The sequence below is a fragment of the Pseudomonas sp. GW821-FHT09E12 genome (genome assembly GCF_059416085.1).
In genome coordinates this window covers 235,952-349,054 of record NZ_JBWKOM010000002.1, presented here as the reverse complement: position 1 = coordinate 349,054, position 113,103 = coordinate 235,952, and the positions used below count along the sequence as shown (strand labels likewise).

The 113,103-nt window shown below is 64.2% G+C and carries 99 protein-coding genes and 1 pseudogene (2 of these 100 only partly in view); 50 read left to right on the top strand and 50 right to left on the bottom strand.

Annotation, left to right across the window (positions count from 1 at the left end; all coding sequences use genetic code 11):
* From AC07PQ_RS06665 to AC07PQ_RS06645, 5 genes are all read right to left on the bottom strand, one after another.
* Positions 1-902: the 5' portion of an ABC transporter substrate-binding protein gene (locus AC07PQ_RS06665; protein WP_493185066.1), read on the bottom strand. The gene continues 154 nt to the left of window position 1, outside the view; the window shows 902 of its 1,056 coding nt (coding positions 1-902); its start codon is at positions 900-902; its stop codon lies off the left edge, out of view.
* Positions 899-2,965 (bottom strand): ATP-binding cassette domain-containing protein, encoded by a 2,067-nt coding sequence (locus AC07PQ_RS06660; RefSeq protein ID WP_493185067.1) that lies wholly within the window; start codon positions 2,963-2,965, stop codon positions 899-901. The genes AC07PQ_RS06665 and AC07PQ_RS06660 overlap by 4 nt, the downstream gene beginning before the upstream one ends.
* Positions 2,966-3,090: 125 nt before the next feature.
* Positions 3,091-4,059 carry an aliphatic sulfonate ABC transporter substrate-binding protein gene (locus AC07PQ_RS06655; protein WP_493185068.1) on the bottom strand — a complete coding sequence of 323 codons (969 nt, stop codon included), beginning with the start codon at positions 4,057-4,059 and terminating at the stop codon, positions 3,091-3,093.
* 395 nt (positions 4,060-4,454) lie between these two features.
* Positions 4,455-5,738 (bottom strand): Zn-dependent hydrolase, encoded by a 1,284-nt coding sequence (locus AC07PQ_RS06650; protein WP_493185069.1) that lies wholly within the window; start codon positions 5,736-5,738, stop codon positions 4,455-4,457.
* A gap of 171 nt (positions 5,739-5,909) precedes the next feature.
* A complete protein-coding gene (locus tag AC07PQ_RS06645) occupies positions 5,910-7,397 on the bottom strand; it encodes an NCS1 family nucleobase:cation symporter-1 (protein ID WP_493185070.1) in 1,488 nt (495 codons plus the stop codon).
* Positions 7,398-8,020: 623 nt separating this feature from the next.
* On the opposite strand from AC07PQ_RS06645, the gene hydA reads away from it, so the two are divergent.
* The 3 genes from hydA (at position 8,021) to preA (ending at position 12,365) form a co-directional block, all read left to right on the top strand.
* On the top strand, positions 8,021-9,460 hold the full coding sequence (gene hydA, locus AC07PQ_RS06640; RefSeq protein WP_007930849.1) for a dihydropyrimidinase: 1,440 nt from the start codon (positions 8,021-8,023) through the stop codon (positions 9,458-9,460).
* Positions 9,461-9,722: 262 nt separating this feature from the next.
* Positions 9,723-11,090: an NAD(P)-dependent oxidoreductase gene (locus AC07PQ_RS06635; protein ID WP_493185071.1), complete on the top strand. Its 1,368-nt coding sequence runs from the start codon at positions 9,723-9,725 to the stop codon at positions 11,088-11,090.
* On the top strand, positions 11,091-12,365 hold the full coding sequence (gene preA, locus AC07PQ_RS06630; RefSeq protein WP_493185072.1) for an NAD-dependent dihydropyrimidine dehydrogenase subunit PreA: 1,275 nt from the start codon (positions 11,091-11,093) through the stop codon (positions 12,363-12,365). It begins immediately after the preceding gene.
* A 253-nt stretch (positions 12,366-12,618) separates the two neighbouring features.
* On the opposite strand, the gene AC07PQ_RS06625 is transcribed toward preA, so the two are convergent.
* On the bottom strand, positions 12,619-13,239 hold the full coding sequence (locus AC07PQ_RS06625; protein ID WP_493185073.1) for a TetR/AcrR family transcriptional regulator: 621 nt from the start codon (positions 13,237-13,239) through the stop codon (positions 12,619-12,621).
* Between the two features lie 239 nt (positions 13,240-13,478).
* On the opposite strand from AC07PQ_RS06625, the gene AC07PQ_RS06620 reads away from it, so the two are divergent.
* From AC07PQ_RS06620 to copD, 3 genes are all read left to right on the top strand, one after another.
* Positions 13,479-13,919 carry an acetyltransferase gene (locus AC07PQ_RS06620; protein ID WP_493185074.1) on the top strand — a complete coding sequence of 147 codons (441 nt, stop codon included), beginning with the start codon at positions 13,479-13,481 and terminating at the stop codon, positions 13,917-13,919.
* A gap of 93 nt (positions 13,920-14,012) precedes the next feature.
* Positions 14,013-14,375, top strand: a complete 363-nt coding sequence (gene copC / locus AC07PQ_RS06615; RefSeq protein ID WP_007922200.1) for a copper homeostasis periplasmic binding protein CopC — start codon at positions 14,013-14,015, stop codon at positions 14,373-14,375.
* 3 nt (positions 14,376-14,378) lie between these two features.
* Positions 14,379-15,239: a copper homeostasis membrane protein CopD gene (gene copD, locus AC07PQ_RS06610; protein ID WP_007922209.1), complete on the top strand. Its 861-nt coding sequence runs from the start codon at positions 14,379-14,381 to the stop codon at positions 15,237-15,239.
* Positions 15,240-15,368: 129 nt separating this feature from the next.
* Here copD and AC07PQ_RS06605 read toward each other — a convergent pair whose 3' ends face one another.
* Complete coding sequence (locus AC07PQ_RS06605; protein WP_493185075.1) at positions 15,369-16,514, bottom strand: HlyD family secretion protein; 1,146 nt, start codon at positions 16,512-16,514, stop codon at positions 15,369-15,371.
* Positions 16,511-18,178: an MFS transporter gene (locus AC07PQ_RS06600; RefSeq protein ID WP_007922216.1), complete on the bottom strand. Its 1,668-nt coding sequence runs from the start codon at positions 18,176-18,178 to the stop codon at positions 16,511-16,513. Before AC07PQ_RS06600 ends, AC07PQ_RS06605 begins: the two co-directional genes overlap by 4 nt.
* A gap of 273 nt (positions 18,179-18,451) precedes the next feature.
* On the opposite strand from AC07PQ_RS06600, the gene dapF reads away from it, so the two are divergent.
* On the top strand, positions 18,452-19,246 hold the full coding sequence (gene dapF, locus AC07PQ_RS06595) for a diaminopimelate epimerase (RefSeq protein WP_493185076.1): 795 nt from the start codon (positions 18,452-18,454) through the stop codon (positions 19,244-19,246).
* Positions 19,247-19,288: 42 nt separating this feature from the next.
* On the opposite strand, the gene AC07PQ_RS06590 is transcribed toward dapF, so the two are convergent.
* Complete coding sequence (locus AC07PQ_RS06590; protein WP_284168583.1) at positions 19,289-20,773, bottom strand: DASS family sodium-coupled anion symporter; 1,485 nt, start codon at positions 20,771-20,773, stop codon at positions 19,289-19,291.
* Positions 20,774-21,043: 270 nt separating this feature from the next.
* Here AC07PQ_RS06590 and AC07PQ_RS06585 point away from each other — a divergent pair, with 270 nt between their 5' ends.
* Together AC07PQ_RS06585 and AC07PQ_RS06580 are read left to right on the top strand one after the other, a co-directional pair.
* The gene (locus AC07PQ_RS06585) at positions 21,044-22,666 is read left to right on the top strand and encodes a methyl-accepting chemotaxis protein (protein ID WP_007923095.1); all 1,623 of its coding nucleotides are present in this window, start codon (positions 21,044-21,046) and stop codon (positions 22,664-22,666) included.
* A gap of 123 nt (positions 22,667-22,789) precedes the next feature.
* Positions 22,790-23,986, top strand: coding sequence for a cyclic di-GMP phosphodiesterase (locus AC07PQ_RS06580; RefSeq protein ID WP_037034049.1), 1,197 nt, complete (start codon positions 22,790-22,792; stop codon positions 23,984-23,986).
* A 3-nt stretch (positions 23,987-23,989) separates the two neighbouring features.
* On the opposite strand, the gene bkdR is transcribed toward AC07PQ_RS06580, so the two are convergent.
* Complete coding sequence (bkdR, locus tag AC07PQ_RS06575) at positions 23,990-24,478, bottom strand: Bkd operon transcriptional regulator BkdR (RefSeq protein ID WP_007923098.1); 489 nt, start codon at positions 24,476-24,478, stop codon at positions 23,990-23,992.
* A gap of 197 nt (positions 24,479-24,675) precedes the next feature.
* On the opposite strand from bkdR, the gene AC07PQ_RS06570 reads away from it, so the two are divergent.
* The 5 genes from AC07PQ_RS06570 to AC07PQ_RS06550 all read left to right on the top strand — a co-directional run bounded on the left by AC07PQ_RS06570 (position 24,676) and on the right by AC07PQ_RS06550 (position 30,974).
* Entirely contained in the window at positions 24,676-25,911 is a 1,236-nt protein-coding gene (locus tag AC07PQ_RS06570; RefSeq protein WP_493185077.1) for a 3-methyl-2-oxobutanoate dehydrogenase (2-methylpropanoyl-transferring) subunit alpha, read from the top strand.
* A gap of 1 nt (position 25,912) precedes the next feature.
* Positions 25,913-26,971 carry an alpha-ketoacid dehydrogenase subunit beta gene (locus AC07PQ_RS06565; protein WP_007923101.1) on the top strand — a complete coding sequence of 353 codons (1,059 nt, stop codon included), beginning with the start codon at positions 25,913-25,915 and terminating at the stop codon, positions 26,969-26,971.
* Positions 26,972-28,261, top strand: a complete 1,290-nt coding sequence (locus tag AC07PQ_RS06560) for a dihydrolipoamide acetyltransferase family protein (RefSeq protein WP_007923102.1) — start codon at positions 26,972-26,974, stop codon at positions 28,259-28,261.
* A 3-nt stretch (positions 28,262-28,264) separates the two neighbouring features.
* Positions 28,265-29,656, top strand: coding sequence for a dihydrolipoyl dehydrogenase (gene lpdA / locus AC07PQ_RS06555; protein WP_493185078.1), 1,392 nt, complete (start codon positions 28,265-28,267; stop codon positions 29,654-29,656).
* A 298-nt stretch (positions 29,657-29,954) separates the two neighbouring features.
* Positions 29,955-30,974 carry a branched-chain amino acid aminotransferase gene (locus AC07PQ_RS06550; protein ID WP_053260673.1) on the top strand — a complete coding sequence of 340 codons (1,020 nt, stop codon included), beginning with the start codon at positions 29,955-29,957 and terminating at the stop codon, positions 30,972-30,974.
* Between the two features lie 93 nt (positions 30,975-31,067).
* Here the strand turns inward: AC07PQ_RS06550 and AC07PQ_RS06545 are convergent, their stop codons facing one another.
* The 6 genes from AC07PQ_RS06545 to AC07PQ_RS06520 all read right to left on the bottom strand — a co-directional run bounded on the left by AC07PQ_RS06545 (position 31,068) and on the right by AC07PQ_RS06520 (position 37,747).
* Positions 31,068-31,913: an N-acetylmuramoyl-L-alanine amidase gene (locus tag AC07PQ_RS06545; protein WP_493185321.1), complete on the bottom strand. Its 846-nt coding sequence runs from the start codon at positions 31,911-31,913 to the stop codon at positions 31,068-31,070.
* A gap of 270 nt (positions 31,914-32,183) precedes the next feature.
* The gene (locus AC07PQ_RS06540) at positions 32,184-32,981 is read right to left on the bottom strand and encodes a transglutaminase family protein (RefSeq protein ID WP_007925070.1); all 798 of its coding nucleotides are present in this window, start codon (positions 32,979-32,981) and stop codon (positions 32,184-32,186) included.
* Entirely contained in the window at positions 32,978-33,928 is a 951-nt protein-coding gene (locus AC07PQ_RS06535; RefSeq protein WP_007925069.1) for an alpha-E domain-containing protein, read from the bottom strand. Before AC07PQ_RS06535 ends, AC07PQ_RS06540 begins: the two co-directional genes overlap by 4 nt.
* Before the next feature lie 3 nt (positions 33,929-33,931).
* Positions 33,932-35,341 (bottom strand): circularly permuted type 2 ATP-grasp protein, encoded by a 1,410-nt coding sequence (locus AC07PQ_RS06530; RefSeq protein WP_007925060.1) that lies wholly within the window; start codon positions 35,339-35,341, stop codon positions 33,932-33,934.
* 1,064 nt (positions 35,342-36,405) lie between these two features.
* Positions 36,406-36,903, bottom strand: coding sequence for a P-loop nucleotide/nucleoside kinase family protein (locus AC07PQ_RS06525; protein WP_493185079.1), 498 nt, complete (start codon positions 36,901-36,903; stop codon positions 36,406-36,408).
* Positions 36,904-36,973: 70 nt separating this feature from the next.
* The gene (locus tag AC07PQ_RS06520) at positions 36,974-37,747 is read right to left on the bottom strand and encodes an ArsR/SmtB family transcription factor (RefSeq protein ID WP_493185080.1); all 774 of its coding nucleotides are present in this window, start codon (positions 37,745-37,747) and stop codon (positions 36,974-36,976) included.
* Positions 37,748-37,828: 81 nt separating this feature from the next.
* Between AC07PQ_RS06520 and AC07PQ_RS06515 the strand changes: the two genes are divergently transcribed.
* From AC07PQ_RS06515 to AC07PQ_RS06505, 3 genes are all read left to right on the top strand, one after another.
* A complete protein-coding gene (locus tag AC07PQ_RS06515) occupies positions 37,829-38,971 on the top strand; it encodes a cytochrome P450 (RefSeq protein WP_493185081.1) in 1,143 nt (380 codons plus the stop codon).
* Positions 38,971-39,318, top strand: a complete 348-nt coding sequence (locus AC07PQ_RS06510; RefSeq protein ID WP_087088066.1) for an antibiotic biosynthesis monooxygenase family protein — start codon at positions 38,971-38,973, stop codon at positions 39,316-39,318. The genes AC07PQ_RS06515 and AC07PQ_RS06510 overlap by 1 nt, the downstream gene beginning before the upstream one ends.
* Positions 39,319-39,409: 91 nt before the next feature.
* Positions 39,410-40,384 (top strand): alpha/beta fold hydrolase, encoded by a 975-nt coding sequence (locus tag AC07PQ_RS06505; RefSeq protein WP_493185082.1) that lies wholly within the window; start codon positions 39,410-39,412, stop codon positions 40,382-40,384.
* A gap of 2 nt (positions 40,385-40,386) precedes the next feature.
* On the opposite strand, the gene dmeF is transcribed toward AC07PQ_RS06505, so the two are convergent.
* From dmeF to AC07PQ_RS06490, 3 genes are all read right to left on the bottom strand, one after another.
* Entirely contained in the window at positions 40,387-41,343 is a 957-nt protein-coding gene (gene dmeF / locus AC07PQ_RS06500; protein WP_493185083.1) for a CDF family Co(II)/Ni(II) efflux transporter DmeF, read from the bottom strand.
* 14 nt (positions 41,344-41,357) lie between these two features.
* Complete coding sequence (locus AC07PQ_RS06495; protein WP_053260665.1) at positions 41,358-41,630, bottom strand: metal/formaldehyde-sensitive transcriptional repressor; 273 nt, start codon at positions 41,628-41,630, stop codon at positions 41,358-41,360.
* Between the two features lie 213 nt (positions 41,631-41,843).
* Entirely contained in the window at positions 41,844-42,182 is a 339-nt protein-coding gene (locus AC07PQ_RS06490; RefSeq protein WP_037034481.1) for an FKBP-type peptidyl-prolyl cis-trans isomerase, read from the bottom strand.
* Between the two features lie 269 nt (positions 42,183-42,451).
* Between AC07PQ_RS06490 and AC07PQ_RS06485 the strand changes: the two are divergent.
* Together AC07PQ_RS06485 and AC07PQ_RS06480 are read left to right on the top strand one after the other, a co-directional pair.
* Positions 42,452-42,745 (top strand): annotated as a pseudogene (locus AC07PQ_RS06485) (S-type pyocin domain-containing protein); the annotation flags it as partial.
* Positions 42,746-43,058: 313 nt separating this feature from the next.
* Entirely contained in the window at positions 43,059-43,415 is a 357-nt protein-coding gene (locus AC07PQ_RS06480; RefSeq protein WP_277588454.1) for a DUF6572 domain-containing protein, read from the top strand.
* Between the two features lie 98 nt (positions 43,416-43,513).
* Here AC07PQ_RS06480 and AC07PQ_RS06475 read toward each other — a convergent pair whose 3' ends face one another.
* The gene (locus AC07PQ_RS06475) at positions 43,514-45,157 is read right to left on the bottom strand and encodes an ABC1 kinase family protein (RefSeq protein WP_493185084.1); all 1,644 of its coding nucleotides are present in this window, start codon (positions 45,155-45,157) and stop codon (positions 43,514-43,516) included.
* 276 nt (positions 45,158-45,433) lie between these two features.
* On the opposite strand from AC07PQ_RS06475, the gene AC07PQ_RS06470 reads away from it, so the two are divergent.
* The 5 genes from AC07PQ_RS06470 to AC07PQ_RS06450 all read left to right on the top strand — a co-directional run bounded on the left by AC07PQ_RS06470 (position 45,434) and on the right by AC07PQ_RS06450 (position 53,631).
* Entirely contained in the window at positions 45,434-46,030 is a 597-nt protein-coding gene (locus AC07PQ_RS06470) for a LemA family protein (protein WP_007925037.1), read from the top strand.
* A 24-nt stretch (positions 46,031-46,054) separates the two neighbouring features.
* A complete protein-coding gene (locus AC07PQ_RS06465) occupies positions 46,055-48,007 on the top strand; it encodes a M48 family metallopeptidase (RefSeq protein WP_493185085.1) in 1,953 nt (650 codons plus the stop codon).
* Between the two features lie 150 nt (positions 48,008-48,157).
* A complete protein-coding gene (locus AC07PQ_RS06460) occupies positions 48,158-49,981 on the top strand; it encodes a monovalent cation:proton antiporter-2 (CPA2) family protein (protein WP_493185086.1) in 1,824 nt (607 codons plus the stop codon).
* Positions 49,982-50,128: 147 nt separating this feature from the next.
* A complete protein-coding gene (locus AC07PQ_RS06455) occupies positions 50,129-51,238 on the top strand; it encodes a DNA alkylation repair protein (RefSeq protein ID WP_493185087.1) in 1,110 nt (369 codons plus the stop codon).
* A 515-nt stretch (positions 51,239-51,753) separates the two neighbouring features.
* Positions 51,754-53,631, top strand: coding sequence for a DUF3857 domain-containing transglutaminase family protein (locus AC07PQ_RS06450; RefSeq protein WP_493185088.1), 1,878 nt, complete (start codon positions 51,754-51,756; stop codon positions 53,629-53,631).
* Between the two features lie 183 nt (positions 53,632-53,814).
* Here the strand turns inward: AC07PQ_RS06450 and AC07PQ_RS06445 are convergent, their stop codons facing one another.
* Entirely contained in the window at positions 53,815-54,708 is an 894-nt protein-coding gene (locus AC07PQ_RS06445; protein ID WP_493185089.1) for a LysR family transcriptional regulator, read from the bottom strand.
* Between the two features lie 132 nt (positions 54,709-54,840).
* On the opposite strand from AC07PQ_RS06445, the gene AC07PQ_RS06440 reads away from it, so the two are divergent.
* Together AC07PQ_RS06440 and AC07PQ_RS06435 are read left to right on the top strand one after the other, a co-directional pair.
* Positions 54,841-56,487, top strand: coding sequence for a GMC family oxidoreductase (locus AC07PQ_RS06440; RefSeq protein WP_493185090.1), 1,647 nt, complete (start codon positions 54,841-54,843; stop codon positions 56,485-56,487).
* 181 nt (positions 56,488-56,668) lie between these two features.
* Positions 56,669-58,291 (top strand): MFS transporter, encoded by a 1,623-nt coding sequence (locus AC07PQ_RS06435; RefSeq protein WP_493185091.1) that lies wholly within the window; start codon positions 56,669-56,671, stop codon positions 58,289-58,291.
* A 120-nt stretch (positions 58,292-58,411) separates the two neighbouring features.
* On the opposite strand, the gene AC07PQ_RS06430 is transcribed toward AC07PQ_RS06435, so the two are convergent.
* Positions 58,412-59,845, bottom strand: a complete 1,434-nt coding sequence (locus tag AC07PQ_RS06430; protein ID WP_007925022.1) for a serralysin family metalloprotease — start codon at positions 59,843-59,845, stop codon at positions 58,412-58,414.
* Positions 59,846-60,123: 278 nt separating this feature from the next.
* Here AC07PQ_RS06430 and AC07PQ_RS06425 point away from each other — a divergent pair, with 278 nt between their 5' ends.
* A complete protein-coding gene (locus tag AC07PQ_RS06425; RefSeq protein ID WP_007925020.1) occupies positions 60,124-60,420 on the top strand; it encodes a hypothetical protein in 297 nt (98 codons plus the stop codon).
* Positions 60,421-60,607: 187 nt separating this feature from the next.
* On the opposite strand, the gene AC07PQ_RS06420 is transcribed toward AC07PQ_RS06425, so the two are convergent.
* A complete protein-coding gene (locus tag AC07PQ_RS06420; RefSeq protein ID WP_493185322.1) occupies positions 60,608-62,968 on the bottom strand; it encodes a DNA polymerase II in 2,361 nt (786 codons plus the stop codon).
* 569 nt (positions 62,969-63,537) lie between these two features.
* Here AC07PQ_RS06420 and AC07PQ_RS06415 point away from each other — a divergent pair.
* Positions 63,538-63,867 (top strand): hypothetical protein, encoded by a 330-nt coding sequence (locus AC07PQ_RS06415; RefSeq protein ID WP_009043285.1) that lies wholly within the window; start codon positions 63,538-63,540, stop codon positions 63,865-63,867.
* Positions 63,868-64,014: 147 nt separating this feature from the next.
* Here AC07PQ_RS06415 and AC07PQ_RS06410 read toward each other — a convergent pair whose 3' ends face one another.
* Positions 64,015-64,659 carry a hydrolase gene (locus AC07PQ_RS06410; protein ID WP_493185092.1) on the bottom strand — a complete coding sequence of 215 codons (645 nt, stop codon included), beginning with the start codon at positions 64,657-64,659 and terminating at the stop codon, positions 64,015-64,017.
* Positions 64,660-64,834: 175 nt separating this feature from the next.
* Here AC07PQ_RS06410 and AC07PQ_RS06405 point away from each other — a divergent pair, with 175 nt between their 5' ends.
* The 4 genes from AC07PQ_RS06405 to AC07PQ_RS06390 all read left to right on the top strand — a co-directional run bounded on the left by AC07PQ_RS06405 (position 64,835) and on the right by AC07PQ_RS06390 (position 69,985).
* Positions 64,835-65,737 carry a LysR family transcriptional regulator gene (locus AC07PQ_RS06405; protein ID WP_085530488.1) on the top strand — a complete coding sequence of 301 codons (903 nt, stop codon included), beginning with the start codon at positions 64,835-64,837 and terminating at the stop codon, positions 65,735-65,737.
* A gap of 372 nt (positions 65,738-66,109) precedes the next feature.
* Positions 66,110-66,769 carry a methyltransferase family protein gene (locus AC07PQ_RS06400; protein ID WP_493185093.1) on the top strand — a complete coding sequence of 220 codons (660 nt, stop codon included), beginning with the start codon at positions 66,110-66,112 and terminating at the stop codon, positions 66,767-66,769.
* A 480-nt stretch (positions 66,770-67,249) separates the two neighbouring features.
* Positions 67,250-68,614, top strand: a complete 1,365-nt coding sequence (locus tag AC07PQ_RS06395; protein ID WP_493185094.1) for a glutamine synthetase family protein — start codon at positions 67,250-67,252, stop codon at positions 68,612-68,614.
* Positions 68,615-68,671: 57 nt separating this feature from the next.
* The gene (locus AC07PQ_RS06390) at positions 68,672-69,985 is read left to right on the top strand and encodes an NAD(P)/FAD-dependent oxidoreductase (protein ID WP_493185095.1); all 1,314 of its coding nucleotides are present in this window, start codon (positions 68,672-68,674) and stop codon (positions 69,983-69,985) included.
* Positions 69,986-70,071: 86 nt separating this feature from the next.
* Here AC07PQ_RS06390 and nadE read toward each other — a convergent pair whose 3' ends face one another.
* Genes nadE through AC07PQ_RS06375 form a run of 3 tightly spaced genes read right to left on the bottom strand, consistent with a single transcriptional unit; the run spans position 70,072 to position 72,787 of the window.
* Positions 70,072-70,899, bottom strand: coding sequence for an NAD(+) synthase (gene nadE / locus AC07PQ_RS06385; RefSeq protein ID WP_493185096.1), 828 nt, complete (start codon positions 70,897-70,899; stop codon positions 70,072-70,074).
* A 1-nt stretch (position 70,900) separates the two neighbouring features.
* Positions 70,901-72,130: a nicotinate phosphoribosyltransferase gene (pncB, locus tag AC07PQ_RS06380; protein WP_101337524.1), complete on the bottom strand. Its 1,230-nt coding sequence runs from the start codon at positions 72,128-72,130 to the stop codon at positions 70,901-70,903.
* A gap of 9 nt (positions 72,131-72,139) precedes the next feature.
* The gene (locus tag AC07PQ_RS06375; RefSeq protein ID WP_053260646.1) at positions 72,140-72,787 is read right to left on the bottom strand and encodes a nicotinamidase; all 648 of its coding nucleotides are present in this window, start codon (positions 72,785-72,787) and stop codon (positions 72,140-72,142) included.
* 184 nt (positions 72,788-72,971) lie between these two features.
* Between AC07PQ_RS06375 and AC07PQ_RS06370 the strand changes: the two genes are divergently transcribed.
* From AC07PQ_RS06370 to AC07PQ_RS06355, 4 genes are all read left to right on the top strand, one after another.
* Positions 72,972-73,517: an adenylyltransferase/cytidyltransferase family protein gene (locus tag AC07PQ_RS06370; protein ID WP_007924997.1), complete on the top strand. Its 546-nt coding sequence runs from the start codon at positions 72,972-72,974 to the stop codon at positions 73,515-73,517.
* A gap of 1 nt (position 73,518) precedes the next feature.
* Positions 73,519-74,226 carry an NUDIX hydrolase gene (locus AC07PQ_RS06365; protein WP_493185097.1) on the top strand — a complete coding sequence of 236 codons (708 nt, stop codon included), beginning with the start codon at positions 73,519-73,521 and terminating at the stop codon, positions 74,224-74,226.
* A gap of 7 nt (positions 74,227-74,233) precedes the next feature.
* On the top strand, positions 74,234-74,740 hold the full coding sequence (locus tag AC07PQ_RS06360) for an NUDIX hydrolase (RefSeq protein ID WP_493185098.1): 507 nt from the start codon (positions 74,234-74,236) through the stop codon (positions 74,738-74,740).
* Positions 74,741-74,953: 213 nt separating this feature from the next.
* Entirely contained in the window at positions 74,954-76,792 is a 1,839-nt protein-coding gene (locus AC07PQ_RS06355) for a flavin monoamine oxidase family protein (RefSeq protein ID WP_493185099.1), read from the top strand.
* A 75-nt stretch (positions 76,793-76,867) separates the two neighbouring features.
* Here AC07PQ_RS06355 and AC07PQ_RS06350 read toward each other — a convergent pair whose 3' ends face one another.
* A complete protein-coding gene (locus AC07PQ_RS06350; RefSeq protein WP_007924992.1) occupies positions 76,868-77,770 on the bottom strand; it encodes a LysR family transcriptional regulator in 903 nt (300 codons plus the stop codon).
* A gap of 101 nt (positions 77,771-77,871) precedes the next feature.
* Here AC07PQ_RS06350 and AC07PQ_RS06345 point away from each other — a divergent pair, with 101 nt between their 5' ends.
* Positions 77,872-79,095, top strand: coding sequence for an aspartate aminotransferase family protein (locus AC07PQ_RS06345; RefSeq protein WP_493185100.1), 1,224 nt, complete (start codon positions 77,872-77,874; stop codon positions 79,093-79,095).
* 141 nt (positions 79,096-79,236) lie between these two features.
* Here the strand turns inward: AC07PQ_RS06345 and AC07PQ_RS06340 are convergent, their stop codons facing one another.
* Complete coding sequence (locus AC07PQ_RS06340) at positions 79,237-79,776, bottom strand: DUF4174 domain-containing protein (RefSeq protein WP_493185101.1); 540 nt, start codon at positions 79,774-79,776, stop codon at positions 79,237-79,239.
* Between the two features lie 504 nt (positions 79,777-80,280).
* Between AC07PQ_RS06340 and AC07PQ_RS06335 the strand changes: the two genes are divergently transcribed.
* Entirely contained in the window at positions 80,281-81,150 is an 870-nt protein-coding gene (locus AC07PQ_RS06335) for an isocitrate lyase/PEP mutase family protein (RefSeq protein ID WP_009043268.1), read from the top strand.
* 95 nt (positions 81,151-81,245) lie between these two features.
* Here the strand turns inward: AC07PQ_RS06335 and AC07PQ_RS06330 are convergent, their stop codons facing one another.
* The 4 genes from AC07PQ_RS06330 to AC07PQ_RS06315 all read right to left on the bottom strand — a co-directional run bounded on the left by AC07PQ_RS06330 (position 81,246) and on the right by AC07PQ_RS06315 (position 85,314).
* A complete protein-coding gene (locus AC07PQ_RS06330) occupies positions 81,246-81,653 on the bottom strand; it encodes a response regulator (protein WP_085530475.1) in 408 nt (135 codons plus the stop codon).
* An 82-nt stretch (positions 81,654-81,735) separates the two neighbouring features.
* The gene (locus tag AC07PQ_RS06325; protein ID WP_493185102.1) at positions 81,736-82,806 is read right to left on the bottom strand and encodes a hypothetical protein; all 1,071 of its coding nucleotides are present in this window, start codon (positions 82,804-82,806) and stop codon (positions 81,736-81,738) included.
* Positions 82,807-82,852: 46 nt separating this feature from the next.
* Complete coding sequence (locus tag AC07PQ_RS06320; protein WP_493185103.1) at positions 82,853-83,263, bottom strand: hypothetical protein; 411 nt, start codon at positions 83,261-83,263, stop codon at positions 82,853-82,855.
* Entirely contained in the window at positions 83,260-85,314 is a 2,055-nt protein-coding gene (locus AC07PQ_RS06315; RefSeq protein ID WP_493185104.1) for a C1 family peptidase, read from the bottom strand. The genes AC07PQ_RS06320 and AC07PQ_RS06315 overlap by 4 nt, the downstream gene beginning before the upstream one ends.
* A 391-nt stretch (positions 85,315-85,705) precedes the next feature.
* On the opposite strand from AC07PQ_RS06315, the gene ppnN reads away from it, so the two are divergent.
* Positions 85,706-87,079: a nucleotide 5'-monophosphate nucleosidase PpnN gene (gene ppnN, locus AC07PQ_RS06310; protein ID WP_493185105.1), complete on the top strand. Its 1,374-nt coding sequence runs from the start codon at positions 85,706-85,708 to the stop codon at positions 87,077-87,079.
* A gap of 168 nt (positions 87,080-87,247) precedes the next feature.
* Positions 87,248-87,565, top strand: a complete 318-nt coding sequence (locus AC07PQ_RS06305) for a DUF2388 domain-containing protein (RefSeq protein WP_007924983.1) — start codon at positions 87,248-87,250, stop codon at positions 87,563-87,565.
* 53 nt (positions 87,566-87,618) lie between these two features.
* Here the strand turns inward: AC07PQ_RS06305 and AC07PQ_RS06300 are convergent, their stop codons facing one another.
* The gene (locus tag AC07PQ_RS06300; RefSeq protein ID WP_007924974.1) at positions 87,619-88,233 is read right to left on the bottom strand and encodes an NAD(P)H-dependent oxidoreductase; all 615 of its coding nucleotides are present in this window, start codon (positions 88,231-88,233) and stop codon (positions 87,619-87,621) included.
* 104 nt (positions 88,234-88,337) lie between these two features.
* On the opposite strand from AC07PQ_RS06300, the gene AC07PQ_RS06295 reads away from it, so the two are divergent.
* Positions 88,338-88,964, top strand: a complete 627-nt coding sequence (locus AC07PQ_RS06295; protein WP_007924972.1) for a TetR/AcrR family transcriptional regulator — start codon at positions 88,338-88,340, stop codon at positions 88,962-88,964.
* Here AC07PQ_RS06295 and AC07PQ_RS06290 read toward each other — a convergent pair.
* Positions 88,961-90,202, bottom strand: a complete 1,242-nt coding sequence (locus AC07PQ_RS06290) for an MFS transporter (RefSeq protein ID WP_493185106.1) — start codon at positions 90,200-90,202, stop codon at positions 88,961-88,963. The two genes, AC07PQ_RS06295 and AC07PQ_RS06290, sit on opposite strands and share 4 nt — an antisense overlap.
* A gap of 135 nt (positions 90,203-90,337) precedes the next feature.
* Entirely contained in the window at positions 90,338-91,297 is a 960-nt protein-coding gene (locus tag AC07PQ_RS06285) for an AraC family transcriptional regulator ligand-binding domain-containing protein (protein ID WP_007924965.1), read from the bottom strand.
* 69 nt (positions 91,298-91,366) lie between these two features.
* Here AC07PQ_RS06285 and AC07PQ_RS06280 point away from each other — a divergent pair, with 69 nt between their 5' ends.
* The 6 genes from AC07PQ_RS06280 (at position 91,367) to AC07PQ_RS06255 (ending at position 95,153) form a co-directional block, all read left to right on the top strand.
* Positions 91,367-92,221: a sterol desaturase family protein gene (locus tag AC07PQ_RS06280; protein WP_493185107.1), complete on the top strand. Its 855-nt coding sequence runs from the start codon at positions 91,367-91,369 to the stop codon at positions 92,219-92,221.
* Complete coding sequence (locus AC07PQ_RS06275) at positions 92,218-92,814, top strand: NADPH-dependent FMN reductase (protein ID WP_493185108.1); 597 nt, start codon at positions 92,218-92,220, stop codon at positions 92,812-92,814. Before AC07PQ_RS06280 ends, AC07PQ_RS06275 begins: the two co-directional genes overlap by 4 nt.
* Before the next feature lie 246 nt (positions 92,815-93,060).
* Positions 93,061-93,780, top strand: coding sequence for a phosphatidylcholine synthase (pcsA, locus tag AC07PQ_RS06270; protein WP_007924962.1), 720 nt, complete (start codon positions 93,061-93,063; stop codon positions 93,778-93,780).
* Positions 93,781-93,816: 36 nt separating this feature from the next.
* Positions 93,817-94,182, top strand: coding sequence for a DUF2784 domain-containing protein (locus tag AC07PQ_RS06265; protein ID WP_493185109.1), 366 nt, complete (start codon positions 93,817-93,819; stop codon positions 94,180-94,182).
* Positions 94,183-94,297: 115 nt separating this feature from the next.
* Positions 94,298-94,696: a hypothetical protein gene (locus AC07PQ_RS06260; RefSeq protein ID WP_007924960.1), complete on the top strand. Its 399-nt coding sequence runs from the start codon at positions 94,298-94,300 to the stop codon at positions 94,694-94,696.
* Between the two features lie 16 nt (positions 94,697-94,712).
* Positions 94,713-95,153: a GNAT family N-acetyltransferase gene (locus AC07PQ_RS06255; protein WP_493185110.1), complete on the top strand. Its 441-nt coding sequence runs from the start codon at positions 94,713-94,715 to the stop codon at positions 95,151-95,153.
* Positions 95,154-95,167: 14 nt separating this feature from the next.
* Here AC07PQ_RS06255 and AC07PQ_RS06250 read toward each other — a convergent pair whose 3' ends face one another.
* Together AC07PQ_RS06250 and AC07PQ_RS06245 are read right to left on the bottom strand one after the other, a co-directional pair.
* Entirely contained in the window at positions 95,168-96,508 is a 1,341-nt protein-coding gene (locus tag AC07PQ_RS06250) for a dicarboxylate/amino acid:cation symporter (protein ID WP_493185111.1), read from the bottom strand.
* 91 nt (positions 96,509-96,599) lie between these two features.
* Entirely contained in the window at positions 96,600-97,655 is a 1,056-nt protein-coding gene (locus tag AC07PQ_RS06245) for a tartrate dehydrogenase (RefSeq protein WP_007924955.1), read from the bottom strand.
* 137 nt (positions 97,656-97,792) lie between these two features.
* Between AC07PQ_RS06245 and AC07PQ_RS06240 the strand changes: the two genes are divergently transcribed.
* On the top strand, positions 97,793-98,722 hold the full coding sequence (locus AC07PQ_RS06240; protein WP_007924953.1) for a LysR family transcriptional regulator: 930 nt from the start codon (positions 97,793-97,795) through the stop codon (positions 98,720-98,722).
* Positions 98,723-98,861: 139 nt separating this feature from the next.
* Here AC07PQ_RS06240 and AC07PQ_RS06235 read toward each other — a convergent pair whose 3' ends face one another.
* Positions 98,862-99,827, bottom strand: a complete 966-nt coding sequence (locus AC07PQ_RS06235) for a GlxA family transcriptional regulator (protein WP_493185112.1) — start codon at positions 99,825-99,827, stop codon at positions 98,862-98,864.
* Positions 99,828-99,934: 107 nt separating this feature from the next.
* Between AC07PQ_RS06235 and AC07PQ_RS06230 the strand changes: the two genes are divergently transcribed.
* Positions 99,935-100,480, top strand: a complete 546-nt coding sequence (locus tag AC07PQ_RS06230; protein ID WP_007924949.1) for a thioesterase family protein — start codon at positions 99,935-99,937, stop codon at positions 100,478-100,480.
* A 111-nt stretch (positions 100,481-100,591) separates the two neighbouring features.
* Here AC07PQ_RS06230 and AC07PQ_RS06225 read toward each other — a convergent pair whose 3' ends face one another.
* Positions 100,592-102,580: a peptidase U32 family protein gene (locus AC07PQ_RS06225; protein WP_493185113.1), complete on the bottom strand. Its 1,989-nt coding sequence runs from the start codon at positions 102,578-102,580 to the stop codon at positions 100,592-100,594.
* A gap of 118 nt (positions 102,581-102,698) precedes the next feature.
* Complete coding sequence (locus AC07PQ_RS06220) at positions 102,699-103,079, bottom strand: RidA family protein (protein WP_007924945.1); 381 nt, start codon at positions 103,077-103,079, stop codon at positions 102,699-102,701.
* 224 nt (positions 103,080-103,303) lie between these two features.
* On the opposite strand from AC07PQ_RS06220, the gene AC07PQ_RS06215 reads away from it, so the two are divergent.
* Entirely contained in the window at positions 103,304-103,690 is a 387-nt protein-coding gene (locus AC07PQ_RS06215; protein WP_493185114.1) for a VOC family protein, read from the top strand.
* 88 nt (positions 103,691-103,778) lie between these two features.
* Here the strand turns inward: AC07PQ_RS06215 and AC07PQ_RS06210 are convergent, their stop codons facing one another.
* The 9 genes from AC07PQ_RS06210 to AC07PQ_RS06170 form a co-directional block, all read right to left on the bottom strand.
* Positions 103,779-104,486: an ABC transporter ATP-binding protein gene (locus tag AC07PQ_RS06210; RefSeq protein ID WP_493185115.1), complete on the bottom strand. Its 708-nt coding sequence runs from the start codon at positions 104,484-104,486 to the stop codon at positions 103,779-103,781.
* Positions 104,483-105,346 carry an ABC transporter ATP-binding protein gene (locus AC07PQ_RS06205; RefSeq protein ID WP_202949037.1) on the bottom strand — a complete coding sequence of 288 codons (864 nt, stop codon included), beginning with the start codon at positions 105,344-105,346 and terminating at the stop codon, positions 104,483-104,485. The genes AC07PQ_RS06210 and AC07PQ_RS06205 overlap by 4 nt, the downstream gene beginning before the upstream one ends.
* Before the next feature lie 4 nt (positions 105,347-105,350).
* On the bottom strand, positions 105,351-107,345 hold the full coding sequence (locus AC07PQ_RS06200) for an ABC transporter permease (RefSeq protein ID WP_493185116.1): 1,995 nt from the start codon (positions 107,343-107,345) through the stop codon (positions 105,351-105,353).
* 57 nt (positions 107,346-107,402) lie between these two features.
* Complete coding sequence (locus AC07PQ_RS06195) at positions 107,403-108,521, bottom strand: ABC transporter substrate-binding protein (protein WP_493185117.1); 1,119 nt, start codon at positions 108,519-108,521, stop codon at positions 107,403-107,405.
* Positions 108,522-108,648: 127 nt separating this feature from the next.
* Positions 108,649-109,305: a GntR family transcriptional regulator gene (locus AC07PQ_RS06190; protein WP_007924929.1), complete on the bottom strand. Its 657-nt coding sequence runs from the start codon at positions 109,303-109,305 to the stop codon at positions 108,649-108,651.
* Positions 109,306-109,323: 18 nt separating this feature from the next.
* The gene (locus tag AC07PQ_RS06185) at positions 109,324-109,812 is read right to left on the bottom strand and encodes a RidA family protein (protein WP_007924927.1); all 489 of its coding nucleotides are present in this window, start codon (positions 109,810-109,812) and stop codon (positions 109,324-109,326) included.
* Positions 109,813-109,836: 24 nt separating this feature from the next.
* Positions 109,837-111,216: an aminotransferase gene (locus AC07PQ_RS06180; protein WP_007924918.1), complete on the bottom strand. Its 1,380-nt coding sequence runs from the start codon at positions 111,214-111,216 to the stop codon at positions 109,837-109,839.
* 26 nt (positions 111,217-111,242) lie between these two features.
* Positions 111,243-112,835: a gamma-glutamyltransferase family protein gene (locus AC07PQ_RS06175; protein ID WP_493185118.1), complete on the bottom strand. Its 1,593-nt coding sequence runs from the start codon at positions 112,833-112,835 to the stop codon at positions 111,243-111,245.
* A gap of 31 nt (positions 112,836-112,866) precedes the next feature.
* Positions 112,867-113,103: the 3' portion of an NAD-dependent succinate-semialdehyde dehydrogenase gene (locus AC07PQ_RS06170; RefSeq protein ID WP_007924910.1), read on the bottom strand. The gene runs 1,212 nt beyond the window's last position; the window shows 237 of its 1,449 coding nt (coding positions 1,213-1,449); its start codon lies off the right edge, out of view; its stop codon occupies positions 112,867-112,869.

Below are 113,103 nucleotides of genomic sequence, written 5' to 3'. Positions count from 1 at the left end.
CTGAAGTTTTCCAGGAAGGCAGCGATCCGTGGCGCGCGTTTCTGCAAGGCGCTGGACGCCAGGACATAGACCCGGGCGTCCGGGTAGGCGCAGGTGATCGTGCTCTTGTTCAGCCAGTCGGCGTCCACCGTCGGGCTGACGAATTTCCAGCAGCCGTCGGCCTTGTACAGCGGGTCGCCCTTCTTGTTGTCCTGGGCGTAGCCGTCGAACGCCGGTTCGTCCAGGCGGCGCAGGTCGAAGGCGGAGAAGATCCAGTCCGGGGTGTAGGCGTAGAACACCACACCGCGCCGGGCCTTGTAGGCTGCAGCCAGCTTGGCGTAGGTCACCGAGGCTTCGGTGGACACCGATTCGAATTTGTCGGCAAAACCGAAATCCTTGGCCTTGATCTGGCCGATATAGGTCGACTCCCAACCCGCCGGGCCCACCAGCAATTGCGCCTTGCCGCCGCCCAGGGGTTCGAAGAGCTTGGCCACTTCAGGCTTCTGCAGGTCGTAGACCGATTTCACGCCGTATTGGTCTTGCAGGTAGCCGGGGATATAGAAGCCCTGCACCCCGAGGTAGGGCTGCTTGTTCGGCACCAGGGAGCGGGTGCCGCCGGTGACGTACTTGGCCCAGGCGGCGGATTGATTAGGCAGCCAGATATCGGTCAGCACATCCACCGAGCCGTCGCCCTTGGCCGCGGCGGCGAACAGCACCGGTATGTCACCGGCCAGGTAAGACACGTCGCCGTCGAGGCGGCTTTTGATCACCTCGCCGAGGATGTTCTGGATGGCGATGGCGCCGGTCCAGTTCTGTTCGCCGATGACGATCTTGTCCTTGGCCAGGGCTGGCAGAGCCAGCCCCAGGAGCAGCGCGGCGGCGCCCAGGGTGCGGGAAAACGACTTGTTCAAGAGACACCTCATTGCTGATGGAAAGCGCGATCCCGCTGACGCAGGGTCGCTTGAATGATGCGGTCGGGAATCAACGCGCAGAACACGATCGCCGCGCCGGCCAACATGCCCTCGCCGCCCTTGATATTGCGCAGCGCGGTCATCACGTCGTGGCCCAGGCCGCCGGCGCCGATCAGCGCCGCGACCACCACCATCGACAGGCTCATCACCAGGGTCTGGTTGATCCCCAGCAGCAGCGAGCCGGCGGCCAGGGGCAGCTCGACCTTGGTCAGGATCTGCCACGGCGTGGCGCCATGGGCCAGGGCTGCTTCGACGGCGGTTTTGGGCACTTCCCGGATCCCCAGGGCAGTGAGGCGGATCATCGGTGCCAGGGCGAAAATCACCGTGGCGATCACCGCCGGGGTCTTGCCCACCGAGAAGAAGGCGACCGCCGGGATCAGGTACACGAAGGTCGGCAGGGTCTGCATCACGTCCAGCAAGGGCGTGATCAGGCGCCGCGCCAGGGCGCGCTTGGCCAGGAGGATGCCGGCGGGCACGCCGATCAGCAGCGACAGCAGCACCGAGGAACCCACCAGGGCCAGGGTGGCGATGGTTCGCTCCCAGAAACCGAACAGGCCGATATAGAGCAAGGCCGCCGCGCTGGTCAGGGCCAGGGCCGCGCCGGCACTGCGCCAGGCCAGCAGCACCAGGGCCAGCGCCGGCACCGGCCAGGGCAGCCAGCCCAACAGGCTTTCGATGCTTTCGATCACCGTGCGCACAGCGACTATCACCCCGACAAAGGTGCTTTCGAAGGTAACCTGGGACCAACCGATCAACTGGTCGATGGCCGCCGCGGTGCTCAGCAGCGCCTGGCGGTCGGCGGGAAATTGCAGCCAGGGGCCGCTGGCATCCACCGCCAGCACCCGCCACAACACCAGGCCCTGGCACAGCAGCAGGACCAGCCACGGCAGGCGCCAGTCGGAACGGCCCTGGCGGCTCGGACGGTGGGCCAGGGTCACGCTGAGCAGGCGGCTGAGCGACAGGCCGAGCACCGCCAACCCAGCCCAACCGAGGCTGGCGCTGGCCAACCACTGCCCTAGGGCACTGGCCGCCGCCAACTCCAGGGCGAACCCAAGCCAATACAGCGCACCACGGCCGCTGGCGGCCAAGGCCGCCGGCCCCAGCAACAGCGCCTGCCAGAAGGAAAACCCCGGGGCCACGGGCGCCGGAGCGGCTGTTGTTTTAACCGAAGCGACGGGCGCCACGGCCAGCGTGTCGCTGCGCACGCCGTGTTCCTGAAAGAAGTCCGCCACCTCGGCGTCCGCCGGGTGCTCCAGCAACTCGCCGGGGCTGCCGAGCTGGATCAGCTGGCCCTGGCGCAGCACCGCGATGCGGTCGGCCAGGCGCAGGGCTTCCGCCGGGTCGTGGGTGACCAGCAAGGTGGTGATGCCACGCTCGCGCACCAGGCGCAGAAAGTGGCTTTGCAGGTCGCGGCGGATGGTCGGATCGAGGGCGCTGAAGGGTTCGTCCATCAGCAGGATGTCCGGCTCGCTGACCAGCGCCCGGGCCAGGCCGACCCGCTGTTGCATGCCACCGGACAGCTCATGGGGATAATGGTCGCCCCAGCCCTCCAGGCCCATGGCCCGCAGTTGCACATCGGCGGCGGCCTGGCGCAGGGCCTCGGGTTCGCCGCGCAGTTCCAGGGGCAAGGCGACGTTGTCGCGCACGCTGCGATGGGGCAGCAGGCCGAAGTGCTGGAAAACCATGCCGATGCGCCGCGAACGCAGGGTGCGCAGGTCCTTGGTCGAAAGCTGGCTGATGGCCGCGCCGTCGATCAGCACCTCGCCGCTGCTGGGCTCGATCAGCCGGTTGATGTGCCGCAGCAAGGTGGACTTGCCGCTGCCGGAGGTGCCCATCAGGCACAGCACTTCGCCACGGCGCACGCTGAGGCTGACCTGCTCCACCGCCGGCGCGGACGAGCCGCGGCCGTAGCGCTTGGTCAGGTTGCGCAGCTGGAGCACCACCTCGGCGCTGGCCGGTTGCGGGGCCGACGCGGCTGGGACGGCAAAGGCCTCTTGGGGGTGAACGGCAGACACGGGAACTCCTGACGCCGGACGCGCAGCCGCGTCACCGGCAGTGATAAAGAAGAAAAATGGCTGGGGCCAGCCAGGCGGCTACCCCGTGGGAAGGGGCTCGCCGACACAGGCGAGCCAAGGCTCAGTTACAAATGCTTGGGACTCCACAGCTGCACCGCGCGGGCATCCACCGGCTTGGGCAGGAGTTTTTCCTGGTAGAAGGCATCGGCGATTTTCTGTTGCTCGCCCAGGGCGTCCGGCTGCACCGCTTCCACCTTGTAGGTGCGACGACTGTTGGCCAGTTCCACCGTGCTCACGTCCAGGTTGCCCCACAGCGGGCCGAGCAGTTTTGCCGCCTCCGTCGGGTGCGCCTTGACCCAGGTGCCGGTCTTCTGCAGCTCGGCGAACACCTGCTTCAGCACTTCTGGATGAGCCTTGGCGTAATCGTTGGAGGCCAGGTAATAACGCCGGTAGCTGGCCAGGCCCTGGCCGTCGTGCAGCACCCGCGCGCCCTGCTGGCGCTGGGCGCTGGCGACGAAGGGTTCCCAGGTGACCCAGGCATCGACCTTGGCGGTTTCCAGGGCGGCGCGGCCGTCTGCCGGGGTCAGGTACACTGGCTGGATATCGGCGAAACCCAGGCCGGCTTCGCGCAGCGCGGCGATCAGCAGGTAATGGCTGCCGGCGGCCTTGGTCACGGCGACACGCTTGCCCTTGAGGTCGGCCAGGGACTTGAGCGTGGAATCCTTGGGAATGACGATGGACTGGGCCGCGGGCGATGGGGTTTCCGTGGCGAAGTAGGTCAGTTTGGCGCCGGCGGCCTGGGCGAACACCGGCACGGTGTCGGCAACGTCGGCGCTGATATCGACGTTGCCCACGTTCAGCGATTCCACCAGGGGCAGGCCGCTGGTGAATTCATGCCAGGAGATCTTCACGCCCTGCCCCACCAGCTGTTTTTCCAGGGTGCCCTGGGCCTTGAGCACCGCCAGCAGGGTCGAGGATTTCTGGTAGCCGATACGCAGGTCGGTATCGGCCTGGGCATCGAGGGCCATGCCCAGCGCCAGACCGGCCAGGGCGGTGATCGACAAGCTACGACGCAAAGCAAAGGGCAGGCGCATGGGGGCGGACCTTTTGGGAGCCAGGAAAGTCGCTAAAAGCTAATCGATCTAAGAATTCAAATATAAATACTTTTTAGGAATTAGCTTAGGTTCGGCTGGACGATCCCAAGCTGCATGCAATGGCCGATCACAACATCACCCGGTAGCCGCTGCCGAGCCCGCGAGGCTGCGATAAGGCCGAAGGCCTTCAGCGGTCTTGAGATCCCCGCGCCCCCTGCGGGGTCGATCGCAGCCTCGCGGGCTCGGCAGCGGCTACAGGTGTATGTCAGCGATTTCAGTGCTGTTCTCACAATTATCGCGGGCAAGCCTCGCTCCTACAGAAGCACGCAATCTTTTTTCTGTAGGAGCGAGGCTTGCCCGCGATGGCGTCCGTGCAAACAACCCGACTATCAGGCTCAGGCCACCCGCTGTCCTTTCGCGACGGCCTGGGATGCCGCCAGCATTGCCCGCAGCAACACCGCGCAGCCGGCGGCGAGGTCGTCGGGGTCGGCGTTTTCGATTTCGTTGTGGCTGATGCCGCCTTCGCAAGGCACGAAGATCATCCCCGCCGGGCCCAGCTCGGCGACGAAGATCGCGTCGTGCCCGGCGCCGCTGACGATGTCCATATGACTCAGGCCCAGCCCCTGCGCCGCCTCGCGTACCGCGTCGACGCAGATCTTGTCGAAATACAACGGCGGAAAGTCCGCGGTCGGCAGCATGTCGAAGGTCAGGCCATGTTCTTCGCAGGTGCTGTCGATCACCTGGCGTACCTCGGCGATCATCGAGTCCAGCCGCGCCGGCTCCAGGTGCCGGAAGTCCAGGGTCATGCGCACCTCACCGGGGATCACGTTGCGCGAACCGGGATAGGCCTGCAGGCAACCCACGGTGCCACAGGCATGAGGTTGATGGCCGAGGGCGGCGCGGTTGACCGCGGCCACCACCGCCGCCGCGCCGACCAGGGCATCCTTGCGCAGGTGCATCGGGGTCGGGCCGGCGTGGGCTTCGACGCCGCGCAATTTCAGGTCGAACCATTTCTGGCCGAGGGCGCCGAGCACCACGCCTATGGTTTTCTTCTCGTCCTCGAGGATCGGCCCCTGCTCGATATGGGCTTCGAAGTAGGCCCCCACCGCGTGTCCGCTGACCTGGCGGCTGCCGGCATAGCCGATGGCGTTCAGCGCATCGCCGACGCTCACGCCTTCGGCATCGGTCTTGGCCAGGGTTTCTTCCAGGGTGAATTTCTCGGCGAACACCCCGGAGCCCATCATGCACGGCGGGAAGCGCGAGCCTTCTTCGTTGGTCCACACCACCACTTCCAGTGGCGCCTCGGTTTCCACCCCAAGGTCGTTGAGGGTGCGCAGCACTTCGAGCCCGGCCAGCACGCCGAAGCAGCCATCGAACTTGCCGCCGGTGGGCTGGGTATCGATATGGCTGCCGGTCATCACCGGCGGCAGCTGCGGGTTACGCCCGGGGCGGCGGGCGAAGATATTGCCGATGCCATCCACCGTGACCGTGCAGCCGGCCGCCTCGCACCACTGCACGAACAGATCGCGGGCCTGGCGGTCGAGGTCGGTCAGGGCCAGGCGACAGACTCCGCCCTTGAGCGTGGCCCCGAGCTTCGCCAGCTCCATGAGCGACTGCCACAGGCGGTCGCGGTTGATGTGCCAGTGGCTGGATTGCAGAACGTCGACGGCAGCGTTCATGGTGATCTCCTCAGGCTTTTCTGGTTGTCGTTGACGAGGGGCGCTCGTCTGGAATCTGGCGATGGGCGATGGACTTTTTCGCGAGCAAGCTCGCTCCTACAAAAAGCCACACGGTCCCTGTAGGAGCGAGCTTGCTCGCGATTGGCCGGCCGCCATAACGCCATTCAAAGGTCATACCGGCGTCTTGACGCTCACGCTCTGCGGGCGGCCCATGCTGCACAGGCCGTAATAGAGCAAGCCGCCCAGGGCCGAGCCGGTGAACCAGCCGTAGCTGTAGAACCAGCTGAATACATCGCTGCCCAGGGACAGCACCGTCAGCGCCACCGGCACGCCAAAGGCGATAAAACCGTAGCCGTTCCACGCCGGGTAGACGTCATCGCGGTACAGCCCGGCCAGGTCCAGGCGCTGTTTCTTGATGATGAAATAATCCACCACCATGATCCCGGCGATGGGCCCCAACAGGCTGGAGTAACCCAGCAGCCAGTTGGAATACACGGTCTCCAGGCTGACGTCCGAGACCAGCAGGCCGAGTTTTTTCAGCAGCTCATGGGCCATCAGCGCCAGGCCGACGAGCCCGGTGAGGATCACCGCCTTGGTGCGGCCGATCAGCTTGGGCGCGATGTTCTGGAAGTCGTTGGTCGGCGAGACGATGTTCGCCGCGGTGTTGGTCGAGAGCGTGGCGATGATGATCAGCGCCATGGCCAGGGCCACCCAGCCGGGGCTCTGGATATGGCCGATCAGGCTCACCGGGTCGGAGACGGTGACGCCCACCAGTTTCACCGAGGCGGCGGTCATCACCACCCCCAGGGCGGCGAACAGGAACATGGTCAGCGGCAGGCCGAAGATCTGCCCGAGGATCTGGTCCTTCTGGCTTTTCGCGTAGCGGCTGAAGTCCGGGATATTCAGCGACAGGGTGGCCCAGAATCCGACCATCGCCGTGAGCCCGGCGAAAAAGTAGCTGTAGACGCTGGCGCCTTCCGGACGCTTGGGCGGAATCGCCAGCAACTCGCTCAGGGACACATTGGGCAAGGCCCACACCAGCAGCCCGACACCCACCGCCACCAGCAGCGGCGCCGACAGGGTTTCCAGCCACTTGATCGACTCGGCGCCGCGCAGCACCACCCACAGGTTGAGGGTCCAGAACAGCATGAAGCCGATCACCTCGCCGGTGCCGCCCAGGGCTTTCCAGCCCTCGAAGATCGAGCCGAGGAACAGGTGGATCGCCAGGCCGCCGAACATGGTCTGGATGCCGAACCAGCCACAGGCCACCAGGGCGCGGATCAGGCACGGCACGTTGGAACCGATGACGCCGAAGGATGAACGCAGCAGCACCGGGAACGGAATGCCGTACTTGGTGCCGGCGAAGGCGTTGAGGGTCAGGGGGATCAGCACCACGATATTGGCCAGCAGGATCGCCAGCAGCGCCTCGCCCACCGTCAGCCCGAAATAGGCGGTGAGCACACCGCCCAGGGTGTAGGTCGGCACGCAGATCGACATGCCGACCCACAGCGCGGTGATGTGCCATTTGTTCCAGGTGCGCTCATGGACCTTGGTCGGCGCGATATCGTGGTTGTAACGGGGGCTGTCGAGCACGTCACTGCCGGCGTCCAGCTCGTACAGGCCGGCACGCTCGGTCACTTGAGATCTGTTCTGTTGCATGGCCGCTCCACTTTTTTCTGATTATTTTTGCTCATCAAACGGGCTGGCAGACGTGCTGCCAGCCCGGCGATGGCCGGAGAACTGACGACTTTTACCGACCGGCCATCCTGTCGACGGCGGCACTCAATAAGCGTGCCGGCTTGCCCGTCGACGGTGCTCCACAGTCGGTAAAATCCATGTAAACAACTGATGTTTCTTCAGTTTTATTCTGAACAACTTCCTGTCCGAGATAACTTGCCGATTCACTCAGGCCGAATGCCGGGCAAGTTGTCCATTGGGTCAGGACTCAATCTGGTGCACGCAAACTTTTTTCAAACTTTTGTATGGGCCACAGGCCTCCTTCAAGCGGCTGATTTCACATAGGAAATCTTGCTCATATTTCGATCCTGTCAAGTGCGTCAAAATGGTGAAAGGCTGCACCATTTTGCGGATTTACAAATTAAAATCTTATATTTCAATAACTTAATATCTATATATGCTTATAAAAAATAATCTTGCCGATTGATTGAACACCAGCTAGTTTTTATTCCTGACACCGCTGACAGGAATAAACATTCCGCAGCCTGCGTATTACAAAAACACTAGAACCGGCATAAGCCGGTCATGCCTGCGAGGAACTCGGAATGTCTCTGTTGATCCGTGGCGCCACCGTTATTACCCATGATGAAAGTTATAAAGCCGATGTGCTGTGCGCCGACGGCGTGATCAAGGCCATCGGCCAGAATCTGGACAATCCCGCAGGCTGCGAAGTGCTCGACGGCAGCGGCCAATACCTGATGCCCGGCGGCATCGATCCCCACACCCATATGCAACTGCCCTTCATGGGCACCGTGGCCAGCGAAGACTTCTTCAGCGGCACCGCGGCGGGCCTGGCCGGTGGCACCACCTCGATCATCGACTTCGTGATTCCCAACCCGCAGCAATCGCTGCTGGAAGCCTTTCATCAGTGGCGCGGCTGGGCCGAGAAGTCGGCATCGGACTACGGCTTTCACGTGGCCATCACCTGGTGGAGCGAGCAGGTGCGCGAGGAAATGGCCGAGCTGGTGAACCAGCACGGGGTCAACAGCTTCAAGCATTTCATGGCCTACAAGAACGCGATCATGGCCGCCGACGACACCCTGGTGGCGAGCTTCGAGCGCTGCCTGGAACTCGGCGCGGTGCCGACGGTGCACGCGGAGAACGGCGAGCTGGTCTACCACCTGCAACGCAAGCTGCTGGCCCAGGGCATCACCGGGCCGGAAGCGCACCCGCTGTCGCGCCCTTCCCAGGTCGAAGGCGAAGCCGCCAGCCGGGCGATCCGCATCGCCGAAACCCTGGGCACACCGCTGTATCTGGTGCACGTCTCGACCCAAGAGGCGCTGGACGAAATCACCTACGCCCGCGGCAAGGGCCAGCCGGTGTACGGCGAAGTGCTGGCCGGGCATCTGCTGCTGGACGACAGCGTGTACCGCCACCCGGACTGGCAGACCGCCGCCGGCTACGTGATGAGCCCGCCCTTCCGCCCTCGCGGCCATCAGGACGCGCTGTGGCACGGCCTGCAATCGGGCAACCTGCACACCACCGCCACCGACCACTGCTGCTTCTGCGCGGAGCAGAAAGCCGCCGGCCGCGACGATTTCAGCAAGATCCCCAACGGCACCGCCGGCATCGAAGACCGCATGGCCGTGCTCTGGGACGAAGGGGTGAACAGCGGGCGCCTGTCGATGCAGGACTTCGTCGCCCTGACCTCCACCAACGCGGCGAAGATCTTCAACCTCTACCCGCGCAAGGGCGCGATCCGCGTCGGCGCCGATGCCGACCTGGTGCTCTGGGACCCGCAAGGCAGCCGCACCATCTCCGCCGCGACCCACCACCAGCAGGTGGACTTCAACATCTTCGAAGGCAAGACCGTGCGCGGCGTGCCCAGCCACACCATCAGCCAGGGCAAGCTGGTCTGGGCCGACGGCGACCTGCGCGCCGAACGCGGTGCCGGCCGCTACATCGAGCGCCCGGCCTACCCGGCGGTGTTCGACCTGCTGAGCAAGCGCGCCGAGTTGCATAAGCCGACCGCCGTCAAACGCTGAACCCGATGACCCGCGATCCCCGTAGCCGCTGCCGAGCGCAGCGAGGCTGCGATCGGTCGCGAAGCGGCCGCAACCCGGATAACACGCATAACCTGACGCACCGCGAATTCAGGTTTTGCGGCAACTGCGTTGCCGATCGCAGCCTCGCTGCGCTCGGCAGCGGCTACAAGAAGCGTTGCAGCGAATCCAGCGGGGGTCCGTCCCGTTGGTGAAGAACAATGCCCGTCAGAGGCAATCGACAAAAAACCGTGAGGCCTGAACCGTGATCAAGACCCTGAACCACTTGCCCCATCCCCAGGAGGATGGCGCCACCCTCGCCGGTCACTTCAGCGACCTGGCGCCGCCGCTCAACGACCGCCAGGCGCACCTGGAAGCCTCGCGCTGCCTGTATTGCTACGACGCGCCGTGCGTCAACGCTTGTCCCAGCGAGATCGACATTCCCTCGTTCATCCGCCATATCCACACCGACAACGTCCAGGGCGCGGCGCAAAAGATTCTCTCGGCCAATATCCTCGGCGGCAGCTGCGCCCGGGTGTGCCCGACGGAGATCCTGTGCCAGCAGGCCTGCGTGCGTAACAACGCCCAGGAATGCGCGCCGGTGCTGATCGGCCTGTTGCAACGCTACGCGGTGGACAACGCGCACTTCAGCCAGCACCCGTTCCAGCGCGAGGCCGCCAGCGGCAAGCGCATCGCCGTGGTCGGCGCCGGGCCGGCGGGGCTGTCGTGCGCCCACCGCTGCGCCATGCACGGCCATGAGGTGGTGATTTTCGAGGCCCGGGAAAAAGCCGGCGGCCTCAACGAATACGGGATCGCCAAGTACAAGCTGGTGGACGACTTCGCCCAGAAGGAGCTGGACTTCCTGCTGCAGATCGGCGGCATCGAAATCCGCCACGGGCACAGACTCGGCGACAACCTGAGCCTCACCGAGCTGCACCAGCAATTCGACGCGGTGTTCCTCGGCCTCGGCCTGGCTGCCAGCAAACAGCTGGGCCTGCCCTTTGAGGACGCCCCCGGCCTGCTGGCCGCCACCGACTATATCCGCGAACTGCGCCAGGCCGACGACCTCACGCAACTGCCCCTGGCCGACCGCTGCATCGTCCTCGGCGCCGGCAACACCGCGATCGACATGGCGGTGCAGATGGCCCGCCTTGGCGCCCACGATGTCAACCTGGTGTACCGCCGCGGCATCGAGGACATGGGCGCGACTCGCCATGAACAGGACATCGCCAAGGCCAATCAGGTGCGCCTGCTGACCTGGGCTGCGCCCGAGCAAGTGCTGCTCGACGCCCAGGGCCAGGTGCGCGGCATGCGCTTCGCCCGCACCCGGCTGGTGGAGGGCCGCCTGCAAACCACTGGAGAGACCTTCGAATTGGCCGCCGACGCGATCTTCAAGGCCATCGGCCAGGCGTTCGACGGTGCGGCTCTGAGCGACCCGCTGGCCCGCGAGCTCAAGCGCGCCGGCGAGCGCATCGAAGTCGACGAACAGCTGCGCACCAGCATCCCCGGGGTGTATGCCGGCGGCGACTGCGTCAGCCTCGGCCAGGACCTCACGGTCCAGGCGGTGCAACACGGCAAGCGGGCCGCTGAGGCCATGCATGCCCAACTCATGCTCAACGTGGAGGCTGCGTAAATGGCCGATCTGTCGATTGTGTTCGCCGGTATCAAAGCCCCCAACCCGTTCTGGCTGGCCTCCGCGCCGCCGACCGACAAGGCCTACAACGTGGTCCGCGCCTTCGAGGCCGGCTGGGGTGGCGTGGTCTGGAAAACCCTGGGCGAGGACCCGGCGGCGGTCAACGTGTCTTCACGTTACTCGGCGCACTTCGGCGCCAATCGCGAAGTGCTGGGCATCAACAATATCGAATTGATCACCGACCGTTCCCTGGAGATCAACCTCAGGGAAATCACCCAGGTCAAGAAGGACTGGCCGGACCGCGCGCTGATCGTGTCGCTGATGGTGCCCTGCGTCGAGGAGTCATGGAAAAACATCCTGCCGCTGGTGGAAGCCACCGGCGCCGACGGCATCGAGCTGAACTTCGGCTGCCCCCACGGCATGCCGGAGCGCGGCATGGGCGCGGCGGTCGGCCAGGTGCCGGAGTACGTGGAACAGGTCACCCGCTGGTGCAAGACCTATTGCTCGCTGCCGGTGATCGTCAAGCTGACGCCGAACATCACCGATATCCGCATGGCCGCCCGCGCGGCCCATCGCGGCGGCGCCGACGCGGTGTCGCTGATCAACACCATCAACTCGATCACCAGCGTGGACCTTGAGCGCATGGTGGCCAACCCGATGGTCGGCAGCCAGAGCACCCACGGCGGCTACTGCGGCTCGGCGGTCAAGCCGATTGCCCTGAACATGGTCGCCGAGATCGCCCGTGACCCGCAGACCCGTGGCCTGCCGATCTGCGGTATCGGCGGCATCGGCACCTGGCGCGACGCCGCGGAATTCGTCGCCCTGGGCTGCGGCGCGGTGCAGGTGTGCACGGCGGCGATGCTGCATGGTTTCCGCATCGTCGAGGAGATGAAGGACGGCCTGTCGCGGTGGATGGACAGCCAGGGTTATCACAGCCTGCAGGACTTCTCCGGGCGCGCGGTGGGCAACACCACCGACTGGAAGTACCTGGATATCAACTACCAGGTGATCGCCAGGATCGACCAGGACGCCTGCATCGGCTGCGGCCGCTGCCATATCGCCTGCGAAGACACCTCGCACCAGGCCATCGCCAGCCTCAAGCAGGCCGACGGCACGCATAAATACGAAGTGATCGACGCCGAATGCGTGGGCTGCAACCTGTGCCAGATCACCTGCCCGGTGCAGGACTGCATCGAGATGGTGCCCCAGGACACCGGCAAACCGTTCCTCGACTGGCAGCACGACCCGCGCAATCCGTATCGCGAGGCGGTGTGAGGTTCGCCGGGTAAATAGCATTGGCTGGACTGACGTCCATCACGAGCAAGCTCGCGATGGACGTAAACGTTGACGCCTGCCTGTAGCCGCTGCCGAGCGCAGCGAGGCTGCGATCGGGCGCGAAGCGGCCGCAACCCGGATAACGCGCAAGACCTGACACACCGCGAATTCAGGTTTTGCGGCAACTGCGTTGCCGTTCGCAGCCTCGCTGCGCTCGGCAGCGGCTACACGCCAACGCTCAGGGGGCGTCGTATCAGGGCTCCAGCCCGATCCCGCGCAGGATCACGCTGGTCACCGTCTGCACGGCCTTTTCGAACTGCATGTCCGACAGCGGCTGGTGTTCGTTGATGATCATGATCTGGTGGTCGAAGTCGGCGTAGTGCTGGGTCGAGGCCCAGATCATGTACAGCAGGCTCGACGGTTCCAGCGGCAGGATGCGCTGGTCTTCGACCCACTGGCGGATCTTCGCTTCCTTCATCTTCGCCCAGTCGTACAGGCTGGCGTCCAGCGCCTCGCCCAGGGTCGGCGCGCCGTGGATGATTTCGTTGGCCCAGACTTTCGAGCCATAGGGCCGGCTGCGCGAATGGTTCATCTTGGCGCGGATATAACTGCTGAGCACCACCCGCGGGTCGTCGAACATCTCGAAGCACAGCGCGTCCTGCTTCCACAGCTCCAGCAGTTCCAGCAGCACCGCGCTGTACAGCTCGCTCTTGGTGCTGAAGTAGTAATGCAGGTTGGAGCGCGGCAATTGCACCTCGGCGGCGATATCGGCCATGGCCGTGCCGCTGAAGCCTTTTTCGGCGAACACCTTTTCCGCCGCCAGGAGGATTTTTTCGACGTTGCTGCGACGGATCTCGATCTTGTGATTGCCCATAAGGGCTCCCTGAAAACAGTCTGCTGCAAGACTACCATCGGCCTTCGTACAAAAACGAAACTTCCTGCGCCCGGCTTTCCCCGGCAAAACCGATTGGTTAGGATCCCTCCCGCCTTATTCCCGGGCACCTGAAGTGTTCCGTCCAGGCGTTGATTCGCGACACGGACATGCAGGCAGGACTTTCGCCGCCGAACCCAGAGCGTTTCGGCCATCCTGCAACGCCGCTATGGAGCTTATCCATGAACATTCGCAAACGCCGGGCCGCGGACGATCCGCGGCTCGCCGCCCTGTGGGAACGCTCGGTACGGGCCACCCACGACTTTATCGCCGAAGACGACATCCAGCTGCTCTACCCTCTGGTGCGCGACACCTACCTGCCAGCCCTCGAAGCCTGGTTGCTGGAGGATGCCGACGGCACCCCGGCCGGCTTTATCGCCACCGCCGGCGACAAGGTGGAAATGCTGTTTATCGAACCGACCCGCCGTGGCCAGGGCGTCGGCCGGCAACTGCTCGACCATGTGCGCAGCCGGCATCCGCGGCTCAGCGTCGACGTCAACGAACAGAACCCCCAGGCCCATGGTTTTTATCGGCACTACGGTTTCGAAGACATCGGCCGCTCGGCAACCGACGGCCAGGGCCGGCCGTTCCCGATCATCCACATGCGCCTGAAAAGCGCTTGAACAGCGCGCCGATGTTTCATCCAGCGACCCGACCACGGTCCTTATACTCATCGACGCAGCGACCACCCGACACTCATTGAACAGGTATTTCCCATGCTGAAAAAACTGCTGACCACCAGCGCCCTGCTGGCCTCTCTCGTCGCCGCCTCTTCGGCCTTCGCCCACGCCCACCTGCAAAGCCAGGTCCCGGCCGCCGACAGCACGGTGAGCGCGCCAAGCGAGTTGCGCCTGGTGTTTTCCGAAGGCGTCGAGGCGGCCTTCACTAAAGTCAGCCTGAGCAAGGATGGCGCGGCGGTCGCCGTCAAGGCCCTGGCCACCGAAGGCGCGGACAAGAAGACCCTGGTCGTGACCCCGGCGGCACCGCTGGCGGCGGGCGCCTACAAGGTCGAGTGGCACGCGGTGTCGGTGGATACCCACACGAGCGAAGGCAGCTACAGCTTCAAGGTCGGCCAGTAACCGATGTCGACCCTGTTGGTGCTCTGCCGCTTCGTGCATTTCGCGGCCGTCCTGCTGCTGTTCGGGGCCTGGGTGTTCAGGCCCCTGCTGTTGGGGCGCGAGCCCGTTGCCGCCTTGGATCGCCGCCTGACGCGACTCGGCCGCGGGCTGGCCTGGACGGCCCTGGCCACCGGCATCTGCTGGTTGCTGCTGATCACCGCCAGCATGGCCGGCAGCGGCGCCGCGGCCCTGGACCCGGCGACCTTGCGACTGGTATTGGGCAAGACCTTTTTCGGCCAGGTGTGGAGCTGGCATCTGCTGCTCAATGGCGCGCTGGTGGTTCTGCTGCTGACCCGCCTGGGTGAGCGGCTGGCGCTGCGGCTGATCCTCGCCGCCCTGTTGCTGGCCACCCTCGCCCCCGTGGGCCACGGCGCCATGCTCGACGGCCTCAGCGGCCAGTTGCTGATCCTCAACCAGATCGTCCACCTGGGCTGCGTCAGCCTGTGGCTCGGCGGTTTGCTGGTGCTGCTGATGATTCTGCGGCAACCCGGCGAGCAGCCTCTGGAGCGGGTCCTACTGCGTTTCAGCGGCGTGGGTTACGGGCTCGTAGGTGGGTTGCTGGTCACGGGTCTGATCAATGTACGAGTGCTGACCGGCCAGCTGTGGCCGACACCGCTGCTGTCCGGCTTTGCCCTGATCCTGCTGATCAAGGTGCTGCTGGTGTGCGGCATGTTCGCCCTGGCCCTGTTCAACCGCCTGCGCATCGAGGACTGCCAGCAACGCCTGGGCACCCTGCGCCGCAGCGTGCTACTGGAATGGCTGCTGGGCATCGCCGCGGTGGCGGCCGTGTCGCTGCTCGGCACCTTGCCGCCTCTCACCGTCTGACACCCCGCCCGTCTTCTGTAGGAGCGAGGCTTGCCCGCGATAGGATCTTGAGTCCGACACCCACTCCGGACCTGTATCGACCGGGCTGGCGCCTTCGCGGGCAAGCCTCGCTCCTACACAAGCGTCGGATCATTCGACCCGGGCGTTGCCCTCCGCGGCCGTATCGATACTCACCACCACCGACATCCCCGGACGCAAGCGTTCGCTTTCTGCCTGGTCGGGGTCGACGGTGATGCGCACCGGTATCCGCTGGGCAATCTTGACGAAGTTGCCAGTGGCGTTATCGGCCTGCAACAGGGCGAACTCCGAACCGGTGGCCGGCGAAATGCGCTGCACATGGCCGTGGAATTTACGGTGGTCGAGCGCATCGACGGTGAAGCTTGCGGGCTGGCCGACACGGATGTTGTCCATCTGGGTTTCCTTCATGTTGGCGATCACCCAGAGCTGGTTCGGCACCAGCGCCATCAGCTGCGCCCCGGAATTGACGTAGGCCCCCAGGCGCACGCCGATCTGCCCCAGCTGGCCGTCGCGCGGCGCGGTGACCCGGGTGTTGGACAGGTCGATCCGCGCCAGTTGCACCGCCGCCTCGGCATTGGCCACCGCGGCCTCCAGCGAACCGCGATTGACGATCACCGTCTGCAGGTCCTGGCGGGCGATGTCCAGCTGCGCCTGGGCCTGGGCCACCGCGGCGAGGGTCTGGGCGTTGGCGGCGCGGGTCACGTCGAGGTCCCGCTGGGACACCGAACCGTCGGCGATCAGCTCCTGGTTACGCCGCAGGTCGGCGGCGCTCTTGCGTGCCTGGGCCTGGCTGTCGGCCAGCGCCGCCTGGCGCAGCTTGATGGTGGCTTCGGCGCTGTTGCGTTGCTGCACCACATTGGCCAGCGCCGCCTTCTGCGCCGCCAGCTGGGCCAGGGACTGCTCCAGGCGCTGCTTGTAGATGCGGTCGTCGAGGCGCACCAGCAGATCGCCGGCCTTGACGAACTGGAAGTCCTGCACCGGCACCTCGAACACATAACCGCTGAGCTGCGGCCCGATGATCGTCACCTGGCCGCGCACCAGGGCGTTCTCGGTGCTTTCGATGGGGCTGCTGAACGGCGGCAGCTGCCAGGCATAGAGCACGATCAATACTCCGGTGATGGCGATCGCGGCGAACCCCAGGGACGAGATGATCCGCACCCGTAGCGAACGCGGCTCGGTGATCGGCATCGACGGCGGCGCGCTGCCTTCCGGGGTCGAGGCAATGGCGTTGGTGGTGGTGATGGTCGGTTCGGTCATGAAGAAATGGCACCGCTGGGTTGGACGGGAGTCGGGGCTGGGGTTGCTGGCGCAACCGCCTTGGTCGTGCTCATCAGCCACAGGCTGCGAATGAAGATCCAGATCATGGTCAGCACGGCGATCACCGCGATCAGCATGAACACATCGTTGTAGGCCAGCACGTTGGCTTCGCGGGTGACGGCGCTGGCCAGGCTGCGGATGCCTTGCAGCTCGCGCGCCTGCGGGTCGGCGATGACCCGGCCGACGGCCGCCCCGCCGCTCTGCACCCGGCCCAGCACCCGTGGGTCCATCAGCACCAGTTGCTCGACGATATGGCTGGAATGGTATTTCTCGCGGACGATCTGGAAGGTCCCCAGCAGCGCCGAGCCGATCAGCCCGCCGAGGTTCTGGCAGATGCCAAACAGCACCGAGAAGCTCACCAGGTTGCGCGGATTGGTCAGCACGTTGCGCGTGCCCAGGACCATGGTCGGGCCAAGAAAGAAGGTGCCGCCAAAGGCCAGCAGGAACTGGCTGAAATACATGTTGGCCGGGCGCGTGAGGTTATTGGAGAAGCTGTCCATCACCGAGCCCACGGCCATCAGCGCCAGGGAGATGATCAGCGGCATCAACAGGTGCGCCGGGTTGATGGTCAGGGCACTGGTGGCCAGGCCCGCGATGCTGCCCAGCAGCATCACCCCATACAGCAGGCGCATCTGCTGGCTGCTCATGTTCAGCGCCTGGAGAAACCCCACGGCGCCGGTGGACTGCTCGGACAGCACCATGCGAATCAGGATCACTGCCAGGGCCAGGCGGATCGCCGCCCCGCTGCCCAGCCAGCGGGTCATCAGCATCGGGTTGCGGCGGTTATGTTCGATGGCCAGGCCGGCGAGGATCAGCACGATCGAACCGGCGCTCGCGTAGCCGATCCACGGCGCCTCCAGCCACCAGTCGATGCGCCCCAGGGACAGCACGGCGCAGAGCAGCGCGACGCCGCTGGCGAGGATGGCGAAGGTCAGGAAATCGAGTTTCTCGAAGGTGCGGAAACGGTCGCCGGGCGGCAGCTTGAGCAGGAACACGCAGCCCAGGGACGCCAGCGCCAGCCCCAGTTCGAACAGGTACAGGCCGCGCCATTCGGCGATCTGCAGCAGGTCTTCGGAAAACAGCCGCGCCAGGGGCAAAGCCAGTTGCGAGGCGCCCAGCCCGAGCACCAGGGCTTTCATCCGCCACTTGGCCGGGAACGCCTGGACCATGTAGTACAGGCCCAGGGAGCTCAGGGCCGCGCCGACCATGCCGTGGGCCGCGCGCACGGCGATGGCCGAACTCAGGTCGTTGACGAACAGGTGGCCGAAGGTCACCAGCGCATAGAGCACCAGGAACACCTCGGTAAAGGCGCGCAGGCCGAACTGCTGGCGAAACTTCACCAGCAGCAGGTTCATCGACACGTTGGTCATCACGTAGGCGGCCGGCAGCCAGGCCATTTCCGCGGTGGTCGCGCCCAGGGCGCCTTGCAGATACGGCAGGTTGGCGATCACCAACGAGTTGCCGAGGCCGCCGGTGATCGCCACCAGCAAACCGACCAGGGCATAGGCCAGGCGCTTGTGGGTGGGGTGCAGCGGCGTCGAGGGGGAACCGGGCAAGCTGGGCTTTTCGTGGGGTTGCCAGTTGCGCGGGGCGTAACTATCCATTTATTGACCTTGCCATTGCGTGAGCTTGTTCCATGTCCGCCCAAGTGGCGGACGATCCAGAGTTGTTCCGGATTGTCCGGCAGTTTGCCGGAACCTGAGGCGTCTTTGTAGGAGCGAGCTTGCTCGCGATAGCGGTGTGCCTGGCTGGCCGCGGTACCCGTATCGCCAGCAAGCTGGCTCCTACAGATCATTTCTTGCGACGTCGCATTTACCATTGCCGCCCCTGCCCCTCTAGAATCAACCTCCCCTTGCGCTCCAGCCGCGGAGACCTCCATGCCCCTGCCTTTTCAGAAGCTGCATGCCAATGGCGACGACTTCATGCTGGTCGATGCCCGCGGGCGCGACAACCCGATCACCGCCGAGCTGGCCAGGGCCTTGGGCGACCGCCATCGCGGCGTGGGTTTCAATCAACTGGTGGTGCTCAGCGATTGCCCCGAGACGGCGGCGCAACTGACTTTCTGGAATGCCGATGGTTCCAGCCTGAGCACCTGCGGCAGCGCCACCCGCGGCGCGGCCGACCTGCTGATGCGCGAAAGCGGCGCAGACTCGGTATGGGTGAAAACCGTGCGCGGCATCCAGCACTGCACGCGCCTGGACGATCAGTCGGTAGCGGTGGAGATGGGCGTGGCGCAATTTGCCTGGCAGGACATTCCGCTGGCGACGGCCCTCGACAGCCTGGCCCTGCCCCTGCCCGGCGAGCCGGCGGCGTGCAGCATGGGCAATCCGCACTGCACGTTTTTCGTCGAGGATGTGCAAGCCATCGATGTGGCCACCCTCGGTCCGCGGATCGAGGCGCACCCGCTGTTCCCGCGCAAGACCAATGTGCATTTCGTCCAGGTCATCGACCGGCAGACCATTCGCCTGCGCATCTGGGAACGCAACGGCGCCATCCCTCTGGGTTCCGGCTCATGCTCTTGCGGCGCGGCGGTCAACGGCATCCGCCGCGGCCTGCTGGACAGCCCGGTGCGGGTGCTGTGCGACGGCGGTCCGGTGACCGTCAGCTGGGACGGCCAGGGCCAGGTGCGGCTGGCCGGCAGCGTGACCAAGGTCTTCAGCGGCTGGCTGTGAATCCTGGGCGCCTGCCCGGCAAGGCGCACCCAGGAGAGCGGGCTAGAGCCAGCCCAGCCATTTCCACCAGGTCATGGCGAACACCAGCATCAACAGGTAGCCCAGCAGCGTCACCAGCAGCCCGACCTTGGCGAACTGGCGAGCGGTGAAGGTCTCGGTGCCCAGGCAGACCATGTTCTGCGGCGCATTGATCGGCAGGATAAACCCGTAGCTGACGACGAACCCCAGCAGCATGGTCATGCCCAGGCGGCTGAACTCGCCCGGCAGGGTCTGCAACACGGCGATCAGGATCGGCAGCAAGGCCGAGGTCAGGGCCGTGGCGCTGGCGAACCCCAGGTGGATGAGGATCAGGAAGGCCGCGAGGATCGCGAACACCGCCAACGGCCCCACCTGGTCCAGCCCGGTGTGGGCCACCACCTGGCTCCCCAGCCATTGCCCGGCCTGGGTGCTGAGCAGCGCCGAACCGAGGCTGATGCCGACCCCGAAGACAATCACCGTGCCCCAGGGAATCCGGGCCTGCACGTCCTTCCAGGTCATGATGCCGATCCGCGGCAGCAGCAGGATCACCAGCCCGGCGTAGGTGGTGGTCGTGGTGTCGAACGGGTGCAGCTTGCCCTCGGTGGACCAGGCCAGGAGCAGCAGCAACGACACCGCCAGCAGGCGCTTCTGCGGCCCGGTCATGGGCCCGATGTCCGCCAGGGACCGGGCCACCGCCTCCTTGCCGCCGGGAATGCTGTCGGTTTCCGGGGGCAGCAGTTTCAGCACCAGCCACAGCAGCACCAGGGACATGATCACCGCCCAGGGCGCCCCGGCGATCAGCCAGTCGAGCCAGGCCACACGCTGGCCGAGCATCTTGTCCATGAAGCCCACAGTCAGCAGGTTCTGCGCCGCGGCGGTCTGGATGCCGACGTTCCAGATGCTGGTGCCCTGGGCCACGACGATCATCAGCCCGGCGGCGATGTTCGAGCGCTTGTCGACGCCGAACGCGGCAATCACCCCCATCATGATCGGCACCACGCAGGCGCTGCGGGCGGTGGCGCTGGGCACCAGCAGGCTGAGGAGGATGGTCACGGCGATGGCGCCGACCAGGATCCGCCGGGTGCTGGTGCCGACCCGGGTCAGGGTCACCAGGGCGATGCGCCGGTCGAGGCCGGTGTGGGTCATGGCGGCGGCGATGAACAAGGCGCCGGCCACCAGGGCCAGGGCCGAATTGGAGAAACCGGTCAGGGCCAGGCTGATAGCCGCCGAGCTGCCGTAGAGCTGCGTCGGGTCCTGCAAGGTCGGCGCGGTGCCGACCAGGAAGGCCATCAGGGCGGTGATCATGATGGCGCTGGCCTCGTAGGACACCGCCTCGCTGACCCACACCACCACCGCGAACGCCAGGATCGCCAGCATCCGATGCCCCGCCACCGGCAGGTCGGCGGGCAGCGGCAACAGCAGCACGCCCACCATCGCCAGCACGGCGACCAGCAAGCCGATCGGTAAGGCGGCCTTGGCCGCGGGCGCCGTTGTCACAGGCTGGGTCATGGGCCTTGTTCCTTTTACTGGAGGGGGTCGCAGCATGCCCCACAAGCCTTCGAGGCACGTTGATAAGGGTCAAGCCCGCTGGTTTGCCTGCCCTCACGGCGCAACTGTGACGACGGCCGACCCGGCACCCGTTGTCGGAACGAAAGAACTTCGTCGAAATATTTTTTACATCGCTACAGATTTTTCATCTCTTTGAGGCCAGAGTGATAACAAGGCGACAGGGAGTCGAAATATGACCGGTTGTATCACTCCAACCTGCAAGGTGCCTGTATGACAACAAGAAATATGAAACTGACCTTCAGGGCGCTCCTGAGTTTTGGCGCCATCTGTGTGTTGTTGATCGCTCTGGGAGGCTTGGTACTGTGGAAAATGGAGCAGATTCACGAAGCGGCCGTGGACCTGCAAAGCAACTGGATGCCGAGCGTCAGGCAAGCCGCGAAAATCGAATCCGCCACCTTGCGCGTGCGCCTGGAGGCCCTGCATTACGCCACTGAGGACGAGAGCCTGAAAGGCGCCTCCCTGGACAAGCTAGCCGGTTTGAAAAACACCCTGGCCCTGGCCATCAAGGACTACGAGCCGCTGATTTCCAGCAACGAGGAAAAGGCCATCTACGAACAGGTCCGACGCGGCGCCCAGGACTACCTGGACAAGCTGATGGTGATGATCGACACCAGCAAGACCAACACCGCCGAACAGACCAATACCTACATCAACCAGGTCACGGTGCCGCTGGCCAACACCCTGCAAAGCGCCATCGAGGCGCTGATCCGCATCAATGAGGCCGGTGCCGAGCAGTCGGCCTTGACGGCCGATGCCCAGTTCAATAGCGGCCTGACCCTGACCTCGGCGATCATCGTCCTGGCCATTATCCTGACCATCCTGATTGCCACCCTGTTCACCCGCAGCATCATCCGTCCGGTGCTGTCGCTGCTGGCCACCACGCAGAAAATCGCCGAGGGCGACCTGCGCACGCAGGTGGAAGTCAGCGGTCGGGACGAACTCACCGACCTGCAGAAATCCACCCAGGCCATGCTCGACAGCCTGAAATCCACCATCCGCCACATCGCCGACTCTTCGACCCAGCTGGCCTCCGCCGCCGAGGAAATGAGCGCCATCACCCGCGAGTCCAACGCGGGCATCCAGCAACAGAGCATGGAGACCGACCAGGCTGCCACAGCGGTCAACGAAATGACCGCCGCGGTCGAGGAAGTGGCGCGCAACGCGGTGTCCGCCTCGCAGTCGACCCAGGCCTCGGAGCGCTCGGCGAGCATGGGCAAGGAGCGGGTCGAGCAGACCATCCACTCCATCGAGAAACTCACCAGCACCGTGGAAAACACCCGGGTGGAAATGGCCGGCCTGGCCCAGCAGGCCCAGGACATCACCAAGGTCCTGGACGTGATCCGGGCGATTGCCGAACAAACCAACCTGCTGGCCCTCAACGCCGCCATCGAGGCGGCTCGGGCTGGCGAACAGGGTCGCGGCTTCGCCGTGGTCGCCGACGAGGTACGCGCCCTCGCCCACCGCACCCAGCTCTCGACCCAGGAAATCGAGCAGATGATCCAGGGCATCCAGTCCGGCTCAAGCAAGGCTATGCTGTCCATGCAGCAAAGCAGCGAGGACGCCAGCCAAACCCTGAGCATCGCCCATGAGGCCGGCAACGCCATCGCTCACATCACCCAGGCCATCAGCGACATCAACGAACGTAACCTGATGATCGCCACCGCCTCGGAGGAACAGGCCCAGGTAGCGCGCTCGGTGGACCAGAACCTGATGAGCATCCGCGACCTGTCGCTGCAAAGCTCTTCGGCCGCCAGCCAGACGTCTATCGCCAGCAGTGAACTGTCGACCCTGGCGGTGAGTCTGAACAAACTGGTGGCACGCTTCTCCCTTTGACCGCCGGCGCGGCCGCCTCGCGCCCGGTTGTGCAGTTCAGGACAGTCACGGCAAGGAGCCTTATTGTCCGGTGTCGGCGGGTCCCTCGACCCGCCGGCAGCGGATCGGCTGGAGGATTTCAGCGTGCTCAAACGTATTTCCATCGATCAGTTGCGCATCGGGATGTACATCCACCAGTTCTGCGGCTCGTGGCTTGACCACTCGTTCTGGAAAGCCGGTTTCGTGCTCAAGAGCCAGACCGATTACCAGCGCCTGCGCCAGTCCAAGGTCAGCGAGCTGTGGATCGACTCGGCCAAAGGCCTGGACCTGCCGCAAGACGGCCAGGCGCCTGCCCCCGCCCCGGAGCCGCCGCGCGCCCGCGATGCGCAGCCGCGGGTGGAGCGCGCCGAGGAAATCCAGCGCGCGATGAAACTCTGCACCCGCTCGAAACACGCGGTCATGGCGATGTTCCAGGAAGTGCGCATGGGCAAGGCCATCGAGCTGGCCCAGGTCGACGATCTGGTGTACGAGCTTTCCAACTCGCTGCTGCGCCACCCCGACATGCTGATCAGCCTGGCCCGGCTGAAGACTGTCAACGACTACACCTACATGCACTCGGTGGCGGTGTGCGCGCTGATGGTGGCGGTGGCCCGGCAGTTGGAGCTGCCGGAAGCCCAGGTGCACCAAGCCGGGGTCGCCGGGCTGCTGCACGACATCGGCAAACTGACCATCCCCGACAGCATCCTCAACAAACCGGAGAAACTCTCCGCCGCCGAGTTCGAACAGATCAAGCAGCACCCGGTCGCTGGCAGCGCGATCCTGCGGCAGAACCCGCAGGTGGACGCGCTGGTGCTGGACGTGTGCCTGCACCATCACGAAAAGATCGACGGCAGCGGCTATCCGCACAACCTGGTGGGCGAGCAGATCAGCCTGTTCGCACAAATGGGTGCGGTCTGCGATGTGTACGACGCGGTGACCTCGACCCGCCCCTACAACCGTGGCTGGGACCCCGCCGAAACGCTGCAGCGCATGTCCGGCTGGACCGGGCATTTCTCCCCCCGAGTACTCCAGGCCCTGGTGAAAAGCGTCGGCATCTACCCGGTGGGTTCCCTGGTGCGCCTGCACAGCGGGCAGCTGGCGGTGGTGCTGGAGCAAAACCCCGATTCGCTGTTGATGCCCAAGGTCAAGGTGTTCTTCTCCAGCCGCTCGAAAATGCCCCTGCCGCAACGGGTCCTCGACCTCTCACGGGGCCGGGACGAAGAACGCATCGTCGGTCGCGAAGCCCTGGAAGACTGGGACTTCAAACAACTCCAACAACTGTGGAGCGACATGTCCGCCTGAACCTCAACTGCCCAGGGTCAAGCCATTGGCCGGCAGCGGCAGCGCGGTCTTGTAGCGCACCTGCTTGAGGGCGAAGCTGGAGCGGATGTTGGCCACGCCGGGCACCTTGGTCAGGAAGTCCATCATGAAGCGCTCCAGGGCCTGGATGGTCGGCACCAGCACGCGGATCAGGTAGTCCGGATCGCCGGCCATCAGGTAGCACTCCATGACTTCCGGGCGGTCGGCGATGGCCTCTTCGAAATGCTGCAGCGCCTCTTCCACCTGCTTCTCCAGGCTGACGTGAATGAACACGTTGACGTGCAGCCCCAGCAGGTCGGCATCCAGCAGGGTCACCTGCTCGCGGATCAGCCCCAGCTCCTCCATGGCGCGCACGCGGTTGAAGCACGGGGTGGGCGAAAGGTTCACCGAACGGGCGAGGTCGGCGTTGGTGATGCGGGCGTTCTCCTGGAGGCTGTTGAGAATGCCGATGTCGGTACGGTCCAGTTTGCGCATGAGACAAATCAACCTGTTTTTTATGTTTATGCAGATTTTTTATCTGCAAATCATCCTGAGCGCAACGAAACAGAGATAAATATTCTCCTTGGCCCGGCCTATGATTGTTGTAGGACAAGATTTCCCTTACCCAGGGAATGACTGTCAGCTAAGCGCGCCCACTACAAGAAATTCACAAGATCGAGCGTAGACAAGCCATGACCCAAGCGTACGAACCGCTGCGCCTGCACGTGCCCGAACCCTCAGGCCGTCCCGGTTGCAAAACCGACTTCTCCTACCTGCGTCTGACCGACGCCGGCACGGTGCGCAAACCCCCAATCGATGTAGAACCCGCCGACACCGCCGACCTGGCCCGTGGCCTGACTCGCGTGCTCGACGACCAGGGCAATGCCTTGGGCGAATGGGCCGAAGGCGTGCCGGCCGAGGTCCTGCGCCAGGGCATGCGCGCCATGCTCAAGACCCGGACCTTCGACAACCGCATGGTGGTCGCCCAGCGCCAGAAGAAGATGTCGTTCTACATGCAGAGCCTCGGCGAGGAAGCCATCGGCAGCGCCCAGGCCCTGGCACTGAACATCGACGACATGTGCTTCCCCACCTACCGCCAGCAAAGCATCCTGATGGCCCGCGACGTGCCGCTGGTGGACATGATCTGCCAGCTGTTGTCCAACGAGCGCGATCCGCTCAAGGGCCGCCAGCTGCCGATCATGTATTCGGTGAAAGAGGCCGGTTTCTTCACCATCTCCGGCAACCTGGCCACCCAGTTCGTGCAAGGCGTGGGCTGGGGCATGGCCTCGGCGATCAAGGGCGATACCAAGATCGCCTCGGCCTGGATCGGCGACGGCGCCACCGCCGAGTCGGACTTCCACACCGCCCTGACCTTCGCCCACGTGTACCGCGCGCCGGTGATCCTCAACGTGGTCAACAACCAGTGGGCGATCTCCACCTTCCAGGCCATCGCCGGCGGTGAAGCCACCACCTTCGCCGGACGCGGCGTCGGTTGCGGCATCGCCTCGCTGCGGGTGGACGGCAACGATTTCATCGCGGTCTACGCCGCGTCCCGCTGGGCTGCCGAACGCGCCCGGCGCAACCTCGGCCCGACCCTGATCGAATGGGTCACCTATCGCGCCGGCCCGCACTCCACCTCCGACGACCCGTCCAAGTACCGCCCGGCCGACGACTGGAGCCACTTCCCCCTCGGCGACCCGATCGCCCGCCTCAAGCAACACCTGATCAAGATCGGCCAATGGTCCGAAGAGGAACACGCCGCGGTCAGTGCCGAACTGGAAGCCGAAGTCATCGCCGCGCAGAAGCAGGCCGAGCAGTACGGCACCCTCGCCGGCGGGCAGATCCCCAGCGCCGCGACCATGTTCGAGGACGTGTACAAGGAAATGCCCGAGCACCTCAAGCGCCAACGCCAGCAACTGGGAATCTGACATGAACGACCACAACAACAATATCCAGTTGGAAACCGCCATGACCACGACCACCATGACCATGATCCAGGCCCTGCGCTCGGCCATGGATGTGATGCTAGAGCGTGACGACAACGTGGTGGTGTTCGGCCAGGACGTCGGTTATTTCGGCGGCGTGTTCCGTTGCACCGAGGGCCTGCAGACCAAGTACGGCACCTCGCGGGTGTTCGACGCACCGATCTCGGAAAGCGGCATCGTCGGCGTCGCTGTTGGCATGGGCGCCTACGGCCTGCGCCCGGTGGCGGAAATCCAGTTCGCCGACTACGTCTACCCGGCCTCGGACCAGATCATCTCCGAAGCGGCGCGCCTGCGTTATCGCTCCGCCGGCCAGTTCACCGCCCCCATGACCCTGCGCATGCCCTGCGGTGGCGGCATCTACGGCGGCCAGACCCACAGCCAGAGTATCGAGGCGATGTTCACCCAGGTCTGTGGCCTGCGCACCGTGATGCCGTCCAACCCCTACGACGCCAAGGGCCTGCTGATCGCCTCCATCGAAAACGATGACCCGGTGATCTTCCTCGAGCCCAAGCGCCTGTACAACGGCCCGTTCGACGGCCACCACGACCGCCCGGTAACCCCCTGGTCGAAACACCCCTCGGCCCAGGTGCCGGACGGCTACTACAAGGTGCCGCTGGACGTCGCCGCCATTGCCCGCCCGGGCAAGGACGTCACCGTGCTGACCTACGGCACCACGGTGTATGTCTCGCAAGTGGCCGCCGAGGAAACCGGGATCGACGCCGAAGTCATCGACTTGCGCAGCCTGTGGCCGCTGGACCTGGAAACCATCGTCAAGTCGGTGAAAAAGACCGGCCGCTGCGTGGTGGTCCACGAAGCCACCCGCACCTGCGGGTTCGGCGCCGAGCTGGTGTCGCTGGTGCAAGAACACTGCTTCCACCACCTGGAAGCGCCTATCGAGCGCGTGACCGGTTGGGACACCCCCTACCCGCACGCGCAGGAGTGGGCGTATTTCCCTGGCCCGTCCCGAGTGGGCGCGGCTTTGCAACGGGTCATGGAGGTCTGAATGGGCACGCACGTAATCAAGATGCCGGACATCGGCGAAGGCATCGCAGAAGTAGAACTGGCGCAGTGGCACGTCAAGGTCGGCGACCTGGTGGTCGAGGACCAGGTGCTGGCCGACGTCATGACCGACAAGGCCATGGTCGATATCCCCTCCCCGGTGCACGGCAAGGTCCTATCCCTGGGCGGCCAGCCCGGCGAAGTCATGGCAGTGGGCAGCATATTGATCAGCATCGAGGTCGAAGGCGCCGGCAACCTCAAGGCGTCCGATCAGCTGGTCAAGGAACCCGCGGTTATTAAACAAGCAGCACCCGCAGTAGCAGCGCCCAAGGTCGAGGCCGCGCCAGTGGTCGAAAGCAAACCCGCCGCCGCTTGCCGCCCCGCGCCACAGGCGCCGGTAGCCCGCGACGCCGACGAGCGCCCGCTGGCCTCCCCGGCCGTGCGCAAGCATGCGCTGGACCTGGGCATCCAGCTGCGCCTGGTGCAGGGCAGCGGCCCGGCCGGCCGCATCCTCCACGAAGACCTGGACGCCTACCTGGCCCAGGGCAATCAGCGCGCCCAGAGCGGCTCGGCGCCATCCGGCTATGCCCAGCGTCATGACGAGGAACAGATCCCGGTGATCGGCATGCGCCGCAAGATCGCCCAGCGCATGCAGGAAGCCACCCAGCGCGCCGCCCACTTCAGTTATGTCGAGGAAATCGACGTCACCGCCGTGGAAGAACTGCGCGCGCACCTCAATGAAAAACACGGCGCCACCCGCGGCAAGCTGACCCTGCTGCCATTCCTGGTGCGGGCCCTGGTCGTGGCCCTGCGTGACTTCCCGCAGATCAACGCGCGTTACGACGACGAAGCCCAGGTCATCACCCGCCACGGCGCGGTGCATGTCGGGGTGGCCACGCAAAGCGACGTCGGCCTGATGGTGCCGGTGGTGCGTCATGCCGAAGCCCGCAGCCTGTGGGACAGCGCCACGGAAATCGCGCGCCTGGCCACAGCCGCGCGCACGGGCAAGGCGGCCCGCGACGAACTGTCCGGCTCGACCATCACCCTGACCAGCCTCGGCGCCCTGGGCGGCATCGTCAGCACGCCGGTGCTGAACCTGCCGGAAGTGGCGATCGTCGGAGTGAACAAGATCGTCGAACGGCCAATGGTGATCAAAGGCCAGATCGTGGTCCGCAAGATGATGAACCTCTCCAGTTCCTTCGATCACCGGGTGGTCGACGGCATGGACGCGGCGCTCTTCATCCAGGCCATTCGCGGCCTGCTCGAACAACCCGCCAGCCTGTTTCTGGAGTAACCCATGCAACAGACTCTGAACACTACATTGCTGATCATCGGCGGTGGCCCTGGCGGCTATGTGGCGGCGATCCGCGCCGGCCAGCTGGGCATCTCGACCATCCTGGTGGAAGGCCAGGCGCTGGGTGGCACCTGCCTGAACATCGGCTGCATCCCGTCCAAGGCGCTGATCCATGTCGCCGAGCAGTTCCAGCAGACCCGCCATCACAGCCAGGGCTCGGCCCTGGGCATCAACGTCTCGGCGCCGACCCTGGACATCGGCAAGAGCGTGGAATGGAAGGACGGCATCGTCGACCGCCTGACCACCGGCGTCGCCGCCCTGCTGAAAAAGCACAAGGTCCAGGTGATCCATGGCTGGGCCAAGGTCGTCGATGGCAAGACCGTGGACATCGAAGGCGCCGACACCCGCATCCAGTGCGAGCACCTGCTGCTGGCCACCGGTTCGAAAAGCGTCAATCTGCCGATGCTGCCGCTTGGCGGGCCGATCATCTCCTCCACCGAAGCCCTGGCGCCCAAGGCCCTGCCCAAGCGCTTGATCGTGGTCGGCGGCGGCTATATCGGCCTGGAGCTGGGCATCGCCTACCGCAAGCTCGGCGCCGAGGTCAGCGTGGTCGAGGCCCAGGAACGCATCCTGCCGGCCTATGACAGCGAACTGACCCAGCCGGTGCTCGAATCGGTGAAGCAACTGGGGATCAAGCTCTACCTCAAGCACAGCGTCGAAGGCTTCGATGCCGGCACCCACACCTTGCAGGTGCGTGACCCGAACGGCGACAGCCTGCAGCTGGAAACCGACCAGGTGCTGGTGGCGGTCGGGCGCAAGCCGAACACCCAGGGCTGGAACCTCGAAGCGCTGAACCTGGAGATGAACGGCTCGGCCCTGCGCATCGACAAACGCTGCCAGACCAGCATGCGCAATGTCTGGGCGATCGGCGACCTCGCCGGCGAACCGATGCTCGCGCACCGGGCCATGGCCCAGGGCGAGATGGTCGCCGAGCTGATCGCCGGCCAGCATCGGGAATTCAACCCGACGGCCATTGCCGCGGTGTGCTTCACCGACCCGGAACTGGTGGTGGTCGGCAAGACCCCGGACGAGGCCAAGGCCGCCGGCCTGGACTGCATCGTGTCGAGCTTCCCGTTCGCCGCCAACGGCCGCGCCATGACCCTGGAATCGAAAAGCGGTTTCGTGCGGGTGGTGGCACGCCGTGACAATCACCTGATTGTCGGCTGGCAGGCGGTGGGCGTCGGCGTGTCCGAGCTGTCCACGGCCTTCGGCCAGTCCCTGGAAATGGGCGCGCGCCTGGAAGATATCGCCGGCACCATCCACGCCCATCCGACCCTGGGCGAGGCGGTACAGGAAGCGGCATTGCGGGCCCTGGGCCACGCCTTGCATCTGTAAACGCCACACCGGGAGGCAACCCCGCCCCTGTAGCCGCTGCCGCAGGCTGCGATAAGGCCCGCAGGGCCTTCCAGGATCTCAAGAGTACGTCCTCTTCGAGGCCGATCGCAGCCTTCGGCAGCGGCTACAGGGTTCGCTCCACAGGACGACAGGAGGGTTCATGAGCAGCTGGTTTTTTTGCTGCCCCTCCCATCGCCCGGGATGCGGTGCCCCCCCGGAATGCAGTATTGTTGTGCCCATCCAAAAAACGTCAGAAGCCTTGAGCCGTTGCGACGGTTGTTAAGCGATAGAGGGTGTCATGGGTAACGAAAGCATCAATTGGGACAAGCTGGGTTTTGACTACATCAAGACAGACAAGCGCTATCTGTCGCACTGGCGGAACGGCGAGTGGGACAAAGGCACCCTGACCGAAGATAACGTGCTGCACATCAGCGAAGGCTCCACCGCCCTTCACTATGGCCAGCAGTGCTTCGAAGGCCTGAAGGCCTACCGCTGCAAGGACGGTTCGATCAACCTGTTCCGCCCGGACCAGAACGCCGCCCGCATGCAGCGCAGCTGCGCGCGCCTGCTGATGCCACAGGTGTCCACCGAGCAGTTTGTCGAAGCGTGCAAGCAAGTGGTACGCGCCAACGAACGCTTCATCCCGCCTTACGGCACCGGCGGCGCGCTGTACCTGCGCCCGTTCGTGATCGGCGTGGGTGACAACATCGGCGTGCGTACCGCCCCCGAGTTCATCTTCTCGATCTTCGCCATTCCGGTCGGCGCCTACTTCAAGGGCGGCCTGACCCCGCACAACTTCCTGATCTCCACCTACGATCGCGCGGCGCCACAGGGCACCGGCGCGGCCAAGGTCGGTGGCAACTACGCCGCCAGCCTGATGCCAGGTTCGGAAGCCAAGAAGAAGCACTTCGCCGACTGCATCTACCTGGACCCGCTGACGCACTCGAAGATCGAGGAAGTCGGTTCGGCCAACTTCTTCGGCATCACCTTTGATAACAAATTCGTCACGCCGAAGTCGCCGTCGGTACTGCCGGGCATCACTCGCCTGTCGCTGATCGAACTGGCCAAGACCCGCCTGGGCCTGGAAGTGATCGAAGGCGACGTGCTGATCGACAAGCTGTCGGACTTCAAGGAAGCCGGCGCCTGCGGTACCGCCGCGGTGATCACGCCGATCGGCGGCATCGAGTACCAGGACAAGCTGCACGTGTTCTACAGCGAAAAAGAAGTCGGCCCGATCACCCAGAAGCTCTACAAAGAGCTGACCGGGGTACAGACCGGCGACGTCGAAGCGCCAGCCGGCTGGATCGTCAAGGTCTGACCTGACGCCCCCCGGCAGTAAAAAGCCCGCCTTTCACTTGCGTGATCGGCGGGCTTTTTCATGGTGGTCACACGGCTCTGAAAACCTGTGCCCCTAGCCGAGAGCCGCCACTTCCGGCGGCAGCAGAATGGCGCTCGCCTTGTCCTTGCCGTGATATTTGTCGATCAGGGAAAACAGGATGGCCGCTGTGCGGATATCCACGATCCCGCTGACATTCTCCTGGTTAAAGCGCATCTGGAAGGCTTCCACCACCCTTTCCGGTTGTTGCTCCAGATAGCCATAACCATAGGTTTGCAGCGCCTTCGTGACCTGGACCATGCTCGGCGGCGACACGCTGAAGCGAGTCAGGTAGTCGTCAATGGTGCGCTCGTCGGGCCAGGCGCCAATGCCGGCTTCGGCAAGCCGTTTCCAGGGAAAGAACGGCCCCGGATCGATCTTGCGCCCGGGGGCGATATCCGAGTGCCCGACGATGTCCGTCGGCTGTATGTCGTACTTCCTGACCAGGTCCCGGGTCAGGCTGATCAACAGTTCTATCTGCTGCTCGTTGTAGGGCTCGCCCAGCAACTGGCCGGTGTCCTTGTCCCAGCCAGCGTTGACAATCTCGATCCCGAGCGAGGTGTCATTCAGGTTGCTGCGGTTCTTCCACTGGCTCACTCCCGCATGCCAGGAGCGGTCGTGGTCATCGACCAACTGGTCGGCCACCGGCAGGCCCTTGTAGGTCTTCGGCCGGTCGGGAATCAGGTAGTTGGCGCTGACGTGTTCCGATCGCGTCAGCGTTTCGAAGGACTGCGCCTGATCGAGCGCGGTGTAGTGCAGGACCAGGAAACGGATCCGATGGTTCTTCGCCACCGCCCTTTCGCCTTTCGAAAGGACGTAGCCCTCTTTCTCCGTGAGCCTGGCCTCGGAGGTGTCTTGGTTGCTGCTGGTACAACCGGTCATCGCCAGCAAGAGGCTTAAGACCGTGGTGTATTTCTTCATGACTTGCCCTTGAACGTTGCTTTCCTTTTCCCGCCTGGCTTGCTGCGTTGCAGGCCTGCGGAGCGGCGCATGCTAGGGACCGGGAGGAAAGACTGTCTTTAGGAAAAGTCCGAAAGTCGCTGAGAAAGTCCGACGACAGAGAGCACAGATGATGGGCCACGCAGGGCTACTGCGCCCCAAGGGGTGGGCATGCCGGGGCCGGCATGCCCGATAGTGCGGGAAAGGTCGCGGCTACTGGTGCTGGACCTGGAACATCGAGTTCACCTGGACCCGCGCCAGCATGTGTTCGGCGCCACCGCCGCGACGCATGCCACGCACCGGGCAGGCGTCGAGGTAGTCGAGGCCGACCGCCAGCTTCAGGTGCCGCTCGGGCCGCGCCAGGCGGTTGGTCACGTCGAAGCTGTACCAGCCGCCGTCGATCCAGGCCTCCGCCCAGGCATGGCTGGCCAGGTGGTTTTCGTCTTCGGTGCACAGGTAGCCGGAGACATAACGCGCGGGAATCCCCAGGCCGCGGGCGCAGGCCAGGAATGCATGGGTGTGGTCCTGGCAGACCCCGACCCGGCCGGCGAAAGCCTCGGCCGCGGTGGTGTCCACTGTGGTCGCGCCCGGGCTGTAGACCATGTGCGCGGCCAGGGCATGCATCAGCTCGATCAGCGCCGCGCGGTCGCGCCGGGTGCCGCAGTGCTGCGCGGCAAAGGCGCCGAGGGCGGCGTCGGCCTTGGTCAGCGGGCTGCTGCGCAGGAACGGCAGCGGCGACTGGCTGTCGTGTTCCACCTCCCGGGCCTGGTCGATTTCCACCTGGCCATAGGCGCTCAGGACCAGGGCGCCATGGGGTTCGTCCATGGTCAGCACGTGCAGGATATTGCCGTAGGGATCGAGCTGGCTGCGCACCAGGCGCGGCAGTTCCAGGTGCCACTCGAGGATGTGCTGGCGCTCGCTGTTCTGCGGGGTCAGGCGCAGGAACTGGATGCTGGTGCAGACTTCGTCGGCGTAGCTGTAGGTGGTGTCGTGGCGTATGGAAAGTTTCATACAACCTCCAGATAGGATTCGTGGACGGTCTGCCCCAGGTGACGGATCTGCGCGATGAAATCGCTCAACCACAGGTGCAAGCCCGACGCGAGGATCTCGTCGATCCCGGTGTAGCGCAGGCGCGCATTCAGCTCGGCGGCCAGACGCTGGGCCGGACGGCCGTTGTTGCCCGGCAGGCTGGCGAGGATCTGGTCCAGCTCCTCGACGCAGGCATGCAGCGAGCGTGGTACGTCGGCGCGCAACAGCAGCATCTCGGACACCTGCTCGGCCCCCGGCGCGTTGCGGTAGATCTCGTTGAACGCCTCGAACGAGGACAAGGCGCGGAGCAAGGCGCTCCACTGGTAGTAGCCACGGGCCGAGTTGTCGCTGACCTCCTCCGACTCCTCGCCGAACATTTCGTAGCGCGCGTCCAGCAGGCGCAGGGTGTTGTCGGCCCGCTCGATAAAGGTGCCCAGGCGAATGAAGCAATAGGCGTCGTTGCGCATGATGGTGCCCGAGGTCGCGCCACGGAACAGGTGCGAACGCTCCTTGACCCACTCGCAGAAATGGCTGATGCCGTAGCGTCCCAGGCCGCTCTTGGCGATGTTGCGCATCTCCAGCCAGGTGGCGTTGATGTTTTCCCACATGTCGGCGGTGATGCGCCCGCGCACCGCGTGGGCGTTGGTCCGCGCCGCCCGCAGGCAGCAATAGATGCTGCCGGGGTTGGTCTCGTCGAGAGCGAAGAAGTGCAGCATGCGCTCGGTGTTCAGCTCGCCGTAACGCTGGTTGTAGTCGTCCAGGGTGCCGGCGGCCAGCAGCGACATCGCCAGCTCGGCGTGGCCGTCGCTACGCCCCGCCTGGGGCATCAGCGACAGCGAGTAACTGACTTCGAGCATGCGCGCCAGGTTCTCGGCGCGCTCCAGGTAACGGGACATCCAGTAGAGGTCTGCAGCGGTTCTTGAAAGCATCGGTCAATCCTCCACGACCCAGGTGTCTTTGGTGCCGCCGCCCTGCGACGAGTTCACCACCAGCGAGCCTTCGCGCAAGGCCACGCGGGTCAGGCCGCCCGGCACCAGGCGGGTTTCGCTGCCCGACAGGACGAACGGACGCAGGTCGATATGCCGCGGGGCGATGCCGTTCTCGACAAAGGTCGGGCAGGTCGACAGGCACAGGGTGGGTTGGGCGATATAGGCCTCGGGGCGGGCCTTGAGCCGGGCGCGGAAGTCTTCGATCTCCGCCGCGGTGGCCGCCGGCCCTACCAGCATGCCGTAGCCGCCGGAGCCCTGGGTTTCCTTGACCACCAGGTCCGGCAGGTTGGCCAGTACGTGGGACAGTTCCTCGGGTTTGCGACATTGCCAGGTCGGCACGTTCTTCAGGATCGGTTCCTCGCTCAGGTAGAAGCGGATCATCTCGTCGACATAGGGGTAGATCGACTTGTCGTCCGCCACCCCGGTGCCCACCGCGTTGGCCAGCACCACGTTGCCGGAACGGTAGGCGGCGATCAGCCCGGGCACGCCGAGCATGGAATCGGGGTTGAACGACAAGGGGTCGAGGAAGGCGTCGTCGAGGCGGCGGTAGATCACGTCCACCGCCTGGGCACCGGAGGTGGTGCGCATGAATACGCGGTCGTCGCGCACGAACAGGTCGGCACCCTCCACCAGCTCCACGCCCATCTCCCGGGCCAGGAACGCATGCTCGAAATAGGCGCTGTTGAACCGCCCCGGGGTCAGCACCACCACCGTCGGGTTGTCCAGCGGACTGGAGCTTTTCAGGGTATCGAGCAGCAGGTTCGGGTAGTGGTCGATGGGCGCCACGCGCTGCGCGGCGAAGAGTTCGGGGAACAGGCGCATCATCATCTTGCGGTCTTCGAGCATGTAGCTCACGCCGCTGGGGGTGCGCAGGTTGTCTTCCAGCACGTAGTAGCTGCCGTCGCCGTCACGCACCAGGTCGACGCCGGAGATGTGCGAATAGATATTGCGGTGCAAATCCAGGCCGCGCATCGCCACCTGGTAACCCTCGTTGGCCAGCACCTGCTCGGCCGGGATGATGCCCTCCTTGAGAATGCGTTGCCCGTGGTAGATATCGGCCAGGAACAGGTTCAGGGCCTGGACCCGCTGGATGCAGCCGCGCTCGACGTTCCGCCATTCGCTGGCCTTGATGCTGCGCGGGATGATGTCGAAGGGAATCAGCCGTTCAGTGCCTTGCTCGTCACCGTACAACGTGAAGGTGATGCCAGCGCGGTGGAACAGCAGGTCGGCTTCGCGCCGACGCTGGTCCAGCAGCTCCACGGGAGTGTCCGCCAGCCAGCGGGCGAACTCCTGGTAATGTGGGCGGCAGCCACCACTCGCATCATACATTTCGTTAAAAAAAGCACGGGACATACCCCAACTCCTCGCCGTGGTTTAAACGGCTTTTTTATTTAAACTCTCTGTTTCAATAAATCGGGCCTTACGCTGTGCGATAGAAACTGTTCTGTTGAGCACCTCATTGTGCGGCTTGAATATTCCGCTCGATGCTGGCGGAAATACCCCCACTTATTGACGCCAGTTGTCTGGCGAAACTTCCCGTATGGATTTTCGGCAATGGAGCGCCCGCGATGACGTCCATTGGTTGTGGAACTCGTCACCTCCTTTTTCGTTTTAATGTGAACTTTCAATCTGAAAGTTTTCCGAAACTTCGACAGCACCCTTCACTGGAATCCGAAGGCTGTTTATCTGCTGTAGCAATCGCTGTGCCCAAACCCCGCCTCCTTGCGAATAAAGTCCCCAAGGGTGAAAAAACGCCCGCTTGACAGCATTTTTCACTCAACCACGGGGCCCCACCCCTGGTTGACGCTGAAACGTTTTATCCGGAAAGCCGCCTGAACGGCTTTGCACAACACTGGCGCGAACGAAAAAAGTGCAGAAACTGTCGAGGAAGGTTTTTTTGCCCTGACACGGGGATTTTTGGCAAAGCAGTTGTTATCGCTTTGCATAAAGCAAGAGTTGACGCGGCCTGCCGAGAGAAAGAACAGCGCACCATTAGCGGTCCGGAAAACGCACCAACGGCGAACGAAACACCCAATAGCGCCAACTATTGGCGCAATTTCAGCTTTTCGCCAGCGCTAGTTTGTAAAAGTGTCGGACAGGATTGAACCGGACATTTCCGACTGTGCACGGTTCGCGCCCGAAGGAATAACATTCGCCGACGTTATCCGCCGAAGTCTTCATTCCACTTTTTATTGATTCAGTGCAATCAGCCAGGATTTATCGCCGCCCTACCCCTACCACCGAACCTGTAGGAGCGCAGCTTGCTCGCGATGCAGGCACCATGGTGAATCAGGCACGCCGCCATCGCGAGCAAGCTCGCTCCTACAGGGATTCGCGGATAAATAGCTACTCGCACACAGCGTAAAATGTGTAGGAGCCAGCTTGCTGGCGATCCAGGCGCCGCGGTGGGTCAGGTACTACAAGGTTTCCAGGTGTTCGACGATGATCCGCACCGCCTCCGCCGGCGACGACAGCGAACTGTCCAGCATCAAGCGCTCGCCGCTCCAGGCCTGGTAATCGTGATCGAGCACCGACTGCCAGCTGGGTGGGCGCAACCCGGGTACATCCGCCTCACGGTTTTCCACCCGGCGCCGATGCTCGGCGACGTCGGTGCAGACCACCTCGATATTGAGCAGCGGGCTCTGCTCGGCCTCGGCTATGCCCTGCCAGGCCTGGCGGCTCTCGGCGACCGGATTGACGCAATCGGCCACCACCCGGTTGCCCAGGGCCAGGTTGCTGCGGGCCAAGGCATTGGCGATGTCGTACCCGGCCTTGCCGACTTCCGCCAGCCCGCCGTTGCGCAGTGCCTGCTCGATGTTGTCGATGCGCAGATAGGTGGCCCGCAGATGGCTGGCCAGGGCCCGGGCGATGGTGGTCTTGCCGCTGCCGGGCAGGCCACTGAAGACGATAAGCATGCTGAAGACTCCAAGCCAGGACTGCATTCGGAGGCTGACGACAATGTCAGCCATGGGTTTGTGGACCGGCCTACGAAGCCTGGGTAACGGCCGGGCGACCCGGTTTGGCAACGCTCCTGGCACGCGGGGCCGAGCTGTCCGGCTCTTCGAGCTGGACGTCGAACCGACTGGCGATCTCCTTGCGCCCCAGGGCGGTCAAGCCCAGCGCCCGGCTGTCCAGGTCCTGGGTCAGCCATTTGCGCCGGATCGCCTCCTGCAACAACGCCGCCCCCAGCGCCCCGCCCAGGTGCGGGCGGCGCATGCTCCAGTCCAGGCACGGGCAGGCAAAGCGCCGGCGCAGGCTGGCCAGAGCTTGCACATCGATACCCAGCCCAACAAAAAACCCTTCGCCGGCCGGGCTCAGAACGTACTCCTGGGCGCCCTCCTGCGGCTCCTGCAACCAGCCGGCCTCGAGCAGGCGGTCATGCAACTGCACCGCCAGGGTGCCGGCCATATGGTCGTAGCAGGTGCGGGCGAACTGCAGGCGGTCCGGGGTGCGTGGGCTGAACACGGGCGTGGCGTTGCGGCCGATCACCATCAGCGCTTCCAGGGCCTGGGCCACGCGCTTGTCGGCGAGGCTGTAGTAACGATGGCGGCCCTGCACATGCAGGCGCACCAGGGCCAGTTCCTTGAGCTTGCCCAGGTGCGCGCTGGCGGTGGAGGCGCTGACATCGGCGATCGCCGCCAGCTCGGTGCTGGTGCGCGCGTGGCCGTCCATCAGCGCGCAGAGCATTTTCGTCCGCGCCGGCTCGGCAATGGCCGCGGCGACCTGGGATACGGCGTTGTCGTGCTGCTGTGCATTCATATTTCGCTCCCGAACGAATCGTGCCCCTCGCAGGTTGCCGATAGTAGCAACACTTCTCCCCCGCGAATAAGGCCGCCCATCATGGACCCGATCACCGCCGTCACCCACGCCGATCCCTACCCTTACTACGCCAGTCTGCGGGCCCGGGGCGGGCTGGCCTTCGACCCCGGACTGGGGATGTGGCTGGCCAGCAGCGCCGCAGCGGTGGCCGCGGTGCTGGCCCATCCCGAGTGTCGGGTACGTCCTGCGCACGAGCCAGTACCGCGGACGATAGTCGACGGCGCTGCCGGTCAAGTATTCGGCCGCCTGATGCGGATGAACGACGGTGAGCGCCAGCGTTGCCCCCGGGCCGCCATCGAGCCGGGCCTGCAACAGGTGCATGCCGAGGAAGCCAGCCAGCGGGTCGCCGCCCTGCTGCTGGGCCTGCCAAGCGATACCGCGGCCAGGCTGCATGACTGCCAGTTCCACTTGCCGGTGGCGGTGGTCGCCGGGCTGCTGGGCTTTGCCGCGCATCAGTTGCCAGCAATTGCCGAGCTGACCCGGGACTTTGTCGCCTGCCTGTCGCCAGCCAGCGACCGGGCACAACGGGATGCCGCCCACCGGGCAGCCGGACAGCTGACTCGACGCTTTGAGGTTCTGCTCGATCAGCCACCCGCCAGCCCGCTGTTGCAGCGGATCGTCAACGGCTTCGGCGCTCAGGACCGTGACAGCCTGATCGCCAACCTGATCGGCCTGTTGTCCCAGACCTTCGAGGCCAGCGCCGGGCTGATCGGCAATACCCTCTGCGCCCTGCTGGACGATCGCCGGTTGCTCGCGGACCTGCGGGCGGCCCCTGAGCGGGTCGCCGACCTGCTGGCCGAAGTCCAGCGCCACGATCCGCCGGTGCAGAACACCCGGCGCTTCGTCGCCGCCCCTTGCAGCATCGCCGGGGTGACGCTGGAGCCCGGCGCAGTGGTGCTGGTGCTGCTGGCCTCGGCCAATCGCGACCCGCAGTTGAACCCGCAGCCGGATCGCCTGCTGCTCGAACGCGAGGCGCGGCGCAGTTTCAGCTTTGGCAGCGGTCGCCACCAATGCCCCGGCCAAGAGTTGGCCCTGGCCACAGCCGGCGCGGTGGTCGGTGCACTGCTGCGGCAATCGACCCTCGACCAGCCCATCGCCTGGACCTACAAACCCTCGCTCAACGGGCGCATCCCCTTGTTCACTAGCCTGCCGGAGTCGCACTGATGATCGCCGTGATATTCGAAGCCCTGCCCCGCCCGGAACATCGCCAGCGTTACCTGGACATCGCCGCCGCGCTGAAACCGCTGCTGCTGGAGATCGACGGCTTCATTTCCATCGAACGTTTCCAGAGCCTGAGCGAGCCGGACAAGCTGCTGTCCCTGTCGTTCTGGCGCGACGAGCAAGCGGTCGAAGCCTGGCGCACCCTGGAACGCCATCGCACGGCCCAGGCCCTGGGGCGGACCCAGGTGTTCGCCGACTACCGGCTGCGGGTCGCCGAGGTGGCGCGCGACTACGGGCTGACCCGGCGCGAGCAGGCGCCGGCGGACAGCCGCCGGGCCCATGCCGGGTAACACTGCTGGGCGCCTATTCGACCAATGAATGGTGCTCAGAGGGTCAGCGGGCTTCTGCTAGGGTCATGCCTGGACTCGGGAGGACACGCTCATGAGCCAGATCACCCAACATGCCCTGAAGCTCAATGGCATCGAGCTGCACCTGCATGCCGACGGCCCGCTGGACGGCCCGCCGGTGTGGCTGCTGCATGGGTTTCCCGAGTGCTGGTATTCGTGGCGCCGGCAGGTCGCGCCGCTGACGGCCGCCGGCTACCGGGTGCTGATCCCGCAGATGCGCGGCTACGGCGACAGCAGCGCCCCCGAGGAGGTGGCGGCCTATGACGTGCTGACCCTGTGCGCCGATATCCAGCAGTCGATGGATGCCCTGGGCCAGGAGCAGGCCTGCATCGTCGGTCACGACTGGGGCGCGGTGGTGGCCTGGCACCTGGCGCTGCTGGAGCCGCAGCGGGTCAAGGCCCTGGTGGCCCTGTCGGTGCCGTTCGCCGGCCGCCCGAAACGCCCGGCCGTGGAGATCATGCGCGAGCTGTTCGCCGAGCGTTTCAACTACATCCTGTACTTCCAGGAACCCGGCGTCGCCGAGCGGGAACTGGACGCCGACATCGACCGCAGCCTGCTGCATTTCATGCACGACTGCGAACGCCTGCTGGATGAAAAAAGCCCGTCGGCCCTGCTGTTCGAGGGCATGCCTGCGCGCCACTCACCGCCCGCCTGGTGCACGCCAGAGGATTTTGCGGTGTACCGGCGCACCTTTACAGGGCGAGGTTTTCGCGGCGCCTTGAACTGGTACCGCAACTTCGAGCGCAACTGGCAACGGACCGAACACCTGGGCGAATGCCAGGTGAGCCAACCCACCCTGTTCATGATCGGCGACCGCGACCCGGTGGGCCAGCTGGAAGCCCGCACGATGGAGCGCATGCCCGGCAAGGTGCCGCGCCTGGAACAGCATCGACTGGCGGATTGCGGGCACTGGATCCAGAGTGAAAAGGCCGAGGAAGTCAATCTGCGGCTGCTGGACTTTCTTGGGAGAAACTACCCCTGCCCGCCTGCGGTGCAGACAGGGGCCTAGCGTTACAGGCTGCGATATTCGAGGGTGAGGTGCGACAGTTCGTGGACCGGCGCCAGGCGCTGGCGGATGGTCTCGGCACTGACGCCAGCGGCCGCCACCACACTAACAATCGCCGCCCGCGCCTGCGGGCCGACCTGCCACACATGCAGGTCGGTGATACGCGCATCGCCGGCGGCTTCCACCGACTGGCGAATCTCGCCGGCCAGTTGTTCGTCCGTGGTGTCGAGCAGCACCGCCGCGCTGGACTTCATCAGGCTATACGCCCAACGGGCGATCACCACCGCGCCAACGATGCCCATCACCGGGTCGAGCCAGACCCATCCCAGGTAACGCCCCGCCAGCAACGCGGCGATGGCCAGGACCGAGGTCAGGGCATCGGCCAGCACATGGACATAGGCCGAGCGCAGGTTGTTGTCGTGGTGATGGCCATGCCCGTGTGAATGCTCGTGCGGATGCTCATGAGCCTGCTGATGAACGTGGCCGTGGCCGTGATGGGCGTGACCGCCGGAAAGCAGCAAGGCACTGACGATGTTCACCAGCAGCCCGGCCACGGCGATCACGGTCGCCTCGGTGAAGGCCACCTGGGTCGGCTGCAACAGCCGCAGCAACGACTCACCGGCAATGCCGATGGCCACCAGGCCGAGGATCAGCGCCGAGGCGAACCCCGCCAGGTCGCCGACCTTGCCGGTGCCGAAACTGAAGCGTGCATTGTCGGCATTGCGCCGGGCGAAACCGTAGGCCGCCGCCGCGATGCCCAGGGCCCCGGCGTGGGTTGCCATATGGAAACCATCGGCGAGCAAGGCCATGGAACCGGTGAGATAACCGGCGGCGATTTCGCCAATCATCATGACGAAGGTCAGCGCCACCACCCACAGCGTGCGCCGGGCGTTTTCATCGTGGGCGGCACCGAGGAAGTGGTGGTCGTGGGTCAAGGCTGCCGCGGGCAAGGTCGGGCGCATGGTGTGGCCTCCAGTCAGGAATAACGGCGAATGGCTTCGAGTAGTTCGTTCACGCCCTTGGCCCGTTCGGCATCGCTGAGTTCAGGATGGGCCACATGCTCCAGGGCATGGGCCTCGATGATTTCCCCCATCAGGCCGTTGATCGCGCCCCGGGTGGCCGCCACCAGGTGCAGGGTCTTGGCGCACTCCGCGCCGGACTCCAGGGCCCGCTCCACGGCCTGCATCTGGCCCTGGATGCGCCGGACCCGTTTGAGCAGATCGTCTTTCTGTGCGTGCGTGTGCGACATACCCATACCCCCTATACCTATATGACGCTTATCCTGGCCGATGCCACGGGCCCACGTAAGGGCTTGATGACACCGGTCGTCCGCCACTGCATGTCGATCACCCACGGCCCAGCCCCGCCAGGCGAAGCACGGAGACACGATTTCAAAGAGGGATTTACCGAGGAAGGTCGCGCCCAGATCAGGCAGATCTCCTGACCTGGGCGATGGGCGAAATCAATCGTCGCGGGTCAGGACTTCCAGCAACTCGATCTCGAACACCAGATTGGAGTTCGGCGGGATCTTGCCCATCGACCGCTCGCCATAACCCAGGTGCGCCGGCACCAAGAGCTTGCGCTTGCCGCCGACCTGCATGCCCATCAGGCCCTGGTCCCAGCCTTTAATTACCCGTCCGGTGCCAATCACGCACTGGAACGGCTTGCCGCGCTCCCAGGACGAATCGAAGGGCGTGCCGTCTTCCAGGAAACCGCGGTACTGGGTGGTGATCAAAGCGCCCTTGACCACCGCCTTGCCCTCGCCCACTTCGATATCGATCACCTGCAACGAATCGCTCATCCACTCACTCTCTATTGACGGCAGCCGGCAGTGGCCACCGAAGGTGCGGAAAATAGCAAATTTTCGCCCTCGCGACCTGTAAGGCATGCTCCTGGAGGGGGCTGAGGCAGAGCACATTATCGATGCCTCCTGGCCCAGCCACCATCTTTCAGATTGTCCCTACAGACCCTCCATAGCCAAATCCAATAGCGTCCCTAAGCCAACTGCAAATGCTCTTCGCTCCCCCTCTGACGGGGGCTTCTTTATGGACAATGTGGACGCGAACACGGATGAGTGGCTACGTACCGAACACCCCGAAGGGCTATCGCAACAAGGGTATAGAGCCCGTCGATCTGGGCGCCCAACGCTGGGCGCAATACCCGGACCTGCCACCGAAGGCAGAAGCCAAGCCCCAGACAGCTGGGTGCACTTTTACCAAGCCCTGAAAGCTCCCTGATGGGGTTATCAACTACGCAACTCGTGTCATCCCCACCAATGCCATCAGCGAATACGGGCAGCTCGTTTTGCTGGGCGGACGCGAAGCGGATGCAACAGGGAAAATCCCTCTCCAGCAAATCAGTGGTTTTGAAGATGCCAAATATGATGAGCTCAGCCAGCCCCAACCCGAGCTTGGCCGAGAAGTGACGATCAAGACCAAAAGCGGAGCCCGTACAAGGCTCGACATGCTGGGACGTGATGCTGATGGCAAACTTTCCTGTATCGAGTGCAAATCATCAGACACAGCACCACTGACCAAGAATCAGAAAGTTGCTTTCCCTGAAATCGAAGAAAGTGGTGCAATAGTTGTAGGCAAAGGGAAGCCGGGGTTCCCCGGTGGTACTGAAATCCCACCAACCAAAGTCGAAATTATTCGACCAAAGCCCTGAGGGAACAGACATGTCTATTACGAATCCGCAGGTAATCGATATCTGGGTCATCCCCACCTGGGAGCCCAATAACATTGTGCTGATTATCTCTGACCACCTTGAATGGGGCGACAAAGTCCAACAAGGCGAACATCTGCAACTACTACAAGACAAGATCAACACATATGTTGCTTTCATTGAGAGCGGGGAAATCTACACTGAGATTCCGGGTGCACTTGGTAAGTCCCCCATCATTCGCATCAATGGACTGCATGAACTACCAGAGCAAGGTGAGCTCTTCATTGATCGTGCTACTGAGGTGCTGAAAGAGGTTGGTATTGGACTAGAGTTCGTGCTTGATGAAAACGAGACAATACGCAACATGTGAACAAGGGCCACGCCCAAATGAAAGACAGCGGCACCAATGTCGATCGGTTGAAAGAGTGCCAATGGGATCTGGCAAAGCCCTGATCCCCCACTCCCCCCTCAAGACCGCTTGAACAAACTCCAGACAAACGCCACCACCCCACCCACAGTCGCCACTACCGCCAGCCAGCCCACCACCGACAACCCCTGCCAGGCCGGGCCGGCCGCGGCGATCTGCGGGCCGAAGGCGATCAGCAGCGCGCTGATCAGCAGGGCCAGGGACAAGCGGGTGGAGGCCAGGCGCAGGGATTTTTCCAGGCGCTCGATGCCCGGCATGTCGAGGCGCAGGTCGACCACGCCATGTTTCAGGCGGTTGATCAGCAGGCGGGTCAGTTGCGGCAGTTCCACGGCGACGCCACGGCCCAGCTCCAGGCCGTCGAGGCCCAGGCGGCGGGCGAGTTTCCAGCTGAACTGTTGCTTGAGCATCTTGCTGATGGCCGGGCGCGCGGTGGCTATCAGGTCCAGTTGCGGGTCGAGCCGGGTGAGTACGCCATCGGCAGTGATCAGCGCCTTGAACAGCACCAGCAAGTCAGCCGGCAACAACAGCTGGTATTCGCGCATCAGGCCGAGGAAGTCCTCGATCATCGCACTCATGTTCAGCGCCTTGCCGCCGTGTCGGCCCATGAACTCCCGGGCGGCCTGTTCGATGGCGGACAGGTCGCGCACCTGCTCGCCGCTCCAGTCGATCAGCACCGCCACCAGCGCTTCGGTACTGCCTTCGGTCATGGCCCGCATGAAGCTCATGACCTCCAGGCGCCGGCGTTCGTCGAGGCGCCCGACCATGCCGAAGTCGATGAAGCCGACCCGATTGTCGTCCATGGCCCGCAGGTTGCCGGGGTGCGGGTCGCCGTGGAACAGGCCGTCCTCCAGCAGCATCTTGATGAACGCCTGGGCCCCGCGCTGCGCCAGCAGGCTCGGGTCCAGGCCCTGCTCGATCAGGGCCTGGCGTTCCAGCGGCGTGTGACTGGGCAGAAATTCCTGGACCAGCAGGCGCTCGCTGCTGTGCAGCCAGTGGATACGCGCAATGGCGATCTGCGGATGCTCGGCGAAATTCGCCGCCACTGCGTCGCAGTGCTGCCCCTCCTGGGTGAAGTCCAGTTCTTCGAGCATCGCCCGGGCCAGTTGCCGGACCATCTGCCGTGGCTGGTAATGGGCCAGGGTGGCGTTCTCTTCCACCAGCATCGCCACGCCTTCCAGCAATTGCAGGTCGGCGCTCATCTTGCGCCGCAGGCCGGGGCGCTGGACCTTGACCACCACCGTCTCGCCACTGAGCAGGCGCGCGCGATAAACCTGGGCGATGGAGGCCGCGGCCAGGGGCTCGCTGTCGAACTCGGCGAACACCTGGTCCAGCTCGCAGCCCAGGTCGTCGCGCACCTGATCTTCCAGCTCGCTCCAGGGCAAGGTCGCGGCGCCGCTGTGCAACGCCTCCAGCTCGCTGATCCAGTGCGGCGGCAGGATGTCGCTGCGGCTGGCGAGGATCTGCCCGAGCTTGATAAAGGTCGGCCCGAGCTTTTCCAGGGCCAGGCGCACCCGCTGCGGCGTCGAGTCCTGCGGCAGCGCTTCACCAGCGGCTGGCGACTCGCCCAGCAGGCGCCCCAGGCCCAGGCGCAGCAAAACGTCCTGGGCACCGAAGGCCGCCAGCACGGCGACAATCTGATGCACCCGCTTATGGTGTTTGAGTGCCGTCCAGGTGGGTTCGAGCATGGTCGGGATGATCCTTCACAAGGTGACGCCCGCGGCGTGGCTGGCGGGCCCAGGGTTGGGTGGCGCGCCTGCCGCAGACTCCGGGATCGACGACACGCCATGCAAGGTCCGACCACAGCAGCCGGCAATCATTCACAACGCGCTGGCGCCGATTGCGCCTGCGCGTGCGAGGCGCTGCCGAAGAGCGCAGGCCGACAGTTCCCCATGGCTGCGCCCGCCATGAATTCGGTTACCATGGCGCCCCCCTGAAATCCGCACGCCGATAAGGACATCCGTATGGCTGTTTCAACTATTGTGATTCTGCTCGTTCTGGCCCTGCTGGTGATCTACGTCATCACCGTCTACAACGGCCTGGTGGCCCGCCGGAACCGCTTCAAGAACGCCTTCGCGCAGATCGAAGTCCAGCTCAAGCGCCGTTACGACCTGATCCCCAACCTGGTGGAAACCGCCAAGGCCTACCTCAAGCACGAGCGCGACACCCTCGAAGCCGTGACCGCGGCGCGCAATGCCGCGCTGGCGGGTCTCAAGGCCGTCGCGGCCGAGCCCGGCAACCCGCAGCACATGGCGCAACTGGGCCAGGCCGAAGGCGTACTGTCCAGCGCCATGGGCCGGCTGAACCTGAGCATGGAGGCCTACCCGGACCTCAAGGCGTCGCAGAACATGCAACAGCTGAGCGAAGAGCTGACCAGCACCGAAAACAAAGTGTCCTTTGCCCGCCAGGCCTTCAACGACACGGTGATGGATTACAACAGCTACAAACAGAGTTTCCCGCCGGTGATCCTGGCCGGCCTGTTCGGCCATGGCGCCGATGCCAGCCTGCTGCAATTCGCCGACAGCGCCCTGATCCAGGAAGCCCCCAAGGTCGCGTTCTAACCTTCTGTCACCCTGGATGGTCCGATGAATTTTTTTGAACACCAGGCCCGGGCCAAACGGCGTACCGGCACCCTGGTGCTGCTGATGATCCTGGCCGTGCTGTGTCTGGTGGCCGTCACCAGCCTGGCGCTGAACCTGCTCTGGCTGCAATTTCTCAAGGAGATGAAGCAGTCGCCGAGCTTCGACTGGCACCTGAGCGCGATGATCGCCGCGGTGGTGTTCCTGGTGGTGATCGGCAGCAGCATGGGCAAGCACGCCGAACTCAAGGCCGGCGGCAAGGTGGTCGCCAAGCGCCTGGGTGGCCGGCTGATCAACCTGCACCCGGACGGCCTGGAAGAACAACGGCTGCTCAATGTGGTCGAGGAAATGGCCCTGGCCTCGGGCACGCCGGTGCCACAGGTGTACGTGCTGCCCGATGCCGGGATCAATGCGTTCGCCGCCGGCTTCACGCCACAAGAGGCGGTGATCGGGGTCACCCGCGGCGCCATCATGGTGCTCAACCGCGAGGAACTGCAGGCGGTGATCGCCCATGAGTTCAGCCACATCTACAACGGCGACATGCGCCTCAACACCCGGCTGGTGGCGATTGTCCACGGCATCCTGGTCATCGGCCTGACCGGCGAGGCGATGGCCGAAGGGGTCAACCAGGCTGGCCGGCTGGCGCAAAACCGGGTCGGCGGGCTGGCGATGTGGAGTGGCCTGGCGCTGATCCTGCTGGGCTCGGTCGGGACTTTTTTCGGCAATCTGATCAAGGGCGCCATCAGCCGCGAGCGCGAGTTCCTCGCCGATGCCTCGGCGGTGCAGTTCACCCGCAACCCGGCCGGCCTGGTCGGCGCGCTGAAAAAAATCGGCGGTTACGCCGCCAGCTCGAAACTCGACAGCGCCTTCAGCGCTGAATACAGCCACCTGTATTTCAGTGAAGGGGCCACCCTCTCCGTCTACGGCCAGTCCGCGACCCATCCGCCCCTCTCGGCGCGGATCCGGCGCCTGGAACCCGGCTGGGACGGCCGCTTGCCCACCGTCGAAGCCATCGAACTGCCGGCCGAACCCGCCCGCTCCGGCCTGGACAGCTCCGGGGTGTTCAGCCGCCAGTCGCAAGCGACCAGCGCCCTGGTGTTCGACCTGAATGCGATCAAGCAGTCGATTGCCAGCATCGGCAGCCCGAACGCGCAACATCTGCTGGCGGCACAGGCAACGCTGGTCAGCCTCGACCCGGCGCTCCAGCGCAGCGCCCACAGCACCACCGGTGCCCAGGCGCTGGTCTATGGCCTGCTGCTGTCCGCCAACGACTCGATGCGCAGCCGCCAACTCGCGCAGCTGGACACCAACAGCCCCGCCGAGGTCTTCGGTTGCCTGCAAGCCCTGCAAAAACAACTGGCGGCCCTCGACCCGAACCTGCGCCTGCCGCTGCTGGACCTGTCGATACCGGCCCTGCAGCAGCTGGACAAGCAAGCCTGCAAGCTGTTCATGGACAACCTGCGACAACTGATCGACGCCGACGATCAGGTCGAGCTGCTGGAGTGGACGCTGCTGCGCATCGTGCAACGCAATGTCGAAGGCCTGCCGGCGCCCGAGTACAAATGGGGGCTGTTCCAGCGCAGCGAAGAACTGGCGGTCCTGCTCGGCGCCCTGGCCAGTGCCGGGCAAAAGACCGCGCAGCAGGCCCAACTGGCCCTGGCCCATGCCTGGAGCGGCCTGCCCTTCGCCCAGCCACAACCGGCGGAGGTCGACCTCGAACACCTGGATGCCGCCCTGGTGCGCCTGCGCCAGTTGATGCCCGAGGAACGGCCGACGCTGCTGCAGGCCATGGCCCGCTGTGTCTGCTACGACGGCCAGGTCACCGTGGCCGAAGCCGAGCTGATGCGCGCCGTGGCCGATGTGCTGGATTGCCCGATGCCGCCGCTGCTGTCCCCCGCTGCCCCACCGCCGGCATCTGCCCAGACGTCTGTAACATCCCCCCAGACCGCCACGCTCTGAGCGCCGGCCAGCTATCCCTGCCCGGCGGCTGACGCCAGCCCGGGCAGGCTTTATTCTCCCCCCGGGGAACCGATGGCTGCCGCCGTTGCCTGAGGCGCAACCATCGTTTTTTACGCGTCAATCAATACCCGTTTTCCCAGGAGTAAGCCCATGCCCCATGAAGGCAACCTGTTGCAAGCCGCTGTCGTGTTCCTGTTCGCGGCGGTGCTGACCGTCCCCCTGGCCAAGCGCCTGCAACTGGGGGCCGTGCTCGGTTATCTGCTGGCCGGGGTGATCATCGGCCCGGCGGTACTGGGGCTGGTGGGCAACCCGCAGAGCATCAGCCATGTCTCGGAGCTGGGCGTGGTGTTGCTGCTGTTCATCATCGGCCTGGAGCTGTCGCCACGGCGCTTGTGGGTGATGCGCAAAGCGGTGTTCGGCGTCGGCCTGGCCCAGGTGCTGCTGACCGGGGTGGTGATCGGCTGCGTGGCCCTGTTCCTGTTTGGCCAGCCGCTCAACAGCGCGATCGTGCTGGGCCTGGGCCTGGCGTTGTCGTCCACCGCCTTCGGCCTGCAAAGCCTGGCCGAACGCAAGGAGCTGACCAGCCCCCACGGGCGCCTGGCGTTCGCCATCCTGCTGTTCCAGGACATCGCGGCGATTCCGTTGATCGCCATGGTCCCGGTGCTGGCCGGGGCCGACCACAACACCAGCAGCGCCGAAGACCTGCGTCATGGCCTGCAAGTGCTGGGCAGCATCGCCGTGGTGGTGATCGGCGGCCGCTACCTGTTGCGCCCGGTGTTCCGGGTGGTGGCGCGCACCGGCCTGCCGGAAGTGTCCACCGCCACTGCCTTGCTGGTGGTGATCGGCACCGCCTGGCTGATGGACATGGTTGGCGTGTCCATGGCCCTCGGCGCCTTCCTCGCCGGCCTGCTGCTGGCGGACTCGGAATATCGCCACGAACTGGAAGCGCAGATCGAACCCTTCAAGGGCCTGCTGCTGGGGCTGTTTTTCATCAGCGTCGGCATGGGCGCCAATATCGGCCTGCTGTTCAGCGCGCCGATCGCGGTGCTGGGCCTGACCCTGCTGCTGATCGCTATCAAGCTGCCGCTGCTGTTCGTGGTCGGGCGCCTGGCCGGCGGTCTGGGGCGCTTGAGCGCGGTGCGCCTGGGCGTGGTGCTGGCGGCCGGCGGCGAATTCGCTTTCGTGGTGTTCAAGATCGGCCGCGACCAGGGCCTGTTCGAGGCGCGCCTGTATGACCTGCTGGTGCTGACCATCACCCTGTCCATGGCCGTGACCCCGTTGCTGCTCCTGGCCTGCGCGCGCTTCTTGCAGCCCAAGGCCAAGCCGCTGGAAATGCCCGCCGAATACCGCGAGATCGAAACCGACGCGCCACGGGTGGTGATCGCCGGCATGGGCCGGATGGGCCAGATCGTCGCGCGGATCCTGCGGGCGCAGAACATCCCCTTCGTGGCCCTCGACACCTCGGTCGACACCATCGAGCTGACCCGCAGCTTCGGTGGCATGCCGGTGTTCTACGGCGACCCGATGCGCGCAGAAATCCTCAAGGCGGCCAAGGTCGGCGAGGCGGAGTACTTCGTAATCGCCACCGACGACCCGCAGACCAACATCAACACCGCGGCGGTGGTGCGCAAGCTCTACCCGCACATCAAGATCATCGCCCGCGCCCGTAACCGCCAGCACGTGCACAAGCTGGTGGACCTGGGGGCCGAGGCGGTGCGGGAAACCTACTATTCCAGCCTGGAAATGAGCCGCAAGGCGCTGATCGGCCTGGGCCTGACCCACGCCCAGGCCGACTCGCGGATCAAGCGCTTCACCGCCCACGACGAACAGGTGCTCGAAGCCCAGCACGCGATCTACGACGACCACGCGAAGATCCTGCAGTCGGCCCAGGAAGCCCGGGCCGAGCTGGCGCGGCTGTTCGAGGCGGACGCCGAGGACGAGCAGGCCGAAGGCGTGTTGCCGGCGCCGCGCTGAACATAGGGCCACGCGCTGCGGCCTTTCGCGGGCAAGCCTCGCTCCTACAGAAGCGGGGCTTGCCGGGGCCCTCCTGACACAATCTGTCAGCCCGCTGCGCTACAGTGCCCGGCGCCCCGTCCCGTCCCGTCCCGAATGGATACGCCGATGACCGCCACCAGCAACACCCCTGCCCTCAAGGAAATCTTCAACGCCGAACGCCTGGAACACATCGCCGAAGAAATGCTCGCGGTGTACCCGGCGTTCGACCGCCGCGGCTTTCTCGCCCACGCGAACAAGGGCCTCGCCGAGTTGTCGGTGATGCAGCGCCTGGCGCGGGTCAGCGAGAGCCTGCACGCGGTGCTGCCGGCGGACTACGACGCCAACCTCGCACGGCTGTACGATCTCGCGCCGCGCCTGGACAGCCGCTTCGTCTGCATGTTCCTGCCGCACTACGTGGCCAGTTACGGCGACCACGCCTTCGAGCGATCGATGGCGGCGCTCAAGTATTTCACCGCCTTCGGCTCCTCGGAATTTGCCATCCGCCCGTTCCTCGCCAGCGACCTGTCGCGCACCCTGGCGGTGCTGCAGGACTGGGCCCGGGACGACAACGAGCATGTGCGCCGCCTGGCCAGCGAAGGCAGCCGCCCGCGCCTGCCCTGGTCGTTCCGCCTGGAACGGATCCAGGCCGACCCGACCCTGGCGGCGCCGATCCTCGAATGCCTCAAGGCCGACCCCAGCCTGTACGTGCGCAAGTCGGTGGCCAACCACCTCAACGACATCAGCAAGGATCATCCCGACTGGCTGCTGGGGTTGCTCGAAGGCTGGCCGCTGGACCAACCGCACACCGCCTGGATCGCCCGCCATGCCCTGCGCAGCCTGATCAAGCAGGGCCATCGCCGGGCGCTGGCGATCGTCGGCGCCGGGCATGCGCCGCAGGTGACGCTGCATGGCCTGCGGGTCGAGCCGGCGGTGATTCGCCTGGGTGAACGGATCAACCTGTCCTTTGCCCTGGAGTCCACCGCCGACGCCAGCCAGCGCCTGGTGGTGGATTACGCCATCGACTACGTCAAGGCCTCGGGCGGCACCCGCGCCAAGGTGTTCAAGCTCAAGGCCTTCACCCTGCCGGCCAAGGCCCGGGAGCAACTTGGCCGCGCCCAGCACATCCGCGAACTGAGCACCCGCCGCCACTATCCCGGGCGCCATGCGCTGCATATCCTGGTCAACGGCGAACGCCTGGGCAGCACGGCGTTCGATATCCAACCTCCCGCCCCATAGCCACCGCCACCTCCCTTACAGACATACCCCCTGTAGCCGCTGCCGCAGGCTGCGATCGACCCGAAGGGGCGCAGCGTTCTCATTGCCGCCAGAGGTCCTGCGGACCTTGCACAGCCTTCGGCAGCGGCTACAGGGAGGCGCCTATCTCGTAACGAAATATTTCAGAATGCCCGGCAAAAAACAGACAGCAAAAATACCTGGATCTTCCCGGCAATCACCAGAACTCGAACGGGCCGCAGATATGGCCTTAAGCCATACCCTGCGGGGAGAAACCCCGTGCTCCACGACGCGTTCAAAACGCCGTGGCTGGCTTTATCCCGCGTCTCCCAAGCCTGGAAAAATTCTAAATAAACCGCTCTATCTCAAGCCTTTCAGCGGGATCAATTGTCAGACAATGCTGTAAATCCGTATTGCGATAAATTATCATTTGGCGCCTCCCCCGCCAGCCACGCCCCTGGCACAGGTGATTCGACCGGTGCGACGTGGCTGATTTCAATGATTCACCCGAGGCGCTCATGTACCGTTTTCCGCTTTACCGTCCCCTGATCTGCGCCGGTCTCGGACTGCTCTCCTGGCAAGCCTTTGCTGCCTATCAACCGCAATCGGAAGCCGCCCTGGCCGCCGACTCCGAAATGGAATGCCAGTTCAACGCCGACCACAGCAGCGACTGCACCACCACCCAGCACTACACCATCCTCACCCCGGCGGGCCGGGACATGCTTTCGCGCATCGACTTCAGCTATGCCGAAACCGATGGCTTCGAACTGCGCAAGGCCGAATTCACCCAGCCGGGCGGCAAGCCCGTGGCGCTGGCGCCGGCGCAGATCGATACGCGCACCGCACCGAATCCGGAACAGGGTTTCCTGCGCGAGAAACAGACGTCCCTGGCCTTCCCCAACCTGCGGGTCGGCACCCGGCTCAGCTACACCGTGCAGCAGCACTACGCGGCCAAACCGCTGCTGGGGCAGTTCCACTCGGTGCTGCAGTTCGGTCCCAAGCCGGTGCGCCAGGACAGCTTCAAGATCACCTACCGCGCCACGCGCCCGATCGTCTGGCGCAGCGAGCAGATGGACGACTACCGTTTTACCGCCAGCAGCGACCGCAAAAAGCTGACCATCGAGCAGAAGGCGCCGGTCTTCCTCAACTACATCAATGAACCCTCGATCGGCTTTATCCAGCGGGTGCCGCGGGTCGAACTGGGCAGCAGCACCGAGGTGCAGGACTATTTCGGCACCCTGGCCCAGCGCTACCAGCAGATCCTCGCCGCGCCCCTGCCGCCAGCCAGCGCCAAGGCCGTGGCCGGCCTGCGCGACCTGCCGCCAGCGCAGAAAGTGGCCGGGCTGATGCAGCACATCAACGACAACTACCGCTACCTGGGCGACTGGCGCGCCACCGAGCGCGGTTACCTGCCCTTCGAGCTGAAGCAGATCGAGCAGCGCGGCTATGGCGACTGCAAGGATCTGGCAGTGCTCCTGGCCGCCATGCTCAAGGCCAGCGGGATCAAGGCCGAGATGGCCTGGGTCAGCCGCGAGAACGTCGTCGCGCCGCTGTTGATCCCCGGCACCCATGCGCCGAACCACGCCATCGTGCGGGCCGAAGTCGATGGCAAAGTGTGGTGGCTGGACCCGACCAACCCGGTGTTCGACCCGGGCCGCAGCATGCCCGACATCCAGGAGCGCTGGGCCTTTGTCAGCGACGCCAAGGGCCAGGTGCGCGAGGACTACATCCCCCTGGGAACCCCGGACACCAGCCTCGTGCTGGACAAGCAGGAGCACTTCGACAGCAACGGCCAGGCCCGGGTCAACGCGCGTATCGAGTTCAGCCATATGGAGCTGATGCGGCTGATGGTCTCCGACAACCAGAACGGTATCGCCAGCAACGACCAGAGCCTGTGCGAGCGTTTCACCCGGGAACTGCGCGACTGCCAGATCAGCCGCGAGCCGACCGCCTTCGTCGCACCCGCGACCTACCGGATCAAGGCCTCCCTGACCGACCTCAAGCCCCTGGAAAACATCTCCGGCAACTACTTCTACAAGGCTCCGGCCCTGGAGGGCGACTGGGACTTCCTGGTCAACTACCGCCGCAACGGCCAGTTGGCGGACCTGTACATCGGCGACGCCAACACCCTGCGCTACACCTTCACCCTCTCCGGTGCCCGGCTGGACAAGGACATCAAGGCCTGCAACGTGCGCTCGCCCTGGTTCGACATGGACCTGAGCAGCGAACGGGTCAAGGGCGAGTACCGCTATCACTACCGCCTGAGCCAGAAAAAACGCTGGCTGAGCCATGACGAAATCGTCAGCGCGCCGTTCGACGCCATGGTCAGCCAGGCCAAGGCGTGCGCCGAGCAAACGCGGCAACTGGTCCAGCTCAAGGGCACAAAGAAAGCCTGAGCCACAGCGGCGCCTGCACCGCCAGCAAGCTGGGCTCCTGCAAGTTCGGCGCCGTCCATGTAGGAGCGCAGCTTGCTCGCGATAAACGTCAACGATGACGCCTATCGCCTGGATGAACGCGTCGTTCTCGCGGCCATCGCGAGCAAGCTCGCTCCTACAAAGGCACACCAGTGTTTGCTGCGATCAGGCCGGTTCGGCGAGCAGCAAGCCCTGCTCGGCCGCGCACAGCTCGACCACGTAATCCCACACCACCCGCAGGCGCACGGACTTGTGCAGCTCGCGGCGGGTGCTGATCCAGTAGGCGCGCTGGATGCTCTCGCTGGGCAGCAAGGGCACCAGCTGCGGATCGCCGGCGGCCATGTAGCACGGCAGCACGGCGATGCCCAGGCCGGAGCGCGCGGCCTGTTGCTGGGCGATCACGCTGGTGCTGTGGAACACCACCTGTGGGTTGCGGCAGAAGCTGGTGAGGAAGATCAGCTCCTGGCTGAACAGCAGGTCGTCGACATAGCCGATCCAGGCATGCCGCCCCAGGTCCTCGCGGCTGCGCAAGGGCGGTGCACGGTCCAGGTAATCCTGGCTGGCGTACAGGGCCAGGCGGTAGTCGGTGAGCTTGCGGGTCACCAGCATGTCGGCGTTGGGCCGCTCCAGGTGGATGCTGATTTCCGCCTCGCGGTTGAGGATGCTGACAAAACGCGGCACCGCCACCAGCTCCACCTCCAGCCCCGGATAACGCTCGAACAGGCCGCGCATGCGGCTGGCGAGAAACATGATGCCCAGGCCCTCGGTGACGCCCACGCGGATCTTGCCCAGGGGCGCCGTGGACTGGGTGATTTCCTCCTGGGCCAGCAAGGCCACGTTCTCCATGGCTTCGGCGTGCTTGAGCAAGGCCTCCCCGGCCGGCGTCAGTTCATAGCCCTGGGCATGCTGGACGAACAGCGCGGTGCCCAGGCTTTTCTCGATCGCCTCGATATGCCGGGCCACCGTGGCGTGGGTGGTCTTCAACCGCTGGGCCGCGGTCAGCAGGCGACCGCTGCGTTTCAGCTCGAGAAAAAACCGCAGGTCGTTCCAGTCGAACATGACTCTTCCTTGCAAATGCCAGGGGGAGCCGCTGTTTAAAAACGCACAGCGGCTGAGCAAAAACTAACATTCTTTTAACGAAAGCTAACAACTAGGATGAGCCGCAACAAGAACGATAAAACGAGGTCATGGATGCTGCCTGCCTTTGATCCCTACGACTACATAGTGGTCGGCGCCGGTCCCGCCGGGTGCCTGCTGGCCAATCGGCTGTCCGCCAACCCGGCCCACCGCGTCCTGCTGCTGGAAGCCGGTGGCCGCGACAACTATCCCTGGATCCACATCCCCGTCGGCTACCTGTTCTGCATCGGCAACCCGCGCACCGACTGGTGCTTCAAGACCGAAGCCGAACCCGGCCTGCAAGGCCGCAGCCTGAGCTACCCGCGCGGCAAGGTGCTGGGCGGCTGCTCGTCGATCAACGGCATGATCTACATGCGCGGCCAGGCCGGCGACTATCAGCGCTGGGCCGCCGACGGCAACCCCGGCTGGAACTGGCAGGACGTGCTGCCGCTGTTTCGCAAAAGCGAAAACCACTTTGCCGGCGACTCGCAATTCCATGGCGCCGCCGGCGAATGGCGGGTCGAACGCCAGCGCCTGTCGTGGCCGATCCTCGATGCCTTCCGCAGCGCCGCCGAACAGAGCGGCATCGCCAGCGTCGACGACTTCAACGGCGGCGACAACGAAGGCTGCGGTTACTTCCAGGTCAACCAGAAAGCCGGGGTGCGCTGGAATGCCGCCAAGGCCTTCCTCAAACCGATCCGCCAGCGGCCCAATCTCACGGTGCTGACCGGGGTCGAGGTCGATCGGGTGCTCCTGGAAAACGGCCGCGCGGCGGCGCTCAGCGCCCGTTACCAGGGCCAACCGCAGACCTTCAAGGCGCGTCGCGAAATCATCCTCAGCGCCGGTTCCATCGGCTCGCCGAGCATCCTGCAGCGTTCGGGAATCGGCCCCGCCGCCCTGCTGCAACGCTTGGGCATAGGCGTCGCCCACGAACTGCCGGGGGTCGGCGGCAACCTGCAGGACCACCTGCAACTGCGGCTGATCTACAAACTGGAAAACGCCCGCACCCTGAACCAGATCGCCGGCAGTCTGTGGGGCAAGCTGGGCATGGGCCTGCGCTACCTGTACGACCGCAGCGGCCCGCTGTCCATGGCGCCGAGCCAGCTGGGGGCGTTTGCCCGCTCCGGGCCGGAACAGACTTCGGCCAACCTCGAATATCACGTGCAGCCGCTGTCGCTGGAGCGCTTCGGCGAACCGCTGCACGCCTTCCCGGCCTTTACCGCGTCGGTCTGCGACCTGCGCCCGCAAAGCCGCGGCCGGGTGCAAATCCGCTCCGCCGACCCGCAGGCGGCGCCGCTGATCCAGCCCAACTACCTGAGCCACCCGGAGGACCTGCGGGTCGCCGCCGACGCCATTCGCCTGACCCGGCGCATCGTCGCCGCGCCAGCCCTGCAAGCCTACAAGCCGACCGAATACCTGCCGGGGGCCGAGTTGCGCAGCGAAGAACAGCTGCACCAAGCCGCCGCGCGCATCGGCACCACCATCTTCCATCCGGTGGGCACCTGCCGCATGGGCCAGGGCCCGGAGGCGGTGGTCGATGCCGAGCTGCGGGTGCATGGCATCCCCGGCCTGCGCATCGCCGATGCCTCGATCATGCCGTACATCACCTCCGGCAATACCTGTTCGCCGACACTGATGATCGCCGAGAAAGCCGCCGAGCTGATTCTCGCCACCTCGACCAGGAGCCCTGCCGCCGAAAAACCAAGCGTCACCCCCGCCTGACCCGTGTAGGAACGAAGCTTGCTCGCGATAGGCCCTCGGACATTGCCTCGTTCTTCAGGCCGCCATCGCGAGCAAGCTTCGCTCCTACAGAAACAGAAGATGTACGACAAGACGCGGCACCGAAGTCGAAGGTGGCGCCGACAGTGGAACAACAAAAACAATCACTGTGAGGGATATCGATATGTCGGAACATGCTCAATCGATGGACGCGGCGGTCGCCGCGCCCACCAGCCAGGAAAGCCAGAAAGTCATCTTCGCCTCGTCCCTGGGGACGGTGTTCGAGTGGTATGACTTTTTCCTCTACGGCGCCCTCGCGGCGGTCATCAGCAAGCAGTTCTTCGCCGGGGTCAACGACACCACCGCCTTTATCTTCGCCCTGATGGCATTCGCCGCCGGCTTCGTGGTGCGGCCCTTCGGCGCGCTAGTGTTCGGCCGCCTGGGGGACATGATCGGGCGCAAGTACACCTTCCTCGCCACCATCATTCTCATGGGCCTGGCGACCTTCGCCGTGGGCCTGCTGCCGACCTACTCGAGCATCGGCATCGCCGCGCCGATCATCCTGGTCGCCCTGCGCATGCTCCAGGGCCTGGCCCTGGGCGGTGAATACGGCGGCGCCGCGACCTACGTCGCCGAGCACGCCCCCCAGGGCAAGCGCGGTTTCCATACCAGCTGGATCCAGTCCACCGCGACCCTCGGCCTGCTGCTGTCGCTGCTGGTGGTGCTGGGCTGCCGCTACTTCACCGGCGATCAGTTCGAAGTCTGGGGCTGGCGCCTGCCGTTCCTGCTGTCGATCGTGCTGCTGGGCATTTCCACCTGGATTCGCCTGAGCCTGCATGAGTCGCCGGCCTTCCTGAAGATGAAAGAAGAAGGCCGCGCCAGCAAGGCGCCGATCCGCGAGTCCTTCGGCAAATGGGAAAACCTCAAGGTGGTGCTGATCGCCCTGTTCAGCATCAACGCCGGGCAGGCGGTGACCTTCTACGCCGCGCAGTTCTACGTGCTGTTCTTCCTCACCCAGTTCCTCAAGATGGACCCGGCCCTGGCCAATATGCTGCTGATCATCAGCGTGGTGATCGGCGCGCCGTTCTTCATCTTCTTCGGCTGGCTGTCGGACAAGATCGGCCGCAAGCCGGTGCTGATGGTCGGCCTGCTGCTGGCCACCGCGCTGTACTTCCCGATCTTCAAGTCCCTGGCCCACTACGCCAACCCGGCCATCGACCAGGCCAGCCGCCAGGCGCCGATCAGCGTGCTGGCCGACCCCGCCACCTGCACCTTCCAGTTCGACCCGGTGGGCAAGGCGCGTTTCGACAGCCCGTGCGACAAGGTCAAGACCTTCCTGGTCAAGCAGGGTCTGCCCTACGCAAGCGTCGCCGCGCCCGCCGGCAGCCCGGTGCAGGTCAACGTCGGGGACGTGCAGATCGACGGTTTCGACGAGGCGGCCCTGCGCGGCGCCGTGACCCTGGCCGGCTACCCGCAACAGGCCGATACCCAGAACGTCAACAAAACCATGGTGGTGGTGCTGATCGTCGCGCTGATCCTGATCGCCGCCATGTGCTACGGCCCGCTGGCGGCGCTGATGGTCGAGCTGTTCCCGACCCGCATCCGCTACACCTCCATGTCCCTGCCCTACCACATCGGCAACGGCTGGTTCGGCGGCTTCCTGCCCACCGTGTCCTTCGCCCTGGTGGTGTACACCGGCGATATCTTCTACGGCCTGTGGTACCCGGTGGTGATCACCGGGGTCAGCCTGATCGTCGGCCTGATCTGCCTGCGCGAGACCCGCAACGTCGATATCGACAAGAACTGAAAAGCCCGGCTGACGGTAGCGCCCCAAGCATGCTTGCAGGCCTTGGGGCGCTCAGCGTCAGCCAAGGGAACCTGGCAAAAAAAACGGCGCGCCATGGCGCGCCGCTTCCGTTGCTGTCGATCAGGCCACGATATCGGTGGTCGCCGCCTGGCCAACGGTGCCCACGGCGAAGTCCACCGCGCCCAGACCGGTGAGGTCGACCAGCAGGCTGGTCTGGTCGGTTTCGGCGTAGTAGGTCAGGATCGCGTCGCCAGCATGGCCGGTGAAGCCGCTGACGAAGTTCAGGGTCGCCTGCCCCGAGGCGAACGGCGCCAGGCCGCTGAGGTCGATCTTGTCCTGGCCGCTGGTGAAATCCATGATCCAGTCGGGCTCGTCGAAGGTCGAATCGGATGCCGCGCCGAACACGAAGGTGTCCGCTCCCGCCCCGCCCCACAGCGTGTCGCGACCGCCGCCACCGTAGAGGATGTCGTTGCCGGCACCGCCTTCGAGGATGTTGGCCGCGGCGTTGCCGATCAGCAGGTCGTTGCCCGCACCGCCGATGGCATTTTCCAGGGTCACGCCATGGGCCACGGACACGTTGCCCACCAGGCCGCCGACGTCGGAGAACGAGCCCTCGTTGAGGTTGATCTTCTGGTTCTGGGTGAAGCCGGAGAAGTCCAGGGTGTCGTTGCCGCCGCCGTCCCACACCGAGAACACCAGCTTGGAGGCAGATGAGCTAGCGCTGTAGAAGTCGCGCCCGGTGTTGGAGTTGAAGCCATACACGGTGTCGTCGGCGCGGGTCTCGTGGTTGGCGCCGTAGAGTTTCTGCACCGCGACGATATCGTCCATCAGCGGCGCCGAGGCGTAGGCGCCACCACCGTCCTTGCTGAAGTCCTGCCCGGTGTTGCTCTCGCTCCAGTAGCTCATCAGGCTGTAGCCGCGCGTGTCCTGGGCGTAGGTGGCATCGTTGTAGGTCGGGTTGCCGTTGCCGGCGTTGTAGGTGCCCGGATGGGACAGGCCCAGGCTGTGGCCGATTTCGTGGGTCAGGGTCTGGCGACCGTAGTTGCCGTTGCCCGGGGTTTCGTTGACCCGGTACTGATCGTTGATCAGGTACCAGGACTGGCCGTCATAGCTGCCGCCCGAAGGCAGGTAGGCGAAGGCCGCGCCACCGGTGCTGACGCTGTAGTTGCCGAAACTCAGGTGCCCGTCGCCGCCGCTCGCGGCTTCGTTGAAGCGCACATTGGCCACGTCCGACCAGGATTGCAGGGCCAGGAACGCCTGGGCTTTCTGCAAGGCGCTGAACTCGCTGAAGCTGCCCAGGTTCGGGTTGTAGTTGGCCGGCTTGCTGGTGAGGAAGCTGTAGCTGAGCTCGACCTTACCGTCGCCGTTCTGGTCGTGCCAGGACAGGCCCTTGCGCAGGATCTGCTCGGCGGCCTGGTCCGCGGTGTACGACGGCTTGCCATTCACCAGCTCCGCGCCACCACGGTCATAGGCATGGCTGAAGGCAGTGATCAGTTGGTAGGCATCGCTACCCGGAGCTGCCGAAAAACCGGCATTTTCTTTGGCTTTTGACATCATTTACATCCTTGTTCAACGCTGAAAATTTCCGATAGACCACGGCGACCTGTTAGCGAGATCGTCCTATCACTCGCCCTATTCAAGGCGGGGAAAAACTGACACAGACCCTGGCGTGGCGTCCACGATTTTTATTGTCCGACAATATGCCCAGGCGACTTTGCACCTCATTAAAATCGCTACCCACCCCCTGCCCCGGCGTGCCATACGCTAAGCTTCAGCGCTAATGGAACCACTGCCACACTCGTGCTTCTGCCTGTTTCCCGAAGGAGTCCACAATGAAAAAAATCCTCCTGAGCTGCGCCCTGTCGATCGTTGCCAGTGCCGCCCACGCCGAAGGCATCCCGCTGTTCAACGTCGACTGCCCGGGCAATATTCCGGTCAGCGCGGAGGAAGGGGGACCGGTGTTCATCAACGGCAAAGAGGCCCAGACCAAGACCGTCAACGAGCGCTATTTCGAGGCCAAGGGCTCGGGCATCACGGTGGACATCAGCGTGGAGGACGACGACTCGGTGGTCGTGACCTACAGCGGCAAACAGGGTGCCAGCGGCATTTGCACCTCGGTCGACGACTGAGCCAACTCACTCACGTGTAGCCGCTGCCGAGCCTGCGAGGCTGCGATCGGCAGCGCAGCGGCCGCAGCAGGGGCATCGCGGTTACCCTGACTCAATGCATTCTCAGGTTTTGCGCCTGCTGCGTCGGAATGCCGCCCAAGTCGTTCGCAGCCTCGCAGACTCGGCAGCGGCTACGACGAGACGCCTCCTAGAACAACCCCATCTGCCCACCCACCAGGGTGCTGAAGTCGTCCTGCACGAACGGCAGGATGGCATCCGCCACCGGCTGCAATTGGCGGGTCACGTAGTGATCGTAATCGATGGCCGCGGTGCGGTTTTCCAGGGGTTCGGGACCGGCCAGGGTGATCACGTAGCTGATCCAGCCACCGTTCTGATAACGCTGGGGCCGGCCCTGCCGCTGGTTGTATTCGTCGGCCAGGCGCGCGGCGCGCACATGGGGCGGCACGTTGCGTTCGTAATCGTCCAGTTGGCGACGCAGGCGCTTGCGGTACACCAGTTGCTCGTCCAGTTCGCCGGCCAGGGTGCGCCGCACGTAGTCGCGCACATAGTCCTGGTACGGCTGGCGGTGGAAGATCCGCTGGTACAGCTCCTGCTGGAACTGCTGGGCCAGCGGCGACCAGTCGGTGCGCACCGCTTCCAGGCCCTTGTAGACCATCTCCTGGGTGCCGTCGGCGCGGGTCACCAGGCCGGCGTAGCGCTTCTTGCTGCCCTCCTCCGCGCCACGAATGGTCGGCATCAGGAAACGGCAGAAGTGGGTTTCGAATTGCAGCTCCAGGGCGCTTTCCAGGCCGTACTCATCGCGCAGGTGATCGCGCCACCACTGGTTGACGTGCGCCACCAGCGCGCGGCCGATGCGCGTGGCGTCCGCCTCGGCGTGGGCGCTGCCGAGCCAGACGAAGGTCGAGTCGGTGTCGCCGTAGATCACCTTGTGGCCCTGCGCCTCGATCAACTGGCGGGTGCGGCGCATGATTTCGTGGCCGCGCATAGTGATCGACGACGCCAGGCGCGGATCGAAGAAGCGGCAGCCGCTGGAACCGAGCACACCGTAGAAGGCGTTCATGATGATCTTCAGCGCCTGGGACAGCGGCGCGTTGTGTTCGCGTTTCGCCACTTCGCGGCTCTCGGCGACCCGGGCGACGATCGAGGGCAGGCAATGCCGGGTGCGGGAAAACCGCGCGCCGCGAAAGCCCGGCACCGATTGCTCGTCCGTTGGGTGGCGCAAGCCTTCCACCAGCCCCACAGGATCGATCAGGAAGCTGCGGATGATCGACGGGTACAGGCTCTTGTAGTCCAGCACCAACACCGACTCGTACAGACCGGGCCGCGAGTCCATGACAAAGCCGCCGGGGCTGGCTTGCGGCGGCTTCTCGCCCAGGTTCGGCGCGACGAAACCCTGGCGGTGCATCAGCGGCATGTACAGGTGGGTGAAGGCCGCCACCGAGCCGCCGTTGCGGTCGGCCGGCAGGCCGGTGACGGTGGCCCGTTCGAGGAGAAAGGTGAGCAGCTCGGTCTTGGCGAAAATCCGCGTCACCAGCTCGCAATCCTTGAGGTTGTAGCGCGCCAGGGCGGGCTTGTCCTCGGCGAACATGCGGTTGATTTCGTCCATGCGCTGGTAAGGGTTGTCGATCGACTTGCCTTCGCCGAGCAGGGTCTGGGCGACGTTTTCCAGGCTGAACGACGGGAAGCTCCAGGTCGCCGAGCGCAGGGCTTCGATGCCGTCGATGATCAGGCGCCCGGCGGCCGCAGCGAAATAATGGGTACGGCTGCCGTGTTCGCGCCACTGCATCTCTTCGCCGCCGCGCCCCAGGCGCAAAGGCACCGCCAGGCGCCGCGCGTGTTCGTGCAGCACCCGCAGATCGAACTGCACCAGGTTCCAGCCGATGATCGCATCCGGATCGTGCCGTGCCAGCCACTGGTTGAGCCGTTCGAGCAACTGCTCGCGGCTGGCGCAGAACTCCAGGTCGAAATCCACTGCGCTGTCGTCCTCGCGAGCGCGACCAAGCATGTACACCTGGCGCTGGCCGCAGCCTTCCAGGGCGATGGAATACAGCTCGCCGGTCTCGCTGGTCTCGATATCCAGCGACACCAGCTTCAACGCCGGCCGGTAGTCCGGCGCCGGTTTCATCTGCGCCTCCAGCAGTATCCCGCCCTCGCCCGGGGTGCCGCCGAACCACACCGGCGCGGTGATGAAACGCTCCATCAGGTAGCGCTCGGGCGGCCGCACATCGGCCTCGAGCACCTCGACCCCGGCGCGGCGCAGGGTCTTGTCGAGGCGGATCAATTGATTGTGCTGCGGGCAGTACAGGCCGAGCACCGGGCGGTGCTGGAAGTCGCACAGGCCCAAGGGGCGCAATTGCACATCGCGGTCGTCGGCCAGCAGGCGCCGGGCCTGTTCCTGCTGTTCGGCGGGAATGAAGGCCACGGAGGTCTGCACCGGCAAGCGGATCTGGCGCGGCCCGGCATCGGTCGCCAACCAGAACTCGACTTCCGTGCCTGCCGGCGTGTCACGCCAATGCCGGGTCAGGACGAAGCCTTGCTGTAAATCCACCACTGCAACCTCAAGCACCTGTTTCAAGGCCTCGATTCTACCTGTCCTCGGTCGCGATAGCCCGTTCCGCTCATGTGCCGAAAGGTTTTGTCGGACAAAATGTAGTGCTTGAAAATTTTCACTACAAAACCGTTGACGAGGCGAATTTGCCCTTGCATGATGCAGGCGTCTCCCCGATCGGGAGACTTGGCAAAGGTGTTATGAGCAAGCTCGTCTGACCGCCGAGCTGTTAACCCGGATGTGTACTGCCCACAAGGCAGATTGATGAAACTGACCTGGCATGAACGTCCAGTACAAAGGGCGGGAAGCTGGCGAAAACTCCTCAAGATGCTTGTGGCCGAAACTGAAAACTTCGGCAGCTTGATCCAGGTTTACGCTGCTTCTCTTCGTTGTGACGCTATTGCGTAGCAGTTAATCAAGACGACTACACGCATCAGGCTCTGGGCCTTATCTGTATCCGACAGACACCCTCTGTCGCCCTGTTTCCGGTATCAGGGTTCAACTTACCGATGTAGCGATATCAATTAGCGACTCAACTAGATAGATCGAAATGGTCAAGGGGCTTACAAATGAATCTGAACAATCAACCTACTATTGATGAACTGTCTCATCTGTTCGCGGCACAGAAAGACAGCCATGACAGCCATATCCTGTGGATTGCCAAGTCTGGCCAGGTCCATATCGACTGCCTGTCGCCCCACGCCCATGAAGAAGAGTTCGACAAGAACAACCAGGACCTGCTGGCCCGCCTGAAAATGTACCGCCGTGGCCAGGGCTACGTCGGCAAGAAGGCCGCCGCCGACAGGGACTTCATCGGACGGGTATTCGATACCCTGAAGAATGAATGGCAATCGCTGCAGAACAAGTCGGAAGTTCGGGTGATTGACCGGTTCTGCTAAGTGCAACTTGTCGTTGTCGCTGATCAACCGTTGATCCATTAAATAAAAAGGGACGCTCCAATAAGAGCGTCCCTTTTTTATTGCAACTTGCCAGTTAGTTGGATGACGCGGTGTTTCTGCTAAACCGCGTTACCCTTGGCGGCAGACTTACTTGACCTGCCGCTGCGGCGCCTTGTGCACCATGGTGTAGGCGTAATCCACACCCATGCCGTAGGCGCCGCTGTGCTCGCGCACCAGGTCCATCACCGCGTCGTAGGTGTCCTTGTGCGCCCAGTCGCGCTGGAACTCGAGCAGCACTTGCTGCCAGGTCACCGGCACCGCGCCGGCCTGGATCATGCGCTGCACCGACATGTCGTGGGCTTCCTGGGTGGTGCCGCCGGAAGCGTCGGTGACGATGTACACCTCGTAGCCTTCGGCCAGGGCTTCCAGAGCCGGGAAGTTCAGGCAGACCTCGGTCCACAGCGCGGCCATGATCAGTTTCTTGCGCCCGGTGGCCTTCACCGCGTCCACCAGTTTCTTGTCTTCCCAGGAGTTCATCGAGGTGCGCTCGATCGGCTGATGGTCGGGGAACACGCTGAGCAGTTCCGGCCAGATGTAGCCGCTGAAGCTCTCGGTTTCCACCGAAGTGAAAATGGTCGGCACATTGAAGATCTTCGCCGCCTTGGCCAGGCCCACGGTGTTGTTCTTCAGGGTCTGGCGGTCGATCGACTGCACGCCGAAGGACATCTGCGGCTGGTGGTCGATCAGGATCAGGGCGGAGTTGTTTGGGTTGAGCAGTTCACGGATAGACATGGCGCGTTCCTTTTGCTGTCGAGTGGGTTCAAGCGTTGAGTTGCACAATTCGGGAGCTCGGCGCGGGTTCCGCTGGGGAGGCTTTGCTGCCGGCTTGGTGGCTAATTTAGGGGTTGATATAAAAAGCAACAATTCCCTAAAATTGAGAATCATTGATTCCAAAAATGGGACAGTCATGGATCGCATCGAATGCATGCGCGCGTTTGTCGTCACGGTCGATGCCAACGGCTTCGCCGCCGCGGCCCGGGCCATGGACGTGCCGCGCTCGAAAGTCAGCAAACAGATCCAGGCGCTGGAGGAAGCCATTGGCGTGCAGTTGCTGCACCGCACCACCCGCAGCCTGCACCTGACCGAAGCCGGCGCCGAGTACTACGAGTCGGCGCGGGAAGTCCTGGCCGCCGTGGACGAAGCCGAACAACGGGCGCGGGACGGCATCGGCGAATTGCGCGGGGTGCTGCGGGTCAACGCGCCGATGTCCTTCGGCCTGCGTCGCCTCGGGCCGCTGGTGCCGCTGTTTCATGAGCAGCACCCGAACATCGAATTGCAGCTGGTGCTCAGCGACCAGCAAGTGGACCCGGTGCGCGGCGGTTTCGATGTGACCATTCGCATCGCCAGCCTGGCCGACTCGTCGATGGTCGCCAAGCTGCTGGCCCCGGCCCCGCGGATCATGGTGGCCTCGCCGGATTACCTGAAGCGCGCCGGCACCCCGCAGACGCCCCGCGACCTGACCGCCCACCAGTGCCTGAACTACGGCTACCTGCAAAGCGGGGTCAGCCTGCAGTTGAGCAACGGCAAGGACACCCAGCGCGTCCATGTCACCGGCCCGCTGCACGCCAACAACGGCGACCTGCTGGCCCAGGCCGCCGAGGCCGGAATGGGCATCGCCCTGCTGCCCGACTTCATCGTCGCCGACGCCCTGGCCGCCGGCCGCCTGGTGCCGGTGCTGTGCGAATGGCAGGCGCCGCCGATCAGCATCCACGCGGTGTACCCATCCGCCCGGCGTGTGCCGCAGAAGACCCGGGCCTTTATCGAGTTCCTGGTCGCCCAACTGGCGGAGAAACCGCCTGTGCATCCGTAGGTGATCCAGGCGAGATGGGGTGTCAGATACACCGCCTCGCGGGCAAGCCTCGCTCCTACAGAAGCCGGGAACACCATGGCGTCCCTGTAGCCGCTGCCGAGCCCGCGAGGCTGCGATCGGCACCGCAGGGGCCGCAAAACCAGGCACCGCGTTCCTACAGGCAAACCGCATGCGCAGGTTTTGCGAGGACTTCGTCCTCGAGCGCAGCCTCGCGCTGCTCGGCAGCGGCTACAGACATGCGTGAACACCCCCTCTTCTGTAGGAGCTAGGCTTGCCGGCGATGCAGGCGACGCGGTGCCGCGGGCGACCTGGGCTGTCTCGGCGATGGACCTACACTGAAGGCATACACCTCGGCATTCGTGAGGGGCCATCATGCGTAATTCTCCCCAACTCGCGGCGCTCAGCCTGATCGCTACCCTCGCCTACCTCGGCCTGGCCATCCTCGGCATGGGCGGACCGGTGGCGTTTTTCTCCCACCCGGCGCTGTGGGTCATCACCCTGTCCCTGCTGGCCATGGCCTTTGTTGCCCAGTTCAGCGAAGGCAACCTGAGCCCCGGCAAACAGGAAGACCGGGAAAATCGCTGGGTCCTCGTCGCCTTCGGCATCCTCGGGCTGTTGCTGGCCTTTCTCCCCGCCTATACCGACCGCCTGCACTTCTGGACCTTTGGTAGCGCCGACGTGCGCTGGTTCGGCGTGGTGTTCTTTATCGGCGGCGGCATATTGCGGCTGTGGCCGGTGTTCGTGCTGGGCAAGCGCTTCAGTGGCCTGGTGGCGATCCAGCCCGGCCACCAGTTGGTGACCACCGGTATCTACGGCACCCTGCGCAACCCGAGTTACCTGGGGCTGTTGATCAATTGCGTGGGCTGGGCCCTGGCCTTCCGCTCCGGGGTCGGCCTGCTGCTGACCGCCTTGATGCTGATCCCGCTGATTGCCCGCATCCACGCCGAAGAAGCCTTGCTGCACAAAGAATTCGGCAAGCAATACGACACTTACTGCACCTACACCTGGCGCCTGGTGCCGTGGGTTTACTAAGGATTTTTTTCGCCGTGCTGCCGGGGGCGGTGTTAAATATTTTGTGACGCGCCCCTTGGCAGCGAGGACCAGTCCCGGTAAAACGGTGAGCCTCACTTGCACGAAATGTCCGTGAATTCTTGACGAGATCCGCCGGCCGATGAACGCCTTGTGTTGCCGCCCGCCCTGCCAGCCCCACGCTTCTGCCCCGTGCAGCCGCTTCGGCATCGGCATTGGAACGGCAACAACGCAGCGCACCCACGGCGATCTCCACGGCAACCCCGGGTCCCGGCGATGAAACTGCTGGTCAACCTGCCCATGGCCCTGTGCCGCTCCCGCCTGCGTCATTCCTCGCGCCCTCCGGACCTCTCGCTTTCGCTCTGAACGCGCCCCTCTGCGCGTCGAGCCTTGCCGCCTTGCTATCTGCCATTGCAACCGGGCCCTGCCGGCGCCGCTGCATGAACCGAACCTGCGCGCCGCCATGGCGCAAGCGAGAGAACCATGAAATTTGCAGCCCTTGACGAGGCCCGTAGCTTCCTGGCCGCCAACCCCGATATCGACATGATCGAGCTGTTCATCCTCGACGCCAACGGCGTGCCGCGCGGCAAGCTGTTGCACCGCGAGGAACTGCTGGCGGTCTATGAAAGCGGCCGGCCACTGCCCAGCACCATCCTCGGCCTGACCCTGCAGGGCGACGACGTGGAAAACTCCGGGCTGGTCTGGGACGTCGGCGATATCGACTGCCGCGCCTACCCCCTGGCCGGCAGCCTGGTGCGCCTGCCGTGGCGGCAGATCCCCACCGCCGCGGTGCAGGTCAGCATGCACCCGCAGGAAGGCCTGCCCGCCAGCATCGCCGACCCGCGCCACCTGCTGATCAAGGTCATCGACCAACTCAAGGCCGAGGGTTATCACCCGGTGATGGCCTGCGAGCTGGAGTTCTACCTGCTGGACGCCAAGCGCGACGGCAACGGCCGCCCGCAACCGGCACTGGACGCCGACGGCGGCCGGCCACGGCACACCCAGGTCTATGGCCTGCGCGAACTGGAACAGATCGAACCCTTCCTCGCCGACCTCTACGCCGCCTGCAAGCTGCAAGGCATCCCGGCGCGCACGGCGATCTCCGAATACGCCCCGGGCCAGGTGGAAATCACCCTGGAACACGGCGACGCCCTGGAGGCCATGGACCAAGCGGTGCGCTACAAGCGCCTGGTCAAGGCGGTGGCCCACCGGCACGGAATGCAGGCGACCTTCATGGCCAAGCCCTTCGATGACCTGGCGGGCACCGGCATGCACATGCATGTGAGCATCGCCGACGCCGAGGGCCACAACCTGTTCGCCGCCGAAGACCCGGCCGGCACCCCGCTGCTGCGCCAGGCGGTGGGCGGCATGCTCGCGTCGCTGCTCGACTCGCTGCTGCTGTTCTGCCCCAACGCCAACTCCTACCGCCGCTTCCAGGCCAACAGCTACGCGCCGCTGGCGCCGACCTGGGGCGTCGACAACCGCACCGTGAGCCTGCGGGTACCGGGCGGTCCGGCCAACAGCCGGCATATCGAGCACCGCATCTGCGGCGCCGACGCCAACCCCTACCTGGCAGCGGCGGCGATTCTCGCCGGGGTCCATCGCGGCCTGCGTGAGCAGCTCGATCCGGGCGATCCGGTGCAAGGCAACGGCTATGCCCAGGCCAGCGAACTGCTGCCCACCGACTGGTTGACCTCGCTGACCGCCCTGGAGAATTCCACCTGGGCCCGCGACGCCCTGGGCAGCGAATTCCTCGGGGTCTACCTGGCGGTCAAGCGCGCCGAATACCGCCAGTTCATGGCCGAAGTCGGCGAGCAGGACTGGCGCTGGTACCTGACCCAGGCGTGACGCGCTGGCCGGCGTCACGGCGCCGGCCCGGCCCCAACAAAAATTCGAGAACAGCCCATGACAGCCGCACTCAATCCGGTCACACCGGCAGCCGAACGCTGCCCTTCGTATTACAGCGCCACCCTGAATCAGGAAACCCATTACCCGACCCTGCAAGGCACTCATCAGGTCGACGTGGTGATCATCGGCGGCGGTTTCACCGGCGTCGCCAGCGCCGTGGAACTGGCGGAAAAAGGCCTGAAAGTGGCCATAGTCGAAAGCCACAAGATCGGCTGGGGCGCCACCGGGCGCAACGGCGGCCAGGTCACCGGCAGCCTGTCCGGCGACGAGGCCATGCGCAAGCAGATGCGCCGCACCCTGGGCGACGAAGTCGACGATTTCATCTGGCAACTGCGCTGGCGCGGGCACCGGATCATCCGCCAGCGCGTGGACAAATACGCCATCGCCTGCGACCTCAAGCACGGCCACCTGCATGCTGCCTACAAGCCCAGCCACCTCGCCGGCCTGCGCGCCGACTACGAAGAAGCGGTGCGCCGCGGCATGGGCGATGAGGTCAGCCTGCTGGACAAGCAACAGCTGCGCGAGGTGCTGGACAGCCCGCTGTACCACGGCGCGATCAAGAACACCCGCAACCTGCACCTGCATCCGCTGAACCTGTGCATTGGCGAAGCCCGCGCCGCCGAAAGCCTCGGCGCGCTGATCTTCGAACACAGCGAGGTGCTGCAGATTGTCCACGGCGAACGCCCGGCGGTGATCACCGCCCAGGGCCGCATCGACGCCAAGCAGGTGCTGCTGGCCGGCGACGTGTACCACAAGCTGGAGCCGAAACAGCTCAAGGGCAAGATCTTCCCGGCCATGGGCGGCATCGTCACCACCGCGCCCCTGGGCGACCTGGCCAAGCGCCTCAACCCCCAGGACCTGGCGGTCTACGACTGCCGCTTCGTGCTCGACTATTACCGCATGACCGCCGACGGCCGCCTGCTGTTCGGCGGCGGCGCCAACTACAGCGGCAAGGATTCGCGGGACATCGCCGGCGAACTGCGCCCCTGCATCGAACGCACCTTCCCGGCGCTCAAGGGCGTGACCATCGACTTCCAGTGGAGCTGCGCCATGGGCATCGTGATCAACCGCATCCCGCAACTGGGCAAGCTCTCGGACAACGTCTGGTATTGCCAGGGCTACTCCGGGCACGGCATCGCCACCAGCCACATCATGGGCGAGATCATGGCCCAGGCTATCACCGGGCACCTCGAGCACTACGACACCTTCGCCGCCTGCCAGCACATCCGCGTACCCTTCGGCGACCAGCTGGGCAACCCGATGCTGGCGGCGGGCATGTGGTACTACCAGATGCTCGAACGGTTGCGCTGAGGCCCCAACCTTCCTCGTATCCGTAGGAGCGAAGCTTGCTCGCGATAGCGCCCTTGAGACCGCCATCGCCGGCAAGCCAAGGCGGGTCAGGCAGGGGTGCGCGGCAAGGCGCGTTTGTGGGCGGTGCGGTGGTAGGCGGTTTCGATCAGCTGGCGCACGGCATCGGACACCGGCTCGCCCATCAGGTAGGCGTCGATCTCGGCGTAGCTGCAGCCATAAGCCGTTTCGTCCAGTTTGCCCGGCGCCAGTTCTTCAAGGTCCGCCGTGGGAGCCTTGTGCACCAGGTGCCCGGGAGCGCCAAGCGCCTCGGCCAGCGCGCGCACCTGGGTCTTGGTCAGGCCCGACAGCGGAGCCAGGTCGCAGGCACCGTCGCCGTACTTGGTGAAAAACCCCATCAGGGCCTCGGCACCGTGGTCGGTCCCCACCACCAGGCCGTTGCTGAAGTTGGCGACCGCATACTGCGCCAGCATCCGAGCCCGCGCCTTGACGTTGCTCTTGGCGAAGTCGGCCAGTTCGGCCGACGGCTGCAAGCCATCGATCCGCACCTGGCTCATCAGACCGTCGACACTCTCGGCAATGTTGCAGGTGCTGACCGAGTCCGGGCGGATAAAGTCCAGGGAGGCCTGGGCATCGCTTTCGTCAGCCTGGCTTTTATAGGGCAGGCGCATGGCGATAAACCGAGTGTCGTGCCCTGCCCCGCGCATCTGCTCCACCGCCAGCTGGCACAGGCGGCCAGCGGTCAGGGAATCGACGCCGCCGCTGATGCCCAGCACCAGGGCCTGGCCGCCGGACTCGCGCAACACCTGCTGGATGAAATCCACGCGCCGGACGATTTCCGCGGCTTCGTCTCCGCGCGCCAGTTGCCGATCGATGCCCAGCTCCCGGGCAATTCGTTCTTGGGTTTGGCTGCTCATATCAGGCCTCCAGGGGCGAGTTACTGAGGTTGACGTTGAACACCTGCGCCGCGTACCTGAGGAACGACGGGTCTTCGCAGACGTTCTTGATCGGGTCATCGGAAAACTTCACCACCGGTTCGCCATGCACTCGCACCAGCTTCATCACGATGCTCAGCGGCTCGACGCCTTCGACATCGCAGGCCAGGCTGGTGCCCATACCGAAACCGAACCGGGCCTGGCCACGCACGTGACGCAGGATCGGCAGGCATTTCTCGAAGTTCAGGCCGTCGGAGAACATCAGGTCCTTGGTCCGTGGGTCGATGCCCAGTTCCCGGTAGCGGGCCAGGACCTTGTCGGCCCAGGCAATCGGGTCCCCGGAATCCTGGCGCAGGCCGTCGTAGAGCTTGGCGAAGTACAGGTCGAAGTCCTTGAGGAAGAAGTCCGTGCTGATGCAGTCGGTCAGGGCAATGCCCAGGCGGCCGCGGTATTCGCGCACCCAGTTTTCCAGCGCCGTGTTCTGGCTCTCCCGCAGCCGTCCCAATTGCTGGTGCACCATCAGCCACTGGTGGGCCATGGTGCCGATCAGCGGCAGGTCGAACTCGTAGGCCAGGTGGGCATTGCTGGTGCCGACGAAGACCCCGGGGAAGTCGCTGCGCATGATCTTCACCACCTCGCGCTGGGCCTTGAACGACAGGCGCCGACGCGTAGAGAAGTCCGAGACCCGCAGCTCGGCGAGTTCTTCGCGGCTGGCGTTGTTCTCCAGCCATTCGAATTTCCGATAGAGCCGGCGGGTGACGTCCGCAAGCTCCACCTCCGGATACCTGTCGCGGTTGCGCAACTCACTGACCATGGCCAGCACCGGCTGTTCGAACATGATGCAGTGCAACATCGGGCCGCGGACGCGAATGCTCAGTTGGCCATCGACCGCCGCCACGTGGATGTAGCGCAGGTTGAAACGGAACAGGCCGAGAAACTGCTCGAAGTCCGGGGTCAGGTACTCGCGAAAACGCTTGTTGAACAGAAAGCGCTGTTCGCCTTCGCGCATCTGCAGGCTGGCGAGCTTTTCCAGTTCCTGGCGGATCTCCGGGATCAGATGCACCAGGGACTCTCTGGAGCGGACGATGAACTGGTATTCCACATCGACATTGGGGTGCTGGTGCAGCACCGCCTGCATCATGGTGAAGGTGTAGTAGTCGGTGTCCAGCAGGCCCTGGATCACGCCATTGTTACGGTCAAATGCACTTTCCATGGTGACTCCTCAGGCACTGGCCAATCTGGCGGTTTCTTCGCGGGTCGCGGCCACCGCGATACCCGCTTGTTGCATCTCGTCGATCGCCTGGGTGGCGCCCTCTGCGCTGATGGCGCGGCATGCCGGCAGATGGATGATCACCTTGAAGCCGGCGGCGGCCAGTTGCAGAGCGGTGGTCTTGACGCAGAAATCCAGGGCCAGGCCGCCGACGATGACCCGTTGCACACCCTGGCTGTCGAGGTATTCGATGACCCCGGTGGACAGCTTGCCGTGCAGGTCGTGGTAGCAGGCGCCGTAGGGGTGCAGGTCCGGCTCCACGCCCTTCCAAACGAAGTAGTCGTAGTCATAGGGCGTCGGCAATTCGTCCAGCAGGGCGAACCCTTCGGTGCCCGGTACGCAGTGGCTGACCCAGGTCAGGTCGGCATGCTCCAGGCCGGTGGGCTGGAGCATCTGCCCGGGCTCGTTCACCACCCAGGGGGCCTGGGGGCTGTGGGCGTCCTTGCTGCCGATGCGCAGGCTGGCCAGGGTCGCCATGAAATTCAGCTCGCCACCGATGCGGTCGCCCTCGGCCACGGGCAGTTCGTCCGGGCACAGCGGGGTAAAGCTCTTTTGTGCATCGACATCGAAGGAAGCGGTCTTCATCGTTTGGCTGTTCATGCTGGTTCTCTCCTTTGCACGGAACATAAAGTACATGTCATATACTTTCATGACAACCCCCTTTGACTCCGCTTTTTATTTCATCGATCCAGATCAAACACTATAAATAGTGCATGACATGCCAATTCTCTGCACGCACAAGCAATGATAAGGTACACGTCATGTACCAATGCAGGAGATGCAGATGTTTGAACTGGCCCTCTATGGCGGTGCCTTCAACCCGCCCCACGCCGGTCACGCCCGGGTCATGCTTGAAGCCGCCCGCCACGCCCGGCGCGTGCTGGTAGTCCCCAGCTTTCGCCATCCGGACGGCAAGCGCATGGCCGACTTCGAGCAACGGGTGAACTGGTTGCAGGCCATCACCCGGCATCTGCAACCCGAGTGCCCCGCCGAACTGGCAGTGAGCCGCCTGGAGCAGCAACTGGGCCTGGCCGATCCCGCCCCGGTCTACAGCTACACCCTGCTGCAACGGCTGGCGGACGACCTGGCTCTGGACGGCAAGCGCATTGCCTTGGTGGTGGGTGAAGACGTGGCGCGCCAGTTGCCCGGGTTCCATCGCGGCGAGGAGTTGCTGCAGCGCTTTTCCATCCTGCGGATCGAAGAACAACCGGGGGTGCGCAGCAGCGTGTTGCGCCAATGCCTGGCCCGCGGCGAAACCCCGCCAAGCCAATGGCTGGCACCGGGCATGAATCCGCTAAACTACGGCCTCTACGCCGTCCACGGAAGTTGATATGCCCGATCGCCCCCTCTCCCCCAGCGCCTACCTGCACACCATCGACCTGTGCCTGCTGCGCTATAACCGCGAACGCTCCGAGCTGGAAATCCTCCTCCATCAACGCGACAGCGAGCCCTTCGCCGGGCACTGGGCCCTGCCAGGCATCGTGGTCAACGGCGATGTCGAGGACCGCAGCCTGAATGATGCGGTGCAGCGGCTGCGGCGCTCCAGCAAGGTGGACATGCCCCTGGCCTGGCTGGAGCAGGTGGGCACGGTCGGCGACGCCTTTCGCGACCCGCGCTGCTGGTCGTCCTCGACCTTCTACCTGGGGATCGTCAGCGAGCCGGTGGAGGCCGGCCCGCAGCAGGGTTTCTTTACCCTCGGCGACGTGGCCAGCGGCAGCTTCAAGCTGCCCTTCGACCACAACAGCCTGGTGGCCCAGGTGCACGAGCGGCTGTTTTCCAAATCCCTGTACAGCAGCCTGCCGTTGATGTTTCTCGGCAGCGAGTTCAGCGCCCCCGAAGCGGTGAGCATCTTCTCCCTGGTGCTGCAACGGCCAGTGCTCAAGACCAGCATCCGCCAGCGCCTGTTGAAGATGAGCGAAGCCGGTTACCTGCGCGAGACCGGACGCAAGAAAAGCGGCGACGGCGGCCGGCCGCAAGCCACAGTGGAAAATCTCAAGCTCGCCGAGCTGTACCTGTTCGATCGCTGTTTTCTGGAGTGATACCCCCATGAGTTCCATCGCCGACAACCAGTGCCTGCTGGAAACCCCGTATTTCAAGGTGGTCCGTGAGCAGGGCTACTTCATCATCAAGGAACCCCGGGCGGTGAACGGCGTGGTGGCCGTGCCGACCCTGGCCGATGGCCGGCTGATGCTGGTCAACCTCAAACGGCGGGCCATCGACGGCCAGTCCATCGAGTTTCCCCGCGGCGCCATCGATGCCGGGGAAAGTGCCGTTGACGCCGCGGCCCGCGAATTGCTGGAGGAAACCGGCTGGCAGGCGTCGCACGTTCGCGAACTGGGCCTGCTGCACAGCAATACGTCGCTGATCGCCAGCGCGGTGGCGGTGTGTCAGGTGCAGATTGCCGAGCAACAGGCCGCCGCCACCGATGGTGAAGTGGACCATCTGCTGTGGGTCAGTCGCCAGGAATTGATGACGATGATCGCCACCGGCCGGATCACCGACGGCCACACTTTGTCGGCGGCGATGATGCTGCTGGCCAGCGAGTCGGCCTGACGCCAGCCAGCCCTGCTGCCGGTCCTCCGGCACCAGGGCATCGGGCATCAAACCTTCCTCTTACGCTATTGCGCTGCTGCCCCGCACGGGCACAACCCCCGCCCGCCCCTATGCACCCCGGAATCTGTTCTAGGCTTGAACCTCTGGCGACTATTGATTTAGAGCCATCGAGCAAGTGGAAACACATGGAAATGACTTTCAAGGAGAAACCCCATGTCTGCGATTCCTTCCAGAACCAACCGCTCTCCCCTGCGCATGAACAAGGACGTCACCGCGCTGATTCCGGACTTCCCCTTTCACTACGCCAAATATCTGCAGAGCGCGGCTAATCGAAAGCTGCCTCCCTGCCAGGTGGATCCGGCGAACTATGGGCAGAAAGTGCTGATCGTCGGGGCTGGCGTCGCCGGTCTGGTCGCCGCCTATGAGGCCATGCGCATGGGCCTGCACCCGGTGGTGGTCGAAGCCTCCGAGCGCATCGGCGGACGGCTCTACTCCAAGCTCCAGGGCGACCCCGAAAACCCGGGCAACCAGGTGCTCTGTGAACTGGGCGCGATGCGTTTTCCAGTGTCCGGCAAGGCGCTGTTCCACTACTTCCGCAAAGTCGGCATGACCGACAACTCGGCGGACTTTCCCAACCCGGGGACTGCCGCGGCGATCAGCACCGTGGTCGATTACCGCGGAAAAAAAACCTATTACGAAGTGGACGGCAACCCCGACTTTCCAAAACCACCGGAATACACCGAACTGGAAAACCAGTTCTTCGATAACTTCCTGGAAACCTACGATTTCACCGCCATGGAAAGGGCAATGACCGAAGGCTCCATCAGTCAACAGACGATCAAGAAGCTGTGGAACGCCATCATCAAACCCCAGTCGGGAACCAGCGGCGACGATGTCAGCTTCTACGCCGCGCTCCTGGAAAACTCCGGCTGGAGCAAGGCCGATATCGACCTGTTCGGCCAGATCGGCTTCGGCACCGGCGGCTGGAACACCGACTACCCCAACAGCATCCTCGAACTGCTGCGCGTGCTGTACACCGGCCTGGATGCCGACCATCAACTGATGTTCGACGGCTCCTCCAGCCTGCCGCAACGTCTCTGGTCGAAGACCCCGAAAGAGCTGGGGGACGCGATGCTGCACTGGGGCGCGGACACCACGGTCGAAGCGCTGTCGCGCGAGGTATTCGCCGACCCGTTCCACAAGGAGGTGCGACACATCGAACGCCAGCCGGATGGCTCCTTCCGCGTCTCCATCACCGATACCCGCACCCGGCAGACCCAGCAGTGCGACTTCCCCAGCGTCATCTACACCCCGCATGTGCGGATCCTCGACAAACTGCGCTACTCGGGAAACCCGCAAAGCCTTCCCGCCATGGACAGCCTGCTGCCCATCGATACCTGGGAAGCCATCATGTACACCCACTACATGCAGTCGGCGAAGATTTTCGCCGCCACCCGGCGCCCGTTCTGGAATGACCCGGTGGCAGAGGGCGAGCAACGCAAGATGAGCATCACCCTCTCCGACCGCCTGACCCGCGGCACCTACCTGGTGGACTACTCGGCCAGCAAGGGCAAATACAGGGGCAGCGGGATCTTCCTGTCCTACACCTGGAACGACGACGCCCTGAAGTTCCTCGGCGACCGCCCCGCGCCGCTGCCGCAGCATGTCGATCTGTGCACCAACCTGCTGGCCAACCTCTACCCGGATATCAAGCTCAACGAGCAATACAGCACGGTCAATGCGGTCGTGGAACACAACTGGGAAGACCAGCCGCTGTACCTGGGCGCCTTCAAAATGAACCTGCCAGGGCAGTACGAATATCAGCGCAGGATCTTTTCCCAATTCATGAGCGGCATCGGCACGGACAATCCCGATCGCTTCATCCTGGCCGGCGATGATGTGTCCTGGACCGCCGGCTGGGCCGAAGGCGCGGTCACCACCGCGATCAATGCGCTGAACAAACTGGCGGTCTGCTTTGGCGGCGGCAGCCAACCAAACAATCCGGGGCCGGTGGAGTCCTGGGACAGCCTGAAGCCTGTCGAACTGGCTTGACCGAACCTGCGTGAACCCGACCCCGTCGCTGCCAGACCGGCACGGCGGGGTCTTTGTTTCATGACCTGGCGCTGCTTAGCGCCCCCATTTCTCCAAGGCGAACTCAACGAAGCTGCGCAGCTTGGGCAGGCGGTAACGGTCCTGGGCGTACAGCAGGTGCATCGCTCGCAAGGGCAATTGATAGTCCTGCAACACAGGCACCAGCCGCCCCTGTTGCAGGTCCTCCTCCACCAGGGCATCGGGCATCATCACCACCCCCAGGCCACCCCGCGCCGCGCGGTGCAGGCCGGACGAAGTGTTGGTCAGCAGCGAACCGGACACCGGGATCAGTACGTCCCCCTCGGGCCCACTTAACGGCCATTGAGTGGCGGTGGAGCTCCACTCGTCACCGGCCGGATAGGCGAACGCCAGGCAGTTGTGGTGTTGCAGGTCCTCCGGGACTTGCGGTGTACCGCAGCGCTCCAGGTAGTCCGGCGCGGCGCAAATGGTCAGGGTGTAGTCCTCCAGGGGCCGGGCGATCAGCGACGTGGTGTCCAGGTTGCCCAGGCGAAAAGCCACGTCGAAGGCGCCGTCGATCAAATCGAAGCGCTGGTTGGCCAGGGTCAGCTCCACCTTGACCTGCGGGCAGCGCTGCTGGAATTCGCTCAGCGCCGGCGCCAGGCGCTCGGTGCCGAAGGTCAGCGGCGCGGTGATGCGCAGGGTGCCGGACGGCTCGCCCTGGACCTGTTCCGCCATGCGCTCGGAGTCCGCCACCAGCCCCAGCACCGCCAGGCAACGCTGGTAATACTCGGCGCCGAACTCGGTCAGGCGCTGGCGCCTTGTGGTGCGGCTGAGCAGGCTGACCCCGAGGCGCTGCTCCAGGGCCCGCAAGTGATTGCCAACCATGGTGGTGGACAGGCCGCACTCACGGGCGGCGGCGGTCATGTTCCCCGCCTCCACCACCTTCACATACACCGTCATCGCCTGGAACAGATCCATTATCAACCCTGACTTCAAGATGATTAAAGAATTGACGAGTTTATCTAGCCAGGGTGGCTAACGATACTGCCAGCACACCCCACTCGATGGAGCGACCCGTCATGACCGCCACCTGCCTGATGAGCACCTATCAACCGCTGCCCCTGAGCTTCACCCACGGCCTGGGCACCCGCCTCTGGGACCAGGCCGGCCGCGAATACCTGGACGCGGTGGCCGGTGTGGCGGTGACCGGCATCGGCCATTCCCATCCCAAACTGGTCAGCGTCATCCGCGAACAGGCCGGCCTGCTGCTGCACACCTCCAACCTGTACAGCATCGACTGGCAACAGCGGCTGGCGCAGCGGCTGACCCGCCTGGCCGGCATGGACCGGGCGTTCTTCAACAACTCCGGCGCCGAAGCCAACGAGACCGCGCTGAAGCTGGCACGGCTGCACGGCTGGCACAAAGGCATCGAGCGGCCGCTGGTGGTTGTCATGGAACACGCCTTCCACGGCCGTACCCTGGGCACCCTGGCGGCCAGCGACGGGCCGGCGGTGCGCCTGGGCCTGAACACACTGCCCGGGGATTTCCTCAAGCTGCCCTTCGGCGACCTGGCCGCCCTGGAGCAAGCCGCGCAGGCCCACGGCCCGCGTATCGCCGCGGTGCTGATGGAGCCGATCCAGGGCGAAAGCGGTATCCGCCTGGCCCCGCCCGGCTACCTGAAAGCCGTGCGCGAACTGTGCAGCCGGCGCAACTGGCTGCTGATGCTCGACGAGATCCAGACCGGCATCGGCCGCACCGGCCAGTGGTTCGCCTGCCAGCACGAGGGTGTGGTCCCGGATGTGATGACCCTGGCCAAGGGCCTGGGCAACGGCATCCCCATCGGCGCCTGCCTGGCCCGGGGCAAGGCCGCGCAGCTGTTCACCCCCGGCAGCCACGGCAGCACCTTCGGCGGCAACCCGCTGGCCTGCCGGGTGGCCTGCACCGTGCTGGAGATCATCGAGGAACAAGGCCTGCTGGCCAACGCCAGGCGCCAGGGCGAGCATCTGTTGCAACGCTTGCGGGTGGAGTTGGCGGATCACCCGCAGGTCCTGCAGGTGCGCGGCCTGGGCTTGATGATCGGCATCGAGCTCAAAGCCCCGCAGCGCGAGCTGGCGCTACGGGCGGCGCAGGATCACGGACTGCTGATCAACGTGACCCGGGGCACCACCATCCGCCTGCTGCCAGCGCTGATCATCGATGAACGGGAAGTCGAGATGATCGTGCGCGGGGTCAGCCGGACGCTGCAAAGCGCTGAAGGTGATGGCGGTGCAGCAAAAGAGGCAGAAATGCTGGCAGTGTCGTGACCGATGCCTGATGGTCAGCTGAACTCAGGCGAGGTGAGTTAGAACGCTATCGCGAGCAAGCTCGCTCCTACAGAAGCCTGTATGTTTCTGCAGGAGCGAGCTTGCTCGCGATGCGCTATCAGGAAACGGTGATGGCCAGACTCAGTCGTCCAGCGGCTTGGGTGGTGCCGCAGGCTTGCCCGATTTGGCGGCCTTGCCGGCGTGGGCTGCCTTGACTTCCGAGACCGGCGCTAACGTCGGCGCAACGGCTTCCTTTTCCGCCGCCGGCAGTTGGTCGATGGTGCTGAAGACTTCCTTGAGTTCGATGGCCCCGGAATGCTCGAGCTTCTTCTCGCCGTCCTTGCCCACCAGGATCACCTTGGTCTGCGCCCCGGCGCCGAGCTTCAGGCTGCGGATCAACGCCATGCTCGATTGCGGGTCCAGGTCCTTGCCGTCACGCTGGCCGATGGTGTTGATCACCGTGTAGAGCACCATGTTGCGTTCGCTGAAGGCCTGGCGGTTGGCCGGCTCGTCGAGGGACTTCTTCAGCGCCACCAGGGTCGGGTCCACGGTGCTGGGAGCGATGACGATCAGTGGGCGCGCCTTACCCTGATCCTGGGCCAGAGGGCCTTCGTTGTCGGCCGCCATTGCGGGGCCGACGACAGCGAGCAGCGTTGCGAGGGTCAATGACCGAATGAACATGCGTCTCTCCTTTGGGTATCCACGTCCTAATGATTGCGCATCAGGGGAAAAGGTCCAGACCCGGACTCAAATTCTGACATTTTATTGAGCCTTTCCCCTGGCTCGAGGCGTTGCGACAAGCGCTGCGTACTCTCGTCCTCGCCGCTACAGATCGACGCTCCCATAAATGCCAGTGATAACCGAACCTTCTTGTTCGGCATGATCGACCCGCCTTGGCGCCCATGACAACCGGCATGGCCTATGCCGTTCTGGCATGGGCCCATACGAATTCGTCATCATTTTCGCCGCGGCGGCGTGATAGCCTTCATCCCGGCCATAACAAGAGCGCCCGCCTGGCTTTTTCCATCCGGTGCGGCGTCACCCGCCGTTTCACACCTGCTTGCTTCGTCTTCATCTGCCCAGGTTTTCGCAGCGCCCCTTCTACACAGGCGCGCTGGACGACCGATTGCATTTTTGACTCGACGCTATCGTCGGCATCTCTTTTACCTCCTTCCGGGAGTTCGTATGTCCAGGCTGTCTCATCAAGATTTACGCCGTAGTTTTCGCGAGTTGATCGCTTCAGACTCCTGCTTTCACACCGCCTCCGTATTCGACCCGATGTCGGCACGGATCGCCGCCGACCTGGGGTTCGAAGTGGGCATTCTCGGCGGCTCCGTCGCCTCGCTGCAGGTGCTGGCCGCGCCTGACTTCGCCCTGATCACCCTGAGCGAATTCGCCGAGCAGGCCACCCGCATCGGCCGCGTCGCCCAGCTGCCAGTGATCGCCGACGCCGACCACGGCTACGGCAACGCCCTCAACGTGATGCGCACCGTGGTCGAACTGGAGCGCGCCGGCGTCGCCGCCCTGACCATCGAAGACACCCTGCTGCCGGCCCAGTTCGGGCGCAAATCCACCGACCTGATCTCGGTCGCCGAAGGCGTGGGCAAGATCCGCGCGGCCCTGGAAGCGCGGGTCGACCCGGAGCTGGCGATCATCGCCCGGACCAACGCGGCGATCCTGCCGATCCAGGAAATCATCAGCCGCACCCAGCAATACGAGCGCGCCGGCGCCGACGGCATCTGCATGGTCGGGATCAAGGATTTCGAGCAGCTGGAGCAGATCTCCGAGCACCTGTCGGTGCCCTTGATGCTGGTGACCTACGGCAACCCGGCGCTGCGCGACGATGCGCGCCTGGCGCAACTGGGCGCGAAGATCATCGTCGACGGCCACGCGGCGTACTTCGCGGCGATCAAGGCCACCTACGACTGCCTGCGCGAACAGCGGCAGATCTTCACCCAGGCCTCGGACCTCAGCGCCACCGAGCTGGCCCACACCTACACCCAGCCCGAGGAGTACATCGTCTGGGCCAAAGAGTTCATGAGCGTCAAAGAGTGAGCCGCTAGCTCACCCTCCCTTGCGATCACCGAGGACCCAAGGTCCTGGGTGGTCGAAAGCCGCTTCGCTCCTCATCTCGCCAGCGCCCCGCCCAACTACCTATTCCCCGCCTTGTTCAACGCCTGGTCGACACTGTCGAGGATCTGCCCGATGGTCCAGGGTTTGCGGATGAACGACACCGGATAGCGGATGCCGGAACTCTGCGGCGTCTCATAACCGGACATCACCAGCACCGGCATTTCCGGCCAGCACTCGCGCACCCGATTGGCCAGGCCCGCGCCGTTCAAGGTGCCCGGCATATTGATATCGGTCAGCAGCAGACGCACCTGGTCCGGGTGGCTTTCCAGGAACTGCAGCGCCTCATCCGCGCGGAGCATGGCCTGGGTGGCGAAGCCCTCGTCCTGCAGGATCTCGCAGAGGAACTCCAGGATCATCGGCTCGTCCTCGACCACTAACAGCAGGCGACAAGGCTGGCCTGGATTGACAGATGAAACTGGGCTCATGTGGATGCCGCTCCCTGACTACGTACACAATCCTGGCGCGATTACGCCATTTAGAGTTATGAGCAGCGCCTGGCCGATAAATTCACTCGGCCTGCCGAGGTGCTGGGCAAGACAGCGCACGCACCGCCGGTTGCGCCGGCGGCAACGGGATCACCGCCAGAGGCGCCGGCAAGACCACCGGGACGCCACGGGCGACGTGGCAGGCAACAGTGTCCAGGAAGGGTTGGAGCTTGAGTCCGGGAAGCGGCTGCGGCCGGTACGGATCGTTGCCGAAGAAGTTTTCCCAGTGGCCGATCAGGACCATCCGCGGTCGAGTGACCGTGAGCAGGCGCCAGGGGTAATCCCGCACCTGAGTCCAGGACGCGGCGCTGAGGATTTCCACGTCGATCCCCTTGCCATCAGCCAGCGTCGGAGGAAAACCCAAGGGTGGCGGCGCGCCGGAATCCTGATAGTGCAGGCGGTACGCCGGGTTCTTGCCCGACTCGTCGAGCAGGTCGATCAGCCAGGCCATCGGCTGCCCCGGTTTCCACTGCCAGATGTAATCCGGTGTGTCCTTGAGGTCGAGGACATAATGCCCGGGAATCAGGTTGATCCCGGCGACATGCCCGGCATGCTGGCTCTGGATCGGCATGGCCCGTATGCGCCCACCGGTGGAATACAGCCAGGTACCAGGCCTCGGCGGCAGCCAGGTGCCATCGCGTTCCTCAAGACGGGCCATGGCCCACTGCGCGTTGACCACCCGCTTCGGGTCGACCATGGTCCGCAGCATGTGCGCCACCGAGGACGAACCATAGACCAGGGCCTTGGGACTATGTTTTTTCATCACCCAGGGGACGTCCAGCAGATGGTCATAATGCCCATGCCCTACCAGCAGCATGCTCACGTCATCGGCGCGTGGCATGTAGAGGTCGATACGCTTGTGGTCGGCCACCACCCGCGCCGGCGGCAGGAAGCCTGAGTTCACGGCCGCCGGATTGCTGAACGACGGCGCCAACAGCACGCCCTCCCCGCGCCAGTGCAGCAGCCAACCGCCCACCCCGAGAAACTGGATCTTCGGTTCGCCGATCACCGTCCGTTCCCGATAGAGCCCCGGCATCCCGCCTTCCGGATCGCGGGCGCAGCCGCCCAGCAGCAACACGACAAGCACCACCACAGCCGATATCACCGTTGCTCCCCCGCTCTGCGCGCCGAGTGCTCTGTTAGCCACCCTGAGTGACATCGATCACCTTGACGTCCATCTTCCCTGAGTTGTTCCAGTAGAAGCCGAGCACGTCGTTGGCACAGAACTGCAAGCGCCCCGGCGGCAGGTCCGACCAGACATCGTCGCCGCGCCCGAGCAGGCGCCAGGGCGACTTGCCCGCCGGGCCCTTGGTCCGCACCAGCAGCGCCATCCAGGCCGCCTCGGGCAAGCGCTTGGCCCTGCCCAGCCGCTCGCGGATTCCACCTGGGTGCGCTAGGCCCTCGGGCTTGGTCGGCGGGTCCGAGGCATCGGCCCACAGGCCTTCCACCAGGAAGCGGTAGCGATGCCCGGCTTCGATTTCGAACGTTGAAGAAACGCAGGATCTCTTGGCCGACACCTCGATGGGACGGTTCTGCGAAGGAATGCTCACAGCTGCCGCCGTCCGATGCTGGTTACCTGATCAATCAGGCGCCGCCGCTGAACCTGCAAGACCTTCGATTGCGAAAGGTCCAACGACTCCTTGAGCCCGTCCTTCCCGAGAATCCGCGCCAGGGTGGCACTCACCGTCTCGTCGTCATCGTCGAATTCGCCATGGTGCCGCGCCCGGCTCGCCCCTTTGTCGCCCATCGGCAGATTATTCGGCGCGCGCACCCAATCGGCATTCGCGACGCTACGAAACAGCTGGGCGAGATCGGGCTCGCTGTTGACGAATTTCTCCATCCCCAGGATCGGTTCGCCATCAGGGTGGATCACCGGAATACGGACCCGTTCCTCGAACGCATCGGACACCAGGTAGAGCAAGGACTTGTTGTAGACATGCGCACAGTTGTCATCGCGCTCAGCCTGGTCGGTCAGGGTGAACAGGCCGAACTTCTCGATGCGCTTGTCCAGGATGGGCGCCAGGTAAGTCTCGCGAAACAGCTTGACGGTGCAGGCCGGCGCCCACAGGTGACAGCTGGCGATCTTCACCTCCAACCCCTTCAACTGGCTGCGCGCCATCGGTCCGCTATTCATCGCACCTTTGGAGACCAGGTACTGCACCATCGGCGCCAGCAGGACGCTACCCGCGCTGTGACCGACGATGTGGATCTCCACCCCCTGGGCGGCCAGGCGCGCCAGGGCCTTGGCCACCACCCGCGCCCCGCCGTTGGCATTGACGGTGGCACGCAAGCCATTTTCCTTCATTTCATCCCACTCGGCCTTGCCGGTCAGCATTCGGGCAACGGGCTCCAGCGCGTCGTCCAGGCGGTCGAGCATGAAGTCCTTGGTCGCGTCCAGCACCCCTTCGGAGCGCCGGCGCCGGGCAGCATCGGCCAGCATATTGCCCAGGGTGCTCCAGTAATCGGTCTTCCAGATGAACGCCAGCGGATAACACTCGGCCTGCAACATGGCCGCGCGGTAGCCAGCCACGGTTTCGATGGCCCCGGCCTGCTCCGCCAGGCCACCGTGGGCATACACCACGATGCGTTTTTTCTTCCAGTCGGCGGTGATGCGCGGGAAGTCCACGGAGAATATTTCTTCCACGCTGGCCACCGTGGTCGCCAGATCGCCGCGCGGGTCGAAGGCACCGTCATTGCCCAGGCTGATGACATGCGGGCGGATATCTCTGAGGGTCTCGCTGGATGATGCCGCCACCGCTCCCTTGGCCTGCGAGCTCGCCTGCAGCGACCCGCGCACGGTGATCGGCGCACCGAGTCGCGCGACCCAAGCATCTGCGCCGTTGGCCAGCCAGTCGTCGTAGCGCAGATGAGCAAAACCCTCGAACCCCCACGTCTCGCCCCAGGAGTTCTGAATCCAGAAACCGTCCTGGTCATAAGCGACTATCGCGAAGGCATGGCCGCCAAGAATGTTCGCCGAGGGCTGGATATGGCCATCCCCGCCAACCACATGCCAGCCCTCATGCACGCTGGCGCTGGCGTACAGCACGCCCACTTCGGCAATCGCCGCATGCATCGCCACGATGTCGGTGTGGTTGACCCGGAAATACGCCCCCAACGGACGCAACGCCGCCTCCCCAGCCAGATCTTCGGTCAGGGTCGTGGCCTCGTTGCTCACCCGCCATTGCGAGGCCGGGCACACACCGTGCTTGTACCAGCCCTTTATCGCCCCGCGACAACTGGAACCCTTATCCGCCTCGCCGGCCCACTCGTCATAACGACGAGCCAGGTCATAGAACATGTGCGGGCTGACGGTGGTTGCATCGGACTGATACTGACGGGTGCGCAACAGGTAATGCGCCACCGTCGCCAGGCCATATCCGGTGCAGGCGTATTCCTGATGCTGGTTGAGCACCGGCACCTTGGCCTTGCGATAGTCGCGGAGCTCGCGGCGTACCGGGACTTCCACCAGGGTCGGGACATACATGGTGTCGCGAAAATCCAGGCCATCGGGCCGCACATTCAAGACCCGGGCAGACGTCGCAGTGGCCTTGCGGGAGGCGGCTTTTGTGTTCACCGGACCGCTGGTCTTGGCAGCTGTCAAAGTGGTCTCTTTCGGCTGTTTTTTCGCAGTCTTTTTCGGTGCTGCAGAAACCTTTTTCCCAGGTTTGTTCTTTTTGTCCGCAGACAGGTTCGATGCCGATGCCATGTTCACACTCTCCTTGTGACGAGACTGGCACTGCCGGCGCCTGGTTGCGCTCCCCAGCCATGTGGGTGACAGAGCTGAGAGTAGTCAACACCGATGTACGCTGCTTTCGCTTCGGACAGCCGGCTGTGAGACAGTAACGCGACGGACACACCAGGTATTGGCAGTCTTATTTGCCTTCGCGTGGTGAAGCCCGGGAGAATGTTTTTCCCGGCGTCCCGCCCGCCGCTCACTATTCTTAAGCCATGGGCCCGCATGGGCCGGTGGTCTCGCTTTCAAGGAATCCAGAATGCATTCAAGACACGTCATCAACGCTTCGGTCAGCCCCAAAGGCAGCCTGGAGACTTTGTCCCAACGTGAAGTGCAACAACTCAGCGAAGCCGGTTCCGGCAGCATCTATGCCCTGTTCCGCCAGTGCGCCCTGGCCATCCTCAACACCGGCGCCCATGTCGATAACGCCAAGACCATCCTCGACGCCTACAAGGATTTCGAAGTCCGCATCCACCAGCAGGACCGCGGCGTGCGCCTGAAACTGCTGAACGCCCCGGCCGATGCCTTCGTCGATGGCGAGATGATCGCCAGCACCCGGGAAATGCTGTTCAGCGCCCTGCGCGACATCGTCTATACCGAAAGCGAACTGGCCAGCCAGCGCATCGACCTGGAAAGCTCCCAGGGCATCACCGACTACGTCTTCCATCTGCTGCGCAACGCCCGCACCCTGCGCCCGGGTGTGGAACCGAAGATGGTAGTGTGCTGGGGCGGCCACTCGATCAGCACCGAGGAATACCAGTACACCAAGAAGGTCGGCCATGAGCTGGGCCTGCGCAAACTGGACGTCTGCACCGGCTGCGGCCCGGGCGTAATGAAGGGCCCGATGAAGGGCGCGACCATCGCCCATGCCAAGCAGCGCATGAGCGGCAGCCGTTACCTGGGCCTCACCGAGCCGGGCATCATCGCCGCCGAGGCGCCGAACCCGATCGTCAACGAACTGGTAATCCTGCCGGACATCGAGAAGCGCCTGGAAGCCTTCGTCCGCGTCGGTCACGGCATCATCATCTTCCCGGGCGGCGCCGGCACCGCCGAGGAGTTCCTGTACCTGCTGGGTATCCTCATGCACCCGGACAACCGCGAGCTGCCGTTCCCGGTGATCCTCACTGGGCCGAAAAGCGCCGCGCCCTACCTGGAGCAACTGCACGCCTTCGTCGGCGCGACCCTGGGCGATGCGGCCCACAGCCTGTACCAGATCATCATCGACGACCCGGCCGAGGTCGCCCGGCAGATGACCGAGGGGCTCAAGGAGGTCAAGCAGTTCCGCCGCGAACGCAACGACGCCTTCCACTTCAACTGGCTGCTGAAAATCGACGAAGGCTTCCAGCGTCCGTTCGACCCGACCCACGCCAACATGGCCAGCCTGCAACTGGACCGCGCACTGCCGTCCCACGAGCTGGCGGCCAACCTGCGTCGCGCGTTCTCCGGCATCGTCGCCGGCAACGTCAAGGACAAGGGCATCCGCCTGATCGAGAAGCACGGCCCGTACGAAATCCACGGCGACACGGCGATCATGCAGCCGCTGGATCACCTGCTCAAATCCTTCGTCCAGCAGCACCGGATGAAACTGCCGGGCGGCGCGGCCTACGTGCCGTGCTACCGGGTCGTCAGCTGACAGCCCAGTGATAGCAGCCCCCGGTGCAATGCCGGGGGCTGCTGGCTGCCCCACAGAAAACGCTCGGCCAGCGGGCACAGCGAGCGCCCGGGGAACTCCCGGGCAGTGCCGCGCATCCTAGATTGTGTAGTACTTCCTTTTCGCTTCACGCTGTCGGAGGACGCCCTCATGCGCCGCCTATTACTCGTTTCTTCGTTGTTGCTCTGTCTGCCCGCAGGTTCAGCCATGGCCCGTGTCGATGCGGGTGATGTCGCCACCTCCGCAGGGGTTTCCGCCTCGCTGTACTCGACCTTCAAGGACGACAAGATGGTGATTCCCGCCCGAGACGACGCCTCCAGCTTCGTCGCCAGCGGTGGCGCCATCCGTGGCGTCTACCTGGAGTCGGTGCTGCAGAAAATCCGCCAGGAAAACCCAGGCCTCAACGCCAGCGATGAAGAACTGGCCAGGGCGATCCTCACTCAACAGGCGCAGCCAGCCGGGCACTGACGGCCGAAGCCGTCCTGCGCTCCGCGACCGGGACGTCGCGGAGCCTTATCCCCTCATCCCGCCTGAACTGCCGCGGCGGCGCTGGCGCGACTGAACAGATCGTGACCGATGGCTCGGGCCGTGCGCAGATGCAGCGCCGGATCCTGGCTTTCCGATTCCAGCAGCAGCTCCGAGGTCAGCACCCGCGCCCCGCAGTAGTCGAAGATCCCATGGTCGATCTGGGTCTTCATCGCCGCCTCGTAGCCGTGGCGCCCGTAGGTGCCGGCATCGGCCCCACCGACGCCGAGCAGATGCACCCGCAGATGCCCGAGTTTCTTCTCAAAGCGATTGGCTTCGAGGTTGAAATCGAATGCCCAGCCGTTGGCGAACACCCGGTCGATCCAGCCCTTGAGCAGCGCCGGCATCGACCACCAATACACCGGATAGACCAGCACCAGCGCATCGGCGCGGTCGATGCGCGCCTGCTCGGCCAGCACGTCGGCCGGGGGCTGTTCCTGCCGGCGGTGGACCGCGTGGTCGGCGACGTTGAAGCGTGGATCGAACGCCTCGGCGAACAGGTCGGCGATCTCGAACGAGTGGGACGGCCCCAGCCCCTCGGCGACCTGGGCCGCCAGGCTGTGGCTGAGGGAGCGGGGATCATGGTGGGCGACAACGATAAGCGCATGCATGGCGAAGACTCCTGCCGATGGAGGCAAATTGGATTGAGGGCGGCAACCAGGCCCTATATACTTTTGGTAAGTTACGAACATCAAGTTACTTTTGGTATATAAGCATGTCAAGCACCCCCTCCGAGGCTTCCCCCCCCCGTCGCCGCCTGTCCCGCGAAGAGCGCCTGCAACAGTTGCTGGAAGTGGCCTGGCAATTGATCGGCGCGGAAGGCACCGAAGCCCTGACCCTGGGCCGCCTCGCCGAACAGGCCGGGGTGACCAAGCCGGTGGTCTATGACCATTTCGTCACCCGCGCAGGATTGCTGGCGGCGCTGTACCAGGACTTCGATGCCCGCCAGACATTGCTGATGGACGCCGCCCTGGACCGCAGCGAAGCGACCCTGGCCAGCCGCGCGGCGGTCATCGCCGGCTCTTACGTCGATTGTGTGTTGACCCAAGGCCGCGAGATCCCCGGGGTGATCGCCGCGCTGGCCAGCTCGCCGGAACTGGCGCGGATCAAGGAGGAGTACGAACTGATCTTCCTGGAAAAATGCCGCGCCGCCCTCGCCCCCTTCGCGGCGCCCGGGACCATAGCCACGGCTGGCCTGCGGGCGATGCTCGGGGCGGCCGAGGCGCTGTCCCATGCCGCGGCCACCGGAGAAATCAGCCGCGAGCAGGCCCGCGATGAGCTGTTCGACACCATTGTCGCCATGGTCGAACGCAGCGCGCAGCGTGGTACCGGCCCGGCTTAACCGGCTTCGCCTGCCACCGCCACGGCAGGTTTCATCGAGCCGAACCACCAGGTGACAAGAGCGCACAGGGCCATGACGCCGCAGGTGCCGACAAACACCGTGCGCATGCCGAAGTGCCCGCCGAGAAAGCCCCCGGCCAGGGGGCCGAGCACCTGACCGACGTACTGGCTGGAGGTCGAGTAGCCGAGCATCCGCCCGGCGATATTTTCCGGCACCGAATGGCGAATGATGCTGGAGATGCAGGGCAACAGCCCGCCCAGGGCCAGCCCCATGAGAAAGCGCAGCAGCACCAGTTGCCAGGGCGCGCTGACCAGCGCCTGGGGAATCAGCAGCAGGGCCGCGGCGGCCAGGCACACAGTCAGCACCCGCCAGTGGCCGATACGGTCGGCCAGCTTGCCCAGCTGCGACGCGGAAATGATGCTGCCCAGGGCCGCGGCGGACATCACCAGCCCCGCCATCAGGGTGACGTTTTCCGCCCGCAGTTCCTGCAGGTACACGGTGATGATCGGCTCGATGGACAGGGTCGCGAACATCAGCAAACAGGCCACCGCGAACATGCTCAGCACCGGCCTCTTGTCCTTCACCGACGCCCAGGAGTTGTCCGGCGCCTGGCCCTTTTGCGTGGCCGGGCGCGGCTCGCGCGGCGCCTCCTGCAACAGGAAGGTGGTGGCCAGGAAGGTCACGAAGATCACCGCCCCGGCGATGAAGAAGGTGTTGCGGATGCCGATCAGCGGCGGCAGCAAGCCACCCACCAGCGGCCCGGCCAGGCTGCCGGCCATGATCCCCGAAGACAGCACGCCCAAGGCCCAGCCGGAGCGCGCCTTGGGGGTTTGCGTGGCGACCAGGATGGTCGCTCCCGAGGCATAGCCGCCCAGCAAGCCCGCCAGCAGGCGCAGCAACACCAACTGCCAGACGTTCTCCGCCAGGCCGATCAGCGACATGGCCACGGCCATGCCGAGGCTGGCGCGGATCAGCATCAGCTTGCGCCCATAGCGGTCACCCAGGCGGCCCCACAAGGGCGCGGTGATCGCCGCCGACAGGAAGGTCGCGCCAAACGCCACGCCGGACCACTGGACGATGGCCGCCGGGTCGCTGACCCCCAGTTGCTCGACGTACAACGGCAGGAACGGCAGCAGCAGGGTCATCGCGACAATGGTGGTGAACGCCCCCAGGGCGCACACCGCGAGGTTGCGCTGCCAGTAGCGTTTGGCGGGAGACAGCGGCTGCGGGGTGGACATCGGGGCGCTCCATCGGTCAGGGACGGGGCCACGCTACAGGCTCGATTTCGATAAATAAAATTCATGTTTTTTATAGAGTGGATTCCTTTAAGGAATCCGCGCAACACCTGCGGTGATGCCGCGAGCCTGATGGATTCAGTCGCGCTTCCAGCGCTTGCGCGCATGCAGGTACGCCGCGAGATCACCGTAACCCAGCTGGGCCGCCACCTGGACGCGGCTCTCGCCGAGAAACTCCAGCTGTTGCTCCAGCTCGGCGCGGACCTGATCGAGCAACTGGCGAAAGGTCATGCCCTGCTCCTCCAGGCGCCGACGCAAGGTGCGCGGGCTCTGGTACAGCGCCTCGGCCTGGTTCTCCAGGCTCGGCACCACGCCACGGGCCAGGCTGTCGCGCATGCAGGCCGCGACCTTGCCGGTCCAGCCGCCCAGTTGCAGGCGCTGGGCCAGGCGGCGGTCCAGTTCGCTGCGCAACAACTCCTGCATGCCGGCGTGACGCGTCAGCAGCGGCAGGCGCAGGGTGGCCTGGTCGTAGTACAGGCAGTTGTGCAGGCAGTCGAATTCGAGGTTGTCGCCGAACCACTGGCGGTATTGCGCGTGGTACGCCGGGCGCGGATGGCTGAAGCAGGCGCGCACCGGTTGCACGGGTTGCCCGGTGCTTTGCCGCATCTGGGTCAGGGCCATGACGCAGTAATGCTCGACCACGTAGCGGGTCAGCCCGGCAGGCGCGTCGATGCACAGTTCGACGCCGAGCAGATCGCCGTCGCTGACCAGCTTCAGGCTGTCCATGTCCGAGGCCAGCGCGGCGTAGTCGGCCCAGCATTGCATGGCGCCGCGCACGTCCGGGCAGTACAGGCAGATGTAGGCCAGTACGTGCAGGTCCTGGGGGGTGAATTCGCCGAACAGGTGCAGGCCGATGGCCGGGTCGCGCTCCGCCGCCAGCCGCCACAACTGTTCCAGTTCCAGCAGGTTGTAATCCTGGCGGTCGCCGCGGGTCTGGCGCTGCAGGACCCGTTCCAGCACCCGGCCGAGCTGGCCCCGGTGAAAACGGCGGACCGGTTGATTGGCCTCTTCGCCAGTGTTTTTGTCCAGTTCGCGCATAGGGTCCGGGCGGCTCTTGGTTTCTTATTGTTCGGGCAATGCCCATGTCGGGCCTGACTCGAGATTGCCATGAATACAACAATGCTCGCCAACAATCCAATCCTGGTCGTGGCCGGGATTTTCCTCGGTTTCATCCTCCTGGAAATCGCCTGTACCTGCTTTCGCCAGCCCAAGGGCCAGCGCCGCGATGTGCTGATCGAGATCATCGGTTCCTCGCTGTTGCTGGGCCTCACCTTCCCCCTGGTGATGTTCCTCAGCACCCTGCTGCTCGACACCTTCGCGCCGTCCCTGAAGAACAGCCTGGGCGACCTGCACTGGGTGGCGGGCGCGGCGCTGTTCCTGTTGCTCGATGACATGACCCAGTACTGGTGGCATCGCCTGACCCACCGCCTGCCGTTCCTCTACGCGCTGCACCGCGCGCACCATTCGGCGCCGTACATGAGCATCCGCATCGTCTACCGCAACAACAGCTTCTATTACCTGCTGATGCCGGGCATCTGGCTCTCCGGCGCGCTCATCTACCTGGGCCTGGCGCCGGTCTACTACGGCTACCTGATCGTCAAGATGACGGTGATCTTCGCCGCCCACAGCAGCGTCGCCTGGGACGACAGGCTCTATCGCATCCCCGCCCTGCGCCCGCTGATGTGGCTGCTGGAGCGGACCATCTCGACCCCTTCCACCCACTCCGCCCACCACGGCCTCAACGCCCATGACGGGGTGACCCACTACAAAGGCAATTTCGGCAATCTGCTGTTCTTCTGGGACGTGCTGTTCGGCACCGCGAAAATCACTCGCCGCCGGCCCACCGCCTATGGCATCGAAGACCTGCGCCCCATCAGTTGGCAGCAGGAACTGTTCTGGCCGCTGGTGCGTTCGCCCAAACCCGCAGCGCGTCCCGAAGCCAAGCAGGAGGTGGCGCAATGAGCCTGCATATCGCACTGCTCGCCGGCTCCAGCCAAGTCAGCAGCCAGTCGGCCAAGGTCGCCCATTACCTGGGCCAACGCCTGCAACAGCTGAAACTCTGCGAGCAGGTCACGCTGCTCGACCTCGGGCGCTCGCCCTTGCCGCTCTGGCCAAGCCCGGACTCGAACAGCGCCTGGAGCCAGTACTCGGCCACCTTGCTGCAGGCCGACGCGCTGGTGGTGGTGACGCCGGAGTGGAACGGCATGGCCTGCCCGGCCATCAAGAATTTCTTCGTGTATGCCGGCCACACCGAGCTGGGGCACAAGCCGGCGTTGCTGGTCGGGGTCTCGGCCGGCCTCGGTGGTGCCTACCCGCTCGCCGAGCTGCGGGCCTCCAGCTACAAGAACTGCCGGATCTGCTACCTGCCGGAACAGCTGATCGTTCGCCAGGTGGAAGGCGTATTCAATGCGCATTCCGAGCCCACGCCTGAAGAACGCCACCTGCGTGCCCGCGCCGACTGGAGCCTGGAAGTCCTGGCCGAATACGCCGGCGCGCTGAAGCACCTGCGCTCGCGCATCGATATCCGCGCCGTGCCCTTCGCCAACGGAATGTAGCCACGCAATACAGGAAGTGAACGCTCCGGGGAGGCACCCTGCCTCCCCGGCGCCGTGAAGGAATTCGCTTTCGCCAAGGCTCGTCCCGGCCAACTGTGGCTACAGTCTTATAAGTCGCCACGGGCAAGGGTGAACCTTATCGCCGCCTGCCCGGTCGATAGATGCAATCTGGCCAGGTTTGGCGATAAGCCCCCGTTTCATCCAATGGGGCGTCGTATGGCTGGTTTCATTTCCTGGAGAACGCCCGTGATAACGACCCGACACATCGCCAGTCTCAAAGCCTGGGGCGCCCATGGTTTCACCGCGACCGGCGTGGTCACGGCCTTTCTCGCCACCCTGGCACTGTTCGACAACCAGCCCAAGGCCTGCCTGCTGTGGCTGGGCGTGGCGCTGATCGTCGATGGGGTCGACGGCTCGCTGGCGCGCAAGGTCAATGTGCAGTCGGTGCTGCCGCATTTCGACGGCTCGGTGCTGGATCTGGTGATCGACTACCTGACCTATGTGTTCATTCCGGCGCTGTTCATCTATCGCTACATCCCGCTGCCGGACTACAGCGCGTTGCTGGCGACCTCGGTGATCCTGGTGTCGTCGCTGTTCTGCTTCTGCAACGTCAACATGAAGAGCAAGGACAACTATTTCGTCGGTTTTCCCGCAGCCTGGAACGTGGTGGCCCTGGCGCTGTACATCCTTGCCCCGACACCCTGGCTGAGCCTGTCGAGCATCGTGGTCCTGGCGCTGCTGACCCTGACCCGGATGAAATTCCTCCACCCCTTCCGCGTGCGCCGCTTCATGCCGGTGAATATCGCGGTGACCGCCATCTGGCTGCTGTGCAGCCTATCGCTGGTGATCAACCACCCCTACAATGGCCCCTGGGTGATGGGCTTGTGGCTGGCCATGTCGGCGTACTTCCTGGGCATCTGTATCTGGCGCACCGCGCTGGGCTGGTTCGACCGCGCGCGGACCTGAACCCCTGCTGTACCCCTGACCGCAACGAGACTCGACATGCTCTACCGCTTCGCCGCTGACGCCCTGGTATCGCTGCACCTGACCTTTATCCTGTTCGTACTCTTCGGCGGCCTGCTGGTGCTCAAGTGGCCGCGCCTGGCCTGGCTGCACCTGCCCGCCGCGACCTGGGGGGTGGCGGTCGAAGTCTTCCACCTGCCCTGCCCGCTGACCGAGTGGGAAAACCGCCTGCGCCACGGTGCCGGCCAGCAGGGGTATGGCGACGGTTTCATCGAACACTATCTGATCCCACTGATCTACCCGGCCGGGCTGACGCCGCAGATCCAGCTGGGCCTCGGCGCGCTGGTGCTGCTGATCAACGCCCTGGTCTACGCGCGGCTGTTGTGGCGGCGCCGACAGCCTTGAAAAAATCCGCGGCATGGCTGGCGAATCCCGCGCCACAGCCTGCCCCGTCTGTGTATATTTCCAGGCAACCCCGTGGGCAACGGCGATCCGCGATCGCTTCGAGTGGAGTCCATAGATGCCCGATTTCCAGATCCGCCAGCCCTGCCCGCCCGGCGCCTGCGATTGCGAGCGCGAGCGCCTGCTGCAAACCCCTGGCACCGACCTGCGCATCCTCGGCCTGACCCGCCAGGAGGAAAAGCGCCTGCTCGAGCGGCTGGAAAACCTGCAAAGCCTGAGCGACCTCGAACACATGCAGCGGCGGATGTACGAACTGCTGGGCATCCGCGTACAGATCGCCCCCAGCTTCAACGAAGTGCGCAGCATGCGCGGCATCGCCATCCAGCTCGACGAACTGCCGGGCCTGTGCCGCAAGACCCGCCAGTCGATTCCCGCCGCCATCCGCCGCGGCCTGGAGAAGAACCCGGAAATCGCCTACCGTCTGCTCGACGCCCACGACCTGTTGCGCGACGCCTGAACTGGAAATCTCCTCTATGAAAACCGCCGTCACGGCCAGCCCCTTGATCGTCATCAGCAACACCATCGACAGCACCTTCGAAACCCTGCTCGGCCAGGGCCTCGCCGCCTTCAACGAACAGATGACCGGCTACAACGATCGCCAGCCCCTGGCCGTGGAACTCAAGGACCCGGAGACCGGCCAGGTCCTGGGCGGCATCAGCGGCCGCACCTCCCTGGGCCTGTTGTTCATCGACCTGTTCTACCTGCCCGACAGCCTGCGCGGCTCGGGCCTCGGCGCCCGACTGCTGCAAGCCTGCGAAGACGAAGGCCGGCGCCGCGGCTGCCGCTCGGCCGTGCTCTACACCCTGAGCTTCCAGGCGCCGTCGTTCTACGAAAAACACGGCTGGCAACGCTTCGGCGAGATCCCTTGCGAGCCCGCGGGCAGCAGCCGGGTCTTCATGAGCAAGGCCTTGTAGGCGACCAGGGCTGCCTAGGCCCGAGAGGCCTTCTCCAGGCCGGGCAGCAAGGTGCCAGCCCCTTTCGCCGGCGGCGTGCTGTCAGGCGCCGGCGGCGCCTCTTGCACTTCGCCATTGAACGCCTTGTGCATCTTCGCCGTGTCCAGTGCCCCCACCCATTTGGCGATGGCCAGGGTGCCGACCCCGTTGCCGATGGTGTTAGTGATCGCCCGCGCTTCCGACATGAAGCGGTCGACGCCCAACAGCAGGACCATGCCCGCCACCGGAATGGTGCCCAGCGACGCCAGGGTCGCCGCCAGAATGATGAACCCCGAACCTGTGACCCCCGCCGAACCCTTGGAGGTGAACATCAGCACCGCCAGCACGATCAACTGATCGGTGAGGGTCAGCGGCGTGTTGGTCGCCTGGGCGATGAAGATGGCGGCGATGGTGTAGTAGATCGCCTGCCCGTCCGGGTTGAAGGTCAGGCCCGAGGGAATGATCATCCCGGCCACCGGCTTGGACACACCGGCCTTTTCCATCTTGGAAATCATCTGCGGCAGCACCGACTCCGAGGAGCTGGTGCCGAGCACGGTGAACAGCTCCTCCTTGATGAAACGCAGGAACTTCCACAGGCTGAAACCGCTGTAGCGGCAGATCGGCCCCAGCACGAAGATCACGAACAGCACGCAGGTCAGGTAGACGCAGGCCATCAGCTTGCCGAGGGAAAACAGCGAGCCGAAACCGTATTTGCCGATGGTGAAGGCAATAGCGCCGAACGCGCCGATGGGGGCCAGGCGCATGACCATGTTGACGATGCGGAACATGCCCTGCATCAGACTATCCAGGGCATCGACAAAGAACTTGCCCCGCGGCCCGACCTGGGCCAGGGCAATGCCCAGCAGGATGGAAAACAGCAGGATCTGCAGGACGTTACCCTTGGCGAACGCATCGACGATGGTGTCGGGAATGATGTTGAGCACGAAGTCCATGAACGAGGCGTGCCTGGCGGCGCTGGTGTAGGTGCCCAGGCTGGAGGTATCGAGGCTGGCGACATCGACGTTCATGCCGGCGCCGGGCTTGAACACATCCACCACCACCAGCCCCACCACCAGCGCCAGGGTGGAGACCACCTCGAAATAGATCAGCGCGCGAAAGCCGACCCGGCCCAGCTCCTTCATGCTTTCCATGCGGGCGATGCCGGTGACCACGGTGAGGAAGATCACCGGCGCCAGGAGCATCTTGATCAACTTGATAAAGGCGTCGCCCAGGGGTTTCAGCGCGGCGCCGGTTTCCGGTACCAGCACCCCGACCAGGGCGCCGAGCAGCACGGCGATAAGGACTTGCACATAGAGTTTGCCAAGTATTCTTTTCATCACAGGGCCCTGATTCTTATTGTTGTCAGGAAATGCCAGGGGCGCGGATCGCGACCCGCCCCCTGGCGTTGTGCCGCAGTACGACTGTGAATCAGCGATTGATCAGGGCAAGCACCGCATCGGTGACCTGCCGGGTGCTGGCCGTGCCGCCCAGGTCAGGCGTGTGCAGGCCACTCTCGGTCACCGCCTCGATGGCCGACATCAGCTGCTTGGCCGCGGCCGCTTCGCCCAGGTGTTCGAGCATCATCGCCGCCGTCCAGAAGGTCGCGATCGGGTTGGCCACGCCCTTGCCGGTGATGTCGAAGGCCGAGCCGTGGATCGGCTCGAACATCGAGGGAAAACGCCGCGCAGGGTTGAGGTTGGCGGTCGGGGCGATGCCCAGGCTGCCAGACAGCGCCGCCGCCAGGTCGGAGAGGATGTCGGCATGCAGGTTGGTGGCGACTATCACGTCCAGGGTCGCCGGCTTCAGCACCATGCGCGTGGTCACCGCGTCCACCAGTTCCTTGTCGACCCTGACGTCCGGGAAGTCCCGGGCGACCTCATAGAAGATTTCATCCCACAGCACCATGCCATGGCGCTGGGCGTTGGACTTGGTGACCAGGGTCAGGTGCTTGCGCGGACGGCTTTGCGCCAGCTCGAAGGCAAAACGGTGAATGCGCTCGACCCCGGCCCGGGTGAACACCGAAACCTCGGTCGCCACCTCTTCGGGCAAGCCGCGGTGCACCCGGCCGCCATTGCCGGAGTACTCGCCCTCGGAGTTTTCCCGCACCACCACCCAATCGATCTGCTCGCCGTTGTGCAACGGGCTTTTCACCCCAGGCAGCACCCGCGCCGGACGCACATTGGCGTACTGGTCGAAGCCCTGGCAGATCGGCAGGCGCAGGCCCCACAGGGAGATATGGTCCGGCACGTTGAGGGCGCCGACCGCGCCGAAGAAGATGGCGTCGAAGGTCTTCAGTTCCGCCAGGCCGCCTTCAGGAATGTAGTAGCCGTTTTTCAGGTAGTTGTCGGAGTTCCAGTCGAAGTGTTTGAAGTCCAGCTGGAAGGCCGACTTCTTCGCCAGCGCCTGCAACACCTCGACGCCCGCGGCGATCACTTCCACACCGATGCCATCACCCGGGATCGCGGCAATTGTGTATGCACTCATGGTCCACCCCTTTCTCGTTGCCTTCTTGTTGTGCCTGTCGGACAAGGCTGTCCAGACAGGGTGTGGGCGGAGTATATGTAGTGAGAAAAGCCCCATGAGTTACTCAAAATCACTACATACATAACTTTGAGTTACCAATGAACCCGAGCCTCGACCTGTCGTTTTTCTACCTGCTGGCGAACAAGGGCAGCCTCGCCGCCACTGCCCGGGAGCTGGGCGTCACCCCACCGGCGGTGAGCAAGCGCCTGTCCGCGCTGGAAGCACGGCTGGGTATCCGCCTGGTCAACCGCACCACCCGTTCCATGAGCCTGACCACTGAAGGTGAGCTGTATTTCTCCCACGCGGCGCGCATCCTGACCCAGATCGACGAGGTCGAGCAGTTGCTCGGCAGCAGCCGGGCGACACCCAAGGGCCTGATCCGGGTCAATGCCTCCCTGGGGTTCGGCCGGCGTTACATCGGCCCGGCCCTGGCCGCGTTCTTCGCGCGCTACCCCGAGGTGGAAATCCAGCTGGAAATCAGCGACCACCCGCTGGACCTGGCGACCCACGGCTTCGACCTGGGCATCCGTTTCGGCAGCCTGCCGGACGCGGCCTTCCATGCGCGCAAGATCGCCTCCAACCGCCGCCTGTTATGCGCCTCGCCGCTGTACCTGCAAAAGCATGGCGTGCCGCAACGCCTGGCAGACCTGCAGCAGCACAACTGCATCTTCCTGCGCCAGAACGAGACGCCCTACGGGGTGTGGAGCTTCACCAACGGCGGGCGCACGCAGAACGTCAAGGTCCGCGGCGCCCTGGGCTGCAACGACGGCGAGGTGGCCCTGAACTGGGCCCTGGAAGGTTATGGCATCCTGCTGCGGGCCGAATGGGACATCGCCCGTTACGTGCGCAGCGGCCGCCTGCGCCTGGTACTGGAAGACCAGACGCCGACCCGCGCCGACGTCTACGCGGTCTACCCGCAACAGCTGCACTTGTCGGCGCGGGTGCGCAGCCTGATCGACTTCCTGGTGGAGCGCTTCAAGCACATCGACAACCTCGACGAGCCGGGGTCGCCGCCCCCCCTGTCGTAGGAGCGAGCGGGTGGCGCTCCGACGTACCCGCGATGGCCGCGACGCCGAAAGCCTGCCCCACTGTGTTAGCGTTCTTCGCGCGCAAGCTGCGCTCCTACAGAAGCGGAAGCTTGCGCAAGCTTCGGCACTCGCCTGCGAATCAACTCGCACCGGCCTGGAACTTCTTGCGATACGCCGCCGGCAACAAGCCGACCCGTTGCTGGAACAGCCGGCGAAACGAGTTGCTGTCTTCGTAGCCCACTTTGTAGGTGATGCTGTCCAGGGTCATGCGCGTGGACTCCAGCAGCTCCTTGGCTTTCTCCAGGCGCAGGGTCTGCAGATAGGCCAGGGGCGTGTAGCCGGTGGCCTCCTTGAAGCGGCGCTTGAAGTTCCTCACGCCAAAGCCAAAACGGCGGGCCGTGTCGTCGATCAGCAGCGGCTGGTCGAAGTGTTCCTCCAGCCAGTCCTGCACCCGCAGGATCTCGCCATCGCCGTGGCTCTTGGGCAGCGACCACATGACATAGACCGACTGCTCGCTGCGCACCTTGTCGATCAGCAAGTATTTGCCGCACTTCTGCGCCAGCTCCAGGGAGGCGAAACGCCGCACCAAATGCAGCAGCAGGTCCATGGCCGCGCTCGCGCCGCCGCTGGTGATCAGGCGATCGTCCTCGCAGAGGAGCTGCCCCTCGTCCAGCTCGACCCCGGCATAACGCCGCCGGAACAGCTCGGCGAAGGCCCAGTGGGTGGTGGCGCGAGCGCCCTTCAATAGGCCGGCTTCGGCCAGCAGGAAGGTGGCGGTGCACATCGAGGCCAGCACCGCGCCCCGGGCATGCTGTTGCCGCAACCAGGGTCCATGCCCGGCAAATGCCGGCAAGGCCTCCTTCAGGGTGAAGAGAAAACCGGGGATCAGCACCAGATCGGTCTGGGCGATCTCGGCCACCGAGCGCTGCACCCGCAGCACCTGCCCGCCCCAGGCGCTGACATCGGCGCCATCCAGCGAGGCGACCACCACCTCGAACGGCGCGCTGGCGCTGTCGGCGAACAGGTTGGCGGCGCTCAGCACTTCCAGGGCCAGGGTGGCGCTGGCGGCGGAACAGTGATCGGCCAGGAGCAAGGTGACGTGCATAGTGGATTCCGTTGCGCTTTTCGCATGAAAAATGTCATTTGCGCACCTACCTTAGCCGATTCTTCTTCCCTAGAGTGCAGCCATCCTTTTCCATCATCGGTGCACTCATGAATCTCTGGTTCCGCATGCTGCTCATGCTGTTTCGTCGTCCGTGGCGCAAGCCGGTCGCAGGCCTGGCCACCACCGTCGTGCGCATGCGCGTCTGGCCGCTCGACCTCGACCTCAACCGCCACGTCACCAATGGCCGCTACTTCACCCTGGCCGATCTCGGGCGCATGGATTTCGTCCTGCGCAGCGGCGCCTACCGCGTGGCCCTGCGCCACAGGGCGGTGCCGATCGTTGGCGATGTGTGGGGCAAATTCCGCCGTGAACTGAAGTTGTTCGAAGCCTTCGAGGTCCATAGCCGGATCCTCGGCTGGGACGAGAAATGGAGCTTTATGGAACACCGCTTCGTGAGCAAAGGCCGGGTGATCGGCGTGGTGGTGATGCGCGGGCTGTTCCGCTCGGCCAAAGGCACCATCGCCCCCGGCGAGTTCGTCCACGAGCTGGGCGTGGACACCTCTCCCGAGTTGCCACAGTGGCTGCAAGACTGGTCGCAAAGCTGCGACGACATGAGTGTTCAGTTGCGCGCCGAGGAAGATCCAGCGCGTTAAGGCAGTTCGCAGAAACAACAACGCCATTGCCGACCCAGTCGACAATGGCGTTGATGCGCGACAGCCAGCGCTTGAACGAGCGCGACGCCGTGATGGCGCCGCGCCCGCCACTCAGTGCGGAGCGCGAGGGATGGTCTTGAGCAGGTCTTCGGGGCTGATGTGGCCGACCACGCTGCCCGGTTGCGGCATGTTGAGGATGTGGCCTTTCATCTTGCCAATGATGTGCATCTCGCACGGCTTGCAGTCGAACTTCAGGGTCAGCACTTCGTCACCGTGAATCAGCTGCATCGGCGCCACCTTGGTGCGCACGCCGGTGACGCCCTTGGCCTGTTTCGGGCACAGGTTGAAGGAGAAACGCAGGCAGTGCTTGGTGATCATCACCGGCACTTCGCCGGCCTCTTCGTGGGCCTCGTAGGCCGCATCGATCAGCTTCACCCCATGGCGATGGTAGAAGTCGCGGGCCTTCTGGTTGTACACGTTGGCCAGGAACGACAGGTGCGACTCCGGATACACCGGTGGCGGCGTGGTCTCGGCCTTGCGGCTGCCACGCGGGTGAGCGGCAACCCGCGCAGCGGTCAAGGCTTCGATCACTTCGCGGCGCAAGGCCTTGAGCTGCGAGTTGGGGATGAAGTAAGCCTGCGGCGCATCGAGCTTGATGTCGATGGCGTGGTACTGCGTAGTGCCGAGCTGGCCGAGCAGCTCGCGCAGTTGTTCCAGCGCCTGCTCCGGCTTGTTGGCGACGCCGAACGGGCCGTCCAGGGTCACGCTGGCGCTGATGCCTTCTTCGCTGGTCGCGGTCACTTCCAGCTGTTCTTCGCGCAGGCGCGCGACCCAGCTCAGGGCCACGCGACGCTCGGACGAAGTCTTCTGCAGGGCCTGCTGCCAGTTGTGATCGAGGTTGCGGTTCAGCGGGTGGTTCGGCCGCAGCTTGTACAGGCCTTCTGGCATCTCGTTGGGCTCGACGCGATAGCGATAGCGCTTCTCGCCGTCCTCTTCGAACTCGCCCTTGGGCTCGGCGATGTTGGCGCGGAAACCCACCACTTCGCGCTTGACCAGCACATTGAGGCCGTCACCGTTGGACAACGGCTCATGGGTCACCACGTGCAGGTCGCGCTTGGCGACTTTCTCGACCACGCCCACCGGCAGGCCGGTAAAGGTCGGCGAGTCGAAGGCGCCGATGTCGATCTTGCGATCGGTGACGAAATAATCGGTGCTGCCGCGGTGGAAAGTCTTTTCCGGGTCGGGCAGGAAGAAGTGCGCGGTGCGGCCGCTGGAAGCGCGGGCCAGGTCGATCCGGTCTTCGAGCACGTCGTCCAGGCGCTGGCGGTAATAGGCAGTGATGTTCTTCACATAACCCATGTCCTTGTAGCGCCCTTCGATCTTGAACGAACGCACGCCGGCTTCCACCAGGGCGCGGATGTTGGCGCTCTGGTTGTTGTCCTTCATCGACAGCAGGTGCTTCTCGTAGGCGATCACGCCGCCCTTTTCGTCCTTGAGGGTGTACGGCAGGCGGCAGGCCTGGGAGCAGTCGCCACGGTTGGCGCTGCGGCCGGTCTGCGCATGGGAGATGTTGCACTGGCCGGAGAAAGCCACGCACAGCGCGCCATGGATGAAGAACTCGATCGCCGCGTCGGTCTCGTCGGCGATGGCGCGGATTTCCTGCAGGTTCAGCTCGCGGGCCAGGACCAGTTGCGAGAAGCCGGCCTGGTCGAGGAACTTGGCCCGGGCCAGGGTGCGGATATCGGTCTGGGTGCTGGCGTGCAGCTCGATCGGCGGAATGTCCAGCTCCATCACGCCCAGGTCCTGGACGATCAACGCATCGACGCCCGCGTCGTACAGCTGGTGGATCAGCTTGCGCGCCGGCTCCAGCTCGTTGTCGTGCAGGATGGTGTTGATGGTGGTGAAGATCCGCGCGTGGTAACGGCGGGCGAACTCCACCAGCTCGGCGATTTCGCTCACTTCGTTGCAGGCGTTGTGGCGCGCGCCGAAGCTCGGGCCGCCGATGTACACGGCGTCGGCGCCATGCAGGATGGCCTCGCGGGCGATGGCGACATCGCGGGCAGGGCTGAGCAATTCCAGGTGATGCTTGGGCAAGGACATATTTTTTTAGTCAGGCTCGTCGAGGCGCGCATTGTAGCGGCGAAACGCCTGACCGGCACCCGTGTACTGCCCGGTGGCGCCCACTCGCCGAGCGGCACCACCGGATAACGCCGCAAACTCAGCCCTTGGCCGCCATCGCGGTGACTTCCACGCGCATGCCTTCGACCGCCAGGGACGCTACGCCAACGGCGGCGCGCACCGGCCAGGGCTTGGCGAAGAAGCGCTGGTAGACCTCGTTGAACGCGGCGCGCTCGGCCATGTCGGTGAGGTAGATGGTCAGGTGCAGGACCCGGTCCATGGAACTGCCGGCCTTTTCCAGGGCCACCTTGAGCGCCTGCAGGGTGCACTCGCTCTGCACAGTGATGTCGCCCAGCTCCAGGCTGCCGTCGGCGCGGGTGGGGATCTGGGTGGAGACCAGGATGCCGGCGAAACCGGCAACGTCGGAGGAGATGGAATCCGCGTCGGGATCGGGAATGAAATCGATATCGTGGTTGGCCATGGGGCTCTCTTGTTCGAGGGGATAAAAGGCGCCAGTTTACAGCCCCGGCGCCGGGTCGTGCGGGAATCGGCGGGAAAACCCGGCAGCCTGCCGGGCTGCCAACACCCCGCCCTGCCCACTGGACAGCCGGTCGCCCTCCAGGGCGTGGACACCGCGGCTGCCCGGCTATTATTCCTGCCAGGTATTTATTGCCACCTGTACCTCAAATACGGAGGAAGAACCCCATGAAGATCGTCATCACCAGCGTGGTCGTCGACGACCAGGCCAAGGCCCTGGCCTTCTACCGGGACGTGCTGGGTTTTCAGCTCAAGCACGACATCGCCATGGGCGAGCATCGCTGGCTGACGCTGACCTCCCCCGGCGACCCTGACGGCGTCGAATTGCTGCTGGAGCCCGACGCTCACCCGGCCGCCAAGCCATTCACCTCGGCACTGAAACGCGATGGCATCCCCTTCACTTTCTTCGGGGTCGAGGATGTGCACGCCGAATATGCCCGGCTGAGCGCCGCCGGTGTGCAGTTCACCCGAGCGCCGACAGTCGCCGGCCCGGTGACCCTCGCGGTCTTCGACGATACGTGCGGCAACCTGATCCAGATCGTGCAGCACAATTGAGGGGTAACGGGCCCTCTGTCAGCGGCCCGCTTCTACCTGAGCTGGAAAACCCAACGTGCGCTGCTGCACGCAAAGACCTGCTCCTGCGCTAGCTCAGGTAGAAGTCTTTCAAGGCTTCCTCGGTCACGCTTTCCCCCGCCAGCACGGAAACGATCTCTCCGACACGCAGGGCATACACGCGAGTCGCCATCTGGATGGCTTCCACTGTGTTCTGTTCGACGAGCAGGATCGGTGTTTTCCGCGAGCGAATCTTTCGAAGGGTATCGAGTACCACCTCAATCATTTTCGGTGAAAGCCCCATGGTCGGCTCATCCAATATCAGTAGCTCCGGGCGGGACATCATCGCCCGGGCAATGGCCAGCATTTGCTGCTCGCCGCCGGACATGGTGCCCGCCTGCTGCTTGCGTCGCTCCTTCAGGATCGGGAACAGCTGGTACATGTCCTCGATGTCGTCGGCAATGGCTTTGCGATCATGGCGGGTGTAGCTGCCCAGCTTTATATTTTCCTCGATCGTCAATCCCGGGAATACGTGACGCCCCTCAGGCACATGAGCCAGCCTCATGCGCACTCGCGCATCAGGTGAAAGCGTGGTGATGTCCTTGCCCTGGAAGCTCACCTTGCCACTCTTGCACGGCAAGAGGCCGGAAATGGCTCGCAGCGTCGTGGTCTTGCCGGCACCGTTGCTGCCGATCAGACTCACGATTTCATCCTTGTCTATCGACAGGGATATGCCCTTCACCGCTTCGATACCGCCATACGCCACGCAGAGGCTGCTGACCTCAAGAAGCTGATTCATGCTTTGGCCCTCCCCAGATAGGCAGCCTGGACTTCTGCATGACTCAGCACGTCATGGGTGGTCCCGCTGATCAATTTTTTCCCCTGGTAAAGCACGGTCGTGAAGTTGGCAAGGCTTCGGATGACGTCCATGTCGTGCTCGATCAGCAGGATCGCCACCCCGCTTTCCCGAACCTGGTCGATCAACTCGCTCAGAGCCGCCTTCTCCGACACGTTCATGCCCGCCAGCGGTTCGTCCAGGAGCAACACCTTGGGCTTGGAGATCAACGCGCGGGCGATTTCCACTCGACGTTGATGGCCATAGGGCAATGAATTGGCTGGCACCCCTTCGACATTGGGCGGCAACCCGACAAACCGGATCAACGCCCTGGCCTCTTCCACTGTGTTGCGCTCGAACTCGACCGCGGACCTTGTCCTGAACAGGGCCGCGAACAACCCGCCCTGGAACCCCGCATGACGCCCCACCAGGACGGTTTCCAGAACCGTCATCTCGCCGAACAGACGGATATTCTGGAAGGTCCGCGCCAAGCCTGCCTGGGCGATGGCGTGGGCGCTCCAGTGACCCGAGGTCTTGTCGCCGATGGTGACATTTCCTGCATCGAGAACGGCGAATCCCGATAAGGCATTGACCGCCGTGCTCTTGCCGGCGCCGTTCGGGCCTATGAGCGCATGCACCGAATGGCTGCGCACCTCGAGGTTCAAATGGCTGACCGCGCTCAGGCCACCAAAGCGCACGGTCAATTCGCTGGCTCGCAGAACAACGCTGGCTCTCATATCGGCTCGACTGACAGGTTTTTGCGCGGTCATCGGCTCGACCAGCAGGGGTGTGAAAAGCTCATGATTGTTGACTACAGGCATCATCGGATTACCCCATTACAAGACGCTGACGGGCCTTGGCGGCTAAACCACTGGGACGAAACAGCATCAATGCGATCAGCATGGCGCCCAGCAGGATGTATCGAGACTCGGGGAAGCTCTCGACAAAGGGAATATTGAGGGAGGCTTGCAGGAACACGATCCATACCGCGGCACCGACGAAGGGCCCGATCATGGTTCCCATACCGCCGAGCACCACCAGCATCAGGATCACGATGTTCTCGAACAGCGTGAAGCTGATGGGGCTGATGTACTGCTGGAAGTGCGCGTAGAACACCCCGACCAGACCACCGACAAATCCGCTGCACGCATAAGCCAGCAGTTTGTAGCGCGTGCCGTGGATGCCCATCGCCTCCGCCGCGTCGTCATCCTCGCGCAGCGCCACCCAGGCCCTGCCGACGAAGGAACGCACGACCCGGCCAATGCAGAACAGCAGCACGACGCTCAGTGCCAGGGCGAAGAAGTAAAGCGCCCGGGTCGAGCCAATCTCGTAGCCAAACAGCATGGGCAACGGAATCCCGCGAATCCCCATCGGGCCATTGGTCACCGGGACCCAGTTGGTCACGACAACGCGCACGATTTCACCGAAACCCAGGGTCATGATCGCCAGGTAGTCGCCGCGGACCCGCAGCGTCGGATAGCCCAGGAATACCCCGAACAGGGCGGCAATCAGCCCGCCAATGATCAGGTTGGCATACAGCACCCACCAGGTGGCGGCGATGTCCAGGCCATAGACGCCCTGAAGCACACTGACAAATACGATCGAGGTGTAGTACGCCCCGACGGCCCAGAACGCGACGAACCCCAGGTCCAGCAAGCCCGCGAAGCCGACCACGATATTCAGCCCGCTGGCGAGCATGCCGTAGAGCAGGACCATCACCAGAATGCCGAGCCAGTAGTCGGACTGGATACCAAAACCGATACCCACGGCTGCGGCGATGGCGACGAACTTGACCAGGTTGCTCGCCATCAGGCGTGAAGCGAACACACCATCGAGCAGGCGCAATGGCGCGGTGACCCATGAGCCTTTGTCGGTTCTGTCACTGGTCAGGCTTCCACGGGCATGGCTATTCATTTCCTTCCTGCCCAGCAGCCCCTGCGGACGGACCAGCAGTAGCAGCACCAGCAGGACAAAACTCAGGGCGTCCTGATAGATCGCGCCGCCGGGGATATAGCCGGAACACAGCGATTCGACCAGGCCGAGCAACAACCCACCGACCGCGGCCCCGGGAATATTGCCGATCCCGCCGAGCACCGCCGCCGTCAACGCCTTCAAGCCGGGCGCGAAGCCCATGGTCGGGCTGGCGAACGCGAAGGATTGCGCATAGAGAATGCCGGCAAACGCGGCGAACGCCGAACCGAGCACAAAGGCCAGGCCGATGATCCGGTTCACTGGAATACCCACCAGGTAAGCGGCCGTCGGGTCCTGAGCCGAAGCGCGCATCGCCCGTCCCAGCGAGGTGTAGTGGACGAACAGCTGCAGGGCGATCATGGCCACCAGCGCGGAAGCCATGACCAGCCATTCAACGCCGGTAACCGTGATTTCACCGAGCTGGAGCGCCGGCAGACGCGTCAGGGGCGTCTCTGGAAAACTCAGCGAGCTGGGCCCCCAGACGGTCTGGGCCAGACTCTGCAAGAGTACCGAGACCGCAATCGAGGTAATCAGCGAAGCCATGCGCGGTGCATTGCGTAGCGGCCGATAGGCGATGCGGTCGATCAGGGCTCCCAGCGCCGCCACCGCCACCATCGCGACCAGGGCCGCCAGGAAGAAGTTCAGGTTCGGCATCGCCACCTGATATCCGAACAGTGAAAGCTCGGGCAACATCAGTGACAAGGTGATAAAGGCGCCCAGCATGAACAGCTCGCCAAATGCGAAATTCACCATTTTGACTACACCGTAAACCAGCGTGTAAGCCACCGCCGCCAGGGCATAAATGGCCCCGAGCATCAGGCCATTTATCAGAAGCTGCTCAAAGTAAAGCATGAGGATCTCCAGCGGTTTTGCAGGGGCGGCAAACCGCCCCCGCACACCGCGATGTCATTACTGGTCGGCGAGAACGAACTTGCCACTTTTCACAGTGAAGTAATGCAGTGAACCCGATCGGTCTCCGTCGGCCTGGAAGGAGATGTCGCCGGTCGCGCCTGGCAGGCGCTCGATGCGGCTGAGCGCATCGTTCATGGAGGCTCGATTGAGCGGGCCGCTGGCGCGCGCAGCCTTCGCCGCCGCGCCCAGGGTCAACGCCGTGTCGTAGCCCAAGGCCGCCCAGCCATTGGGCTCTTGCTGGTATTTGGCAACGTATTGCTGGACGAACGCTGCAGTTTGCGCTGACGTCTGCGAGTGGCTATCGAACATGCCATACAGCGTCATGCCCTCGGTGGCGCTGCCGCCCAACTGCACAAGCTGCGACGACAGCGCGCCATCGGTGCCGATCAGGCGGGCGTTGATGCCCAGCGATTGGGTCTGCTTGGCGATCATCGCTGCCTCGGTGTAGAAGCCGCCGATAAAAATCGCATCGGGCTTGTGCTGCTTGACACCGGCGAGGATGGTCCGGAAATCCTTGGTCCCCAGGTTGTAGCTGTTCTGCCCGGCCAGGGTGCCGCCCGCCGCCACGAAGGCATCGGCGAAAGCCTTGTTGATCCCGATGCCGTAATCGTCCTGCTGGTACAGGATGTAGAGCGATTTGACTCCCATCGTCCGAGCGACGTACTCGCCCATCATCGCGCCCTGGGCCGCGTCGGTCATGATCAGGCGCCGGAAGTACGGGTTGATGCCCGTCAGCTGCGGGCTGGTGATCGCCGAGGCCACGATTGGCATCTGGCACTTTTTCAGGATTGGTGCGGCAGCCAGGGCGACCGAACTGAAGGTGTAGCCGGCCACCGCCAGGGTGTCCTGGTCCTCGCAGAAACGCCCCGCCGCCAACACGCCATCGTTGGGCTGGCCATGATCGTCGGACACCTTGACCTGGAGGTTCACGTCGTCCTCCGACCTGACCTTCTCGACACCCAACTCAAAGCCTTTGCGCACATCCAGGCCGTAGGAAGCGAAATCGCCGGTCAAGGTGGCGGTAAAGCCGACCTGGACAGGTTCCGACGCACGCGAGACAACGGAACATAACAGCACTGCACTGCACGCCGCAGTTGATACTATTCGTTTGAACATGCTGCACCTCTTTAAATATTGTTATTGTTGAATTCAAGGCGAAACATCCCTGTCGCGACCTCCTTGACAACTAAGGAGGTCACGCTGAAACAAGTAGTAAATTTAACTGACGGCTCTCGCCAGGTTATTAACTTACTAAAGTTACCAGTGCAGGAATCGTAGCCCTTACATGTTCCCGCACCACCGACTCTACCAACGCCTGATCGCCACTTTTGAGGGCTCGAATAATGCCCGCATGATCATCCCGCGAAGTCATCGGCTTATCCGCATGTTCAAGCCATATGCGCATGTAAGGCTCCAGTGAGGAATGCAAGCCGACGAGCTGAGCATTGAGGCGTGGCATGCCGGCCAATCCCGACAGGTACTCATGGAACTCACGATGTTTAGTGACCCATTCGGAATAATCCGAGTTGCACAGTTCCATCTGGTCAAGCAAATGTTCCAGAGTTGCAATGGATTGCGGCGTCAGCCTGGGCATGGCGAGACCGGCCGCCAGGGCTTCAAGGCTGGCGCGAATTTCGAATACTTCGCGCATTTCCTGCGCATTCAAGCCGCGCACGATTGCCCCGCGGTTCGGCCTGATATGCAGCAGTCCTTCGGCGGAAAGCCTGCGGAAGGCTTCGCGTACCGGCATTCGGCTCATGCCGATTTCAGCGGCAATATCCTCGGCAACGAGCCGCTCTCCCGCGCGATAACGGCCCTGCCGGATTCCGCTTTCGATGAAGCGATATGCCTCACCTTCAGCCGAAAGTGCGAGTCCGTTAAATTCGATTTGCTCAGCCATGACACCCTCTGTATATGCTCAGGAAAACTCGACAGTCACCCAAGTTTCGAAACAGTAATCGTCCGCTAGCGACGTGACTCCGATGGTTGCCCTTGGGGCAATTCCTATTGTCTCCCCAAAGGCGTCCACCAGTAAATCGCTCATGGCGCTCGACACCAGATGCGGCTCGGTAAAATCAATGTCGCAGGCTACAAAGTTAAGAACCCTGGCAATACCCACTACGCGATCCAGATCACCAATGGCATTCTTGATCGCGGCAATGCAATTAATACCCGTCAACTTTGCCGCTTCACGCGCCTGATCGACATCAATGGAACGCCCTACGCGGCCGGGATATCTCGCCTCGCCCTGGGCATTCAACCCGGCAGTTTGCCCGGACAGAAACAACAAGTTGCCGCTGATATAGTGAGGTTTCATTTTTCCATATTTGGTGCCGTAGTAATGTTCGCCCACTTCGGCAAGCGGTAATTCAATGCCCATCTCTTTTAAACGCTGTTCAACTTTCATGCCGCCGTGCTCCTGTCTCGTGTTTCAACGACTGCCCTGGACCTCGGCAGTCACTTCGGCCAGCGCCTCTTCGTAACGGTCCAACAGGTCTGCAAGTTGCTCTTGAGTAATGATCAACGGCGGGCACAACGCAATGGCATCACCGATATTGCGCGTAATGACCTTACGACGGAACAACGCAGCGGACATCATCGTCCCCAGGTTTCCGGCGGCCAGGTATGGCGTCTTGTCATCCTTGTTGCCAACGAGTTCGATCGCCCCGATCAAACCCAGGGACCGCACCTCGCCTACCAGCGGATGCGCAGCAAGCCTGGCCAGGCGAGTGGCCAGGTATTCGCCCAGGGCACAGGCCTTCGCCACCAATTCACGCTCTTGGATGATCTTGATGTTCTCCAGCGCCACCGCGGCAGCCACCGGATGCCCCCCTGCCGTCAGGCCATGGCCAAAGGTGCCGCGACTTGCACTTTGCGCAGCGACGGCCGAGTAGACCTTTTCGTTGATCAGCAAAGCGGAAATCGGCAGATAGGAAGATGAAAGCTGCTTGGAGAGCACCATCATGTCCGGGGTGATGCCGAAATGCTCGCTGCCGAACATCTTGCCGGTCCGCCCGAAGCCGCAGATCACCTCATCGGCGACCAGCAGAATGTCGTGCTTTTCAAGGACCGCCTGGATCAAGGTCCAGTAACCGGCCGGTGGCAGTATTACCCCTCCCGCGCCCATCAAGGGTTCAGCGAACATGGCGCCAATGGTCTGCGGCCCCTCGCGCATAATCAGTGCTTCCAGTTCCTGTGCCAGGCGCTGGGAAAAATCCGCTTCGGACTCACCCGGCCGGCCTTCGCGGTAATAGTGCGGCGCGGTCAGATGAAAGAAACCCGGCAACGGCGCGTTGAAACCACCCTGGACATGGGGCAGGCCGGTCAGGCTGGAGGCACCCAGCGTTACACCGTGATAGGCACGATTGCGCGAGATGATCTTGGTCTTCTGTGGCTGGCCCAAGGCATTGGCGCGGTACCACACCAGCTTGATCGCCGTGTCGTTGGCCTCGGAACCGGAGTTGGTGAAGAAGGCCTTGCTCATGGGAACAGGCGCCAGGGCGATCAGCTTTTGCGCCAGTTCAACCAAGGGCTGGTTCGAGCGCTGGGTGAAGGTGTGGTAGAACGGCAGCTTCTTCATCTGCCGCGCAGCCGCTTCGACCAAGCGCTCCTCGCTGAAGCCGACCGCCACGCTCCAGAGGCCGGACAGTGCTTCGATGTACTTCTCACCCTGCTCGTCAAAAACGTAGATGCCCTCCCCGCGGTCCATGATCAGCGAGCCTTCCTCGCGGTTCTTCACTGCATTGCTGAATCCGTGCAAGTGATGCTGTGCATCGAGGCGGGAAAGGTTCTGTTCGGTAGGTGCGTGCATGTTTTTATTCTCTTGTAAGGGGTGGGTCAGTAACCGACAGCCTGGCCGTCACGACGGGAATCGGAGGCGGCAACGTAGCTGCCGTTTGCGCCGCACTGGATCAGCTGGGCGCTGCCAAACTCCATGCTCCCGGGCTCATGGACCTGCAGGTGGTGACCGCGGTTTTTCAGCGATTCAATGACATGGGCCGGGGTATGCGCCTCCAGGTGAACGACGGGCCCCGCCTCGACGCGAAAACGCGGGGCATCGCTCATGGCCTGCGGGTTCTGATCGAAGCAGGCCAGGCGCGTCATCATTTGCAGGTGACCTTGCGCCTGCATGCTGCCGCCCATCACCCCCATGGCCATGACCGGCTCGCCTCCCCGGCTGATGAAACCCGGGATGATGCTGTGCAAGGGCTTTTTCCCCGGGCTGACCTGGTTCACATGCCCAGGCTCCAGGACAAACCCCATGCCACGGTTGTGCAGGCTGATGCCGGTGCCGGGCACGACGACCCCGGAGCCGAAGCCCTTGTAGTTGGACTGGATAAACGAAACCATCATCCCGTCGGCGTCCGCCGCGGCGAGATAGACCGTACCGCCAAGCGCTGGAGTACCGGCGACCACCGATGAAGCCTGGGGCTGAATGAGCTGTGCACGCTGGCGCAGATAGTTCTTGTCCAGCAGCGCCTCGGCCGAATGCTTCATGTGCGTGCGATCACCGACATGCGCATGCAGATCCGCAAAGGCGAGCTTCATGGCTTCGATCATCACGTGATAGGCATCAGGGCTGTCGAGGCCCATGGATTCAATATCGAACGACTCGAGCATACCCAGCGCCATGAGGGCGGCGATGCCCTGGCCGCTGGGCGGGATCTCATGCAGGGTGTAGCCGCGAAAGTCCTGGCTGATCGGTTTGACCCATTCCACTTCCATGGCCGCCAGGTCGTCAGCGCACAAGGCGGCTCCGCACTGCCTGGCAAAGGCCAGGATCCGTTCGGCGAGCTCGCCACGATAGAAACTTTCGCCATGGCTTTGCGCGATGCTCTGAAGCGACGCCGCCTGCTCGGGAAAACGCCACCAGTCACCTGCCGCAGGCAATTTACCGTCTCGCGTGAAGGCCTCGCGAAAACCTGGCTGCCCCATCAGGTCGGGGGCCTGGGCCTGCCACTGTCGGGCGATCTGCGGACTGACAGCGAACCCCTCCTGCGCATACTCGAGCGCCGGCCCGAACAACTGCGGGAACGGCAACTTGCCAAAACGTCGCGACAGGGCCGCCCAACCCGCTACCTGCCCCGGCACCGTCACGCTGTCCCAACCTTTGGTCGGCATCTGGCGCTGGCCGGCAAAATGTTCCAGCTCCCAAGCCGCGGGGGCCTGTCCGCAGGCATCGAGACCGTGCAGCTGGCCGTTGTCCCACACCAGGGCGAACAGGTCGCCGCCGATACCGTTCATGACCGGCTCGACCACGGTCAGGGCGATTGCCGTGGCCAACGCCGCATCCACCGCATTACCGCCAGCCAGCAGCATTCGCACGCCGGCTTGCGCCGCCAGCGGCTGCGAAGTGGTGACAACGTTCTTCGCCAGCAGCGGCATCTTTTGCGATGGGTAGGGAAGATCCCAGTTGAATGTCTTGTGCATTATTTTTCACTCAGCATGGAAAGGGCTTAACTCAGACCTGAATACAAGCGAACTTGGTTTCCAGATACTCATTGATTCCTTCCCGGGCCCCTTCGCGGCCCAGTCCGGATTGTTTGACTCCGCCAAAAGGCGCGACTTCATTGGCGATCAGATGGCTGTTGACGCCGACCATGCCGTACTCCAACTGGCGCAGCACACGGAACACCCGCGCCATGTCCCGGCTGAAGAAATAGGCAGCCAGACCGTATTCGGTGGCGTTGGCCATGGC

What these genes read in the sequence shown, in the direction of transcription:
- AC07PQ_RS06655 (WP_493185068.1), bottom strand. Translation starts at nt 4,059, where the DNA reads ATGCGCCTGCCCTTTGCTTTGCGTCGTAGCTTGTCGATCACCGCCCTG.
- AC07PQ_RS06650 (WP_493185069.1), bottom strand. Translation starts at nt 5,738, where the DNA reads ATGAACGCTGCCGTCGACGTTCTGCAATCCAGCCACTGGCACATCAAC.
- AC07PQ_RS06645 (WP_493185070.1), bottom strand. Translation starts at nt 7,397, where the DNA reads ATGCAACAGAACAGATCTCAAGTGACCGAGCGTGCCGGCCTGTACGAG.
- hydA (WP_007930849.1), top strand. Translation starts at nt 8,021, where the DNA reads ATGTCTCTGTTGATCCGTGGCGCCACCGTTATTACCCATGATGAAAGT.
- preA (WP_493185072.1), top strand. Translation starts at nt 11,091, where the DNA reads ATGGCCGATCTGTCGATTGTGTTCGCCGGTATCAAAGCCCCCAACCCG.
- AC07PQ_RS06625 (WP_493185073.1), bottom strand. Translation starts at nt 13,239, where the DNA reads ATGGGCAATCACAAGATCGAGATCCGTCGCAGCAACGTCGAAAAAATC.
- AC07PQ_RS06620 (WP_493185074.1), top strand. Translation starts at nt 13,479, where the DNA reads ATGAACATTCGCAAACGCCGGGCCGCGGACGATCCGCGGCTCGCCGCC.
- copC (WP_007922200.1), top strand. Translation starts at nt 14,013, where the DNA reads ATGCTGAAAAAACTGCTGACCACCAGCGCCCTGCTGGCCTCTCTCGTC.
- copD (WP_007922209.1), top strand. Translation starts at nt 14,379, where the DNA reads ATGTCGACCCTGTTGGTGCTCTGCCGCTTCGTGCATTTCGCGGCCGTC.
- AC07PQ_RS06605 (WP_493185075.1), bottom strand. Translation starts at nt 16,514, where the DNA reads ATGACCGAACCGACCATCACCACCACCAACGCCATTGCCTCGACCCCG.
- AC07PQ_RS06600 (WP_007922216.1), bottom strand. Translation starts at nt 18,178, where the DNA reads ATGGATAGTTACGCCCCGCGCAACTGGCAACCCCACGAAAAGCCCAGC.
- dapF (WP_493185076.1), top strand. Translation starts at nt 18,452, where the DNA reads ATGCCCCTGCCTTTTCAGAAGCTGCATGCCAATGGCGACGACTTCATG.
- AC07PQ_RS06590 (WP_284168583.1), bottom strand. Translation starts at nt 20,773, where the DNA reads ATGACCCAGCCTGTGACAACGGCGCCCGCGGCCAAGGCCGCCTTACCG.
- AC07PQ_RS06585 (WP_007923095.1), top strand. Translation starts at nt 21,044, where the DNA reads ATGACAACAAGAAATATGAAACTGACCTTCAGGGCGCTCCTGAGTTTT.
- bkdR (WP_007923098.1), bottom strand. Translation starts at nt 24,478, where the DNA reads ATGCGCAAACTGGACCGTACCGACATCGGCATTCTCAACAGCCTCCAG.
- AC07PQ_RS06570 (WP_493185077.1), top strand. Translation starts at nt 24,676, where the DNA reads ATGACCCAAGCGTACGAACCGCTGCGCCTGCACGTGCCCGAACCCTCA.
- AC07PQ_RS06565 (WP_007923101.1), top strand. Translation starts at nt 25,913, where the DNA reads ATGAACGACCACAACAACAATATCCAGTTGGAAACCGCCATGACCACG.
- AC07PQ_RS06560 (WP_007923102.1), top strand. Translation starts at nt 26,972, where the DNA reads ATGGGCACGCACGTAATCAAGATGCCGGACATCGGCGAAGGCATCGCA.
- lpdA (WP_493185078.1), top strand. Translation starts at nt 28,265, where the DNA reads ATGCAACAGACTCTGAACACTACATTGCTGATCATCGGCGGTGGCCCT.
- AC07PQ_RS06550 (WP_053260673.1), top strand. Translation starts at nt 29,955, where the DNA reads ATGGGTAACGAAAGCATCAATTGGGACAAGCTGGGTTTTGACTACATC.
- AC07PQ_RS06545 (WP_493185321.1), bottom strand. Translation starts at nt 31,913, where the DNA reads ATGACCGGTTGTACCAGCAGCAACCAAGACACCTCCGAGGCCAGGCTC.
- AC07PQ_RS06540 (WP_007925070.1), bottom strand. Translation starts at nt 32,981, where the DNA reads ATGAAACTTTCCATACGCCACGACACCACCTACAGCTACGCCGACGAA.
- AC07PQ_RS06535 (WP_007925069.1), bottom strand. Translation starts at nt 33,928, where the DNA reads ATGCTTTCAAGAACCGCTGCAGACCTCTACTGGATGTCCCGTTACCTG.
- AC07PQ_RS06530 (WP_007925060.1), bottom strand. Translation starts at nt 35,341, where the DNA reads ATGTCCCGTGCTTTTTTTAACGAAATGTATGATGCGAGTGGTGGCTGC.
- AC07PQ_RS06525 (WP_493185079.1), bottom strand. Translation starts at nt 36,903, where the DNA reads ATGCTTATCGTCTTCAGTGGCCTGCCCGGCAGCGGCAAGACCACCATC.
- AC07PQ_RS06520 (WP_493185080.1), bottom strand. Translation starts at nt 37,747, where the DNA reads ATGAATGCACAGCAGCACGACAACGCCGTATCCCAGGTCGCCGCGGCC.
- AC07PQ_RS06515 (WP_493185081.1), top strand. Translation starts at nt 37,829, where the DNA reads ATGGACCCGATCACCGCCGTCACCCACGCCGATCCCTACCCTTACTAC.
- AC07PQ_RS06510 (WP_087088066.1), top strand. Translation starts at nt 38,971, where the DNA reads ATGATCGCCGTGATATTCGAAGCCCTGCCCCGCCCGGAACATCGCCAG.
- AC07PQ_RS06505 (WP_493185082.1), top strand. Translation starts at nt 39,410, where the DNA reads ATGAGCCAGATCACCCAACATGCCCTGAAGCTCAATGGCATCGAGCTG.
- dmeF (WP_493185083.1), bottom strand. Translation starts at nt 41,343, where the DNA reads ATGCGCCCGACCTTGCCCGCGGCAGCCTTGACCCACGACCACCACTTC.
- AC07PQ_RS06495 (WP_053260665.1), bottom strand. Translation starts at nt 41,630, where the DNA reads ATGTCGCACACGCACGCACAGAAAGACGATCTGCTCAAACGGGTCCGG.
- AC07PQ_RS06490 (WP_037034481.1), bottom strand. Translation starts at nt 42,182, where the DNA reads ATGAGCGATTCGTTGCAGGTGATCGATATCGAAGTGGGCGAGGGCAAG.
- AC07PQ_RS06480 (WP_277588454.1), top strand. Translation starts at nt 43,059, where the DNA reads ATGTCTATTACGAATCCGCAGGTAATCGATATCTGGGTCATCCCCACC.
- AC07PQ_RS06475 (WP_493185084.1), bottom strand. Translation starts at nt 45,157, where the DNA reads ATGCTCGAACCCACCTGGACGGCACTCAAACACCATAAGCGGGTGCAT.
- AC07PQ_RS06470 (WP_007925037.1), top strand. Translation starts at nt 45,434, where the DNA reads ATGGCTGTTTCAACTATTGTGATTCTGCTCGTTCTGGCCCTGCTGGTG.
- AC07PQ_RS06465 (WP_493185085.1), top strand. Translation starts at nt 46,055, where the DNA reads ATGAATTTTTTTGAACACCAGGCCCGGGCCAAACGGCGTACCGGCACC.
- AC07PQ_RS06460 (WP_493185086.1), top strand. Translation starts at nt 48,158, where the DNA reads ATGCCCCATGAAGGCAACCTGTTGCAAGCCGCTGTCGTGTTCCTGTTC.
- AC07PQ_RS06455 (WP_493185087.1), top strand. Translation starts at nt 50,129, where the DNA reads ATGACCGCCACCAGCAACACCCCTGCCCTCAAGGAAATCTTCAACGCC.
- AC07PQ_RS06450 (WP_493185088.1), top strand. Translation starts at nt 51,754, where the DNA reads ATGTACCGTTTTCCGCTTTACCGTCCCCTGATCTGCGCCGGTCTCGGA.
- AC07PQ_RS06445 (WP_493185089.1), bottom strand. Translation starts at nt 54,708, where the DNA reads ATGTTCGACTGGAACGACCTGCGGTTTTTTCTCGAGCTGAAACGCAGC.
- AC07PQ_RS06440 (WP_493185090.1), top strand. Translation starts at nt 54,841, where the DNA reads ATGCTGCCTGCCTTTGATCCCTACGACTACATAGTGGTCGGCGCCGGT.
- AC07PQ_RS06435 (WP_493185091.1), top strand. Translation starts at nt 56,669, where the DNA reads ATGTCGGAACATGCTCAATCGATGGACGCGGCGGTCGCCGCGCCCACC.
- AC07PQ_RS06430 (WP_007925022.1), bottom strand. Translation starts at nt 59,845, where the DNA reads ATGTCAAAAGCCAAAGAAAATGCCGGTTTTTCGGCAGCTCCGGGTAGC.
- AC07PQ_RS06425 (WP_007925020.1), top strand. Translation starts at nt 60,124, where the DNA reads ATGAAAAAAATCCTCCTGAGCTGCGCCCTGTCGATCGTTGCCAGTGCC.
- AC07PQ_RS06415 (WP_009043285.1), top strand. Translation starts at nt 63,538, where the DNA reads ATGAATCTGAACAATCAACCTACTATTGATGAACTGTCTCATCTGTTC.
- AC07PQ_RS06410 (WP_493185092.1), bottom strand. Translation starts at nt 64,659, where the DNA reads ATGTCTATCCGTGAACTGCTCAACCCAAACAACTCCGCCCTGATCCTG.
- AC07PQ_RS06405 (WP_085530488.1), top strand. Translation starts at nt 64,835, where the DNA reads ATGGATCGCATCGAATGCATGCGCGCGTTTGTCGTCACGGTCGATGCC.
- AC07PQ_RS06400 (WP_493185093.1), top strand. Translation starts at nt 66,110, where the DNA reads ATGCGTAATTCTCCCCAACTCGCGGCGCTCAGCCTGATCGCTACCCTC.
- AC07PQ_RS06395 (WP_493185094.1), top strand. Translation starts at nt 67,250, where the DNA reads ATGAAATTTGCAGCCCTTGACGAGGCCCGTAGCTTCCTGGCCGCCAAC.
- AC07PQ_RS06390 (WP_493185095.1), top strand. Translation starts at nt 68,672, where the DNA reads ATGACAGCCGCACTCAATCCGGTCACACCGGCAGCCGAACGCTGCCCT.
- nadE (WP_493185096.1), bottom strand. Translation starts at nt 70,899, where the DNA reads ATGAGCAGCCAAACCCAAGAACGAATTGCCCGGGAGCTGGGCATCGAT.
- pncB (WP_101337524.1), bottom strand. Translation starts at nt 72,130, where the DNA reads ATGGAAAGTGCATTTGACCGTAACAATGGCGTGATCCAGGGCCTGCTG.
- AC07PQ_RS06375 (WP_053260646.1), bottom strand. Translation starts at nt 72,787, where the DNA reads ATGAACAGCCAAACGATGAAGACCGCTTCCTTCGATGTCGATGCACAA.
- AC07PQ_RS06370 (WP_007924997.1), top strand. Translation starts at nt 72,972, where the DNA reads ATGTTTGAACTGGCCCTCTATGGCGGTGCCTTCAACCCGCCCCACGCC.
- AC07PQ_RS06365 (WP_493185097.1), top strand. Translation starts at nt 73,519, where the DNA reads ATGCCCGATCGCCCCCTCTCCCCCAGCGCCTACCTGCACACCATCGAC.
- AC07PQ_RS06360 (WP_493185098.1), top strand. Translation starts at nt 74,234, where the DNA reads ATGAGTTCCATCGCCGACAACCAGTGCCTGCTGGAAACCCCGTATTTC.
- AC07PQ_RS06355 (WP_493185099.1), top strand. Translation starts at nt 74,954, where the DNA reads ATGTCTGCGATTCCTTCCAGAACCAACCGCTCTCCCCTGCGCATGAAC.
- AC07PQ_RS06350 (WP_007924992.1), bottom strand. Translation starts at nt 77,770, where the DNA reads ATGGATCTGTTCCAGGCGATGACGGTGTATGTGAAGGTGGTGGAGGCG.
- AC07PQ_RS06345 (WP_493185100.1), top strand. Translation starts at nt 77,872, where the DNA reads ATGACCGCCACCTGCCTGATGAGCACCTATCAACCGCTGCCCCTGAGC.
- AC07PQ_RS06340 (WP_493185101.1), bottom strand. Translation starts at nt 79,776, where the DNA reads ATGTTCATTCGGTCATTGACCCTCGCAACGCTGCTCGCTGTCGTCGGC.
- AC07PQ_RS06335 (WP_009043268.1), top strand. Translation starts at nt 80,281, where the DNA reads ATGTCCAGGCTGTCTCATCAAGATTTACGCCGTAGTTTTCGCGAGTTG.
- AC07PQ_RS06330 (WP_085530475.1), bottom strand. Translation starts at nt 81,653, where the DNA reads ATGAGCCCAGTTTCATCTGTCAATCCAGGCCAGCCTTGTCGCCTGCTG.
- ppnN (WP_493185105.1), top strand. Translation starts at nt 85,706, where the DNA reads ATGCATTCAAGACACGTCATCAACGCTTCGGTCAGCCCCAAAGGCAGC.
- AC07PQ_RS06305 (WP_007924983.1), top strand. Translation starts at nt 87,248, where the DNA reads ATGCGCCGCCTATTACTCGTTTCTTCGTTGTTGCTCTGTCTGCCCGCA.
- AC07PQ_RS06300 (WP_007924974.1), bottom strand. Translation starts at nt 88,233, where the DNA reads ATGCATGCGCTTATCGTTGTCGCCCACCATGATCCCCGCTCCCTCAGC.
- AC07PQ_RS06295 (WP_007924972.1), top strand. Translation starts at nt 88,338, where the DNA reads ATGTCAAGCACCCCCTCCGAGGCTTCCCCCCCCCGTCGCCGCCTGTCC.
- AC07PQ_RS06290 (WP_493185106.1), bottom strand. Translation starts at nt 90,202, where the DNA reads ATGTCCACCCCGCAGCCGCTGTCTCCCGCCAAACGCTACTGGCAGCGC.
- AC07PQ_RS06285 (WP_007924965.1), bottom strand. Translation starts at nt 91,297, where the DNA reads ATGCGCGAACTGGACAAAAACACTGGCGAAGAGGCCAATCAACCGGTC.
- AC07PQ_RS06280 (WP_493185107.1), top strand. Translation starts at nt 91,367, where the DNA reads ATGAATACAACAATGCTCGCCAACAATCCAATCCTGGTCGTGGCCGGG.
- AC07PQ_RS06275 (WP_493185108.1), top strand. Translation starts at nt 92,218, where the DNA reads ATGAGCCTGCATATCGCACTGCTCGCCGGCTCCAGCCAAGTCAGCAGC.
- AC07PQ_RS06265 (WP_493185109.1), top strand. Translation starts at nt 93,817, where the DNA reads ATGCTCTACCGCTTCGCCGCTGACGCCCTGGTATCGCTGCACCTGACC.
- AC07PQ_RS06260 (WP_007924960.1), top strand. Translation starts at nt 94,298, where the DNA reads ATGCCCGATTTCCAGATCCGCCAGCCCTGCCCGCCCGGCGCCTGCGAT.
- AC07PQ_RS06255 (WP_493185110.1), top strand. Translation starts at nt 94,713, where the DNA reads ATGAAAACCGCCGTCACGGCCAGCCCCTTGATCGTCATCAGCAACACC.
- AC07PQ_RS06250 (WP_493185111.1), bottom strand. Translation starts at nt 96,508, where the DNA reads ATGAAAAGAATACTTGGCAAACTCTATGTGCAAGTCCTTATCGCCGTG.
- AC07PQ_RS06245 (WP_007924955.1), bottom strand. Translation starts at nt 97,655, where the DNA reads ATGAGTGCATACACAATTGCCGCGATCCCGGGTGATGGCATCGGTGTG.
- AC07PQ_RS06240 (WP_007924953.1), top strand. Translation starts at nt 97,793, where the DNA reads ATGAACCCGAGCCTCGACCTGTCGTTTTTCTACCTGCTGGCGAACAAG.
- AC07PQ_RS06235 (WP_493185112.1), bottom strand. Translation starts at nt 99,827, where the DNA reads ATGCACGTCACCTTGCTCCTGGCCGATCACTGTTCCGCCGCCAGCGCC.
- AC07PQ_RS06230 (WP_007924949.1), top strand. Translation starts at nt 99,935, where the DNA reads ATGAATCTCTGGTTCCGCATGCTGCTCATGCTGTTTCGTCGTCCGTGG.
- AC07PQ_RS06225 (WP_493185113.1), bottom strand. Translation starts at nt 102,580, where the DNA reads ATGTCCTTGCCCAAGCATCACCTGGAATTGCTCAGCCCTGCCCGCGAT.
- AC07PQ_RS06220 (WP_007924945.1), bottom strand. Translation starts at nt 103,079, where the DNA reads ATGGCCAACCACGATATCGATTTCATTCCCGATCCCGACGCGGATTCC.
- AC07PQ_RS06215 (WP_493185114.1), top strand. Translation starts at nt 103,304, where the DNA reads ATGAAGATCGTCATCACCAGCGTGGTCGTCGACGACCAGGCCAAGGCC.
- AC07PQ_RS06210 (WP_493185115.1), bottom strand. Translation starts at nt 104,486, where the DNA reads ATGAATCAGCTTCTTGAGGTCAGCAGCCTCTGCGTGGCGTATGGCGGT.
- AC07PQ_RS06205 (WP_202949037.1), bottom strand. Translation starts at nt 105,346, where the DNA reads ATGATGCCTGTAGTCAACAATCATGAGCTTTTCACACCCCTGCTGGTC.
- AC07PQ_RS06200 (WP_493185116.1), bottom strand. Translation starts at nt 107,345, where the DNA reads ATGCTTTACTTTGAGCAGCTTCTGATAAATGGCCTGATGCTCGGGGCC.
- AC07PQ_RS06195 (WP_493185117.1), bottom strand. Translation starts at nt 108,521, where the DNA reads ATGTTCAAACGAATAGTATCAACTGCGGCGTGCAGTGCAGTGCTGTTA.
- AC07PQ_RS06190 (WP_007924929.1), bottom strand. Translation starts at nt 109,305, where the DNA reads ATGGCTGAGCAAATCGAATTTAACGGACTCGCACTTTCGGCTGAAGGT.
- AC07PQ_RS06185 (WP_007924927.1), bottom strand. Translation starts at nt 109,812, where the DNA reads ATGAAAGTTGAACAGCGTTTAAAAGAGATGGGCATTGAATTACCGCTT.
- AC07PQ_RS06180 (WP_007924918.1), bottom strand. Translation starts at nt 111,216, where the DNA reads ATGCACGCACCTACCGAACAGAACCTTTCCCGCCTCGATGCACAGCAT.
- AC07PQ_RS06175 (WP_493185118.1), bottom strand. Translation starts at nt 112,835, where the DNA reads ATGCACAAGACATTCAACTGGGATCTTCCCTACCCATCGCAAAAGATG.